This window comes from Pseudomonas sp. LAIL14HWK12:I7, from assembly GCF_000483465.1.
Lineage (GTDB): Bacteria > Pseudomonadota > Gammaproteobacteria > Pseudomonadales > Pseudomonadaceae > Aquipseudomonas > Aquipseudomonas kermanshahensis.
Map to the genome: position 1 here is coordinate 378,439 of NZ_KI519605.1, position 112,068 is coordinate 490,506.

General features: G+C 63.4%; 106 protein-coding genes, 2 tRNA genes and 1 riboswitch (2 of these 109 cut by a window edge). Of the genes, 73 read left to right on the top strand and 35 right to left on the bottom strand.

All coding sequences use genetic code 11. The features are described 5' to 3' along the window. From bamA to ispD, 15 genes are all read left to right on the top strand, one after another. Positions 1–438, top strand: the end of a protein-coding gene (gene bamA / locus D886_RS0121120) for an outer membrane protein assembly factor BamA (protein ID WP_027595799.1). Its footprint begins 1,926 nt before the window's first position; 438 of the gene's 2,364 nt are visible here — the last part of the coding sequence; the start codon falls outside the window, past its left edge; its stop codon occupies positions 436–438. 44 nt (positions 439–482) lie between these two features. Then, positions 483–986, top strand: a complete 504-nt coding sequence (locus tag D886_RS0121125; protein WP_027595800.1) for an OmpH family outer membrane protein — start codon at positions 483–485, stop codon at positions 984–986. Between the two features lies 1 nt (position 987). Beyond that, positions 988–2,043 (top strand): UDP-3-O-(3-hydroxymyristoyl)glucosamine N-acyltransferase, encoded by a 1,056-nt coding sequence (lpxD, locus tag D886_RS0121130; protein ID WP_027595801.1) that lies wholly within the window; start codon positions 988–990, stop codon positions 2,041–2,043. Between the two features lie 113 nt (positions 2,044–2,156). Beyond that, a complete protein-coding gene (gene fabZ / locus D886_RS0121135; RefSeq protein WP_003252314.1) occupies positions 2,157–2,597 on the top strand; it encodes a 3-hydroxyacyl-ACP dehydratase FabZ in 441 nt (146 codons plus the stop codon). Continuing rightward, positions 2,594–3,370: an acyl-ACP--UDP-N-acetylglucosamine O-acyltransferase gene (lpxA, locus tag D886_RS0121140; protein WP_027595802.1), complete on the top strand. Its 777-nt coding sequence runs from the start codon at positions 2,594–2,596 to the stop codon at positions 3,368–3,370. Before fabZ ends, lpxA begins: the two co-directional genes overlap by 4 nt. Before the next feature lies 1 nt (position 3,371). Further along, the gene (lpxB, locus tag D886_RS0121145; protein ID WP_027595803.1) at positions 3,372–4,499 is read left to right on the top strand and encodes a lipid-A-disaccharide synthase; all 1,128 of its coding nucleotides are present in this window, start codon (positions 3,372–3,374) and stop codon (positions 4,497–4,499) included. A gap of 1 nt (position 4,500) precedes the next feature. Next, on the top strand, positions 4,501–5,124 hold the full coding sequence (gene rnhB / locus D886_RS0121150) for a ribonuclease HII (RefSeq protein WP_027595804.1): 624 nt from the start codon (positions 4,501–4,503) through the stop codon (positions 5,122–5,124). A gap of 168 nt (positions 5,125–5,292) precedes the next feature. Continuing rightward, positions 5,293–8,817, top strand: coding sequence for a DNA polymerase III subunit alpha (dnaE, locus tag D886_RS0121155; protein WP_027595805.1), 3,525 nt, complete (start codon positions 5,293–5,295; stop codon positions 8,815–8,817). A 105-nt stretch (positions 8,818–8,922) separates the two neighbouring features. After that, positions 8,923–9,870, top strand: a complete 948-nt coding sequence (locus tag D886_RS0121160; protein ID WP_027595806.1) for an acetyl-CoA carboxylase carboxyltransferase subunit alpha — start codon at positions 8,923–8,925, stop codon at positions 9,868–9,870. Positions 9,871–10,007: 137 nt separating this feature from the next. Continuing rightward, complete coding sequence (tilS, locus tag D886_RS0121165; RefSeq protein WP_027595807.1) at positions 10,008–11,291, top strand: tRNA lysidine(34) synthetase TilS; 1,284 nt, start codon at positions 10,008–10,010, stop codon at positions 11,289–11,291. 268 nt (positions 11,292–11,559) lie between these two features. After that, complete coding sequence (locus D886_RS0121170; RefSeq protein ID WP_027595808.1) at positions 11,560–13,188, top strand: CTP synthase; 1,629 nt, start codon at positions 11,560–11,562, stop codon at positions 13,186–13,188. A gap of 3 nt (positions 13,189–13,191) precedes the next feature. Then, entirely contained in the window at positions 13,192–14,037 is an 846-nt protein-coding gene (kdsA, locus tag D886_RS0121175) for a 3-deoxy-8-phosphooctulonate synthase (RefSeq protein WP_027595809.1), read from the top strand. Between the two features lie 154 nt (positions 14,038–14,191). Further along, entirely contained in the window at positions 14,192–15,481 is a 1,290-nt protein-coding gene (eno, locus tag D886_RS0121180) for a phosphopyruvate hydratase (RefSeq protein ID WP_027595810.1), read from the top strand. A gap of 169 nt (positions 15,482–15,650) precedes the next feature. After that, on the top strand, positions 15,651–15,932 hold the full coding sequence (ftsB, locus tag D886_RS0121185; RefSeq protein WP_004375443.1) for a cell division protein FtsB: 282 nt from the start codon (positions 15,651–15,653) through the stop codon (positions 15,930–15,932). After that, positions 15,929–16,636 (top strand): 2-C-methyl-D-erythritol 4-phosphate cytidylyltransferase, encoded by a 708-nt coding sequence (ispD, locus tag D886_RS0121190; protein WP_027595811.1) that lies wholly within the window; start codon positions 15,929–15,931, stop codon positions 16,634–16,636. The genes ftsB and ispD overlap by 4 nt, the downstream gene beginning before the upstream one ends. 116 nt (positions 16,637–16,752) lie before the next feature. Here ispD and D886_RS0121195 read toward each other — a convergent pair whose 3' ends face one another. Continuing rightward, complete coding sequence (locus D886_RS0121195) at positions 16,753–17,649, bottom strand: LysR substrate-binding domain-containing protein (protein WP_027595812.1); 897 nt, start codon at positions 17,647–17,649, stop codon at positions 16,753–16,755. A gap of 107 nt (positions 17,650–17,756) precedes the next feature. Between D886_RS0121195 and D886_RS0121200 the strand changes: the two genes are divergently transcribed. The 8 genes from D886_RS0121200 to rpoS all read left to right on the top strand — a co-directional run bounded on the left by D886_RS0121200 (position 17,757) and on the right by rpoS (position 24,897). Further along, positions 17,757–18,869 carry an S-(hydroxymethyl)glutathione dehydrogenase/class III alcohol dehydrogenase gene (locus tag D886_RS0121200; RefSeq protein WP_027595813.1) on the top strand — a complete coding sequence of 371 codons (1,113 nt, stop codon included), beginning with the start codon at positions 17,757–17,759 and terminating at the stop codon, positions 18,867–18,869. 8 nt (positions 18,870–18,877) lie between these two features. Beyond that, positions 18,878–19,732, top strand: a complete 855-nt coding sequence (gene fghA, locus D886_RS0121205; RefSeq protein ID WP_027595814.1) for an S-formylglutathione hydrolase — start codon at positions 18,878–18,880, stop codon at positions 19,730–19,732. Between the two features lie 65 nt (positions 19,733–19,797). Beyond that, a complete protein-coding gene (ispF, locus tag D886_RS0121210; protein WP_027595815.1) occupies positions 19,798–20,271 on the top strand; it encodes a 2-C-methyl-D-erythritol 2,4-cyclodiphosphate synthase in 474 nt (157 codons plus the stop codon). Then, on the top strand, positions 20,268–21,326 hold the full coding sequence (gene truD, locus D886_RS0121215) for a tRNA pseudouridine(13) synthase TruD (protein WP_027595816.1): 1,059 nt from the start codon (positions 20,268–20,270) through the stop codon (positions 21,324–21,326). The genes ispF and truD overlap by 4 nt, the downstream gene beginning before the upstream one ends. Next, positions 21,314–22,063 (top strand): 5'/3'-nucleotidase SurE, encoded by a 750-nt coding sequence (gene surE / locus D886_RS0121220; RefSeq protein ID WP_027595817.1) that lies wholly within the window; start codon positions 21,314–21,316, stop codon positions 22,061–22,063. The genes truD and surE overlap by 13 nt, the downstream gene beginning before the upstream one ends. 35 nt (positions 22,064–22,098) lie before the next feature. Further along, positions 22,099–22,737: a protein-L-isoaspartate(D-aspartate) O-methyltransferase gene (locus D886_RS0121225; RefSeq protein ID WP_172960402.1), complete on the top strand. Its 639-nt coding sequence runs from the start codon at positions 22,099–22,101 to the stop codon at positions 22,735–22,737. A 186-nt stretch (positions 22,738–22,923) separates the two neighbouring features. Further along, positions 22,924–23,781 (top strand): peptidoglycan DD-metalloendopeptidase family protein, encoded by an 858-nt coding sequence (locus D886_RS0121230; RefSeq protein ID WP_027595819.1) that lies wholly within the window; start codon positions 22,924–22,926, stop codon positions 23,779–23,781. Between the two features lie 108 nt (positions 23,782–23,889). Continuing rightward, entirely contained in the window at positions 23,890–24,897 is a 1,008-nt protein-coding gene (rpoS, locus tag D886_RS0121235) for an RNA polymerase sigma factor RpoS (RefSeq protein WP_027595820.1), read from the top strand. 550 nt (positions 24,898–25,447) lie between these two features. On the opposite strand, the gene fdxA is transcribed toward rpoS, so the two are convergent. Together fdxA and mutS are read right to left on the bottom strand one after the other, a co-directional pair. Then, positions 25,448–25,771, bottom strand: coding sequence for a ferredoxin FdxA (fdxA, locus tag D886_RS0121240; protein WP_027595821.1), 324 nt, complete (start codon positions 25,769–25,771; stop codon positions 25,448–25,450). 140 nt (positions 25,772–25,911) lie between these two features. After that, positions 25,912–28,485, bottom strand: coding sequence for a DNA mismatch repair protein MutS (gene mutS / locus D886_RS0121245; protein WP_027595822.1), 2,574 nt, complete (start codon positions 28,483–28,485; stop codon positions 25,912–25,914). A 132-nt stretch (positions 28,486–28,617) separates the two neighbouring features. Between mutS and D886_RS0121250 the strand changes: the two genes are divergently transcribed. The 4 genes from D886_RS0121250 to recX all read left to right on the top strand — a co-directional run bounded on the left by D886_RS0121250 (position 28,618) and on the right by recX (position 31,939). Then, the gene (locus tag D886_RS0121250) at positions 28,618–29,739 is read left to right on the top strand and encodes a hypothetical protein (RefSeq protein ID WP_256215248.1); all 1,122 of its coding nucleotides are present in this window, start codon (positions 28,618–28,620) and stop codon (positions 29,737–29,739) included. A 54-nt stretch (positions 29,740–29,793) separates the two neighbouring features. Next, on the top strand, positions 29,794–30,276 hold the full coding sequence (locus D886_RS0121255; RefSeq protein ID WP_027595824.1) for a CinA family protein: 483 nt from the start codon (positions 29,794–29,796) through the stop codon (positions 30,274–30,276). A 103-nt stretch (positions 30,277–30,379) separates the two neighbouring features. Then, positions 30,380–31,447: a recombinase RecA gene (gene recA, locus D886_RS0121260; RefSeq protein ID WP_027595825.1), complete on the top strand. Its 1,068-nt coding sequence runs from the start codon at positions 30,380–30,382 to the stop codon at positions 31,445–31,447. 21 nt (positions 31,448–31,468) lie between these two features. Beyond that, on the top strand, positions 31,469–31,939 hold the full coding sequence (recX, locus tag D886_RS0121265) for a recombination regulator RecX (RefSeq protein ID WP_027595826.1): 471 nt from the start codon (positions 31,469–31,471) through the stop codon (positions 31,937–31,939). A gap of 230 nt (positions 31,940–32,169) precedes the next feature. On the opposite strand, the gene D886_RS0121270 is transcribed toward recX, so the two are convergent. Next, on the bottom strand, positions 32,170–33,288 hold the full coding sequence (locus tag D886_RS0121270) for an LOG family protein (RefSeq protein WP_027595827.1): 1,119 nt from the start codon (positions 33,286–33,288) through the stop codon (positions 32,170–32,172). Positions 33,289–33,592: 304 nt separating this feature from the next. Here D886_RS0121270 and D886_RS0121275 point away from each other — a divergent pair, with 304 nt between their 5' ends. Continuing rightward, positions 33,593–33,805 carry a hypothetical protein gene (locus D886_RS0121275; RefSeq protein ID WP_027595828.1) on the top strand — a complete coding sequence of 71 codons (213 nt, stop codon included), beginning with the start codon at positions 33,593–33,595 and terminating at the stop codon, positions 33,803–33,805. 2 nt (positions 33,806–33,807) lie between these two features. On the opposite strand, the gene D886_RS0121280 is transcribed toward D886_RS0121275, so the two are convergent. Continuing rightward, positions 33,808–34,227, bottom strand: coding sequence for a quorum-sensing-regulated virulence factor family protein (locus tag D886_RS0121280; protein WP_027595829.1), 420 nt, complete (start codon positions 34,225–34,227; stop codon positions 33,808–33,810). A gap of 217 nt (positions 34,228–34,444) precedes the next feature. On the opposite strand from D886_RS0121280, the gene D886_RS0121285 reads away from it, so the two are divergent. The 3 genes from D886_RS0121285 to D886_RS0121295 all read left to right on the top strand — a co-directional run bounded on the left by D886_RS0121285 (position 34,445) and on the right by D886_RS0121295 (position 36,464). Next, positions 34,445–35,155: a tRNA-uridine aminocarboxypropyltransferase gene (locus D886_RS0121285; RefSeq protein ID WP_027595830.1), complete on the top strand. Its 711-nt coding sequence runs from the start codon at positions 34,445–34,447 to the stop codon at positions 35,153–35,155. A 222-nt stretch (positions 35,156–35,377) separates the two neighbouring features. Next, positions 35,378–36,028: a response regulator transcription factor ErdR gene (gene erdR / locus D886_RS0121290; RefSeq protein WP_027595831.1), complete on the top strand. Its 651-nt coding sequence runs from the start codon at positions 35,378–35,380 to the stop codon at positions 36,026–36,028. 73 nt (positions 36,029–36,101) lie between these two features. Next, positions 36,102–36,464 carry a diacylglycerol kinase gene (locus D886_RS0121295; protein WP_027595832.1) on the top strand — a complete coding sequence of 121 codons (363 nt, stop codon included), beginning with the start codon at positions 36,102–36,104 and terminating at the stop codon, positions 36,462–36,464. On the opposite strand, the gene finR is transcribed toward D886_RS0121295, so the two are convergent. Continuing rightward, positions 36,461–37,387 (bottom strand): LysR family transcriptional regulator FinR, encoded by a 927-nt coding sequence (gene finR, locus D886_RS0121300; RefSeq protein ID WP_027595833.1) that lies wholly within the window; start codon positions 37,385–37,387, stop codon positions 36,461–36,463. The genes D886_RS0121295 and finR overlap by 4 nt on opposite strands. A 120-nt stretch (positions 37,388–37,507) precedes the next feature. Here finR and fpr point away from each other — a divergent pair, with 120 nt between their 5' ends. Next, positions 37,508–38,287, top strand: coding sequence for a ferredoxin-NADP reductase (gene fpr / locus D886_RS0121305; protein WP_016501130.1), 780 nt, complete (start codon positions 37,508–37,510; stop codon positions 38,285–38,287). 169 nt (positions 38,288–38,456) lie between these two features. Here the strand turns inward: fpr and D886_RS0121310 are convergent, their stop codons facing one another. Both D886_RS0121310 and D886_RS0121315 read right to left on the bottom strand, forming a co-directional pair. After that, complete coding sequence (locus D886_RS0121310) at positions 38,457–38,951, bottom strand: SprT family zinc-dependent metalloprotease (protein WP_027595834.1); 495 nt, start codon at positions 38,949–38,951, stop codon at positions 38,457–38,459. Between the two features lie 139 nt (positions 38,952–39,090). Then, a complete protein-coding gene (locus D886_RS0121315; protein WP_027595835.1) occupies positions 39,091–39,690 on the bottom strand; it encodes a Yip1 family protein in 600 nt (199 codons plus the stop codon). A gap of 262 nt (positions 39,691–39,952) precedes the next feature. Between D886_RS0121315 and ttcA the strand changes: the two genes are divergently transcribed. Both ttcA and D886_RS0121325 read left to right on the top strand, forming a co-directional pair. Continuing rightward, the gene (ttcA, locus tag D886_RS0121320; protein ID WP_027595836.1) at positions 39,953–40,777 is read left to right on the top strand and encodes a tRNA 2-thiocytidine(32) synthetase TtcA; all 825 of its coding nucleotides are present in this window, start codon (positions 39,953–39,955) and stop codon (positions 40,775–40,777) included. A 4-nt stretch (positions 40,778–40,781) separates the two neighbouring features. Beyond that, on the top strand, positions 40,782–41,453 hold the full coding sequence (locus D886_RS0121325) for a DNA-3-methyladenine glycosylase I (RefSeq protein ID WP_027595837.1): 672 nt from the start codon (positions 40,782–40,784) through the stop codon (positions 41,451–41,453). A gap of 131 nt (positions 41,454–41,584) precedes the next feature. On the opposite strand, the gene D886_RS0121330 is transcribed toward D886_RS0121325, so the two are convergent. From D886_RS0121330 to arsC, 3 genes are read right to left on the bottom strand one after another with little or no spacing between them, the layout of a single operon-like run. Next, positions 41,585–41,998 carry a DUF2069 domain-containing protein gene (locus D886_RS0121330; protein ID WP_027595838.1) on the bottom strand — a complete coding sequence of 138 codons (414 nt, stop codon included), beginning with the start codon at positions 41,996–41,998 and terminating at the stop codon, positions 41,585–41,587. Next, a complete protein-coding gene (wrbA, locus tag D886_RS0121335; protein ID WP_027595839.1) occupies positions 41,991–42,596 on the bottom strand; it encodes an NAD(P)H:quinone oxidoreductase in 606 nt (201 codons plus the stop codon). Before wrbA ends, D886_RS0121330 begins: the two co-directional genes overlap by 8 nt. Beyond that, positions 42,593–42,946 carry an arsenate reductase (glutaredoxin) gene (gene arsC, locus D886_RS0121340; protein WP_027595840.1) on the bottom strand — a complete coding sequence of 118 codons (354 nt, stop codon included), beginning with the start codon at positions 42,944–42,946 and terminating at the stop codon, positions 42,593–42,595. Before arsC ends, wrbA begins: the two co-directional genes overlap by 4 nt. Before the next feature lie 85 nt (positions 42,947–43,031). Here arsC and D886_RS0121345 point away from each other — a divergent pair, with 85 nt between their 5' ends. Continuing rightward, positions 43,032–43,496 (top strand): TlpA disulfide reductase family protein, encoded by a 465-nt coding sequence (locus tag D886_RS0121345; protein WP_027595841.1) that lies wholly within the window; start codon positions 43,032–43,034, stop codon positions 43,494–43,496. A 135-nt stretch (positions 43,497–43,631) separates the two neighbouring features. Here D886_RS0121345 and D886_RS0121350 read toward each other — a convergent pair whose 3' ends face one another. The 4 genes from D886_RS0121350 to D886_RS0121365 all read right to left on the bottom strand — a co-directional run bounded on the left by D886_RS0121350 (position 43,632) and on the right by D886_RS0121365 (position 48,443). Next, positions 43,632–44,036, bottom strand: coding sequence for an META domain-containing protein (locus D886_RS0121350; protein ID WP_027595842.1), 405 nt, complete (start codon positions 44,034–44,036; stop codon positions 43,632–43,634). Beyond that, complete coding sequence (locus D886_RS0121355; RefSeq protein ID WP_027595843.1) at positions 44,033–44,470, bottom strand: hypothetical protein; 438 nt, start codon at positions 44,468–44,470, stop codon at positions 44,033–44,035. Before D886_RS0121355 ends, D886_RS0121350 begins: the two co-directional genes overlap by 4 nt. A gap of 31 nt (positions 44,471–44,501) precedes the next feature. Next, complete coding sequence (locus tag D886_RS0121360) at positions 44,502–45,491, bottom strand: 2-hydroxyacid dehydrogenase (protein ID WP_027595844.1); 990 nt, start codon at positions 45,489–45,491, stop codon at positions 44,502–44,504. 195 nt (positions 45,492–45,686) lie between these two features. Then, positions 45,687–48,443, bottom strand: coding sequence for a response regulator (locus D886_RS0121365; RefSeq protein WP_027595845.1), 2,757 nt, complete (start codon positions 48,441–48,443; stop codon positions 45,687–45,689). 195 nt (positions 48,444–48,638) lie between these two features. Between D886_RS0121365 and D886_RS0121370 the strand changes: the two genes are divergently transcribed. The 7 genes from D886_RS0121370 to D886_RS0121400 all read left to right on the top strand — a co-directional run bounded on the left by D886_RS0121370 (position 48,639) and on the right by D886_RS0121400 (position 56,977). Then, entirely contained in the window at positions 48,639–49,355 is a 717-nt protein-coding gene (locus D886_RS0121370; protein WP_027595846.1) for a response regulator transcription factor, read from the top strand. Between the two features lie 3 nt (positions 49,356–49,358). Then, positions 49,359–50,747, top strand: coding sequence for a sensor histidine kinase (locus D886_RS0121375; RefSeq protein WP_027595847.1), 1,389 nt, complete (start codon positions 49,359–49,361; stop codon positions 50,745–50,747). 94 nt (positions 50,748–50,841) lie between these two features. Further along, positions 50,842–51,741 carry a cysteine synthase CysM gene (cysM, locus tag D886_RS0121380; RefSeq protein WP_027595848.1) on the top strand — a complete coding sequence of 300 codons (900 nt, stop codon included), beginning with the start codon at positions 50,842–50,844 and terminating at the stop codon, positions 51,739–51,741. Then, a complete protein-coding gene (gene rlmD, locus D886_RS0121385; protein ID WP_027595849.1) occupies positions 51,742–53,100 on the top strand; it encodes a 23S rRNA (uracil(1939)-C(5))-methyltransferase RlmD in 1,359 nt (452 codons plus the stop codon). Between the two features lie 96 nt (positions 53,101–53,196). Then, on the top strand, positions 53,197–55,437 hold the full coding sequence (gene relA, locus D886_RS0121390; protein ID WP_027595850.1) for a GTP diphosphokinase: 2,241 nt from the start codon (positions 53,197–53,199) through the stop codon (positions 55,435–55,437). Positions 55,438–55,581: 144 nt separating this feature from the next. Then, complete coding sequence (gene mazG, locus D886_RS0121395) at positions 55,582–56,415, top strand: nucleoside triphosphate pyrophosphohydrolase (protein ID WP_027595851.1); 834 nt, start codon at positions 55,582–55,584, stop codon at positions 56,413–56,415. 22 nt (positions 56,416–56,437) lie between these two features. Continuing rightward, complete coding sequence (locus tag D886_RS0121400; protein ID WP_027595852.1) at positions 56,438–56,977, top strand: DUF2058 domain-containing protein; 540 nt, start codon at positions 56,438–56,440, stop codon at positions 56,975–56,977. Between the two features lie 57 nt (positions 56,978–57,034). On the opposite strand, the gene D886_RS0121405 is transcribed toward D886_RS0121400, so the two are convergent. The 4 genes from D886_RS0121405 to purM all read right to left on the bottom strand — a co-directional run bounded on the left by D886_RS0121405 (position 57,035) and on the right by purM (position 60,089). Beyond that, the gene (locus D886_RS0121405) at positions 57,035–57,217 is read right to left on the bottom strand and encodes a hypothetical protein (protein ID WP_027595853.1); all 183 of its coding nucleotides are present in this window, start codon (positions 57,215–57,217) and stop codon (positions 57,035–57,037) included. A 441-nt stretch (positions 57,218–57,658) separates the two neighbouring features. Beyond that, complete coding sequence (locus D886_RS0121410; RefSeq protein WP_027595854.1) at positions 57,659–58,369, bottom strand: DUF3108 domain-containing protein; 711 nt, start codon at positions 58,367–58,369, stop codon at positions 57,659–57,661. 8 nt (positions 58,370–58,377) lie between these two features. Beyond that, positions 58,378–59,031 (bottom strand): phosphoribosylglycinamide formyltransferase, encoded by a 654-nt coding sequence (gene purN, locus D886_RS0121415; protein ID WP_027595855.1) that lies wholly within the window; start codon positions 59,029–59,031, stop codon positions 58,378–58,380. Beyond that, on the bottom strand, positions 59,031–60,089 hold the full coding sequence (gene purM / locus D886_RS0121420) for a phosphoribosylformylglycinamidine cyclo-ligase (RefSeq protein ID WP_027595856.1): 1,059 nt from the start codon (positions 60,087–60,089) through the stop codon (positions 59,031–59,033). The genes purN and purM overlap by 1 nt, the downstream gene beginning before the upstream one ends. 515 nt (positions 60,090–60,604) lie before the next feature. Between purM and D886_RS0121425 the strand changes: the two genes are divergently transcribed. The 5 genes from D886_RS0121425 (at position 60,605) to D886_RS0121445 (ending at position 65,047) form a co-directional block, all read left to right on the top strand. Then, positions 60,605–61,660, top strand: a complete 1,056-nt coding sequence (locus tag D886_RS0121425) for a DUF2066 domain-containing protein (RefSeq protein ID WP_027595857.1) — start codon at positions 60,605–60,607, stop codon at positions 61,658–61,660. Between the two features lie 12 nt (positions 61,661–61,672). Next, positions 61,673–62,746 (top strand): AI-2E family transporter, encoded by a 1,074-nt coding sequence (locus D886_RS0121430; RefSeq protein ID WP_027595858.1) that lies wholly within the window; start codon positions 61,673–61,675, stop codon positions 62,744–62,746. 150 nt (positions 62,747–62,896) lie between these two features. Continuing rightward, a complete protein-coding gene (gene hda / locus D886_RS0121435) occupies positions 62,897–63,604 on the top strand; it encodes a DnaA regulatory inactivator Hda (protein WP_027595859.1) in 708 nt (235 codons plus the stop codon). A gap of 127 nt (positions 63,605–63,731) precedes the next feature. After that, a complete protein-coding gene (locus tag D886_RS0121440; protein ID WP_027595860.1) occupies positions 63,732–64,373 on the top strand; it encodes a C40 family peptidase in 642 nt (213 codons plus the stop codon). Between the two features lie 140 nt (positions 64,374–64,513). Next, positions 64,514–65,047 (top strand): C40 family peptidase, encoded by a 534-nt coding sequence (locus D886_RS0121445; RefSeq protein WP_027595861.1) that lies wholly within the window; start codon positions 64,514–64,516, stop codon positions 65,045–65,047. Between the two features lie 124 nt (positions 65,048–65,171). On the opposite strand, the gene D886_RS0121450 is transcribed toward D886_RS0121445, so the two are convergent. After that, positions 65,172–66,488, bottom strand: a complete 1,317-nt coding sequence (locus D886_RS0121450; protein ID WP_027595862.1) for a sorbosone dehydrogenase family protein — start codon at positions 66,486–66,488, stop codon at positions 65,172–65,174. A 145-nt stretch (positions 66,489–66,633) separates the two neighbouring features. On the opposite strand from D886_RS0121450, the gene D886_RS0121455 reads away from it, so the two are divergent. Beyond that, positions 66,634–69,180 carry a dermonecrotic toxin domain-containing protein gene (locus D886_RS0121455; RefSeq protein ID WP_027595863.1) on the top strand — a complete coding sequence of 849 codons (2,547 nt, stop codon included), beginning with the start codon at positions 66,634–66,636 and terminating at the stop codon, positions 69,178–69,180. A 72-nt stretch (positions 69,181–69,252) separates the two neighbouring features. After that, positions 69,253–69,475: riboswitch (cobalamin riboswitch) on the top strand. On the opposite strand, the gene D886_RS28925 is transcribed toward D886_RS0121455, so the two are convergent. Further along, positions 69,462–69,608 (bottom strand): hypothetical protein, encoded by a 147-nt coding sequence (locus D886_RS28925; RefSeq protein WP_371098401.1) that lies wholly within the window; start codon positions 69,606–69,608, stop codon positions 69,462–69,464. It overlaps the preceding riboswitch by 14 nt. Between D886_RS28925 and cobO the strand changes: the two genes are divergently transcribed. The 14 genes from cobO to D886_RS0121525 all read left to right on the top strand — a co-directional run bounded on the left by cobO (position 69,595) and on the right by D886_RS0121525 (position 80,833). Continuing rightward, positions 69,595–70,206: a cob(I)yrinic acid a,c-diamide adenosyltransferase gene (gene cobO / locus D886_RS0121460; RefSeq protein ID WP_027595864.1), complete on the top strand. Its 612-nt coding sequence runs from the start codon at positions 69,595–69,597 to the stop codon at positions 70,204–70,206. The two genes, D886_RS28925 and cobO, sit on opposite strands and share 14 nt — an antisense overlap. Beyond that, positions 70,203–71,498, top strand: coding sequence for a cobyrinate a,c-diamide synthase (locus D886_RS0121465; protein ID WP_027595865.1), 1,296 nt, complete (start codon positions 70,203–70,205; stop codon positions 71,496–71,498). Before cobO ends, D886_RS0121465 begins: the two co-directional genes overlap by 4 nt. Continuing rightward, positions 71,495–72,145, top strand: a complete 651-nt coding sequence (bluB, locus tag D886_RS0121470; protein WP_027595866.1) for a 5,6-dimethylbenzimidazole synthase — start codon at positions 71,495–71,497, stop codon at positions 72,143–72,145. Before D886_RS0121465 ends, bluB begins: the two co-directional genes overlap by 4 nt. Further along, positions 72,142–73,050 carry an adenosylcobinamide-phosphate synthase CbiB gene (cbiB, locus tag D886_RS0121475; protein WP_027595867.1) on the top strand — a complete coding sequence of 303 codons (909 nt, stop codon included), beginning with the start codon at positions 72,142–72,144 and terminating at the stop codon, positions 73,048–73,050. Before bluB ends, cbiB begins: the two co-directional genes overlap by 4 nt. After that, positions 73,043–74,035: a threonine-phosphate decarboxylase CobD gene (cobD, locus tag D886_RS0121480; RefSeq protein WP_027595868.1), complete on the top strand. Its 993-nt coding sequence runs from the start codon at positions 73,043–73,045 to the stop codon at positions 74,033–74,035. Before cbiB ends, cobD begins: the two co-directional genes overlap by 8 nt. After that, positions 74,032–75,486 (top strand): cobyric acid synthase, encoded by a 1,455-nt coding sequence (locus tag D886_RS0121485; RefSeq protein ID WP_027595869.1) that lies wholly within the window; start codon positions 74,032–74,034, stop codon positions 75,484–75,486. The genes cobD and D886_RS0121485 overlap by 4 nt, the downstream gene beginning before the upstream one ends. 1 nt (position 75,487) lies before the next feature. After that, the gene (cobU, locus tag D886_RS0121490; protein ID WP_027595870.1) at positions 75,488–76,009 is read left to right on the top strand and encodes a bifunctional adenosylcobinamide kinase/adenosylcobinamide-phosphate guanylyltransferase; all 522 of its coding nucleotides are present in this window, start codon (positions 75,488–75,490) and stop codon (positions 76,007–76,009) included. Then, the gene (cobT, locus tag D886_RS0121495; RefSeq protein ID WP_027595871.1) at positions 76,006–77,061 is read left to right on the top strand and encodes a nicotinate-nucleotide--dimethylbenzimidazole phosphoribosyltransferase; all 1,056 of its coding nucleotides are present in this window, start codon (positions 76,006–76,008) and stop codon (positions 77,059–77,061) included. The genes cobU and cobT overlap by 4 nt, the downstream gene beginning before the upstream one ends. Next, a complete protein-coding gene (gene cobC / locus D886_RS0121500) occupies positions 77,058–77,624 on the top strand; it encodes an alpha-ribazole phosphatase family protein (RefSeq protein WP_027595872.1) in 567 nt (188 codons plus the stop codon). Before cobT ends, cobC begins: the two co-directional genes overlap by 4 nt. Position 77,625: 1 nt before the next feature. Further along, positions 77,626–78,360 (top strand): adenosylcobinamide-GDP ribazoletransferase, encoded by a 735-nt coding sequence (locus tag D886_RS0121505; RefSeq protein ID WP_027595873.1) that lies wholly within the window; start codon positions 77,626–77,628, stop codon positions 78,358–78,360. A gap of 85 nt (positions 78,361–78,445) precedes the next feature. Then, entirely contained in the window at positions 78,446–78,850 is a 405-nt protein-coding gene (locus tag D886_RS0121510) for a MarR family winged helix-turn-helix transcriptional regulator (protein WP_027595874.1), read from the top strand. Positions 78,851–78,913: 63 nt separating this feature from the next. Beyond that, positions 78,914–80,116 carry an MFS transporter gene (locus D886_RS0121515; protein ID WP_027595875.1) on the top strand — a complete coding sequence of 401 codons (1,203 nt, stop codon included), beginning with the start codon at positions 78,914–78,916 and terminating at the stop codon, positions 80,114–80,116. Further along, positions 80,113–80,235 carry a hypothetical protein gene (locus tag D886_RS28625; protein ID WP_256215250.1) on the top strand — a complete coding sequence of 41 codons (123 nt, stop codon included), beginning with the start codon at positions 80,113–80,115 and terminating at the stop codon, positions 80,233–80,235. The genes D886_RS0121515 and D886_RS28625 overlap by 4 nt, the downstream gene beginning before the upstream one ends. A gap of 46 nt (positions 80,236–80,281) precedes the next feature. Next, positions 80,282–80,833, top strand: a complete 552-nt coding sequence (locus D886_RS0121525) for a glutathione peroxidase (RefSeq protein ID WP_027595876.1) — start codon at positions 80,282–80,284, stop codon at positions 80,831–80,833. Between the two features lie 136 nt (positions 80,834–80,969). On the opposite strand, the gene D886_RS0121530 is transcribed toward D886_RS0121525, so the two are convergent. After that, positions 80,970–81,230, bottom strand: coding sequence for a DUF2798 domain-containing protein (locus D886_RS0121530; RefSeq protein ID WP_027595877.1), 261 nt, complete (start codon positions 81,228–81,230; stop codon positions 80,970–80,972). 115 nt (positions 81,231–81,345) lie between these two features. Here D886_RS0121530 and D886_RS0121535 point away from each other — a divergent pair, with 115 nt between their 5' ends. Then, positions 81,346–82,275 (top strand): LysR family transcriptional regulator, encoded by a 930-nt coding sequence (locus tag D886_RS0121535; RefSeq protein ID WP_027595878.1) that lies wholly within the window; start codon positions 81,346–81,348, stop codon positions 82,273–82,275. Positions 82,276–82,317: 42 nt separating this feature from the next. On the opposite strand, the gene D886_RS0121540 is transcribed toward D886_RS0121535, so the two are convergent. The 3 genes from D886_RS0121540 to D886_RS0121550 form a co-directional block, all read right to left on the bottom strand. Then, positions 82,318–83,583, bottom strand: coding sequence for an OmpP1/FadL family transporter (locus D886_RS0121540; RefSeq protein WP_027595879.1), 1,266 nt, complete (start codon positions 83,581–83,583; stop codon positions 82,318–82,320). A gap of 146 nt (positions 83,584–83,729) precedes the next feature. Continuing rightward, complete coding sequence (locus D886_RS0121545) at positions 83,730–84,212, bottom strand: hypothetical protein (protein ID WP_027595880.1); 483 nt, start codon at positions 84,210–84,212, stop codon at positions 83,730–83,732. A gap of 249 nt (positions 84,213–84,461) precedes the next feature. After that, a complete protein-coding gene (locus tag D886_RS0121550) occupies positions 84,462–84,686 on the bottom strand; it encodes a hypothetical protein (protein ID WP_027595881.1) in 225 nt (74 codons plus the stop codon). A 955-nt stretch (positions 84,687–85,641) separates the two neighbouring features. Between D886_RS0121550 and D886_RS0121560 the strand changes: the two genes are divergently transcribed. Both D886_RS0121560 and rmuC read left to right on the top strand, forming a co-directional pair. Then, entirely contained in the window at positions 85,642–86,061 is a 420-nt protein-coding gene (locus D886_RS0121560) for a tetratricopeptide repeat protein (protein WP_027595883.1), read from the top strand. Between the two features lie 194 nt (positions 86,062–86,255). Further along, on the top strand, positions 86,256–87,629 hold the full coding sequence (gene rmuC / locus D886_RS0121565; protein ID WP_172960404.1) for a DNA recombination protein RmuC: 1,374 nt from the start codon (positions 86,256–86,258) through the stop codon (positions 87,627–87,629). On the opposite strand, the gene D886_RS0121570 is transcribed toward rmuC, so the two are convergent. Beyond that, the gene (locus tag D886_RS0121570) at positions 87,601–91,077 is read right to left on the bottom strand and encodes a hybrid sensor histidine kinase/response regulator (RefSeq protein ID WP_027595885.1); all 3,477 of its coding nucleotides are present in this window, start codon (positions 91,075–91,077) and stop codon (positions 87,601–87,603) included. The genes rmuC and D886_RS0121570 overlap by 29 nt on opposite strands. A 232-nt stretch (positions 91,078–91,309) precedes the next feature. Then, the gene (locus tag D886_RS0121575) at positions 91,310–92,488 is read right to left on the bottom strand and encodes an MFS transporter (RefSeq protein WP_027595886.1); all 1,179 of its coding nucleotides are present in this window, start codon (positions 92,486–92,488) and stop codon (positions 91,310–91,312) included. 144 nt (positions 92,489–92,632) lie between these two features. On the opposite strand from D886_RS0121575, the gene D886_RS0121580 reads away from it, so the two are divergent. Beyond that, the gene (locus D886_RS0121580; RefSeq protein WP_027595887.1) at positions 92,633–94,510 is read left to right on the top strand and encodes an MFS transporter; all 1,878 of its coding nucleotides are present in this window, start codon (positions 92,633–92,635) and stop codon (positions 94,508–94,510) included. Positions 94,511–94,520: 10 nt separating this feature from the next. Here the strand turns inward: D886_RS0121580 and sugE are convergent, their stop codons facing one another. From sugE to rdgC, 3 genes are all read right to left on the bottom strand, one after another. Beyond that, entirely contained in the window at positions 94,521–94,838 is a 318-nt protein-coding gene (gene sugE, locus D886_RS0121585; protein ID WP_019470182.1) for a quaternary ammonium compound efflux SMR transporter SugE, read from the bottom strand. Positions 94,839–95,057: 219 nt separating this feature from the next. Continuing rightward, the gene (locus D886_RS0121590) at positions 95,058–96,023 is read right to left on the bottom strand and encodes a bile acid:sodium symporter family protein (RefSeq protein WP_027595888.1); all 966 of its coding nucleotides are present in this window, start codon (positions 96,021–96,023) and stop codon (positions 95,058–95,060) included. A gap of 165 nt (positions 96,024–96,188) precedes the next feature. Then, a complete protein-coding gene (gene rdgC, locus D886_RS0121595; protein ID WP_027595889.1) occupies positions 96,189–97,109 on the bottom strand; it encodes a recombination-associated protein RdgC in 921 nt (306 codons plus the stop codon). A gap of 217 nt (positions 97,110–97,326) precedes the next feature. Here rdgC and D886_RS0121600 point away from each other — a divergent pair. Together D886_RS0121600 and D886_RS0121605 are read left to right on the top strand one after the other, a co-directional pair. Beyond that, positions 97,327–97,402: transfer RNA gene (locus tag D886_RS0121600), tRNA-Val, on the top strand. A gap of 13 nt (positions 97,403–97,415) precedes the next feature. Next, positions 97,416–97,492 (top strand) — tRNA-Asp (locus D886_RS0121605). 229 nt (positions 97,493–97,721) lie between these two features. On the opposite strand, the gene map is transcribed toward D886_RS0121605, so the two are convergent. Then, positions 97,722–98,498, bottom strand: a complete 777-nt coding sequence (gene map / locus D886_RS0121610) for a type I methionyl aminopeptidase (protein ID WP_155951454.1) — start codon at positions 98,496–98,498, stop codon at positions 97,722–97,724. Between the two features lie 290 nt (positions 98,499–98,788). Between map and D886_RS0121615 the strand changes: the two genes are divergently transcribed. From D886_RS0121615 to nirD, 3 genes are all read left to right on the top strand, one after another. After that, positions 98,789–102,820, top strand: coding sequence for a bifunctional nitrate reductase/sulfite reductase flavoprotein subunit alpha (locus tag D886_RS0121615; RefSeq protein WP_027595891.1), 4,032 nt, complete (start codon positions 98,789–98,791; stop codon positions 102,818–102,820). Positions 102,821–103,107: 287 nt separating this feature from the next. Then, a complete protein-coding gene (nirB, locus tag D886_RS0121620; protein WP_027595892.1) occupies positions 103,108–105,660 on the top strand; it encodes a nitrite reductase large subunit NirB in 2,553 nt (850 codons plus the stop codon). Next, entirely contained in the window at positions 105,660–106,022 is a 363-nt protein-coding gene (nirD, locus tag D886_RS0121625) for a nitrite reductase small subunit NirD (protein ID WP_027595893.1), read from the top strand. The genes nirB and nirD overlap by 1 nt, the downstream gene beginning before the upstream one ends. A 69-nt stretch (positions 106,023–106,091) precedes the next feature. Here the strand turns inward: nirD and D886_RS0121630 are convergent, their stop codons facing one another. The 4 genes from D886_RS0121630 to D886_RS0121645 all read right to left on the bottom strand — a co-directional run bounded on the left by D886_RS0121630 (position 106,092) and on the right by D886_RS0121645 (position 110,032). Further along, positions 106,092–107,042, bottom strand: a complete 951-nt coding sequence (locus tag D886_RS0121630; protein ID WP_027595894.1) for a 2-hydroxyacid dehydrogenase — start codon at positions 107,040–107,042, stop codon at positions 106,092–106,094. 25 nt (positions 107,043–107,067) lie between these two features. Further along, on the bottom strand, positions 107,068–107,832 hold the full coding sequence (locus D886_RS0121635; RefSeq protein WP_027595895.1) for an SDR family oxidoreductase: 765 nt from the start codon (positions 107,830–107,832) through the stop codon (positions 107,068–107,070). Positions 107,833–107,849: 17 nt separating this feature from the next. Further along, on the bottom strand, positions 107,850–108,560 hold the full coding sequence (locus D886_RS0121640; RefSeq protein WP_027595896.1) for a fumarylacetoacetate hydrolase family protein: 711 nt from the start codon (positions 108,558–108,560) through the stop codon (positions 107,850–107,852). 128 nt (positions 108,561–108,688) lie between these two features. After that, a complete protein-coding gene (locus tag D886_RS0121645) occupies positions 108,689–110,032 on the bottom strand; it encodes an MFS transporter (RefSeq protein WP_027595897.1) in 1,344 nt (447 codons plus the stop codon). A 349-nt stretch (positions 110,033–110,381) separates the two neighbouring features. Here D886_RS0121645 and D886_RS0121650 point away from each other — a divergent pair, with 349 nt between their 5' ends. Both D886_RS0121650 and pcaQ read left to right on the top strand, forming a co-directional pair. Continuing rightward, entirely contained in the window at positions 110,382–111,311 is a 930-nt protein-coding gene (locus D886_RS0121650; protein WP_027595898.1) for an AraC family transcriptional regulator, read from the top strand. 10 nt (positions 111,312–111,321) lie between these two features. Continuing rightward, positions 111,322–112,068 carry the 5' portion of a pca operon transcription factor PcaQ gene (gene pcaQ / locus D886_RS0121655; RefSeq protein WP_027595899.1) on the top strand. Its footprint extends 186 nt past the window's final position, so only the first 747 of its 933 coding nucleotides appear in the window; it begins with the start codon at positions 111,322–111,324; the stop codon falls past the right edge of the window.

Below are 112,068 nucleotides of genomic sequence, written 5' to 3' on the forward strand. Positions count from 1 at the left end.
TACGCGGGCGGCTTCAACTCTGTCCGTGGCTTCAAGGACAGCAGCCTGGGCCCACGCAGTACGCCTAGCCGTGGTGAAGGCAACCCGGGTGGCAAACCGGGTACCATCGCCGACCCGGATCAGGATCCGCTGCCGTTCGGTGGCAACGTGTTGGTCCAGGGTGGTGTCGAACTGCTGTTCCCACTGCCGTTCGTCAAGGACCAGCGTTCGCTGCGCACGTCGGTATTCTGGGACGTGGGTAACGTGTTCGATACCAACTGCGGCAGCAAGCCAGATTGCGAGAAGGTCGGTTTCTCGGGTATGGCCAGTTCGGTGGGTCTGGGTGTGACCTGGATCACTGCACTGGGCCCGTTGAGCTTCAGCCTGGCGATGCCGGTCAAGAAGCCGGACGATGCCGATACCCAGGTGTTCCAATTCTCTCTGGGCCAGACCTTCTAAGGTCGGCCCTTGCATAACGACAACGGTTTATCCAGGAGTGCATCGTGCGTAAGTTGACTCAACTGGCCATTTTGGCCGCGGCGCTGGTCGCCACCCCGGCTTTCGCCGAAATGAAGGTTGCCGTCCTGAACTATCAGATGGCCCTGCTGGAATCGGATGCCGCCAAGAAGTATGCGGTTGATGCAGAGAAAAAATTCGGCCCGCAACTGACCAAGCTGAAGAGCCTGGAAAGCAGCGCCAAGGGCATCCAGGACCGCCTGATCAAAGGTGGCGACAAGATGCAGCAGCAGGAGCGTGAGCGCCTGGAGCTCGAGTTCAAGCAAAAGGCCCGTGACTTCCAGTTCCAGTCCAAGGAACTGAACGAGGCCAAGGCCGTTGCTGACCGTGACATGCTCAAGCAACTCAAGCCGAAGCTGGACGGTGCTGTCGAGGAAGTGATCAAGAAGGGTGGTTTCGACCTGGTTCTCGAGCGTGGCGCGGTCATCGATGTCAAACCTCAGTACGACATCACCCGCCAAGTCATCGAGCGCATGAACCAAGCCCGTTGATATGACCTTGAACATGACGCTTGGCCAGTTGGCCGAAGCCCTCGGCGCCACCCTCAAGGGGCCCGAGGCGCTGCAGATTACCGGGCTGGCCACCTTGCAGGAGGCCGGCCCCGGTCAATTGAGCTTCCTCGCCAACCCGCAGTACCGCAAATTCCTGGATAACAGCCAGGCGGCAGCGGTGCTGCTCAAGGCTGCGGATGCTGAAGGCTTTGCTGGCAATGCACTGATCGTCGCTGATCCGTACTTGGCCTATGCGCGCATTTCCCACCTGTTCGATCCCAAGCCCAAGGCTGTGGCGGGAATTCATCCCAGCGCCGTAGTGGCTGAAGATGCCCAGGTGGATGCCAGTGCGAGCATCGGCCCGTTCGTCGTCATCGAAAGTGGTGCGCAGGTTGCTGCCAATGTCAGCATCGGTGCCCACTGCGTGGTCGGTGCCCGTTGCGTTATCGGTGAGGGCGGCTGGCTGGCGCCACGGGTCACCCTGTACCATGACGTGACCATCGGCAAGCGTGTGGTGATCCAGTCTGGCGCAGTGATCGGTGGCGAGGGCTTCGGCTTCGCCAACGAGAAGGGCGTATGGCGCAAGATTGCCCAGATCGGCGGCGTGACCATCGGCGATGATGTAGAAATCGGCGTCAACACGGCAATCGACCGTGGTGCGCTGTCGGACACGCGCATTGCCGACGGGGTCAAGCTCGACAACCAGATCCAGATCGCCCATAACGTTCAGATCGGTGAGCACACGGCCATGGCCGCTTGTGTCGGGATTTCCGGCAGCACGCGCATTGGCAAGCATTGCACCATTGCTGGCGGTGTCGGCATGGTGGGTCATATTGATGTCTGTGATAACGTTTTCGTGTCCGGGATGACCATGGTGACCCGATCGATCACCGAACCGGGTGCCTATTCTTCCGGCACAGCCATGCAGCCATTGGCTGACTGGCGCAAGAGCGCCGCGCGTATCCGCCACCTGGACGACATGGCCAAGCGTCTCCAGCAGGTGGAAAAGCGCATCGATACCGTGACCTCAGGTGGCCAGCCGGCATCAGAAGGCTGATACCATTCCCTGAGCAAGAGTGAACAGACGCTAGCTGGCTCCTCTTTGGACTGCAAAAGGAGCGCGTGGTCAGCACCTGCGCTCCCTATTCTTATTACAGGCTTCCCCCCGAAATGATGGACATCAACGAGATTCGCGAATACCTGCCTCACCGTTACCCGTTCCTGCTGGTGGACCGCGTGACGGATCTGGACTTCGAGGCCCAGAGCATTCGTGCCTACAAGAATGTCAGCATCAACGAGCCGTTCTTCAATGGCCACTTCCCGGCCCACCCGATCATGCCGGGCGTTCTGATCATCGAGGCCATGGCCCAGGCGGCCGGCATCCTCGGTTTCAAGATGCTCGATGCCAAGCCGGCAGATGGCACCCTGTACTACTTTGTCGGGTCCGACAAATTGCGTTTCCGTCAGCCGGTATTGCCGGGTGACCAGCTTGTGCTGGAAGCCAAGTTCCTCAGCCGCAAGAGCATGATCTGGAAATTCGAGTGCCGCGCCCTGGTCGACGGCAAGCCTGTCTGCTCGGCAGAAATCACCTGCGCGGAACGCTCCCTATGAATTTGATTGATCCTCGGGCCATCATCGACCCGTCGGCCAAGCTGGCCGACGGTGTCGAGGTGGGCCCCTGGTCGATCGTTGGCCCTGGTGTCGAAATCGGGGAGGGCACCGTCATTGGCCCGCATGTGGTGCTCAAGGGGCCGACCCGTATCGGCAAGCACAACCGCATCTACCAGTTTTCCTCGATCGGCGAAGACACCCCTGACCTCAAGTACAAGGGTGAGCCGACGCGCCTGGTGATCGGTGATCACAATGTGTTCCGCGAAGGTGTGACGATTCACCGCGGTACCGTTCAGGACCGTGCAGAAACCACCGTCGGCGATCACAACCTGATCATGGCCTACGCCCACATCGGTCACGACAGTGTCATCGGCAATCATTGCATTCTGGTGAACAACACCGCGTTGGCGGGGCATGTTCATGTGGGTGACTGGGCAATTCTGTCCGGGTACACCCTGGTGCACCAGTACTGCCATATCGGTGCACATGCGTTTTCCGGCATGGGCACGGCGATCGGCAAAGACGTACCGGCTTTCGTCACGGTGTTCGGCAGCCCGGCCGAAGCACGCAGCATGAACTTCGAAGGCATGCGCCGTCGGGGTTTCAGCGACGAGGTCATTCATATCCTGCGTCGTTGCTACAAGATCGTCTACCGTCAGGGCCTGACCGTCGAAGATGCGATCAAGGCGCTGGACGAACTGGCAGCCCAGCACCCTGAGGTCGATCTGTTCCGTCAGTCGATCCTGAATTCTGCCCGCGGCATCACCCGCTGACATGGCCCAGCTTTGCGTAGCCCTGGTCGCGGGTGAGGCCAGCGGCGATATTCTCGGGTCTGGCTTGATGCGCGCCCTCAAGGCGCGCCATCCCGACGTCCGCTTTATCGGCGTTGGCGGCCCCTTGATGGAAGCCGAAGGCCTGCAATCCTACTTCCCCATGGAACGTCTGGCGGTCATGGGCCTGGTCGAGGTACTGGGACGGCTGCGTGAGCTGCTCAAGCGCCGCAAGTTGTTGATCCAAACCCTCATCGCCGAAAAGCCCGATGTGTTCATCGGCATCGACGCCCCGGATTTCACCCTCAACATCGAATTGAAACTGCGTCAGGCCGGTATCAAGACCGTGCACTACGTCAGCCCATCCGTATGGGCGTGGCGGCAGAAGCGCGTGCTGAAGATCCGCGAAGGCTGCGACCTGATGCTGACGCTGTTGCCGTTCGAAGCCCGGTTCTACGAAGAGCAGGGGGTGCCGGTGCGTTTCGTCGGCCACCCACTGGCCGATACCATTCCGCTCGAGGCCGACCGACTGGCAGCACGCACTGCGCTTGGCCTGGGCCCAGGCCCGGTGGTCGCGTTGATGCCTGGCAGCCGCGGCGGCGAAGTCGGGCGCCTGGGGGCGCTGTTCCTCGATGCCGCCGAGCGCTTGCGCGAACGAGTACCGGGTGTGCGCTTCGTGCTGCCCTGCGCCAACGCCGCACGGCGTGCCCAGGTCGAGCAGATGCTCGAAGGGCGCGCGCTGCCGCTGACCCTGCTCGACGGCCAGTCGCACCAGGCCCTGGCGGCCTGCGATGCGGTGCTTATCGCGTCGGGTACCGCCACCCTGGAGGCACTGCTGTACAAGCGGCCCATGGTGGTGGCTTATCGCCTGGCGCCGTTGACCTACTGGATTCTCAAGCGCCTGGTCAAAAGCCCATACGTGTCGTTGCCCAACCTGCTGGCCCAGCGCGAGCTGGTGCCTGAACTGCTGCAGGATGACGCCACCAGCGAAGCCCTGGCGCAAACCTTGGCCCCCTTGGTGGCCGATGGCAGCCAGCAGACCGAACGTTTCGACGAGATTCACCGCACCCTGCGCCGGGATGCTTCCAACCAGGCCGCCGAGGCGGTACTGGCCTTGCTCAAGGACCGCTGAGATGCAAATAGGACTGGATTTCAACCTGGTCGAAGACCTGGTCGCCGGGGTCGATGAAGTCGGCCGTGGCCCGTTGTGTGGCGCGGTGGTGACGGCTGCAGTGATCCTCGACCCGGCACGGCCGATCCTCGGCCTCAACGATTCGAAGAAGCTCACCGAAGCCAAGCGCGAGGCGTTGTTCGACGAAATCTGCGAGAAGGCGCTGAGCTTTTGCATTGCCCGCGCCGAGGTCGAAGAAATCGACCGCCTGAACATTCTTCAGGCCACCATGCTGGCCATGCAGCGTGCGGTCGAGGGGCTGCATGTCACGCCCAAGCTGGCACTGATCGACGGCAACCGCTGCCCCAAGCTGGCGGTACCTGCTGCGCCGGTCGTCAAAGGCGACAGCCAGGTACCGGCCATTGCGGCTGCGTCGATCCTGGCCAAGGTGACGCGTGATCGGGAGATGAGTGCGTTCGAGCTGATCTACCCAGGTTACGGCATCGGTGGGCACAAGGGTTATCCGACGCCGGTGCACCTTGAAGCCCTGGCCCGGCTTGGGCCTACGCCCATTCACCGACGCTCCTTTGCGCCGGTGCGGGCGGCCTGGGAGGCCCGTGAGGGCATTACCGATTCTTTGATCTAGTGCATGGGGCCGCTTTGCGGCCCTTTCGCGACGCAAGGCCGCTCCTACAGAAATCATGCGTTCCTCTGTAGGAGCGGCCTTGTGTCGCGACGGGCTGCGAAGCAGCCCCAAATCCTGCCCTCATTTACGCTACAATCCCGCCCTTGTCGTTCTGCTACAGGATCACCCATGTCGGTTCCCTTCGTTCACCTTCGCGTGCACTCCGAATTCTCGCTGGTCGACGGCCTGGTGCGGATCAAACCGCTGGCCAAGGCACTGGCGGGGATGAACATGCCGGCGGTGGCGATCACCGACCAGAGCAACATGTGCTCGCTGGTGAAGTTCTACAAGACCGCCATGGGCGCCGGGATCAAGCCGATCTGTGGTGCCGACCTGTGGCTGGCCGGGCCCGACCCGGAAGCCCCGTTGTCGCGTATCTGCTTCCTGGCGATGAACCCCCAGGGCTACCGCAACCTCACCGAGCTGATTTCGCGCGGTTGGGTCGAAGGCCAGCGCAATGGCCTGGTGATTTTGCAGCGCGAGTGGATCGCCCCCGCCAGCGAAGGCCTGATCGCTTTGTCCGCTGGCAAGGAAGGCGACATTGGCGCCGCGCTGCTCTCTGGTCGGGTTGAAGAGGCCGAAGCGCTGTTGCGCGACTGGCTGGGCATGTTCCCCGAGCGCTTCTACGTTGAAGTGCAGCGCACCAACCGTGCCCGCGACGAAGAATACGTACACGCTGCTGTGGCCCTGGCCGACAAGGTCGGCGCGCCGCTGGTGGCGACCAACGATGTGCGCTTCATCAAGCAGGCCGACTACGATGCCCACGAAACCCGTGTCTGCATCGGCGAGGGCTGGACCCTGGACGACCCGCGTCGCCCTCGCAACTACAGCGACCAGCAGTACCTCAAGAGCGCGGACGAAATGGCCGAGCTGTTCAGCGACTTGCCCGACGCCATCGCCAACACTGTCGAGATCGCCAAGCGCTGCAACATCCAGGTTCAATTGGGCAAGCACTTCCTGCCCGATTTCCCGACCCCCAATGGCATGGGCATCGACGATTACCTGCGCCATGTTTCCCATGAAGGCCTGGAGGAGCGCCTGGCGGTGCTCTGGCCCAAAGAGACCACGCCAAACTATGAGGAAAAGCGCCAGGTCTACCTGGATCGCCTGAAGTTCGAGCTGGATATCATCATCCAGATGGGCTTCCCCGGTTACTTCCTAATCGTTATGGACTTCATCAAGTGGGCCAAGAACAACGGCGTGCCGGTCGGCCCAGGCCGAGGCTCGGGTGCCGGTTCGCTGGTCGCCTACGTGTTGAAGATCACCGACCTCGACCCGCTGGCCTATGACCTGCTGTTCGAGCGCTTCCTCAACCCTGAACGGGTATCCATGCCCGACTTCGACGTCGACTTCTGCATGGATGGCCGTGACCGGGTCATCGAATACGTGGCCGATGCTTACGGGCGCAACGCGGTCAGCCAGATCATCACCTTCGGCACCATGGCCGCCAAGGCGGTGGTGCGCGACGTGGCGCGGGTGCAGGGCAAGTCCTACGGCCTGGCCGATCGCCTGTCGAAGATGATCCCCTTCGAAGTCGGCATGACCCTGGAAAAAGCCTATGAGCAGGAAGAGATCCTGCGCGACTTCCTCAAGGGCGACGAAGATGCCCGCGAGATCTGGGAGATGGCCCTCAAGCTCGAGGGTGTCACGCGGGGTACCGGCAAGCACGCCGGTGGTGTGGTCATCGCCCCGACCAAGCTCACCGACTTCTCGCCGATCGCCTGTGACGAAGAGGGCGGCGGCCTGGTAACCCAGTTCGACAAGGACGATGTCGAGGCCGCCGGGCTAGTCAAGTTCGACTTCCTTGGCCTGCGTACGCTTACCATCATCAAGTGGGCGATGGAGACGATCAACCGCGAGCAGGCCAAGCAGAACCTGCCGGACTTGAACATCGACTTCATTCCGCTGGATGACCGCAAGACCTACGAGTTGCTGCAAAAAGCCGAGACCACGGCGGTGTTCCAGCTCGAATCGCGCGGCATGAAGGAGCTGATCAAGAAGCTCAAGCCAGACTGCCTGGAAGACCTCATCGCATTGGTGGCGCTGTTCCGCCCAGGCCCGCTGCAGTCGGGCATGGTGGACGACTTCATCAACCGCAAGCACGGCCGCGCCGAGCTGGCCTACCCGCACCCGGACTACCAGTATGACGGCCTGCAGCCGGTATTGGCGCCGACCTACGGCATCATCCTGTACCAAGAGCAGGTGATGCAGATTGCCCAGGTCATGGCCGGCTATACCCTGGGCGGTGCCGACATGCTGCGGCGGGCCATGGGTAAGAAAAAGCCCGAAGAGATGGCCAAGCAGCGCGGCGGCTTCATCGAAGGTTGCGCGAACAACGGCATCGATGGCGATCTGGCAGGTAACATCTTTGACCTGGTAGAGAAATTCGCTGGTTACGGCTTCAACAAATCTCACTCTGCCGCCTATGGCCTGGTGTCCTACCAGACCGCCTGGCTGAAAACCCACTACCCGGCGCCGTTCATGGCCGCGGTACTCTCGGCGGACATGCACAACACCGACAAGGTGGTGGTGCTGATCGAGGAAGTGCGCAGCATGAAGCTGCGCCTCGATGCGCCCGATGTGAACACTTCCGATTTCAAATTCACCGTCAATGACGATGGCCGTATCGTCTATGGCCTGGGTGCGATCAAGGGCGTGGGCGAGGGGCCGGTGGAAGCCATCGTCGAAGTGCGTGCGCAGGGCGGCCCGTTCAAGGACCTGTTCGATTTCTGCGAGCGCGTCGACCTCAAGCGCGTCAACAAGCGCACCCTCGATGCGTTGATCCGCAGTGGTGCACTGGACCGTCTGGGCCCGTACTTCCATGACGAGATCAAGGCCTACCAGGCCAACATCGACCGTAACCGTGCAACCTTGCTGGCGGCGCTGGAAGAGGCGATCAAGTCGGCCGAGCAGACCGCGCGTACCGCCGACAGCGGCCACGTCGACCTGTTTGGCGGCTTGTTCGTCGCGGCAGACTCGGACGTCTATGCCAACCACCGCAAGGTCCGCGAGCTGACCCTTAAAGAGCGTCTCAAAGGCGAGAAGGACACGCTGGGCCTGTACCTGACCGGTCACCCGATCGACGAGTACGAAAGCGAGATTCGCCGTTTTGCCCGGCAGCGCATCATCGACCTCAAGCCGTCCCGTGAGTCCCAGACGATCGCCGGCATGATCATTGCGTTGCGGGTCATGAAGAACAAGAAGGGTGACAAGATGGGCTTCGTCACCCTCGATGACCGCTCGGGGCGCATCGAGGCGTCGCTGTTTGCCGACTCCTTCATGGCGGCCCAGTCATTGCTGCAGAACGACGCCATGGTCGTGGTCGAAGGGGAGGTCAGTAACGATGACTTCTCGGGCGGCCTGCGCCTGCGGGTGAAGCAGGTGATGACCATGGAAGACGCGCGCACGCGCCTGGCCGAAAGCCTGCGCCTGAAAGTCGCCCATGACGCGCTCAAGGGCGACCGCCTGAACTGGCTGGGTGAGTTGATCACCCGTCACCGCGGCGGCTGCCCGATTACCCTGGAATACACCGGCAGTGACGCCAAGGCCATGCTGCAGTTTGCCGATGAGTGGTCAATCGACCCGGCTGACGGCCTGATTCAGGCACTGCGTGACCAGTTCGGACGTGAGAACGTCTTCCTGCAATATCGTTGAATCGACGAATTTTAATCTCGACCTGAATGCGCCCGATCCCTTAAGGTAGGGCGCCAAACGGATCAACCGGCCGGCCGCCTGGCCGTAGACCCAAGACGGATGCCTATGAACCCGAATTTCCTCGATTTCGAACAGCCGATTGCCGACCTGCAAGCCAAGATCGAAGGCCTGCGCCTGGTGGGTAACGACAACTCGCTGAACATCAGCGATGAAATTGCCCGTCTGCAAGACAAGAGCAATACCCTGACCGAAAGCATCTTCGGCAACCTGACCAGCTGGCAGATCGCCCGCCTGGCGCGTCATCCGCGTCGTCCTTACACCTTGGACTACCTGCAGCACATCTTCACTGAATTCGAAGAGCTGCACGGTGACCGCCATTTCTCCGATGATGCCGCAATCGTGGGCGGTACCGCCCGCCTGGATGGCAAGGCAGTGATGGTCATCGGCCACCAGAAGGGCCGCGAAGTACGTGAGAAGGTGCGCCGCAACTTCGGCATGCCGCGCCCTGAGGGCTACCGTAAGGCGTGCCGCCTGATGGAAATGGCCGAGCGCTTCAAGATGCCGATCCTGACGTTCATCGACACCCCAGGTGCCTACCCAGGTATCGACGCCGAAGAGCGCAACCAGAGCGAGGCGATTGCCTGGAACCTGCGCGTCATGGCGCGCCTGAAGACGCCAATCATCGCCACCGTGATCGGTGAGGGTGGTTCTGGCGGTGCACTGGCCATTGGTGTGTGCGACCAGCTGAACATGCTGCAGTACTCGACCTACTCGGTGATTTCGCCGGAAGGCTGCGCCTCGATCCTGTGGAAGACCGCCGACAAGGCTGCCGATGCCGCCGAGGCCATGGGTATCACGGCCGAACGCCTGAAGAGCCTGAACATCGTCGACAAGGTCATCTCGGAGCCGCTGGGCGGCGCCCACCGTGACCCGGCTGCCATGTCTGAAAGCATCCGTGCCGACCTGGTGCAGCAGCTGGACATGCTGGGCAAGCTCGACAATGACGCGCTGCTGGCACGCCGTTACGAGCGCCTGATGAGCTACGGCCTCTGATACACCCCGGGGCCGCTCTGCGGCCCATTCGCGGGCAAGCCCGCTCCTACAGATTGCCCGGTCCCCTGTAGGAGCGACCTTGCGTCGCGAAAGGGGTGCAAAGCGCCCCCGGCGATTCCGAACCGAGTGAGGCTTCGATGATCAACCTCACCCCCTGGCTCCAAGCCCCCGCCTGGCACATCGCCTTCTCTGGCGGCCTGGACTCCACCGTCCTGCTGCACCTGCTGGCCGATTACGCCCGCACCCACCCCGCGCCCCCGTTGCGCGCCATCCATATCCATCACGGCCTGCAGCCCGCCGCTGACGCGTGGCCAGCCCACTGCAAGCACGTCTGCGCCAACCTCGGCGTCGAACTTCGTGTGATCCACGTCCAGGTCGCCCCCGGCGCCAGTCTCGAACAGGCGGCCCGCGATGCCCGTTATGCGGCATTCACGAAGGTAGTCGGCCCCGGTGAGGTGCTGTTCACCGGCCAGCACCGCGATGACCAAGCAGAAACCCTGCTATTTCGTTTGCTGCGCGGTGCCGGGCTACGTGGCCTGACCGCGATGCCGGCGCAGCGTCCGCTGGGGCAGGGCAGCCTGGCCAGGCCGTTGCTGGCGATTGCCCGCCAGCAGCTGCACGCGTATGCCCAGGCCCAAGGCCTGACCTGGATCGAAGACCCCTCGAACAGCGACACCGCCTTTGCCCGCAACTATTTGCGCGGCGAAGTGTTCCCGGTGTTGCAGCAGCGTTGGCCGCAAGCCAGTCAGAGCCTTGCCCGTTGCGCAGAGCACCTGGGCGAAGCGCAGGGTTTGCTGGACGAGGTGGCTCAGGCGGATCTGGCCAAGGCCGAGGAGGGGGCTGCCGCTGCATGGGTGGGGCTGGATTCCCTGGCGCTTGCGGTGCTCGCGGCGTTGTCACCCGCTCGTCAGCGCAATGCCCTGCAATACTGGCTCAGCCATCGCACCCGGCTGCCGGATGCGCGCCACTGGGCGGGCTGGGCCGACCTGCGCGATGCCGCAGCCGACGCCCAGCCGACCTGGCGCTTGGCCGACGGCCGGTTGCTGCGCAGCAACGGCCGCATCTGGTGGCTGAGCGGTGACTGGCTGCAGGCGCCGCAAGGCGAATTCGCCTGGGCAGACTCGGCTTGCGAGCTGGCCTTGCCGGGCAACGGCAGCGTTCGGCTGGCTGCGCCCAAGCCCCTGGCGGGCCTGACTGTCCGCTATCGCCAGGGCGGTGAAGTGCTTGAGCTTGCCGGGCGCGGTCGACGCGACCTCAAGCGCCTGCTCAACGAGCTGCAGGTGCCGCCTTTCGTGCGTTCGCGCCTGCCATTGCTGTATCAGGGCGAGCGCTTGCTGGCCGTGGCCAACCTGCCGGCGCTGGGGCAGGCAGATTGCCAACTGCACTGGCAGTTACCGACGAACGCGCAAGGTTTGAGCTGAAGGGTACATTCCGGTAGACTACCCTCCCTTCTTGATACAACTTCTGTGGGTTCCTCGAAAACACAGCAGTTGCCGATTACCACGCAGTTTTTTGCTGGGCTGATTCTGGAAATGACGAGCGAGCTCCATGCCGGGGATACCCTGGTTTGTACAGACGCGGCAGTTTTTCGAGATGCACTGTGATTGACGCAGGTGATCGGGGGCTTCGGCCTTCCTTCGCTTTCTCCGGCGGCGCTGGCCGCCTTAACGCAGACTTCTAGGGTTTTTCATGACGCGCTACATATTCGTCACGGGCGGTGTTGTTTCTTCATTGGGGAAAGGCATTGCCTCGGCTTCCCTGGCGGCCATCCTGGAAGCGCGGGGACTCAAGGTCACCATGCTCAAGCTGGATCCGTACATCAACGTCGATCCTGGCACCATGAGTCCGTTCCAGCACGGTGAAGTCTTCGTCACCCAGGACGGCGCCGAGACTGACCTTGACCTGGGCCACTACGAGCGGTTCATCCGCACGACCATGACCCAGAACAACAACTTCACCACCGGCCGTATCTACGAGCACGTGCTGCGCAAGGAGCGCCGTGGTGACTACCTGGGCGCGACCATCCAGGTCATCCCGCACATAACCGACGAAATCAAACGTCGCATCATCAAGGGCGCCGGCGATGCCGACGTGGCCCTGGTTGAAATCGGCGGTACGGTCGGCGACATCGAGTCGCAGCCGTTCCTCGAGGCCATCCGCCAGCTGCGCGTCGAAGTGGGCTCCAAGCGCGCCATGCTGATGCACCTGACCCTGGTCCCGTACATCGCTACCGCAGGCGAAACCAAGACCAAGCCGACCCAGCACTCGGTCAAGGAGCTGCGCTCCATCGGCCTGCAGCCTGACGTGCTGATCTGCCGCTCCGACCACCCGGTCGATGCCTCGTCGCGCCGCAAGATCGCCCTGTTCACCAACGTTGAAGAGCGTGCGGTCATTTCGCTCGAAGACGTCGACACCATCTACAAGATCCCGGGCGTGTTGCATGCCCAGGGCCTGGATGACTTCGTCACCGAGCGCTTCGGCCTGCAGTGCGACAGCGCCGACCTGTCCGAGTGGGACAAGGTCGTCGATGCCAAGCTCAACCCAGAGCACGAAGTGACCATCGCCATGGTCGGCAAGTACATGGAGCTGCTGGATGCGTACAAGTCGCTGATCGAAGCGATGAGCCACGCCGGCATCACCAACCGTACCAAGGTCAACCTGCGCTACATCGATTCTGAAGACATCGAGAACCAAGGCACCAGCCTGCTCGAAGGCGCCGACGCCATTCTGGTACCGGGCGGTTTCGGCCTGCGCGGTGTCGAAGGCAAGATCACTGCGGTGCAATACGCCCGTGAGAACAAAGTGCCTTACCTGGGTATCTGCCTGGGCATGCAAGTTGCCGTGATCGAGTTCGCCCGTAACGTGATGGGCTGGAAAGACGCCAACTCCACCGAGTTCGACCGCAACAGCGGCCACCCGGTTGTCGGCCTGATCACCGAGTGGGCCGATTCTACCGGCGCCGTCGAGACCCGTACCGAAGCTTCCGACCTGGGCGGCACCATGCGCCTGGGCGCGCAGGACTGCCAGATCGTCTCGGGCTCCAAGGTTCACGATTGCTACGGCAAGGACGTGATCACCGAGCGTCACCGTCACCGCTACGAAGTGAACAACAACCTGCTGCCACAACTGGTCGATGCTGGCCTGGTGGTTTCCGGTCGTTCCGAAGACGGCGCGCTGGTTGAGGTGGTCGAGTCCAAGGACCACCCATGGTTCGTCGCTTGCCAGTTCCACCCAGAGTTCACCTCGACCCCGCGTGACGGCCACCCGCTGTTCAGTGGTTTCGTCAAGGCAGCCCTGGCTCAGAAGAACAAGGCCTGATCAATGACCCAGAAGATCATTCGCGTCGGTAACATCGAGATCGCCAACGACAAGCCGTTCGTCCTGTTCGGCGGCATGAACGTCCTGGAATCCCGTGACCTGGCAATGAAGGTCTGCGAAGAGTACGTGCGGGTCACCGAGAAGCTCGGTATCCCGTATGTGTTCAAGGCCAGCTTCGACAAGGCTAACCGTTCGTCGGTGACGTCCTACCGTGGCCCAGGCATGGAAGAGGGGCTGAAGATCTTCGAGGAGATCAAGCGCACCTTCAACGTGCCGGTGATCACCGACGTGCACGAGCCTTACCAGGCCGAGCCGGTGGCCAAGGTCTGCGACATTATCCAGTTGCCGGCCTTCCTGTCGCGCCAGACTGACCTGGTGGTGGCCATGGCCAAGACCGGCGTGGTGATCAACATCAAGAAGGCCCAGTTCCTCGCGCCCCAGGAGATGCAACACATCCTGGCCAAGTGCGAAGAGGCGGGTAACGACCAGTTGATCCTCTGCGAGCGTGGTTCGAGCTTCGGCTACAACAACCTGGTGGTGGACATGCTCGGCTTCGGCATCATGAAGCAGTTCGAGTACCCGGTCTTCTTCGACGTGACCCATGCCCTGCAGATGCCGGGCGGTCGCTCGGACTCTGCCGGTGGCCGTCGTGCCCAGGTCACCGACCTGGCCAAGGCTGGCATGAGCCAAGGCCTGGCCGGCCTGTTCCTCGAGGCTCACCCTGATCCGGACAATGCCAAGTGCGATGGCCCTTGCGCCTTGCGCCTGGACAAGCTGGAGCCGTTCCTGACCCAGCTCAAGCAACTGGACGAGCTGGTGAAAAGTTTTCCGACGGTAGAAACCGCGTAAAGCTCATTTCTCGGGTAAAGTACCGCCCGTTCTCTCCCTGACCAAACGGTCAGGGAGCGCTTTCATCAGGCCTGCCTGCTGCATACCCCGCCTGATGAAGTGCAAGGATTTCCTAAGCTGCGTTGTTTTCGTCAATTCTGGAGTGCTTACAACAATGGCAAAAATCGTCGACATCAAAGGTCGTGAAGTTCTCGATTCGCGTGGCAACCCCACCGTGGAAGCCGATGTACTGCTCGACAACGGCATCATCGGCAGTGCTTGCGCGCCGTCCGGTGCTTCCACCGGCTCGCGCGAAGCGCTGGAGCTGCGTGATGGCGACAAGAGCCGTTACCTGGGCAAGGGCGTGCTGAAAGCCGTCGCCAACATCAACGGCCCGATTCGCGACCTGCTGCTGGGCAAGGACCCTTCCGACCAGAAGGCTCTGGACCGCGCCATGATCGACCTGGACGGTACCGAGAACAAAGCCAAGCTGGGCGCCAACGCCATCCTGGCTGTTTCCCTGGCTGCCGCCAAGGCCGCTGCCCAGGACCAGGACCTGCCGCTGTACGCGCACATCGCCAACCTGAACGGCACCCCGGGCCAGTACTCGATGCCGGTTCCGATGATGAACATCATCAACGGTGGCGAGCACGCCGACAATAACGTCGACATCCAAGAGTTCATGGTGCAGCCGGTTGGCGCCAAGACCTTCTCCGATGGCCTGCGCATGGGCACCGAAATCTTCCATCACCTGAAGGCTGTACTGAAGGCTCGCGGCCTGAACACTGCCGTCGGTGACGAAGGTGGCTTTGCGCCGAACCTGGCGTCTAACGAAGACGCGCTGGCCGCCATCGCCGAAGCCGTTGAAAAGGCCGGCTACAAGCTGGGCACCGACGTGACACTGGCCCTGGACTGCGCAGCGTCCGAGTTCTATGAAGACGGCAAGTACAACCTGTCTGGCGAAGGCAAGTCGTTCGACGCCGAAGGCTTTGCCGAGTACCTGAAAGGCCTGACCGAGCGCTTCCCGATCATCTCGATCGAAGACGGCTTGGACGAGTCCGACTGGGCTGGCTGGAAGATCCTCACCGACAAGATCGGCGAGAAGGTGCAACTGGTCGGTGACGACCTGTTCGTGACCAACACCAAGATCCTCAAGGAAGGCATCGAGAAGGGCATCGGTAACTCGATCCTGATCAAGTTCAACCAGATCGGCTCGCTGACCGAGACCCTGGAAGCCATCCAGATGGCCAAGGCTGCAGGCTACACCGCGGTGATTTCGCACCGTTCCGGTGAAACCGAAGACTCGACCATTGCCGACCTGGCTGTAGGCACCGCTGCTGGCCAGATCAAGACCGGCTCGCTGTGCCGTTCCGACCGCGTCTCCAAGTACAACCAACTGCTGCGCATCGAAGAGCAACTGGGTGCCAAGGCGGTTTACCGTGGTCGTGCCGAGTTTCGCGGTTAAGCAAGAGATGGTAAAAAGACAGCAGCCGTAGCTGTAGGAGCTTTCGTACTGAATTTTCCTACACTTGCAAAGGGTTTCTGTCGACGAAGCCTGGCCTCGGCCAGGCTTCGTGCTATTCGAGGCCCCGAAGTGAACAGTAAGCGGCGGTCTTTTTAACCTGGATACCTTGATGCGCAGTCCCTATTGGTTGTTCCTCGTTCTGCTTCTGCTGTTGGGTGGCCTGCAGTACCGCCTGTGGGTGGGCAATGGCAGCCTGGCGCAAGTGACCGAGCTCAAGCAGCAGATCGCCGAGCAGCACGCCGAAAACGAGCGTCTGCTTGAGCGTAACCGCGTGCTTGATGCAGAAGTCCTGGAGTTGAAGAAAGGTATGGAGACCGTGGAAGAACGGGCTCGTCATGAATTGGGGATGGTCAAAGAGGGTGAAACCCTCTTCCAGTTGCCGCAAAAATGACTGACACATTACCGGCCTTCTGGGCCGTGATTCCTGCTGCGGGCGTGGGTGCCCGCATGGCTGCCGACCGCCCCAAGCAGTACTTGCAACTGGGTGGGCAGACCCTTCTCGAGCATAGCCTCGACTGTTTTCTTGGCCATCCAACGCTCAAGGGCGTGGTGGTCAGCATTACCGCAGACGACCCTTACTGGCCCGGCCTGCGCTGTGCCAGCGACCCGCGCATCCAGCGCGCGGCGGGCGGTCGCGAGCGTGCCGACTCGGTACTCAATGCGTTGCTGTTGCTGCATGCCCAAGGGGCTTCGGACAGCGACTGGGTGCTGGTGCACGATGCCGCGCGGCCGAACCTGGCGCGCAGTGACCTGGACAAGCTGCTGTCGGAGCTGGCAGATGACCCGGTGGGTGGCCTGTTGGCGGTACCGGCGCGCGATACGTTGAAGCGTGCCGACAGCCATGGCCGGGTGAGCGCTACCGTAGACCGCAGCACCATCTGGCAGGCGTATACGCCGCAGATGTTCCGCCTGGGGGCCTTGCACCGCGCGTTGGCCGAGTGCCTGGTGTCGGATGTGGTGGTCACCGACGAGGCTTCGGCCATCGAGTGGTCCGGCCAGGCGCCGCGGCTGATCGAAGGGCGCAGCGATAACATCAAGGTGACCCGGCCGGAAGACCTTGAGTGGTTGCGCCAGCGCTGGGCGGGGCGCCGCTGACACTGTAATCCTGTGCTGGCCCTTTCGCGGGCAAGCCCGCTCCTACAGGGAATTGCGATCTCTTGTAGGAGCGGCCTTGTGCCGCGAAAGGGCCGCAAAGCGGCCCCAGTGCACTATCAAGCCACACGATACTCCGGCAACCCCGCCAACCCTTCCTTCAGATAATCCACCAGTCGCCTTACCTTCGGCGAAAGATGCCGCTGCTGCGGGTACAACGCCCACACCGCCGTATTCGGCGGCTGATGCCCCTCCAGCAGCGATACCAGTGCCCCCGTGTTCAGGTGCTCCAGCACGTAATAGTCCGGCAACTGGCACAAGCCCATCCCCAGCAACGCGGCGTCGAGCACGGCCTGCCCGCTGTTGCAGCGCCAGTTTCCCTGCACCCGCTGGCTGATCTCGCGGCCATCCTGCTGCAGTGCCCACAAGTCCGAACTGCCAATCAGGCAGTTGTGCCGCGCCAGTTCCGACAGGCTGTGCGGCCGGCCGTAACGCTCCAGATACGCCGGTGAGGCGCACAGGTACATGCGCCGCGGTGCTAGGCGGGCGGCAACCAGCCTGGAGTCGGCAAGCCGGCCGAGGCGAATGGCCAGGTCCATGCCTTCATGCAGCAGGTCCAGCGTGCGGTTGCTCAGTTCCACTTCCACCCTCAACTGCGGGTACAGCGCCATGAAGCGCGTCACCAGCGGCACGATGAAACGCTCGCCATAGGCCACCGCACAGGTCATGCGCAGCAGCCCCTTGGGCTCGCTGGCCAGGTCGCCCATCGCCCGCAGGGCTTCTTCACGGCCATCTTGCAGGCGTTGGCAATGCTGCAGGAAGGTCTGCCCGGCCTCACTCAGGGTGACGCGCCGGGTGCTGCGGTACAGCAGCCGCGTCTGCAGGCGTTCTTCCAGGCGGGCGATCTGCCGGCTGATGTGCGAAGACGATACGCCCAGGCGCTCCGCCGCCGCGGTGAACTGGCCAGACTCGGCCACCGCCACGAATTCGTCGATGCCTTCCCAGCGGCTACTCATTGATTGTCCCTGTGCAGCAATAATGTTTTGTCTTTGCCTGGATTATTCATCAAAACACCCTGAATTACACTGCAAGACTGAATTGACCCCTTGTCTGGAGAACGTTGATGATCAAGTCCCGTGCTGCCGTAGCCTTCGAAGCCAAGAAACCCCTGGAAATCGTCGAAGTGGACGTGGCCATGCCCAAGGCCGGCGAAGTGCTGCTGCGCGTGGTTGCCAGCGGTGTCTGCCATACCGACGCCTACACCCTGTCCGGCGCCGACCCGGAGGGTATCTTCCCGTCGATCCTTGGCCACGAAGGCGGCGCGATCGTCGAGGCAGTGGGCGAGGGCGTGACCTCGGTGGCCGTGGGTGACCATGTGATCCCGCTGTACACCCCTGAGTGCGGCCAGTGCAAATTCTGCCGTTCGGGCAAGACCAACCTGTGCCAGGCCATCCGTGCGACCCAGGGCAAGGGCCTGATGCCAGACGGCACCACGCGCTTCTCTTATAAAGGCCAGCAGCTGTTCCACTACATGGGCACCTCGACCTTCTCCGAGTACACCGTGCTGCCAGAAATCTCCGTGGCCAAGATCCAAAAGGAAGCCCCGCTGGAGAAGGTCTGCCTGCTCGGCTGTGGCGTCACCACCGGTATCGGTGCGGTCATCAACACCGCCAAGGTCCAGCCGGGTGACACCGTGGCCATCTTCGGCCTCGGCGGCATCGGCCTGTCGGCGATCATTGGCGCCGTCAAGGCCAAGGCCTCGCGCATCATCGCCATCGACATCAACCCAGCCAAGTTCGAGATCGCTCGTCAGCTGGGTGCCACCGATTGCATCAACCCGAAAGAATACGACCGCCCGATCCAGGAAGTGATCGTCGACCTCACCGACGGCGGCGTGGACTTCTCCTTCGAGTGCATCGGCAACGTCCAGCTGATGCGTGCGGCCCTAGAATGCTGCCACAAAGGGTGGGGCGAGTCGGTCATCATCGGCGTTGCCGGTGCTGGCCAGGAAATCGCCACCCGTCCGTTCCAGCTGGTCACCGGTCGCGTCTGGCGCGGCTCGGCGTTCGGTGGCGTACGCGGCCGCAGCGAGCTGCCAAGCTATGTCGAAATGGCCGAGAAGGGCGAGATCCCGCTGGACACCTTCATCACCCACACCATGGGCCTGGAAGACATCAACAAGGCCTTCGACCTGATGCATGAAGGCAAGAGCATCCGCAGCGTGATCCACTTCTGAGGTCTGCCATGAGCCTGGACAACATTTCTTGCCAGAAAAGCTTCGGCGGCTGGCACAAGCGGTACCGGCACCCGTCCAAGGTGCTCGGCTGCGACATGGTGTTCGCGGTGTATCTGCCTCCTCAGGCCGAACAGGGGGCCAAGCTGCCGGTGCTGTACTGGCTGAGCGGCCTGACCTGCACCGACGAGAACTTCATGCAGAAGGCCGGCGCCCAGCGCCTGGCCGCCGAGCTTGGGTTGATCATCGTTGCGCCCGACACCAGCCCGCGTGGCGAGCAGGTGCCGGGCGACCCGGATGGCGCCTGGGACTTTGGCCTGGGGGCCGGCTTCTACCTCAATGCCACCCAGCAACCGTGGGCGCAGCACTACCGCATGCATGACTACGTGGTAGAGGAGTTGCCCGCGCTGATCGAGGCGCACTTCCCGGCCTCGGACCAGCGCAGCATCAGTGGCCACTCGATGGGCGGGCATGGCGCATTGGTGTGCGCCTTGCGTAACCCGGGGCGCTACCGTTCGATCTCGGCGTTCTCGCCGATCAGCAACCCGATGGACTGCCCGTGGGGTGAAAAGGCCTTCAGCCGCTACCTGGGCGAGGACCGTGCGCGTTGGCGCGAGTGGGATGCCAGCGTGCTGCTGGCCGAGACACCCGCGGGCAGCTGCCCGCCGTTGCTGGTGGACCAGGGCGACCGTGATGACTTCCTCGAGAAGCAGCTCAAGCCTGAGGCACTGGAGCAGGCCGCGCGCAAAGGGGGGCATGCACTGACCCTGCGCCTGCAGCCTGGCTATGACCATAGCTACTACTTCATCGCCAGCTTCATCGAAGACCACGTGCGCCATCATGCGAAGGCGCTGGGCCGGGTGTAAGGCGCAGCCCCAATACCGCACAAAGCAGGTAGAATCACGCCCTGACTCAATCAGGGCGTTTTTCTATGCGTATTGGCCACGGCTACGATGTGCACCGTTTCTGCGACGGTGATTTCATTACCCTGGGCGGGGTCCGTATCCCCCACAAACACGGCCTCCTGGCCCACTCCGACGGTGACGTGCTGCTGCACGCCCTGAGCGATGCCTTGCTGGGCGCTGCGGCGCTGGGTGATATCGGCAAGCACTTCCCCGACACCGACCCGCAGTTCAAGGGTGCCGATAGCCGTGCCTTGCTGCGTCATGTGGTCGCTATCGTCCAGGCCAAGGGCTGGAAGGTGGGCAATGTCGACGCCACCATCGTTGCCCAGGCGCCGAAGATGGCGCCGCACATCGAGACCATGCGCCAACTGATCGCCGAAGACCTGCAAGCTGAGCTCGACCAGGTCAACGTCAAAGCGACCACCACTGAAAAGCTGGGCTTCACCGGCCGTGAGGAGGGGATTGCCGTGCATGCGGTCGCCCTGTTGCTGCCAGCATGACCGAACTGGAACTGCTGGGCCCGCGTGCATCGGGTGAAGCGCTGGGCACTGCGGTGCTCAAGGCCGTGGCTGAAGACTTCCAGGTCGACGAGGTGCTGGATATCCCGCTGTCGGGCCAGGGTGAGCACCTATGGCTGTGGGTCGAAAAACGTGACCTCAACACTGAAGAAGCGGCCCGCCGACTGGCCCGCGCCGCAGGCGTCCCGGCCCGTTCGATCAGCTATGCCGGCCTCAAGGACCGCCAGGCCCTGACCCGTCAGTGGTTCAGCCTGCACCTGCCCGGCAAGGCCGACCCGGACCTGTCGCGTGCCGAGGATGCCAGCCTGCGCGTGCTCAAGCAGGTGCGTCACCAGCGCAAGCTGCAGCGTGGCGCGCATTCGGCCAACGGCTTCACCCTGCGCCTGACGGCCCTGGCGGCTGATCACGCTGCACTGGACGCGCGCCTGGAGGCGCTCAAGCAGCACGGCGTGCCGAACTACTTCGGCAGCCAGCGGTTTGGCCATGGCGGCGGTAATGTCCATGACGCGCTCGACTGGGCGGCCCGGAAGGCACTGCCAGAGCAACGCAATGTGCGTTCGCGTTTGCTTTCCGCAGGGCGCAGCTACCTGTTCAACCAGATTCTCGCCGCCCGTGTTGCCGACGGCAGTTGGGCCCGTGCGCAAGTCGGGGACCTGCTGGCCTTCACCGATAGCCGTAGTTTCTTTCCGGCGACCGAGCAGGAATGTTCCGATCCGCGCTTGGCGATTCTCGACCTGCATCCCACCGGTGCGCTGTGGGGCGAGGGCGAAACCCCCGCCGCAGGCGTCACTGCCGCGTTGGAAAGCGCAGTTGCCGCGCGGCAGCCGGCACTGTGCCATTGGCTGGCCCAGGCGGGCATGGATCACGAACGGCGCATTCTGCGGCTCCCTATTGGCGGCCTGACGTGGCATTATCCCGAGCCTGATATCCTGCAACTGGAATTCGTCCTTCCGGCCGGATGCTTCGCCACCGTGGTGGTGCGCGAAGTCGTGGATCTGGTGTCGGCAGGGCAGACGGACAGCCCATGCGTATTCTGATTTCGAACGACGACGGTGTTACCGCACCTGGCCTCGCCGCGCTGCACGCTGCGCTGGTGGATTATGCCGAGTGCGTGGTAATCGCCCCGGAGCAAGACAAGAGCGGCGCCAGCAGTTCGCTGACGCTGGACCGGCCGCTGCATCCGCAGACCCTGGCCAACGGTTTCATCAGCCTCAATGGCACGCCCACCGATTGCGTGCACCTGGGGCTCAATGGCCTGTTGCCGCAGACCCCAGACATGGTGGTGTCGGGGATCAACCTGGGCGCGAACCTGGGCGACGACGTGCTGTATTCGGGCACCGTCGCCGCTGCGTTGGAAGGCCGCTTTTTGGGCAACACGTCGCTGGCGTTTTCGTTGCTCTCGCGCCAGCCGGACAACCTGCCCACGGCGGCCTACATCGCCCGCCGGCTGGTGGAGGCGCAGTCGCGTCTCACACTGCCGCCGCGCACCGTGCTCAACGTCAATATCCCCAACCTGCCGTTGGAGCACATCCGCGGCATCCAGCTCACCCGTCTCGGTCACCGGGCGCGGGCGGCGGCGCCGACCAAGGTGGTCAACCCGCGCGGCAAGGAGGGGTACTGGATCGCCGTGGCCGGCGATGCCGAAGACGGTGGCCCGGGCACGGACTTCCACGCGGTGATGCAAGGCTATGTATCGATCACACCGCTGCAGCTTGACCGCACCTTCAACGATGCTTTCGAACAGCTCGACGGTTGGCTGGAGGGCCTGCTCTGATGCGTGAGGACGATATGTTGCGCCGGGGTATCGGCATGACCTCCCAACGGACCCGGGAGCGGCTGATCCAGCGCCTGTGCGAAGAAGGCGTGGCGAACCCCAAGGTGCTCGACGCGATCCGCCGCACCCCGCGCCACCTGTTCGTCGACGAGGCCCTGGCGCATCGCGCCTATGAAGACACGGCGCTGCCGATCGGCCACAACCAGACCATCTCGCAGCCGTTCATGGTTGCGCACATGAGCGAGCTGCTGCTTGAGGCCGGGCCGCTCGACAAGGTGCTGGAGATCGGCACGGGCTCCGGCTACCAGACGGCGATACTTGCCCAGCTGGTGGAGCGGGTGTTCTCGGTGGAGCGCATCAAGGTGCTGCAGGATCGCGCCAAGGAGCGCCTGGTAGAGCTGAACCTGCGTAACGTGGTGTTTCGCTGGGGCGATGGTTGCGAGGGCTGGCAGGCGCTGGCGCCCTACAACGGCATCATCGTCACCGCGGTGGCGCCCGAGGTGCCACAGGCACTGCTTGATCAACTGGCGCCGGGCGGGCGTATGGTGATTCCGGTGGGCCCGGCAGGCGAGACACAGCAGTTGATGCTGATCGTGCGAGAGGAGCATGGGTTCTCCCGGCGTGTGCTAGGCGCTGTGCGCTTCGTGCCATTGCTCAATGGCCCGCTGGCCTGATCCACGGAATATTTACGCCAGCGACGAATTCTTGCGCCATTGCCCTGTCTATCTGGCGGGGTGATCTGCTATAGCACGAGTGGCCTTTGCAGCCGTCCACCCAATACAGGTGGGCTCGGTTATAATTGCAACAATATTGCATTTCTTATCGTTATTTCGGTATTCGGCACCATGAGGGGAGCGCGGGTGGGTCACACAGTCATTCGGCAGCGCAAGGATTGGGCGGGTTTCAAGCTTCTGGTGATTGCACTGGCCATGGGCACCTTGCTGGCGGGTTGTTCCAGCACCAGCTCGACAAGCGCGCGGGTGGTCGACCGTAACAATGCAGCGCCCAAGCGGCCGACGGTGACTTCCGGTCAGTACATCGTCAAGCCGGGCGATACGTTGTTCTCCATCGCCTTCCGTTACGGCTGGGACTACAAGGAGCTGGCCGCCCGCAACGGCATCCCGGCGCCTTACACCATTCGCCCTGGCCAGCCGATTCGCTTCAGCAGCGGCGCCACGGGTAGCACCACGGTGGTGTCCAACCCTTCGTCCTCGAGCAAAACCACGGTCATTCGTCGCCCCGTTGGTAGCACCAGCACCGCCCCCAGCGGTAGCACCAAGCCGGCTACAACGGCCCCGACAACCAGTGCGCCGGTGGTCGCCACCGTGCCGGCCGCAGAGCGCGCGGTAGGCGGTTGGACCTGGCCGGCCAATGGCGTGCTAATTGGAAAATTTGCTTCAAACGGTAGTTTGAATAAAGGCATTGATATCGCCGGTGATTTGGGACAGCCTGTTTTTGCTGCGTCTGATGGTGCAGTGGTCTACGCCGGGAGTGGCTTGCGGGGCTACGGCGAGCTGATCATCATCAAGCACAGCGATACCTACGTCAGTGCCTACGGTCACAACCGCAGGCTGTTGGTTCGGGAGGGGCAGCAGGTCAAGGCTGGGCAGTCGATTGCTGAAATGGGGTCCACGGGCACTGATCGGGTGAAGCTGCATTTCGAGATTCGCCGCCAGGGCAAACCCGTCGATCCGCTCCAGTTCCTGCCACGTCGTTGATTGTTGTACCTGGCCTGTTCCTCTGATGTAGAGGGGACAGGCTCCAGCGCTGCCAGGGATACAGGTGCCGCTCGAGTCTGAGTTCGAACTCAGCAAAGGACTATAACAATGGCTCTCAATAAAGAAGCGCCGGAGTTTGACATCGACGATGACGTCCTCCTGATGGAGACGGGCATCGTTTTGGAAACGGATGTGGTGTCAGACGAACCTGCTGTATCTTCGGTTCGGACAAGGGCCAAGACCGGCTCTTCGCTCAAGCAGCACAAGTACATCGATTACACTCGGGCACTTGATGCTACTCAGTTGTACCTCAATGAGATTGGATTCTCGCCTCTGCTGTCGCCAGAAGAGGAAGTGCATTTTGCGCGCCTGTCGCAAAAAGGCGACCCCGCCGGCCGCAAGCGCATGATCGAAAGCAACCTGCGCCTGGTTGTGAAAATTGCCCGACGTTATGTAAACCGTGGCCTGTCGTTGCTCGACCTGATCGAGGAGGGCAACCTGGGGTTGATTCGTGCGGTCGAGAAATTCGACCCGGAACGTGGTTTCCGTTTCTCGACCTATGCGACCTGGTGGATTCGCCAGACCATCGAAAGGGCGATCATGAACCAGACCCGTACCATTCGCCTGCCGATCCATGTGGTCAAGGAGCTCAACGTCTACCTGCGCGCTGCGCGGGAGCTGACCCAGAAGCTCGATCACGAGCCCTCGCCAGAAGAAATCGCCACCCTGCTTGAGAAGCCTGTCGCTGAGGTCAAGCGGATGCTGGGGCTGAACGAGCGGGTGTCTTCGGTGGATGTTTCGCTCGGGCCGGACTCGGACAAGACCCTGCTCGATACCCTTACCGATGACCGCCCGACCGACCCGTGTGAGCTGCTGCAGGACGACGACCTTTCGCAGAGCATCGATCAGTGGCTGGGTGAGCTGACCGACAAGCAGCGTGAGGTGGTGGTGCGCCGCTTTGGCCTGCGCGGGCATGAGAGCAGCACCCTGGAAGATGTTGGCCTGGAGATCGGCCTGACGCGTGAGCGTGTACGGCAGATCCAGGTAGAGGGGCTCAAGCGCTTGCGCGAGATCCTCGAGAAGAATGGCCTGTCTAGCGAGTCGTTGTTCCAGTAACAAGCTGTTCGCCAGCATAAGACGCCCCGATAGCCTCGGGGCGTTTTTGTGTGCGCGGTGCAGCCAGAATAACGCGCCTCCCTGTAAACGCGCCCCCCTGGGGTGATGCACGGGTCAGAAACGCAGATTCGCCATCCAGCATTTGTGTACCGCGCCACCCCAGTAACATCGCGTGTAAGAGATCGCTTACTTGTTTTGTAAGCTATCTATGCAACCAACAGTAAATCATTGTCGTTTTCAGCTCCGCCGTAATCCTAACTCACTGAAAATCATGGATTATTTGGATGTGAGGAAAAGTGTCCGCGGTAATATCTTGAGAGGTGCCTCGGTTGTCTCGCCCGCTGAAGTCGCTAGTATTCGAACTGTGCACACGGACATGCACAGGCTTTCAGGGAGAAGGCCAAGGACATCGCAAGAAGCGATTTCATCAGGATGATGTTTGGGACAATCAGGGACTACGGAAAAAATGTGGGCGGGTCATACCGCCCCTTTTTTTGCCTGCTGAAAATGAAAAAAGGCCCGAATGGGCCTTTTTCGTATCCGCGCGCTATCAGCGCTCCAGATCTGCAATCTTGCCAGTCTTGCCATCCCACTCTTCAGCGTCCGGCAGGGCGTCCTTACGCTCGGTGATGTTTGGCCAGATTTCCGCCAGTTCGGCGTTCAGCTCGATGAAGTTTTCCATGCCCGATGGCACTTCGTCTTCCGAGAAGATGGCTTGCGCTGGGCATTCCGGCTCGCATAGTGCGCAGTCGATGCACTCGTCCGGGTGGATGACCAGGAAGTTCGGGCCTTCGTAGAAGCAGTCCACCGGACAGACTTCCACGCAGTCGGTGTATTTGCATTTGATGCAGTTGTCGGTGACGACGAAGGTCATTTCTAGTTCTCTCCTCAGGCGACGGCGGCGGCCCTTCCTCTCGGGGCCGCGCGGTTTACGGGTATGTGGCTGCAGGCCAGGCTAATAACCTGCAGCACCAGCAAACCGCGGCGGATTCTACCAGCTTGTAGTGGGCGCCGTTATAACAGGTTCTTTAGTTGATATAGCATTTCGATAGCTTGGCGCGGGGTCATGTCGTCCAGGTCCAGCTTGCCCAGCTTCTCGATGGCCGGGTGTGGCAGGCTGGCGAACAGATCGCTCTGGTGCGGGACGTGTGGCTCATCCTTGGCCTGCTTGCCCAACGGCTGCTCGTGCGGCAGGCTCGCGGTTTCCAGGCGGCCCAGGTGCTCGCGGGCGCGCTGAATGACCGGTGTGGGCACGCCGGCCAGTTGGGCCACGGCCAGGCCGTAGCTTTGGCTGGCAGGGCCTGGCAGCACATGGTGCAGGAAGACGATGCGCTCGTTGTGCTCGGTGGCGTTCAGGTGCACGTTGGCCACCAACGGCTCGTTTTCCGGCAGTACAGTGAGCTCGAAGTAGTGCGTGGCGAACAGCGTGTAAGCACGCAACTGGGCCAGGCGCTCGGCGGCGGCCCAGGCCAGCGACAGGCCATCGAAGGTGCTGGTGCCGCGGCCGACTTCGTCCATCAGCACCAGGCTGCGGTCGGTGGCGTTGTGCAGAATGTTGGCGGTTTCACTCATCTCGACCATGAAGGTCGAGCGCCCGCCGGCCAGGTCGTCACTGGAGCCGATGCGGGTGAAGATGCGGTCGACCAGCGACAGCTCGCACTGGGCTGCCGGCACGAAACTGCCGATGTGCGCCATCAGCACGATCAAGGCGGTCTGGCGCATGTAGGTAGATTTACCGCCCATGTTCGGGCCGGTAATGATCAGCATGCGGGTGCTGTTGTCCAGGTTCAGGTCGTTGGCCACGAACGGCGTGGTCAGCACCTGCTCGACCACCGGGTGACGGCCCTGGTCGATGCGCAAGCACGGCTCGTCGACGAAGCGAGGGCAGTTCAGGTCGAGGTTCAGGGCACGCTCGGCGAGGTTGCTCAGCACGTCCAGTTCGGCCAGGGCGGCGGCGCTGTCTTGCAGCGGTGCCAGGTGGCTGATCAGGGTTTCGAGCAGGGCATCGTAAAGCATCTTCTCGCGGGCCAGGGCGCGGCTCTTGGCCGACAGTGCCTTGTCCTCGAACGCCTTGAGCTCTGGGGTGATGAAGCGCTCCGCACCCTTGAGGGTCTGGCGGCGAATGTAGTCGCCCGGGGCTTGTTCGGCCTGCTTGGTCGGCAGCTCGATGAAGTAGCCATGCACGCGGTTGTAGCCGACCTTGAGATTGGCCAGGCCGGTACGGGCTTTTTCACGGGCTTCCAGGTCGATCAGGAACTGGCCAGCGTTCTCGCTGATCGCCAGCAACTCGTCCAGCTCATTGTCGTAGCCGGCCTTGAGCACGCCGCCATCACGGATTACCGCGGGCGGGTTGTCGATGATCGCCCGCTCCAGCAGGCTGGCCAGCTCTGGGTAGGTGCCGGTAATGGCGGCCAGGCGCGCCAGGTGCGGGGCTTCCAGCTCGGCCATGGCGTTTTGCAGCTCGGGCAGGGCGCCGAGGGCATCACGCAGGCGTGCGAGGTCGCGTGGGCGGGCATTGCGCAGGCCGATACGGGCGAGGATCCGCTCGATATCGCCAATTTCCTTGAGCTGCGGCTGCAGTTTTTCGAAACGGTAGCCGTCGAGCAGGCAACGGATCGAATCCTGGCGCGCCTGCAGGACTTTGAGGTCACGCAGTGGGCGGTTCAGCCAGCGGGTCAGCAAGCGGCTGGCCATGGCGGTCTGGCAGCGGTCGATCACCGACTGCAGGGTATTGTCGCGCCCGCCCGCCAGGTTGACGTCCAGCTCCAGGTTGCGGCGGCTGGCGCCATCCAGGATGACCGTGTCGTCCAGGCGCTCGTGGCGCAGGCTGCGCAGGTGCGGCAGGGCGGTGCGCTGGGTTTCCTTGGCGTAGGTCAGCAGGCATCCGGCGGCGCCGATGGCCAGGGTCAGCTTGTCGCAGCCAAAGCCTTTGAGGTCCTTGGTCGCGAATTGCTGGCACAGGGCCTTGCGCGCCGAGTCGCGGTCGAAGTCCCACGGGGCGCGGCGGCGCGCGCCAGGGCGTTTTTCGGCCGGCAGGTCGCGTGGCCAGTCGTCGGGGATCAACAGTTCGACCGGGTTGAGGCGGTCGAGCTCGGCCAGCAGGTTTTCCCAGCCTTTGATCTCTTGCACGCCGAAGTTGCCACTGGTGATGTCCAGTACCGCCAGGCCAAACAGGCGCTCATCGCCCAGCAGCGCGGCAATCAGGTTGTCGCGGCGCTCGTCGAGCAGTGCTTCGTCGCTGACCGTGCCGGGGGTGATGATGCGCACCACCTGGCGCTCCACCGGGCCCTTGCTGGTTGCCGGGTCGCCAATCTGTTCGCAGATCACCACCGATTCGCCGAGCTTGACCAGTTTGGCCAGGTAGCCTTCCAGCGAATGGAACGGAATGCCGCACATGGGGATGGACTGGCCGGCCGACTGGCCGCGCGCGGTCAGGGTGATATCCAGCAGTTTTGCGGCTTTCTTCGCATCTTCGTAGAAGATCTCGTAGAAATCGCCCATGCGGTAGAACATCAGCTGGTCCGGGTGCTGGTTTTTCAGCTTCCAGTACTGCTGCATCATCGGGGTGTGTGCGGAGAGATCTGACATTCAGGGCCTTACAGCGGGTGATCTGGTTGGCGATGGTAAAACCGGCAATGGTACAGGCTTTTTCATCCAGATGCAGGCGGCCGCAATGGGGCATGTGCGCGCAGTTCGGCGGGCCATCATGGAGCTTCGTCCTTGACTGCACTAGAATGCGCGGCCTTTTTGAATGCCCCTAGCCGTGACGTAGTGATGAACCTGTCCAGCCGTATCCCTTATGTAAAGCAGCAATTGATCTACCTCCTGTACGGTGATCGGCGGATTTACCAGCTGGAAGCCAAGCTCAGCATCCTCACCGCCCTGGCGCGCTGCAAGCCGGCGGAGCTGCCGGTGATTCGTGTGTTGACCGACCAGCCGCAGGCGTTCGCCGGTTGGCCGGTTGAGGTGATCGCGCTGGATGACGCGACCCTGCAGGCCTGGACCGGGGAGGGCGGCTACACCCATCGGCGCAAGGCCTGCGCCATTGCGCAAGCTGGGCAGTGGGCGGACAAGACAGTGTTCATCGACACCGACACGGTGTTCCTGCAGTCACCGCTGAAGCTGTTTGGCCAGGTGGATGCCGGGCAGTACCTGGTAGACGAGGTCGAGATGCGCTGGGCCGAGGCGTCGCACCGTGAGGACTACCTCGGCTTCAGCGCAGGGCTTGCGCGTGCGGGCGCAGTGCCGAGCGACGACCTGCGGCTGTGCAACAGCGGTGTCCTGGGCTTCACCCGTGAGAATGCCGGCATTGCCGAACGTGCCATCCAGCGCATCGATGCGTGGACGCCTTACGCCCGTGAATTGCACACCATCGAGCAGATCGCCTTTTCGTTCGAGTTGCAGGGCGCGCAGATCAACCAGGCGCGTGGCGTGATCAGCCACTACTTTGCGATGAAGCAGTACATCCACGCCATTCTGGAAATTTTCTTCGCCCGCCACGGCGAGCGCTTTACGGCGAAGATGCCTGGCCTGGCCTTGAAGGTGCCTGCGCATCGCCCGGTGCCATCCTGGCTCAACCGCCTTTCGGTCAAGTGGAGCCTTACGCGCGTGCCCCCAGAGCTCCGGGGTGTCGGCCGCAAGCTTTTATATGGCAGTGTCATCGGCAGCGACGATTACCAGCGCGCCTGCAAGGTGGTCTGGTGGCGTTCGGCGATTGAGGACATGCGCCATTTGCGTGGCCTGGACTGGACCCAGGGCTGGCCAGCCGGCCTACCGCGTCTTGGGCGGCGCGACGAGCGTGCGTTCAGCGCCATTGCCCGCGATAGCCTGAAGGTTTCCTGAAGCCGCGCCGCGCATGGGGTGGTAGGGTAGTGCGCAGTCTTCAAGGAGCCTGACATGGACCCGATCACCGCACTTTCCGCCCGCCTGGGCGAGCACCTGCGCCGCTTCAATGCCCAGGTGACCACCGCCGAATCCTGCACGGGCGGTGGCATCGCCGAGGCCATTACCCGCATCCCCGGCAGTTCGGCCTGGTTCGAGGCCGGGTACGTGACCTACTCCAATGCCCAGAAGACCCGCCAGCTGGGGGTGCCCGCGGTACTGTTCGGCCAGGTGGGTGCGGTCAGCCAGGAGGTGGTCGAAGCCATGGCCCGGGGGGCGCAGGCGGCCAGCGGCGCGCGCTTTGCGGTGGCGGTGAGCGGTGTGGCCGGGCCGGACGGTGGCTCGCCGGCAAAACCGGTGGGTACCGTGTGGCTGGCCTGGGCCGATGGCAGCCGTGTCTTCAGCGAGCGCCGCCAGTTCGACGGCGACCGTGATGCGGTGCGCCGACAAACGGTGATCGCCGCGTTAGACGGCTTGTTACAGCTTGGTGCCGAGTAAATCGACGACAGGGGTTTGCGCGCGCGCTTCGCTGTGGAATAATACTGGCTACTTATACAGGTATTCCGGCCATCAGGGCCAAGTCGAACACGTGAGGGTTTCAATGGACGACAACAAGAAACGCGCCTTGGCTGCGGCCCTGGGTCAGATCGAACGCCAATTCGGCAAAGGCGCAGTCATGCGCATGGGCGACCACGAGCGCACCGGCATTCCGGCTATCTCCACCGGTTCCCTGGGCCTGGACATCGCCCTCGGCATTGGCGGCCTGCCAAAAGGCCGTATCGTCGAAATCTACGGCCCGGAGTCCTCGGGTAAAACCACGCTGACCCTGTCGGTCATCGCTGAAGCGCAGAAGAACGGCGCCACCTGCGCCTTCGTCGACGCCGAGCACGCCCTCGACCCGGAATACGCCGGCAAGCTGGGCGTCAATGTCGACGACCTGCTGGTGTCGCAGCCAGACACCGGTGAGCAGGCGCTGGAAATTACCGACATGCTGGTGCGCTCCAACGCGGTCGACGTGATCATCGTCGACTCCGTGGCAGCCTTGGTGCCCAAGGCCGAGATCGAAGGCGAGATGGGTGACATGCACGTGGGCCTGCAGGCTCGTCTGATGTCCCAAGCGCTGCGCAAGATCACCGGTAACATCAAGAACGCCAACTGCCTGGTCATCTTCATCAACCAGATCCGTATGAAGATCGGTGTGATGTTCGGCAGCCCGGAAACCACCACCGGCGGTAACGCCCTGAAGTTCTACGCCTCTGTGCGCCTGGACATCCGCCGTACCGGCGCGGTCAAGGAAGGCGACGAAGTGGTCGGCAGCGAAACCCGCGTCAAGATCGTCAAGAACAAGGTCTCGCCGCCGTTCCGTCAGGCCGAGTTCCAGATCCTCTACGGCAAGGGCATCTACCGCAACGGCGAAATCATCGACCTGGGTGTTTCTCAGGGTCTGGTGGAGAAATCCGGTGCCTGGTACGCCTACCAGGGCAACAAGATCGGCCAAGGCAAAGCCAACGCCGCCAAATACCTGGCTGAGAACCCGGCCATTGGTGCCGAGATCGAGAAGCAGATCCGCGAGAAGCTGCTCAAGGCCGGTGCTGCCGCCGAAGCGGGCAAGGCTGCCGCTGCTGAAGCCAGTGCCGACGACGTGGCTGATGCCGACGCCGGTTATTGATCACTGTTGTAGATAGCGACTATGTCCGCCGTACTCGACACCCCCGTCGCCATTCGGCGGACAGCCATGGACCTGCTCGCGCGACGTGAGCATGGTCGCGTCGAGCTGACGCGCAAACTGCGTCAGCGAGGCGCTCTGGATGAGATGATCGAGCCTGAGCTCGATCGGCTCGCCGAAGAAGGGCTGCTCAGCGAAGCCCGCTACCTTGAAAGCTTCATCAGGTACCGCTCCAATTCCGGCTATGGCCCTGCGCGTATACGCGAAGAACTGGGCCAGCGTGGCCTGGACCGTGGCGATATCGATCAGGCGTTACGGGAAAGCGGTGTGGATTGGGCACAGCGTTTGATGGATGTCTGGCAACGCAAGTTTGCCGGGCAACGCCCGCATGACCCCCGCAGCCGTGCCCAGCAAACCCGATTCCTTGCCTACCGTGGGTTCTCCCTGGAAATGATCGGCCGCCTGCTCAGTGGTCGGGATCTCGACGACTACTAAAACGGTGTGAGAGCCGGCTTCGCCGGTGAACGAGGGCACGCCAGTCCCCACAGGTGCGCCGCTAGACTTGGAGGTTACACAGTTCGGGTGGGAGCAACTGTCTTGCGCATTTTCTAAAAATTGACGCACGTGGGAGCGGGCTTGCCCCGCGAACACCGGCGAAGCCGGTGCCATGCACCGCGTAGCCCCATTCGCGGGACAAGCCCGCTCCCACAAGGTAGCTGTAAGCCTCAACTAACCTTCAACGCCTCCCTGGCCCGCTGAGTCGTGTGCATAGGCTGAGGCTTGGCCCAGTTTTCCGGCAGGTTGATAAAGTCCACCAGTTCGCGCAGGCGGCCCTGGTCGCGGCCGTTGAAGGCGAACGACAATCGGGTCAGATGGCTGAAATTACCCACCTCGTGTTCCGCGCCGCTGTCGGCGTGCTGGTGGTATTTGCCGCTCAGGCGCAAATCGGCGAAGCCCTCCTGGATGTCGTACAGCGCCGCCTCGCTGAGCGGGTGATGCATGCGGATCACGAACTGGTTTTTCAGCCAGCGGCTGGAGTGGTAGTTGCTGTAGAACTGGTTGATTTCCTCCACCGCCTCATCGGCGCTGTGCACCAGGCGCACCAGCTTGAGGTCGCTGGGCAGGATGTAGCGGTTTTCTTCGAGCTGACGGCTGATGAAGTCGAGGCAGTCGCGCCAGAAGGTGCCCCCGGGTGAGTCAAGCAACACCACCGGCACCAGCGGGCTCTTGCCGGTCTGTATCAGCGTGAGCACTTCGAGTGCTTCATCCAGCGTGCCGAAGCCGCCAGGGCAGAGCACCAGCCCATCAGCCTCCTTGACGAAGAACAGCTTGCGAATGAAGAAGAAGTGGAACGGCAGCAGTTTGTCGGTGCCGTCCACCGTGGGGTTGGCATGCTGTTCAAACGGCAGGGTGATGTTGAAGCCCAGGCTGTGATCGCTGCCGGCCCCTTCATGCGCTGCCGCCATGATGCCGCCGCCAGCGCCGGTGATGACCATCAGGTCGGAGCGTGCCAGGGTGGCGCCCAGTTCACGGGCCAAGGCGTACATCGGGTGTTCCAGCGGGGTTCGGGCCGAGCCGAACACCGTGACCTTGCGACGGCCCTTGTAGCGCTCAAGGGCGCGGAATGAATGATCAAGCTCGCGCAGCGCCTGCAGGGTGATCTTGGCGCTCCAGCGATCCGTGTCGTCGTGGGCCATGCGCAGGATGGTCAGCATCATGTCCCGGTACAGCGGCAAGTTGGGGCTGTTTAGTGCAACCAGTTGCAGCTGTTCGTCAATCTTGCTCAGGTCGATGTTGTTGTCCCTGAAGTGATTGAACAACAGCTCGTTGGGTTGGTAAGGCATTCAACGTCTCCTTCTGCAGCAAAACCTCTGACCGGGTCGATGGTGTGTCCCGGCCGCGACACTGCGTGCGTCGCTGGCTGCTCAGGCTCGAGTGTGTACCCCGAGCGTTGCAGTAGGCCTTCAAGGCCATGGTGCAGTGGCAAAAATCCATCTGGGCGTTTTTTGGCGCTCTCGCTATCAATCTAGACCGTTGCGCCTGATCGTGCCGAAGTGATGGCGAACGCCGCTCGTCGGCGCGCAGCCTATGGGGGTGAGGGTTTGATTAACTGGGAAAGCGAATCGTATCGATGCAGGAGGTGGCGGTATGCATCGCTTGACCATCGAAGTGGACCGGCAGCTGTATCAGCAGCTGGAACATGCAGCTCAGGTGCATCACCTGAGCCTTGAGGCAGAGTGCCGTCGCAGGCTTTCGGGGCTGGAGTGCCAGTCACGCTACCTGCAAGCGCTTCTGGCAGAGTTGCGCGCCGATGCCGAGGAGGAGCAGTGGCGCGCCCCTGATGACCACTCCGTGGTCTAGGTTTACTTCTTCTTGCTGCCAGCAACGCAGCTGGCGGCGTCAAATGCCTGGTCCATGACTGGCTGGTTGGTCTTGTAGACCGTGAAGCGATAGACCATGACGGCGCCCTTGGACATCAAATTGCGGAAGCCGCTGTTACGGCAGACGCTGTCGCCCAACTGGCTGCGCACTTGCTCGGGGTTGGCCTGCATGCGCTCGGCGTGGCTCTGGCGCACGCTCAGGTGGTTGACCAGCGCCTTGCCTTCGACGGTATAACCTTGGTCGAGGATGTCTTCGTTGATGGCGCGCGGCGTGCCGACGCTGCTTTCCGTAGCGACCTTCTGCAGCATCTTGTTCAGGTCGTAGTCCTGTTTGGACGCCGCCTGGGCCGCCAGGGGCAGGGTGAGCAAAAGGCTCAGGGTCGGGACGATAAGACGCAGCATGTATCTCTCCTGGTTCAATGACTGGCGGTTTGACATGCGCCGGCAGGTGGCGTTCCCTGATGCGCGCTTTTGCGCGTGTCAGGCTCGCCAAAGTGTCGATTATAAGGGGCCAGCCCGTCCCGCTGCACGGCAAATGACGCCTGCTCTGGTAGACTTGCGTTTTGTGTATCCGAGCCGTCGCAGTGTGCATTTTCAACCTGTTCAAAGGCCTGCCAGCATGAGCCACGCGGTAGCGCGCTTGCGCGCCGAACGCCTGGCCCGCAGCAACAAGCCGTTCATTGCCCGTGGTTCACGGGCCGTCCGTTGCCCGCATTGCCGGGTCATTGCCAGCCATTGCCTGTGCGCCTGGAAGCCCCGGGTGCCGGCAGAGTCGGGCGTGTGCCTGCTGATGCACGACACCGAGCCACTGAAGCCGACCAACACCGGCTGGCTGATCGCCGACCTGGTCGAGGACACCTCGGCCTTCGGCTGGCAGCGTACTGCAGTGGACGACAACCTGCTGGCGCTGCTCGAACAGCCCCAGTGGCAGCCCTATATCGTCTTCCCTGGCGAGTTCGTTGCCCAGGAGCGGGTGGTCAACGAGGTGGTGCGCGAACCCGGCAAGCGGCCGTTGTTCATCCTGCTCGACGCCACCTGGACCGAGGCGCGCAAGATGTTCCGCAAGAGCCCCTACCTGGACCGCTTCCCGGTGTTGAGCCTGGAGGCCGAGCAGATGTCGCGCTATCGCCTGCGTCGTTCCAAACGTGACGATCACTTCTGCACGGCGGAAGTGGCGGCCATGTGCCTGGAACTGGCCGGCGACCAGCGCGCCTCCCAGGCCCTGGACGCTTACCTGGACGTGTTCAGCCTGCACTACCTGAGCGCCAAGCGGCATTTGCCGCTGGATGAACAGGACGACGCGCATCAGCGTTTGCATACCTTCCTATAGTCCAAGGGGCAGTCGGGCCGGTTTGGTTCATAATGTCGGGGCTGGCAGCCAGGGTGGGCGAGTGCGGCAGGGCAATTGGCTTGACCACCCCGACCGTGCTCGGCATCCTTGGCGCCGATTCGGGCACGCCGAAGGTGCCGTTACCCCGGACTTCGCCGTGCCTTTCCGCCAAGCGCCCTTACTACCCCGCAGCGCCTGGCACAGAACAGGATCCTTAGATCGATGGCCACTTACGAAATCCTGATTGCCGATGACCACCCACTGTTTCGTGGCGCCCTGCGCCAGGCTGTTACCCTCGGCCTTGGCGCCGATGTACGCCTGGTTGAAGTGGCGAGCATTGCCGAACTGGAAACCCGACTGAGCGAAAAAGCCGACTGGGATCTGGTCCTGCTGGACCTGAACATGCCGGGCGCCTACGGGTTCTCCGGGCTGGTCCTGCTGCGTGGGCAATACCCGCAGATCCCCGTGGTCATGGTGTCGGCGCAGGAAGAGGCAGCCGTCGTGGTGAAGTCCCGCGAGTTTGGTGCCAGTGGTTTCATTCCCAAATCCAGCCCGCTGGAAGTGATTCAGGACGCCGTGCGCAAGGTGTTGGACGGTGAGGTCTGGTGGCCGCCGCAAGCCTTCGAGAAAGTTGACGTTTCGGCTGAAGCCAAAGCGGCCAGCGAAGGCCTGGCCAGCCTCACGCCGCAGCAGTTCCGCGTGCTGACCATGGTCTGCGAAGGCTTGCTGAACAAGCAGATCGCCTATGAGCTGAGTGTCTCGGAGGCCACTATCAAGGCCCACGTGACGGCGATCTTCCGCAAGCTGGGCGTGCGCACGCGCACCCAGGCGGCCTTGCTGCTGCAACAACTTGAATCGGTTGCCAGCCACTAACTGGCTGCTTCTTCACGCTTTTTTGACCCCAGCTGGACTAGTCTGCCGGCCTTTCATCGGTGAAGTGACGCACATGTCGCCATTCAAAGGCCAGACCGGCCTCAAACGTATCTTCAACGCCGCCGGCTACTCGCTGGATGGTTTGCGCGCCGCCTTCAAGGGCGAGGCCGCGTTCCGTCAACTGGTACTGCTCAATGTGCTGCTGATCCCGACCGCCTTCTGGCTGCCGGTCAGCCGCGCCGAGCGGGCGATCATGATCGCGGTGTGCCTGCTGGGCTTGATCGTCGAGCTGTTCAACTCGGCGGTAGAGGCTGCCATCGACCGCATTTCGCTTGAGCGTCACCCCTTGTCGAAAAACGCCAAGGACATGGGCAGTGCCGCGCAGTTGGTGGCGCTCACCATGGTTGCGCTGGTCTGGGGCGTGATTCTGCTCTAGGCAATAGGCGGCAAGACGATCTCATCACTGCGGGTGAAGCCCGCGGTGAAGTTGCGGCATAGCTCCAGAAACTCGCGCATGGCCGAGGTCTGGTACTTCTGCTTGTGCCAAATGAAATAGAACTGACGCATCAGGTCCAGCTCCGGGGTTTCGACCGGTACCAGGCTGCCGCGGCGGAAGGCATCGCGCAGGGCTAGGCGCGAAATGCAGCCGATGCCCAGGCCAGATTCCACTGCACGCTTGATGGCCTCGGTGTGTTCGAGCTCCAGGCGAATGTTGAGGTTGGCGCGGTGGTGGCGCATGGCTTGGTCAAAGGTCAGGCGCGTGCCGGAGCCTTGCTCGCGAAGGATCCAGGCCTCCTGCGACAACGTCTGAATGTTCGCGCTGCCCAGCGTTGCCAGTGGGTGCTGGGGCGCGCAGAACACGACCAGCTCGTCTTCGACCCAAGGCTGAACCTCCAGGTCCGGGTGGTTGCAATCACCTTCGATCAGACCCAGATCAATTTCGTAATGGGCGACCTGTTGCACAATATGCGCAGTGTTCTGCACATGCAGCTTGACCTGGCTTTCCGGGTGCACCTGCATGAAGCTGCCGATCAGCAGGGTCGCCAGGTAGTTGCCGATGGTCAGCGTGGCGCCCACCGCCAACGAGCCGAAGGCGGACTTGCCGTTGAGCAGGTCTTCGATTTCCTTGGCCTGGTCGAGCAGGGCGACAGCCTGTGGCAGCAGCTGATGGCCCAGGGCGTTGAGGCTCAGGCGTTTACCGGCGCGGTCGAACAGCTGGCAGCTGGATTGGCGCTCGAGTTCGGTGATGGACGTGCTGGCGGCCGACTGCGAGAGCGCAAGCAGGCCAGCGGCCCGAGAGACACTTTGATGCTGGGCTACGGCGACGAACACCTGAAGCTGACGGAGAGTGAATCGCATATCTATATAACCGATAACACATATCTTGATAATTCAGTTAACAGATATTGTCGCTGCCCCTAAACTATCGCGCAACTGCGCGTCTTGCGCGCGCTGCGTCTTTCTTCAGGAGCCCCATCGATGAGCAACATGAACCACGAACGTGTCCTCAGTGTGCACCACTGGAACGACACCCTGTTCAGCTTCAAGTGCACCCGTGATCCGGGCCTGCGCTTCGAGAACGGTCAGTTCGTGATGATCGGCCTGCAGCAGGAAAGCGGCCGCCCGCTCATGCGCGCCTATTCCATCGCCTCGCCGAACTGGGAAGAGCACCTGGAATTCTTCAGCATCAAGGTGCCGGACGGCCCGCTGACTTCCCAGTTGCAGCACCTGAAGGAAGGCGACGAGATCATCATCAGCAAGAAGCCTACCGGCACCCTGGTCCTCGACGACCTGAACCCGGGCAAGCACCTATACCTGCTGAGCACCGGCACTGGCCTGGCGCCGTTCATGAGCGTCATCCAGGACCCGGAAACCTACGAGCGCTTCGAAAAAGTGATCCTGGTTCACGGCGTGCGTTACGTGAACGAAGTGGCCTATCGCGAGTTCATCACCGAGCACCTGCCGCAGAACGAGTTCTTCGGTGAGTCGGTGCGTGACAAGCTGATCTACTACCCGACCGTGACCCGCGAGCCGTTCGAGAACCAGGGCCGCCTGACCGACCTGATGCGCAGCGGCAAGCTGTTCAGCGACATCGGCCTGCCGCCGATCAACCCGCAGGACGACCGTGCGATGATCTGCGGTAGCCCAAGCATGCTGGACGAAACCAGCGAAGTGCTCGACAGCTTCGGCCTGAAAGTCTCTGCCCGCATGCGCGAGCCGGGTGACTACCTGATCGAGCGCGCCTTCGTCGAGAAGTAACCCGCAGACGGGTACGAAAAGGCGACCCTCGGGTCGCCTTTCTTATGCCTGGGATCACTGCATTGTCTGTACTGGCCTATTCGCGGGTAAACCCGCTCCCACAGGTGGTGCGTAGGCCTCAGGCAATGCATGGCCCTGTGGGAGCGGGTTTACCCGCGAATAGGCCCGGTCATTCGACACGCGTCTCGCCGCTGTACTCCAATATCGCCCGACACCGCCTGCACAGGTAGCGCCGCCCCTGGCGCACCAGCTTGTGCCGCTGCGCAGTAAACGGAAAGTCGCTCTGCGGGCAGGGGCAGCGGTAGATGTAGCGCGTGACCACCCGGCGTTGCACTGCGTAGTTATGGCAGCGGTTGGGCGGCAATTCATATACCCCGCGCATGATCAATTGCCATTCCTCGCCATGGGCCTGGATGCGCTCGCCAAACAGCTGGTGAGCCACCAGGTGCGCCACCTCGTGGGCCACGGTCTGGCGCAGGAAGTCCTCCTGGTTTTCGCGGTACAACTGCAGGTTGAAGCGCAGCAGGTTCTCGTGCAGGTGAGCGACGCCGGCCTTCTGGCCGCGCAGCTTGAAGCTGATTTCCGGGCGCGGGAAGGGGCGTTTGAAGAAGGTTTCGGCTTGCTGGTAACAGGTTTCGACGCGTTGTTTGAGCAGCTCGGGCATGGCGGGGTAATTCTCCTGACCAGGCATTATGCCGCAAGCCCTGGCGGCTTGCCGAGCCACCGGTCAGCACACAGCCAGAAGCCGCCTTGCGGCGGCCTCTGACTTGATGCCCCAGTGTTGGTTCTGTGTAGTTATCGCGCTAGTTGGTATAGACGGGCCCCACGCCCAGTCCCCAGATGATCACGGTAGCGGCCATGATCGCTACCAGCACCACAAGGCCCACCGCCAGCACCGAGCTGGAAAACAGGAAGCCTTCATCGGACGGAATGTTCATGAACGTCGGCAAGCCGACATACAGCAGGTACACGGTATAACAAATGGCCGCAGTGCCGATCAGCATGCCCAGCCACAGGTGCGGGTAAAGGGCTGCCAGGCCGCCCAGGAACAACGGGGTGGCGGTGTAGGTGGCAAAGGCAATGCACTGCGCCATGGAGGGGTTGGCATCGTAGGTGCGGGCCATCCAGTGGATGAACGCGCCCATTACCGCCACCCCGGCGAGCATCGCCAGGTAGGACATGATGCTCATCCAGATTGCGCTTTCCATGGTCAGCATCACTGCCGGCCGGTCGCCAATCACCCAGCCCACCTGGGTAGTACCGATAAATGCGGAAACGGCAGGGATCGCCGCCAGGATCAAGGTGTGCGTCAGGTACATGTGGCTGATGGTTTCTTCTTCGCCACGAATCTCCCGCCACTCCTGATCGGGATGGGTAAACAGCCCCACAACGTGATGAATCATGCCGATCACTCCTCTCAATGTTGCCAAACGCCCCCCAGATGGAGCGCAAGCGGCCCGAGGCCCGAACACCGATGCAAGCGGTAATGTGGCCTTATGTCGCAGTATAGGAAGCGGTTACCGGCACAAACCGTGCTTTTTAGAGCAAATTGCGCTGTCAGGCGTGCTGTTGATTACAACGAAGTCTTTATCGGAATGCCTACAGCGCCGCGTAGTTTGTGCGTAAAATAGCCGGCTTTTGTCACACCTCGCGGATCCAAGCGCTATGGGCACCCTCTCGGTCAACCAGAACAAACTGCAAAAACGCCTGCGTCGTCTCGCCGGCGAAGCCATCACCGACTTCAACATGATCGAGGATGGCGACAAGGTCATGGTCTGCCTGTCCGGCGGCAAGGACAGCTACACCATGCTCGACGTTCTGTTGCACCTGCAGAAGGTGGCACCGATCAAGTTCGAGATCGTGGCGGTGAACATGGACCAGAAGCAGCCGGGTTTCCCCGAGCACGTGCTGCCGGCCTACCTCAAAGAGTTGGGCGTCGAGTACCACATCGTCGAGAAAGACACCTACTCGGTGGTCAAGGAACTGGTGCCCGAGGGCAAGACCACCTGCTCGCTGTGCTCGCGCCTGCGCCGTGGCACCCTGTACACCTTCGCCGACGAAATCGGCGCGACCAAGATGGCCCTGGGGCACCACCGCGACGACATCGTCGAGACGTTCTTCCTCAACATGTTCTTCAACGGCTCGCTCAAGGGCATGCCGCCCAAGCTGCGTGCCGACGATGGCCGTAACGTGGTGATTCGCCCGTTGGCCTACTGCAGCGAGAAGGACATCCAGGCTTACTCGGACATGCGTGAATTCCCGATCATCCCGTGCAACCTGTGCGGCTCGCAAGAGAACCTGCAGCGCCAGGTGGTCAAGGACATGCTGGTGGAGTGGGAGCGCAAGCACCCGGGCCGCACCGAAAGCATCTTCCGCGCGCTGCAGAACGTCGCGCCGTCGCAGTTGGCAGACCGCAACCTGTTCGACTTCACCAGCCTGAAGATCGACGAAAACGCCACGCCGCGTTTCCTCGATGTGCTGAACATCTGACCCTATGCGCGATTATCAGTGGCTGCATGAGTACTGCCTGAACCGCTTCGGCTCGGCCCAGGCCCTCGAGGCTTTTCTGCCGCAGCCACGCACGCCTGCGCAACTGCGCAACATCAGCAACGACCGCTACCTGTCGACCCTGGCACTGCGCGTGTTCCGCGCCGGGCTCAAGCACAGCCTGGTGGATGCCAAATGGCCGGCGTTCGAGCAGGTGTTCTTCGGTTTCGACCCGGAGAAGGTGGTGCTGATGAGCGCCGAGCACTTGGAGCGGTTGATGCAGGACGAGCGCATCATCCGCCACTTGGGCAAGCTCAAGAGTGTGCCGCGCAATGCGCAGATGGTGCTGGATGTGGCGAAGGAGAAGGGCAGTTTCGGTGCGTTCATCGCCGACTGGCCGGTGACCGATATCGTCGGCCTTTGGAAGTACCTGGCCAAGCATGGCAACCAGCTGGGTGGCCTATCGGCGCCGCGGTTCTTGCGCATGGTCGGCAAGGACACGTTTATCCCGACGGAGGATATGGCGGCAGCGTTGATTGCGCAAAAAGTGATCGACAAACAGCCGACCAGCCAGCGTGACCTGGCGTTGGTGCAGCAGGCGTTCAACCAGTGGCATGCCGAGAGTGGGCGACCCCTGTGCCAGCTGTCGGTGATGCTGGCGCATACCGTCAACCATTGAGGTTGCCGCGGCCGCGTTGCGGCCAAATCGCCGGCAAGCCGGCTCCCACAGGTATTGTGCAGGCTTCAAGAACTGCGCGCATCCAGTGGGAGCTGGCTTGCCAGCGATTGGGCTGCAAAGCAGCCCCTGAATCAACTCCCTTCGCCCGCCATGCGCCGCTCATGCTGGAACTTCCAGCGCACAAACAGCAGCCCGCTGACGAACAAGCCCAGGCTTACCATCACCTCGACCCAGCCAAACAGCGCCCGTGCCGGGTCGAACGCCGCCAACACGCCCTTGATGAAATAGATATTCACCACAAAGCAGGTCCAGGCATGCGCCCGGGCGCTGCCCTTCAGCATGCCCGGCAGCAGCAACAGCAGCGGCACCAGTTCGATCGCCAGAATCACTTCGACGCGCGCCCCGTGCAGGTTGGCGAACCACAGGTTGTTCACCACCAGCAACGCGATCAGGCCAAAGAAAAACGCCAGGCTCAGTGCCCGCGTCAGGCGCAGGCGCGGTGCCAGCCATTGCAGCGGCGGCAACACCTTGGGCTTTTTAGCCACGCGCGGCCTCCAGGGCCTTGGCGGTGCTCGCCAGGCGTTGGCCGAGGGCACGGCACAGGGTGATTTCGTGGGGGTCGAGCTCGCGCTTGCCATCGGCGCCGGCGTGGTGGCTGGCGCCATACGGTGTGCCGCCGCCGCGGGTTTCGAGCAAGGCCGATTCGCTGTAGGGCAGGCCCATCACCAGCATGCCGTGGTGCATCAGCGGCAGCATCATCGACAGCAGGGTGGTTTCCTGGCCGCCATGCAGGCTGGCGGTGGAGGTGAACACCCCGGCGGGCTTGCCCACCAGTTCGCCACCCAGCCACAGGCTGCTGGTGCCGTCGAGGAAGTACTTAAGCGGCGCCGCCATGTTGCCGAAGCGGGTCGGGCTGCCCAGCACCAGGCCGGCGCAATGGCGCAGGTCGTCGAGGGTGGCGTACAGCGCGCCGCTGGCCGGGATGTCCGGGGCCACAGCTTCGCACTCAGTGGAAATCGCCGGCACGGTGCGCAGGCGCGCCTCCATACCGGCCATCTCGACACCGCGGGCAATGTGCCGGGCCATTTCGCTGGTGGCGCCATGGCGGCTGTAATACAAAACCAGGATGAAGGGCTGGCTCACGGCAGGATCTCCAGCACCTTCTCGGGTGGGCGGCCAATCACGGCTTTATCGCCGGCCACCAGAATCGGCCGCTCGATCAGCTTGGGGTGTTGGGCCATGGCGTCGATCAATTGCGCGTCGGTCAGGGCCGGGTTGGCCAGGTTCAGGTCTTTGTATTCGTCTTCGCCGGTGCGCAGCAGCTGGCGCGGGGCGATGCCCAGCTTGCCGAGCAGGGCCGTCAGGGTGGCGGTGTCTGGCGGGGTTTCGAGGTAGCGCACGATGGTCGGCGCCAGGCCGCGTGCTTCGAGCAGTTCCAGCGCGCCGCGGGATTTCGAGCAGCGCGGGTTATGATAGAGCGTCAGGTCAGTCATGTCGGGTCGCATCCAGCTGGGTGTGGCGGCTATTCTAACCGCAGCGACTGAACCATTTGCTTGAAACTTCGAGAAGGATTGACCCATGGCAAGGCGTTTGGCAGCAGTACTGGCCATCACCGCGGGCCTGTTGCTCGGTGGTTGCGGTGCCGACTACGGCGTGGACCAACACGGCAATACGGTAAAGGCCGAGCAGATCGAGGGGCACTGGGTAGTGCTCAACTATTGGGCCGAATGGTGCGGACCGTGCCGTACCGAAATCCCTGAGTTGAATGCGGCGGCCAAGCAATGGGCGGCCGAGGGGATCAAGGTGGTCGGGGTGAACTTCGACGGCTTGCAGGGCCAGGACCTGAAGCAGGCGGCGGACACCTTGGGCATCGGCTTTACCGTGCTGGCGCAGGACCCGGCCGAGCGTTACGAGCTGCCCCGCAGCGAGGCGCTGCCGGTGACCTACATCATCGATGACAAGGGTAAGGTGCGTGAGCAACTGATGGGTGAGCAGACCCTGGAAGGGCTGCAGGCCAAGATCAAGGCCCTGAAGGGCGCATGATGCCTGTTGGGGCTGCTTTGCGGCCCTTCGCGGCACAAGGCCGCTCCCACAGGTGACCGCGTCATCCCAGCGTACGCGGTTATCTGTAGGAGCGGCCTTGTGCCGCGAAGGGCCGCAGAGCGGCCCCGGCAGTCCTCAACCTTCTTCAGGCCAGAACCGCAGCGGCTTGCCCTCGGCCGGCCAGAAGCGCATCTGCTCCACAGGCGAGACATCCCAGCGTTGTACCGTCTCCAGCGCCTGCAGGAAGCGTTTTTCCTGTTCCATCAATGCCGGCGCGCACAGCTTGCGGGTCTTGCCGACCTTGCCGAAGCTCAGGTGCTTGCCTTCCAGCGTATACGGGGCAAACCAATGGTTGCAGCCGCCATTACCGTAGGCGCGGCCATCGCTGGCCAAGGTCAGGGTAAGGTGGCTGTAATCGATCAGCGGGCGTTCGCCAATCCACTCCAGTACATAGCTGCGCTCCTGCTGCAGCTTCGACGGTTGCGCGGCGCAGCCGAGCAGGCCGGTGGCAATCAGCACGCCGGTCAGCAGCTTTTTCACTCAGCGCTCTCCTGGCAACGCGGGCACAGGTGCTTCTCGCCACGGCTGGCCCAGCCCAGCTCCGCGATACGGGCGCTGGCCGCCGGCTGGCGGGCTTTCTTGCCCAGCTTGGCATCGACTGCGAACTCGAAGTCCAGCACGGCGTCGCACTGGTCGCACTCGACCTGCCAAGTGAGGATTTCCAGTTCGCTGAACACCGGGCCGCTGGCCACGGCAACCCACTGGCCGCGCGGGTTGATCAGGTGACGCACGCTTTCCACGGTCAGTCGCATGGACAAGTCCTTGCTGCCCTTGAGGGTCACCAACAGCGTGTCGCCCTTGTGCATCGAACCGCCGTTGCCGGTCACCTGATAGCGGCCGGGTACCAGGGCGCGGCACTCGATCAGGGTGTGTTGCGGGTTGAAAAGGGTGTAGCGGAAATCGTGCTCGACCATGGGTCCTCCAGAAATGCCGCGTATCCTAGCATTAACCCGATACCAGATTCTGGGGTTTGCCTGCCATCCAGCGGTTGATGTTGTCCAGCGTGGTGGCGGCGATGGCGTCCAGCGCCTCGCGGGTGAGGAAGGCCTGGTGGGCGGTGATGATCACGTTAGGGAAGGTCAGCAGCCGGGCCAGCACATCGTCTTGCAAAGGCTGGTCGGAGCGGTCCTCGAAAAACAGTTGGGCCTCTTCTTCGTAGACGTCCAGGCCCAGGTAGCCCAGCTGGCCGCACTTGAGTGCGTCGATCAATGCCGGGGTGTCGACCAGGGCGCCGCGGCCGGTGTTGATCAGCATGGCGCCAGGTTGCAGTTGAGCCAGGCTTTGCGCATTGATCAGGTGGCGGGTGTGTTCGGTCAGCGGGCAATGCAGGCTGATGATGCGCGCCTCGCGCAGCAACTCGGGCAGGGGCAGGTAGCGGGCGCCAAGGGCCAGCAGGTCCGGGTTGGGGTAGGGGTCGTAGGCCAGCAAGTGGCAGCCGAAGCCGGCCATGATGCGGGCGAACGCAGCGCCGATCTGGCCGGTGCCGATCACACCGACGGTCTTGCCGTGCAGGTCGAAGCCGGTCAGGCCATGCAGGGTGAAATCACCTTCGCGGGTGCGGTTGTAAGCCCGGTGCAGGCGCCGGTTGAGGGCGAGGATCAGCGCCACGGCGTGCTCGGCCACCGCGTGTGGCGAATAGGCCGGCACCCGCACCACGGCCAGGCCCAAGCGCTGGGCGGCCGCCAGGTCGACGTGGTTATAGCCCGCCGAACGCAGGGCAATCAGACGCGTGCCGCCAGCGGCCAGGCGCGCCAGCACTTGGGTGTCCAGCTCATCGTTGATGAAAGCGCAGACGACTTCGTAACCGCTGGCGAGGGGCGCGGTGTCCAAGGTCAGGCGGGCGGGCTGGAAGTGCAGCTCCAGGGCAGTGCCGGCGGCGGCGTGGGTGAAGCTTTCCTGGTCGTAGTGCTGGCTGCTGAACAACAGGGCGCGCATGGTCGGGCTTCCTTTGCGAATGTCTGGGGATTGTAGCTGGCCGTCCTGTGTGGCCGTTGTAGGAGCAGCCTTGTGCTGCGAAGAGGCCGGTGACAGCACAGTAAATCTTCGCTGCTGTCACGGGCCTCTTCGCAGCACAAGGCTGCTCCTACAGCGGCGCAAGGCTGCTTCTACAGCTGGGGCAAGGCAGCGCTGTCAGGCATTGATGTGTGCCTGTGTCGCCAGCCGGCTGATCGCGCTGTCGAGTTCATCCAATGCCTGCTGCGCGTGGGGGTGCTCCTGTTTGAGCAAGGTCTCGCTGCGCTGGCATGCCGCCCGCAGTTGCGGCACACCGCAATAGCGCGAGGCTCCGTTGAGGCGGTGCACCTGCTCGATCAAGGTGGTGTGATCCTGCGCTTCGCGGGCGGCGCGTATTGCCTGGCGGTCGGACTCCAGTGACGCCAGCAGCATGGCCAGCATGTCGGCCGCCAAGTCGGATTTGCCGGCGGCCAGGCGCAAACCTTCGTCGGGGTCGAGCACCTTCAGTTCGTCGCTGTTGAGCCGCTGTTCGGCCAAGCGCTCTTGCTGCGGCACGCCCAGGCTCAGGCCGGTCCACTTCATCACCACCTGGGCCAACTGCCGCTCACTGATCGGTTTGGTCAGGTAGTCGTCCATGCCGGCATGCAGCAGCGCGCGTTTCTCGTTGGCCATGGCATGCGCGGTGAGGGCGACAATCGGCAGCGGGCTGCCGCTTTGGGCGTTTTCCCAGAGGCGGATCTGCTCGGTGCAGGCGCGGCCATCCATGCCGGGCATTTGCACGTCCATCAGCACCAGGTCGAAGGGTTCATCCTGCACCGCTTGCACCGCCGCATAGCCGTTGTCGACGGCCAGCACCTGGGCACCCAGGTCTTCGAGCAGGGTCTGTACCAGCAGCAGGTTGGCCGGGTTGTCGTCGACGCACAAAATCTTCGGCTGGCGCTGGCCGCTGAGGATGTTCGGCTCGCCCAGCGGGCGACGCGGTTGGATCAGCTCCAGCAGCAGCCGACGCAACTTGCGCGTGCACGTCGGCTTGGACAGGAGTTGGCCATGGCCATTGGGCAGGTAGGGGTGGTACAGCGCCTGTTCGGTGGTCGGGCACAGCACCACGCACTGGCACTGGTAGCGGTCCAGTTGCAGGTGGTACTCACCGAGCTGCTCGGGCGTCAGGTTGCCCAGGTTGGCGCCGAGCACTGCGAAGTCGAACGGGTGGCCCGCCTGGCTTGCGGCCTGTACCGCATGCAGAAGCTGGTCGTACGAGGCAAACAGGCTGACGCTCAGGCCGCAGTCTTCGAGCTGGTGCTCCAGCGCCTGGCGCGCCAGCTCATGGCTGTCGACGATGGCGGCGCGGCGGCCCAGCAGGGGCTGCAGCGGCAGCTCTTCGGCATCGTCGTGAGCCTTGGGCAGGTTGAGGCTGATCCAGAACTGCGAGCCTTCGCCCGGCGTGCTGTCGACGCCGATCTCGCCGCCCATCTGCTCGATCAGGCGCTTGGAAATCACCAGGCCCAGGCCGGTACCCCCAGGCTGGCGCGCCAGTGAGTTATCGGCCTGGCTGAAGGCCTGGAACAGCGTGCGCACATCCTGCGGCGACAGGCCGATGCCGGTGTCTTGCACGCTGATGCGAAGCTGCGCGCTGTCTTCGTGTTCGTCTTCAAGCATGGCGCGCACGACGATGGTGCCTTCGCGGGTGAACTTGATCGCGTTGCTCACCAGGTTGGTGAGGATCTGCTTGAGCCGCAGCGGGTCGCCGATCAGCGATGATGGGGTGTCGCGGTAGATCAGGCTGAGCAGTTCAAGCTGTTTGGCGTGCGCGGCCGGGGCGAGGATGGTCAGGGTGTCCTGGACCAGGTCGCGCAGGTTGAACGGAATGCTGTCGAGCACCAGCTTGCCGGCCTCGATCTTGGAGAAGTCGAGGATCTCGTTGATGATCCCCAGCAGGTTGTCGGCGGACTTCTCGATGGTGCTCAGGTAATCCAGCTGGCGCGGCGTCAGCTCACTTTTCTGCAGCAAATGGGTGAAGCCGAGGATGCCGTTGAGCGGGGTGCGGATCTCGTGGCTCATGTTGGCCAGGAACTCCGACTTGATGCGGCTGGCCTCCAGGGCTTCCTTGCGGGCCATGTCCAGCTCGATGTTCTGGATCTCGATTGTCTCCAGGTTCTGGCGCACGTCTTCGGTGGCCTGGTCGATGCTGTGCTGCAGCTCTTCGTGGGCGCTGTGCAGGGTTTCGGCCATGCGGTTGATGCCGCGGCCCAGCTCGTCCAACTCGTGGCTGCCCATGGCCGGCAGGCGCTCGTCCAGGTGGCCGTCCTTGAGCTGATTGACCGCATGCTTGATGCGTTTTATCGGGTCGTTGATGGTGCGGCTCATGCGCAGTGCCAGCAGGCCACTGAGGGCCAGGCAGGCGAGGATCAGCAACAGGCTGGTGAACAGGTTGCGGTAGCCACGCAGCAAGGTGCCGTCGTGCGACAGTTCGATTTCGACCCAACCCAGCAGGCGCTCGGCTTCGGCCGGCACGGCATCGGTGGCCAGGTCGCGGTGGTGGCCGAAGACCGGCATCAGGTAGCGGGTGGCGTCATTGCCGGTGCGTTGCAACAGTTGCGTGCCGGTACCGCCCGTGGGCGGCTGGTTGAGCATGCTCGGGCCTGCATGCGCCAGGCGCGTGCGGTCTGGGGCAAGAAAGGCGACCGCGCGCACGTCGGTTTGCTCCAGGGTCTGCGCGGCAATCCGTTCCAGCTGCCCGGGGGCCCGCTTGGCCATGGCAGGTGCAGCCAGCGGCGCCAGTTGCTCGGCGATCATCTTGCCGCGTTGCAGCAGCTGGGTGCGCAAATCGCTTTGCTGCAGCCAGGTGAAATAACTGCCCAATACCAGCGCCATCAAGCCGGCAGGCAGCAGGGCCAACAGCAGGACCCGGCTTCTGATTCCCAAACGATCGAGCACACTTGCCTCCTGTCATGTGCCTGGACGCCGTCAACTGCGTGACGGACCAAGCCGGGAAGTTACTCCGCCTGCTCGGCTAATGCACCCATTTGTCTGTCTTTTCGTGGCCATGTCGAGGCATTGGTCGCAGGGCGGTTGCCTAGAGCAGAGCGGATGCTCAATAATCGCGCAATTGAGAATGCATGGCAGTTGCCAATGAATCCCGTAGCTATTCATACCTCCACTATCCTCGCCATCGAGGACGACCCGGTGCTGGGTGCCTACCTGCACGAGGAGCTGCAGCGTGGCGGCTTCCAGGTGACCTGGTGCCGTAATGGGCTCGAAGGCCTTGAAACCGCAGGCCGGCAGGCATTCGACGTGGTGTTGATGGACATCCTGCTGCCAGGGCTCAACGGCCTGGATGCACTGGCTCAATTGCGCACGCGCAGCACCACGCCGGTGATCCTGATGTCTGCGCTGGGCGCAGAAGCCGACCGTATCAGTGGTTTTCAGCGCGGCGCCGACGACTACCTGCCCAAGCCCTTCAGCATGGCCGAGTTGCAGGTACGCATCGAGGCGATCCTGCGGCGCGTGGCTCTGGAGCGGCGCCATCAGCCGCAGCAAGAGGCCGCCGGAGGTGGGTTGCAGTTCGACGAGGGGCTCAGCGACGTCAGGCTCGAAGGGCGCCTGGCAGGCTTGACCCCCAGCGAATACCGCCTGCTCGAGATCCTCAACCGCAACCTGGACGAGGTGCTGAGCAAACCCTTCCTTTATCAGCAGGTCTTGCAGCGCGGTTACTCGCGGCATGATCGCAGCCTGGACATGCATGTCAGCCAGATCCGCCGCAAGCTCAAGGGCATCGGCTACCACGAACGGCAGATCCGCACGGTCTGGGGCAAAGGTTACGTGCTTAGCGCCAGCGAGATGGAGTGAGCCATGCTCGACCGCCATTCGCTGTTCTGGAAGCTGGCCATCCTGCTGGTGGGCTTCTGCCTGCTGATGATCGGCCTGAGCTACACCTGGGGCCGGCACATGGAAACCCAGAACGCCTTCCTGTCCGAACCGGCCCGCCAACTGCTGCGCGGTTATGCGGCTGAGGCCGAGCAGGCCTGGCGCAGCGATGGGCGCGCGGGGCTGGACCGTTGGGTGCAGGCCATGCACCAGCGCGAGCGTGGCTGGGTCGGCGTGCTCGACATCAGCCTGCGGCCGCTCGACAGCGCCACCCTGAACCCCCAGATCATGCAACGGCTAACGCGCCTGCGCGGCGTCGATTGGCCGATGAGCCTGCGCAGTGTCGACCAGCCGTGGTTGCGCATTCCGTTCCCGGGGGCGCCGGAGCAGGGCATGCTGGTGATCGAACTGCCAGAGCGCCTCAACCCCGGCCAGTACCGCATGCTGTGGCGGGTGCTGACCAACGGCATTATTCCCGCTCTGTTCACCTTGCTGCTGTGCGTTGGGCTGTACCGCATGCTGATCGTGCCGCTCAACCAACTGCGTGAGCAGGCCAATGCCTGGCGCGCCGACCAGCTGTCGGCCCGCCTCGATTCGCGCACCATCGCCCGGCATGACGAACTCGGCGAGCTGGCCCGCGCGTTCGACCAGATGGCCGAACGGCTGCAGGGTACGGTGGCCATGCAGCAACAGATGCTGCGCGACCTGTCTCATGAAATGCGCACGCCGCTCAGCCGGCTACGCGTGGCCTGCGATGGCGAAACCGACCTGCTGCGCCTGCGCGAACGCCTGGCGCGTGAAGTGGACTGCATGCAGCAGTTGGTCGAGGGCACCCTGCAATTGGCCTGGCAGGATGCCGAGCGTGCGCCGATGAACCTTGAGCCCATCCAGGTTCAGGCGTTGTGGGACCTGCTCGCCGAGGATGCCAGCTACGAAAGCGGCTGGTCGCCCGAACGCCTGCGCTGCGAACTGCCCGCCAGTTGCTGGGTGCAGGGCAACCTCAACCACCTGGCCCAGGCGCTGGAGAACATGCTGCGCAATGCCATCCGCCACTCGCCGACTAACGGCGTGGTGCGCTTGGGTGGGCAGCGCGACGGCAACCACTGGCGGCTGTGGCTGGAAGACGAGGGCGGTGGGGTTGCAGAAGAGGACCTGGAACGGATCTTCGCGCCGTTCTCGCGGCTGGACGGTTCGCGGCCTGGGGACGGCGGTTTCGGGCTGGGTTTGAGCATTGCGCGCAGTGCCATCCAGCGCCAGGGCGGGACCTTGTGGGCAGAAAATAGCAAGCGCGGGCTGCGTCTGTGCATGCGCTTGCCGCTCCATGTGCCAGCCCCCGCCAAGGACAACCCACGGCCGCAGGTTGCCGCGTTATAGCTTGTAGCTATATGCATCACAGATTGCGTGATATGGCGCGCAAAGGATTGCCGGTATGATAGGCGCCCCTGCCGTCCGGATTGTGAAATACGCCATGACCTTGCAGTACCCAACCATCGCCGATTGCGTCGGCAATACGCCCCTGGTTCGCCTGCAGCGCATTGCCGGAGAGACCAGCAACACGCTCCTGCTCAAGCTCGAAGGTAACAATCCCGCCGGTTCGGTCAAGGACCGCCCGGCGCTGTCGATGATCGCCCGCGCCGAACTGCGCGGCCAGATCAAACCGGGTGACACGCTGATCGAGGCGACCTCGGGCAACACTGGCATCGCCCTGGCGATGGCGGCAGCGATCAAGGGTTACAAGATGATCCTGATCATGCCAGACAACTCCACCGCCGAGCGCAAGGCCGCCATGACGGCCTATGGTGCCGAGCTGATTCTGGTGACCAAGGAAGAGGGCATGGAAGGTGCCCGCGACCTCGCCGAGAAGCTGCAGGCCGAGGGCCGCGGCCTGGTGCTCGACCAGTTCGCCAATGGCGACAACCCGATCGCCCATTACAACAGCACCGGCCCGGAAATCTGGCAGCAGACCCAGGGCACTATCACCCATTTCGTCAGCTCGATGGGCACCACCGGCACCATCATGGGCTGCTCTCAGTACCTCAAGGAGCAGAACCCAGCCGTGCAGATCATCGGCCTGCAGCCGATGGAAGGCTCTGCCATTCCGGGCATCCGTCGCTGGCCTGAGGAATACCTGCCGAAGATCTTCGACGCCACCCGCGTCGATCGCGTGGTCGACATGTCCCAGCAGGAAGCCGAAGACACCACCCGCCGCCTTGCCCGTGAAGAGGGCATTTTCTGCGGCGTGTCTTCCGGTGGTGCGGTCGCGGCGATGCTGCGCCTGTCCCGCGAGGTGGAAAACGCGGTAATGGTCGCAATCATCTGCGACCGTGGTGACCGATACCTGTCCACTGGCCTGTTTGATCCGAGCTAAATGTCCAAGAAGAAAAGCAACAGCGGCCTGCGCTTCCAGCCAGCCGGTGGCAACCGTAGCCCCCAGGTTCCCGTGGGCAAGAAACAGCGCCTGGATATCGAGCGCCTGGCCGGTGACGGCCGTGGCATCGCCTTCCATGAAGGGCGTACCTGGTTTGTCAGTGGCGCGTTGGCCGGTGAAGCCGTCGAGGCCCGTGTACTCAATGCCCGCGGCAAAGTCGTGGAGGCGCGCCTGGAGCGCGTGCTGCAGGCCAGCCCCGAGCGGCGCGAAGCACCTTGCCGGCACTATGCCCGCTGTGGCGGCTGCAACCTGCAGCATCTGCCCCATGAAGCGCAGCTGGCGCTCAAGCAACGCACCCTGGCCGACCAGCTGCAGCGGGTTGCCGGCGTGCAACCCGAGGCCTGGGCCGCCCCCCTGAGCGGGCCGGAATTCGGCTACCGGCGCCGGGCGCGGGTGGCTGTGCGCTGGGACATCAAGGCGCGTCAGCTGGAGGTCGGGTTCCGTGCCGAAGCCAGCCAGGACATCATTTCAATCGACGACTGTGCAGTGCTGGTACAGCCCTTGCAGTCGATTCTGCGCCACTTGCCGACGGTGCTGCGTTCGCTGAGCAAACCGCAGGTCATCGGCCATGTGGAACTGTTCAGCGGCACCGCTGAGGCGCTGCTGGTGCGCCATGTCGCGCCGCTGCCGGGGGATGACCTGGCCCGCCTGCAGGCATTTTGCGACGAGGCCAAGGCACAGCTCTGGCTGCAGGGCGAGGGTGAACCGGCGCCGGTAGACGCGGCCACGACCCTGGGCTTTACCCTCGAACCCTGGCAGCTGGAATTGGCCTGGCGCCCCGGTGATTTCGTGCAGGTTAACGCCCAGGTCAATACGGCGATGATCGAGCAGGCGTTAGCCTGGCTCGCACCGCAAGCCGACGAACGTGTGCTTGACCTGTTCTGCGGCCTGGGTAATTTTGCCCTGCCGTTGGCGCGGCAGGCGCGTGAAGTGGTGGCGGTGGAAGGTGTACAGGCCATGGTCGATCGGGCCGCGGCCAATGCCCGAAACAACAATGTGCATAACGCACGGTTTTTTCAGGCCGATTTATCGCAGCCTTTGGCAGGTGCCGAGTGGGCCGCCGAAGGCTTTTCTGCGGTACTCTTGGACCCACCGCGCGACGGTGCTTTCGAGGTGGTGCAAGACATCGCACGCCTCAAGGCCAAGCGGCTGGTCTACGTATCGTGCAACCCGGCCACGCTGGCGCGAGACGCCCAGGTGCTGGTCGGACAGGGGTACCGGTTAAAAAGGGCCGGGATTCTCGACATGTTTCCTCAGACGGCGCATGTCGAGGCCATGGCGTTATTCGAAGCGGGCTAGCAGACTGGCCCGTTGGTGCGGTTGCCAGGGAATGGCGGCCACACGGTGGAAGCCTGCGCACCCGCGTGGTGCGCTGTATGGAAAGGTAAAACAAAGATGGTACAGGTGAGAGTGCACCAGCCGGTCAACACTGACGGCAGTATCAATCTCGAAGCATGGCTGGATCATGTGGTAAGCGTCGATTCAGCCCTGGATCGCGCAGCGCTGAAAGAGGCCTGCGAATTCGCTCACGAAGTCGAGAAGAAGGGTAACCCTGCCAAGCATTCCTGGGCCGACGGTACGTCCAGCTTCCAAGCGGGCCTGGAGATCGCCGAGATTCTCGCCGACCTCAAGCTCGACCAGGATTCGCTGGTAGCCGCCGTCATTTACCGTTCGGTGCGTGAAGGCAAGGTGACCCTGGCTGAAGTCAGCCAGCGTTTTGGCCCGGTGGTGTCCAAGCTGATCGACGGCGTGCTGCGCATGGCGGCCATCAGTGCCAGCCTCAGCCCGCGCCAGTCGCTGGTGCTGGGCTCCCAGGCGCAGGTCGAGAACCTGCGCAAGATGCTCGTGGCCATGGTCGACGACGTGCGCGTTGCACTGATCAAGCTGGCCGAGCGCACCTGCGCGATCCGTGCGGTCAAGGCCGCCGACGACGAAAAACGCCTGCGCGTCGCGCGCGAGGTGTTCGACATCTATGCCCCCCTGGCGCATCGCCTGGGCATCGGTCACATCAAGTGGGAGCTGGAAGACCTGTCCTTCCGCTACCTTGAACCCGACCAGTACAAACAGATCGCCAAGCTCCTGCACGAGCGCCGGCTGGACCGCGAGCGCTTCATCAGCGACGTGATGAACCAGCTGCAGAACGAGCTGCTGGCCACCGGCGTGAACGCCGACATCAGTGGCCGGGCGAAACACATCTATTCGATCTGGCGCAAGATGCAGCGCAAAGGCCTGGAATTCAGCCAGATCTACGATGTGCGTGCGGTGCGTGTGCTGGTCCCGGAGATCCGCGATTGCTACACCGCGCTGGGTATCGTGCATACCCTGTGGCGGCACATCCCCAAGGAATTCGACGACTACATCGCCAACCCGAAGGAAAACGGCTACCGCTCGCTGCACACGGCGGTGATCGGCCCCGAGGGCAAGGTGCTGGAGGTGCAGATCCGCACCCACGGCATGCACGAGGAAGCGGAGCTGGGGGTTTGCGCCCACTGGCGCTACAAGGGCACCGACGTCAAGCCGAGCTCCAATCACTACGAAGAGAAGATTTCCTGGCTGCGCCAGGTGCTCGAGTGGCATGAAGAGCTGGGTGACATCGGCGGCCTGGCCGAGCAGCTTCGCGTCGACATTGAGCCGGACCGGGTCTACGTGTTCACCCCGGACGGCCATGCCATCGACCTGCCCAAGGGCGCTACGCCGCTGGACTTCGCCTACCGCGTGCACACCGAAATCGGCCACAACTGCCGCGGCGCCAAGATCAACGGGCGTATCGTGCCGCTGAACTACAGCCTGCAGACCGGCGAGCAGGTCGAGATCATCACCAGCAAACACGGCAACCCCAGCCGTGACTGGTTGAACTCCAACCTGGGTTACGTCACCACCTCGCGGGCACGGGCCAAGATCGTTCACTGGTTCAAGCTGCAGGCACGCGACCAGAACGTCGCCGCCGGCAAGACCTTGCTCGAGCGCGAACTCAGCCGCCTGGGCCTGCCGCAGGTGGACTTCGAGCGCCTGGCCGAGAAGACCAACGTCAAGACCGCCGAAGACATGTTCGCCTCGCTCGGCGCGGGTGATCTACGCCTGGCTCACCTGGTCAACGCTGCCCAGCAGTTGCTGGAGCCTGAGCGTATCGAGCAGATCGAGCTGGTGCAGCGCAAGCCCACGGGCCCGCGTACCGGCAAGCGCGGCGATATCCAGATCCAGGGTGTCGGCAACCTGCTGACGCAGATGGCCGGTTGCTGCCAGCCGCTGCCGGGCGATGCCATCGTCGGCTACATCACCCAGGGCCGCGGCGTGAGCATCCACCGTCAGGACTGTGCCTCGGTGCTGCAACTGGCAGGCAAGGAGCCAGAGCGGATGATCCAGGTGAGTTGGGGGCCGATCCCGGTGCAGACCTACCCGGTCGACATCGTCATCCGTGCCTACGACCGCCCAGGCTTGTTGCGTGACGTGTCGCAGGTGCTGCTCAACGAGAAGATCAACGTGCTGGCGGTCAACACCCGCTCGAACAAGGAAGACAACACGGCGTTGATGTCGCTGACCATCGAGATTCCGGGCCTGGATGCGCTCGGGCGCTTGCTGGGGCGGATCTCGCAGTTGCCGAACATCATCGAGACGCGGCGTAACCGTACCCCTTGAACCCTGTGAGTTGGGGCCTCTTTGCGGCCCATCGCTGGCAAGCCAGCTCCCACAGCTATCCCACTGGCTTCAAGGCCTGTGCAGTACCTGTGGGAGCCGGCTTGCCGGCGATCGGGGGCAAAGCCCCCGCCAAGGAATAGCCCTATGACCTACACCCTCGAAGACCTGCTGCACCTCATGGCCCGCCTGCGCGACCCGCAATATGGCTGCCCGTGGGACTTGAAGCAGGACTACGCCAGCATCGTCCCGCACACTATCGAAGAAGCCTACGAGGTTGCCGACACCATCGAGCGCGGCGATTTCGAGCACTTGCAGGGTGAGCTGGGCGATCTGTTGTTCCAGGTGGTCTATTACAGCCAGCTGGCCCGGGAAGAGGGGCGTTTCGAGTTTGACGGGGTGGTCGACAGCATCACCCGCAAGCTGATCCGCCGCCACCCGCACGTATTCCCGACCGGCGAGCTGTATGCACCGGTAGACACGCCCAGCTTGAGCGAGACCCAGGTCAAGTCGCGCTGGGAAGAGATCAAAGCCGAGGAGCGCGCCGAAAAAAGCGAACCCGAACAGCTGTCGCTGCTCGATGACGTGCCAACGGCATTGCCTGCATTGTCGCGGGCAGCCAAACTGCAAAAGCGTGCGGCCACGGTCGGTTTCGACTGGCCTGACGCATTGCCGGTGCTGGACAAGGTCCGCGAGGAGCTGGACGAAGTCCTGCAGGCCATGGCCGACGGTGATGCCGATGCGCTGGAAGATGAGGTCGGCGACCTGTTGTTCGCCACCGTCAACCTGGCCCGCCACCTCAAGCAAGACCCGGAACATGCCCTGCGCCGTGCCAATCGCAAGTTCGAGCGACGTTTCCGTTTTATCGAACAGGCATTGCGCGACAGCGGTCGGCCCATCGAAGACTGTAACCTTGACGAGCTGGATGCCCTTTGGGGTGAAGCCAAACGTCAGGAAAAGAACCTGCCCAGCTGCGGCTGAGCTGTTAAGTGAGTGAACATTCATGAGCCTTTCCCTTCGCGACCAATTGCTCAAAGCCGGTCTGGTCAACCAGAAACAGGTCTCGCAGACCAACAAAGCCCAGAAGAAACAAAAGCGCCTGGAGCACAAGGGCCAGGTCGAGGTGGACGACACCCAGCAGCGCTTGGCCAAGGAAGCCATGGCCGAAAAGGCCAAGCGTGACCAGGAGTTGAACCGCCAGCAGCAGGAAAAGGCCGAGCAAAAGGCCCGCGCCGCGCAGATCAAGCAATTGATCGAAGCGACCCGCCTGCCCAAGCTCAACAGTGAGGACTACTACAACTTCGTCGACGACAAGAAGGTCAAGCGCATTGCCGTCAATGCCCTGATGCGCAGCAAGCTGAGCAATGGCTCGCTGGCGGTCGTGTCGTTTGCCGGCGGCTACGAAGTGATTCCGCGTGAGGCGGCGGTGAAGATTCAGGAGCGCGACCCGCATCGCGTACTGCTGCTCAACACCCATGTCGAGGAAGCCGACGACGATGACCCGTACGCGGCTTACAAGATCCCTGACGATTTGATGTGGTAAGCATGAAAAACCCCGCCTAGGCGGGGTTTTTTGTTCAAAGACTGTGGCATTGCAGGGTCATTGTGTAGTGCGCTGACTTTCCAGGTCCTCAAGCTCTACACGGTACTGATGGGCTTCATGCTCATTGTGGAACATCCCGACCAATTGGCCTTGCTGGTGCACATCCCAGATCCGCACGCCAGCGGCCAGGCCTTCGTGGGACATTTTCGATTCGTCGCGTTCGGTTACTTGGACTGTCATCGGTAAACTCCACTGCTAGGTTGGTTGCGACACTGTGTCGCACACCTCCTTTATAGGGTTTGTTAGCAGGCTAAGTAAATAAAACAGGGATGAAACAAGTTTCATGAAGCTCAGGGGCTGCGATTTGCTTGGCTTGGGGTTTGAGTGGGAGCGCAAATCGAGCGCCGCCGCGCGGCGCTTCGCAGCACAAGGCTGCTCCTACATTTGTTTCGGGCCAATGAATCCTGAGACACAGGCGCGCGCCCCTCATGCAGAACAAACAAGGCGGTCGCGCGCGTTGGTATAGGCGTGACTGGCCCGAAACAGATGTAGGAGCAGCCTTGTGCTGCGAAGCGCCGCGCGGGCGGCGCTCGATCTCATAGGCGCTGAAGATGCTGTGGCGAGCACCTCAAAAAACGAAGCCCCGCACAAGGCGGGGCTCCGGGTGCTTCAGGCTGCGGATCAGTTACCCTTCACCGGCTTGCCATCGACCGTGCCATCCTGCAGCACGATCACGTACTCCTTGCCATCGGTTTCGACCTGGCGCAGTTGTACCAGCAGGTAGTCCCAGCTCTTGGCGAACCACAGCTCGGTGATGCGCTTGCTCTGGCTAGGGTCGCGCACGCGCTCGACCTTGACCGCATCGACCTGGCCGGTCTTGGTGGTCACCTTCTCGGTGCCCAGGACGCGGAAGTCGTAGGTGTCGATCTCGTCACCGTCGACCACCTGGTAGGTCATGCTCTTCTTGCCGGCCGCCACATCATGCTGCAGCGCCAGTTGGTAGGACGACTTGTCCAGCACGCCGCGGTTGAGCGGCAGGTTGATCGCATCGCCACGGTCGCTGCCGGTGACTTTCTTGCTGGTCCAGTCGAAGTTCAGGTCGACCTTCTTCGCCTTGCCCAGGCCGCCACGCTCGAAGTGGTACTTCTGCGGCAGCAGGGTGTCGTTTTCCAAGCGCAGGGTGCTTTGCTCGGTCAGGCTGGCGATCATCATGGAAGCCTTGAAATTAAGGTCCCAGGTACCGTTGGCATTCTTCACCAGGCTGCGCTCGGCGGTGCCGCTCATGGGCAGCTGCTTCCAGTCGGCGGTGTAGCTGGCCGAAAAAGGCTTCAGATCAGCTGCCTGGAGGGGCAGGGCGAGCACGGCGAGAGCCAAGAGCAGGGCACGACGCATAAAGTCTCCTAGGATCGAATCAAATGACCGCTGGCCGCCAGGGGCTGGCCATCCAGTAAGGCACCGTGCTCGTCCAGACGCAAGCGCCCCTCGGCGAACCAGTGCACGGCCAACGGGTAGATCAGGTGTTCCTGGTGGTGAACCCGCTGGGCCAGGCTTTCAGCGGTGTCGTCCGACGTCACCGGTACCACAGCCTGTACGACCAGTGGGCCGCCATCGAGTTCCTCGGTGACGAAGTGTACGCTGCAGCCATGCTCGGCGTCGCCTGCCTCCAGGGCCCGTCGGTGGGTGTGCAGGCCCTTGTACTTGGGCAGCAGCGACGGGTGGATATTGAGCAGGCGGCCCTGATAGTGGCGGACGAAGCCGCCACTGAGGATACGCATGAAGCCGGCCAGCACCACCAGGTCTGGCGCAAAGCCGTCGATGCGCGCCATCAGCGCGGCATCGAAAGCTTCACGACCGTCAAAGGCGGTGTGGTCCAGTACGGCGGTGTCGATGCCAGCGGCTGCGGCGCGTTGCAGGCCGTAGGCATCGGCGCGGTTGGACACCACCGCACGGATGCGCACCGGGCTGTCTTCACCGCGGCAGCTGTCGATCAGGGCTTGCAGGTTGCTGCCGGAACCCGACAGCAATACCACTACATTGCAGGTCTTGCTCGGCATCAGTGTGCCTTGAGGTTCTGCAGCTCGACCTGGGCGGCGCCTTCGGCGGCCTCTTCGATGCGGCCGATGACCCAAGGCTGCTCGCCTTCAGCGCGCAGAACGTTCAGGGCGTTTTCGACCTGGTCCTGAGCTACGCAGATGACCATGCCGACGCCGCAGTTCAGCACGCGGTGCATTTCATGCTCGTCAACGTTGCCTTGCGCCTGCAGGAAGTCGAATACCGCTGGACGCTGCCAGCTGGCCACGTCGACCACGGCCTGGGCGTTTTTCGGCAGTACGCGCGGGATGTTGTCCAGCAGGCCGCCACCGGTGATGTGGGCCATGGCCTTGACTGCGCCCGTCTGCTTGATCAGTTGCAGCAGCGGCTTGACGTAGATGCGGGTCGGCGCCATCAGCAGGTCGGTCAGTGGCTTGCCGTCGAGCTGGGTGTTCTCGATGTCGGTGCCGGACACTTCGAGGATCTTGCGGATCAGCGAGTAGCCGTTGGAGTGCGGGCCGGAAGACGGCAGGGCGATCAGCGCGTCGCCGGTGGCAACCTTGGAGCCGTCGATGATCTCGGCTTTTTCTACCACGCCGACGCAGAAGCCGGCCAGGTCGTAGTCTTCGCCTTCGTACATGCCAGGCATTTCGGCGGTTTCACCACCGACCAGCGAGCAGCCCGCCAGTTCGCAGCCTGCACCGATACCGGTGACCACGGTGGCGGCGACGTCGACGTTCAGTTTGCCGGTGGCGTAGTAGTCGAGGAAGAACAGCGGCTCGGCGCCGCACACCACCAGGTCGTTGACGCACATGGCGACCAGGTCCTGGCCGATGCTGTCGTGCTTGTTCAGGTTCAGGGCCAGGCGCAGCTTGGTGCCGACGCCATCGGTGCCGGAGACCAGAACCGGCTGCTTGTAGCCGGCCGGGATCTCGCAGAGGGCGCCGAAGCCACCCAGGCCACCCATGACTTCAGGGCGTGCGGTGCGTTTTGCCACGCCCTTGATGCGTTCGACCAGTGCTTCGCCGGCGTCGATGTCTACACCGGCGTCCTTGTAGCTCAGGGAGGGTTGCTTGCTCATTGATCCAGGCCTTTAGGAGGGAGGGATTCTAAAAAAACGACCGTGACGGCCAAGGCCGGCTTTACTGCGGCGGCTGCCTGAAACGTCAGAGGTCTGTGAAGGCGCGCGATTTTATCAGGGTTGCCGTGCAGCGGCCATCCTCAGGCCGACGGGCAGGGCTTGAAAGCGTTAAAAAGGTGAGTGGGGAGGGTGTGGGGTGAGGGTTGTGTCGCCTGGGAGATCGAGCGCCGCCCGTGCGGCGCTTCGCAGCACAAGGCTGCTCCTACAGTTATTAGGGCCAATTACTCCTGCAAACGTCACTGGCCCGAAGCAAATTGTAGGAGCAGCCTTGTGCTGCGAAGCGCCGCGCGGGCGGCGCTCGATCGTGAAAACACCCTAAATCCCGAGGCCTGCGCCTGGCAGTCATGCGCGCCCCTGTATAAGGTGTAAGCCATATAGGAGCATTTTTCGTTCCACCGCGGTCACAGCCTGCATGACAACGGCCGTTCCACCTTGTTTCTGGACAGGAATCCTCCATGCGTCTTTTCAACACTCTGGCAGCAGGTTGTCTTGCCCTGATCTCGCTAGCCGCGCAAGCCGAGACCGTCTCCGGGCTTTATCAGGTGCGCGAGCCGCTTCAGGGGCAGGGCGCTGAAGCCCGTACCCAGGCCACCGGCAAGGCCCTCGAGACCTTGGTCCTGCGCCTGACCGGTGACCCGAAGGCGGCGCAAAGCCCGGCATTGGCCGAGCTGCGCAAAGACCCGCAGCAAATCATCAACCAGGTCGGTACCGAAGCCGGCCCGCCCGAGTCCGTGCTGGTCGAGTTCGACCCAGGCAGCACCGAACGAGCCTTGCGCAAGGCCGGCCTGGCCCTGTGGGGCAGCAACCGGCCATCGATCCTCGGCTGGTGGCTCAACGAAAACGCCGAGGGCAGCAACCTGGTGGGTGACGGCCAATCCGCCGCCCAGCCCTTGCGCCGTGCAGCCCAGCACCGGGGCCTGCCATTGCGGCTGCCGCTGGCTGACCTGCAAGAGCAGTTGGTGGCCAATGCCAAGCAGGTCGAAGGCAATGACCCAAAACCGCTGCGCGAAGCTTCCGAGCGTTACGCGGCCGATGCCCTGCTGGCGGTACACGCCCAAGAGGCGGATGGCAAATGGCAAGGCAAATGGCAGCTGTGGGTAGGCGACCAGCACGAGCAGGGCAGTGCCGAGGGCGCCGACCAGGCGGCGTTGGCCGACGCGGTGATGCTGGCGGTTAGCAGCCGCCTGGCGCCGCGCTATGTGACCCGCCCAGGCGCCAGCAGCCAGCAGCAGGTTCAGGTGCAGGGGATGAACCTGCAGCGCTACGCCGAACTGAGCCGCGTGCTCGAACCCTATGGCCCGCGGCTTAAAATGGTCGAAGGCAGCACGCTGACTTACGGTGTCACGGCCAACCGCGACCAATTACGTGCCCAACTCGGCCTGGCCAAGTTGCAGGAGGTACCAGCTGAACAGGCGCCCGTTGCCCCCGCCGTGCCTGCCCCTTCAACGGGCGTGAGCCCCGAGCAACCTGATGTACCCAAGCCGTTCGACGGCCTGCGTTTTCGCTGGTAAGGAGTACCCATAGTGACCGATATGCGCCGCTGGATCTGGCTGGGCGCAGCACTGCTGATCGCCGTGCTGTTATATAGCCTGCACAACATCCTTACTCCCTTTCTGATCGGCATCCTGCTGGCGTACCTGGCAGACCCGCTGGTAGACCGCCTGGAGCGCCTGGGGCTGTCCCGCACGTGGGGCGTGGTGGTGGTGTTCGGCCTCTTCACCCTGATACTCATGGCCTTGCTGCTGGTGCTGGTGCCAATGTTGGCCAAACAGCTGGTGCGTTTGTACGAACTGGCGCCACAGATGCTCGACTGGCTGCAGCACGTGGCGCTGCCCTGGGTGCAACACCGCCTTGGCCTGGCCGACGGCTTCTGGAAGTTCGACAAGATCAAGGCTGCCATTGGCGAGCACATGGGCCAGACCACCGACATCGTCGGTATTGTGCTGTCGCAGGCCACGGCATCAAGCCTGGCCTTGATCGCCTGGCTGGCCAACCTGGTGTTGATCCCGGTGGTGGGCTTCTACCTGCTGCGTGACTGGGACCTGATGATGGCCAAGCTGCGCAGCCTGCTGCCGCGCCACCGCGAACCGCAAATCGTGGAATTGGCGGGGGAGTGCCATGAGGTACTGGGCGCGTTCGTTCGCGGCCAGCTGATGGTCATGCTCGCACTGGGCGTCATCTACTCGGCTGGGCTGATGCTGGTGGGGCTCGAGCTCGGCTTGCTGATCGGCATGCTGGCGGGGTTGGCAGCGATCGTGCCGTACATGGGCTTTATCATTGGTATCGGCGCGGCGCTGGTGGCCGGCTTGTTCCAGTTTGGCGGCGACTTGTATCCGATGCTGGGCATCGTTGCGGTGTTCATGGTCGGCCAGGCGCTTGAAGGCATGGTGCTGACGCCCTTGCTGGTGGGTGACCGCATCGGCCTGCACCCGGTGGCGGTGATCTTCGCCATTCTCGCCGGTGGCGAGCTGTTCGGTTTCACCGGGGTGCTGCTGGCGCTGCCGGTGGCGGCGGTGATCATGGTGCTGCTGCGGCATGCGCACGATTTGTACAAAGAGTCGGACATGTATGGCGCAGATGTCGATCCAGAATTGTGAGGTGGGGCCGAAAGGCCCCCATAAAGAGCCGCAACTTGTTGATTTTGTTTGCGCTCTTCTGCTCACTGATTGTGCCGCCCGCGCTCCGGGTATAGACTTTGCACACTGTTCACCAAAGGCCCCCCGTGGTCCTAGCGACCGCCCGCGAGCATGAAACCACCGATCCAGTTGCCCCTGGGTGTGCGCCTGCGCGATGACGCCACCTTCATCAACTACTATCCGGGCGCCAATGCTGCGGCATTGGGCTACGTCGAGCGCCTATGCGAAGCTGACGCCGGCTGGACCGAGAGCCTCATCTACCTGTGGGGCAAGCAGGGTGTCGGCCGCACTCACCTGTTGCAGGCCGCAACCCACCGTTTCCAGCAATTGGGCGAGCCCGCCGTCTACCTGCCGTTGGCGCAATTGCTCGAGCGCGGTGTCGAACTGCTCGACCACCTCGAGCAATACGAGCTGGTGTGCATCGATGACCTGCATGTAATTGCCGGCAAGGCCGATTGGGAAGAGGCCATGTTCCACCTCTTCAACCGCCTGCGCGACAGTGGCCGCCGCTTGCTGCTGGCGGCCTCCAGCTCGCCGCGTGAACTGCCCATCAAACTGGCCGACCTCAAGTCGCGGCTGACCCTGGCGCTGATCTTCCAGATGCGCGGCATGTCTGATGAAGACAAGCTGCGTGCCCTGCAGTTGCGCGCGTCGCGCCGTGGCCTGCACCTCACCGATGAGGTTGGCCATTTCATCCTCACCCGCGGTACCCGCAGCATGAGCGCGTTGTTCGACCTGCTTGAGCGCCTCGATCAGGCATCGCTGCAAGCGCAACGCAAGCTGACCATCCCTTTCCTGAAGGAAACCCTGGGATGGTAAGCCCCTGAAATCCTTGGGCCAGAGCGGAAAAACGAAAAAGTCACATCTTTTTCGATAAAATTTGCAAATGGCCATGATAGAGGGCATAGTTTCCCCCTTCTAAAGGATTACTGACACGGTCGTGCCCATGCTAAAGCGCTTCGCACCCCTCGTGCCCCTCGCACTCGTGACCCTGCTTTTTGGCTGCGCGGCACAAGCCCCGGTATCTCAGCCCCAGGATCACACCCCGATCGCCGCACAGTCGGCGTTCAAGGCCAAAGCCTCGCCTTCGTCGGTATTCGGCGAACCGGAAGAGCTGGCCACTGAAGATGACCTGGAGGCCTTCTCCAGCAGCAGCAAGCCTTACCAGCTGCCCGTTCTGGCTGACAGCATTCTCGAGCGCGGCATGTCGTTGATCGGCACCCGCTACCGCTTCGGCGGTACCTCGGAGAAGTCCGGCTTCGACTGCAGCGGCTTCATCGGTTACTTGTTCCGCGAAGAAGCCGGCATGACCTTGCCGCGTTCGACGCGTGAAATGATCAACGTCGATGCCCCGAAAGTGGCGCGCAACAAGCTCAAGCCAGGCGATCTGCTGTTCTTCAGCACCAATGGTCGTGGCCGTGTGAGCCATGCGGGCATCTACCTGGGTGACAACCAGTTCATCCACTCCAGCAGCCGCCGCAGCGGCGGTGTGCGCATCGACAGCCTCGGTGATCGCTACTGGAGCAAGACCTTCATCGAAGCCAAGCGTGCCTTGGCGATGGCGCCGACCAACATCGCGCGCAACTGATAGCAAAATGATTTACCCTGCCACGGCGGCGATGCTTTGAAAAAAAGCTCGCCGCCGTGCGCATTTACAGAAAGCGTCTAATCTAAATTCTCAACACTTTTCGGCTGCGGTCCAGCGGTCTCAGACAGGATGTTCTGGCCATGGTAATGATGGCGCGCTTCGCATTCCTTTCCCTGGTGGCATTGCTTGCTGCCTGCTCCAGCCGCGCGCCTGCGCCGGCCCCTGTGGTTCAGCCGCAGGTTACCTACAGCCAGCCAGAGGGTTCGCCGATTGCCGACGACGTGTTGATCCGTGCGATCGGGCTGGTGGGCACGCCTTATCGCTGGGGCGGCAATACGCCCGATTCCGGCTTCGATTGCAGCGGCCTGATCAAGTATGTCTACCGCGATGCCGCCGGCATCAGCTTGCCGCGTTCGACGCGGGAGATGATCGTCATGCGCGCGCCTACCGTGGATGCCAAGGCACTGCAGTCGGGTGACCTGGTGTTCTTTGCCACCAGTGGTGGCTCGCAAGTCAGCCATGCCGGTATCTACGTCGGGGAAGGGCGCTTTGTGCATGCGCCGTCCACCGGCGGTACGGTGCGCCTGGACTACCTGTCGAACAGCTACTGGGCCAAGGCTTACCTACAGGCCAAGCGCGTGATTCCGCAGGGGCACCTGGCGCAGAATCCCTGAGGCACTGTGCAGTCAGCAGTTGATCGCTGACTGTGTAGGAGCAGCCTTGCGCTGCGAAGAGGCCGGTGCACAAGTCTTAGTGGTAAGGGGCCTTCACCGGCCTCTTCGCAGCACAAGGCTGCTCCTACAAGGCCTTGCTCACCCGCCAGATCACGTTCCCCACGTCATCCGCCACCAGCACACCGCCGCGCTTATCATTGATCACCCCCACCGGTCGCCCCATGGCCTTGCCTTCGTCATTCAGAAACCCCGTCAGCAGGTCGACCGGCTTGCCGGCAGGTTTGCCTGTTGCATCGAACGGCACGAAGATCACCTTGTAGCCACTGTGCGGCTTGCGGTTCCACGAGCCGTGCTGGCCCACGAATGCCCCCTGCCCGAACGGCGGCGGCAACACGCCAGGCTCGGCGAACGTCAGCCCCAGCGATGCCGTGTGCGGGCCCACCGCGTAGTCCGGCATCAGTGCCTGGGCAACCTTCTGCGGGGCCTGGGGCTCGACACGCTGGTCGACGTGTTGCCCGTAATAGCTGTAGGGCCAACCATAGAAGCCGCCATCCTTGACTGACGTGATGTAGTCCGGCACCAGGTCGCTACCGATCTCGTCACGTTCGTTGACCGCCGTCCACAGTGCGCCGCTGTGGGGCTCCCAGGCCAGGCCGTTGGGGTTGCGCAGGCCGCTGGCAAACACGCGCTGCTGGCCGCTGGCAGGGTCCACTTCCCAGATCGCCGCACGGCCCTGTTCCTTGTCCAGGCCGTTTTCCCCTACGTTGCTGTTGGAGCCCACCGTCACGTAGAGCTTCTTGCCGTCAGGGCTGGCGATCACGTTCTTGGTCCAATGATGGTTAAGCGGCCCGCCAGGCAGTTCGACCACCTGCTGGCCCTCGCCGCGAATGTGCATGGCCCCGGGCTCGTAGTGAAAGCGCAGCAGTTTGTCGGTGTCGGCCACGTAAAAGTCCTTGCCCACCAGCGCCATGCCGAAGGGCGAATTGAGCCCTTCGATGAAGGTGGTGCGCACTTCCGCAACCCCATCGTGGTCGGCATCGCGCAGCAGAGTGATGCGGTTGGCGCTGGGTACGCCGGCGCCGGCGCGCTGCATTGCCTTGCCCATCACCCAGCCACGCAGGCCTTTGCCATCTTCAGGCTTGGGCGGGGCGTTGGTTTCGGCCACCAGCACATCGCCGTTGGGCAACACATAGAGCCAGCGCGGGTGGTCGAGCTTGTCGGCGAAGGCCGTTACCTGCGTGCCGGCTGCAGCTTGGGGCTTGGCGCCCTGGGGCCAGCCAATGGCCGGCGCGATGTTCACCGTGGGGACCAGCGACTGGCTGGGCGCGGGCAGTTGCGGCGAAGGGCCGCTGCCGTCCATCACGTCCAGGTGGGCTGTGTCGCTGCATCCTGCCAGGCCGGCAGCCAACACCCAGGGTAAGACAATGCCGATGCGCTTCATGGTCGCTGCTCTCCGAAAAGGAACACTCAATATTCAGAGCAGGGTTGTGCGCACGGGGTTCAGCGGCGGGAGGCATACATCTACCACACGGCAATGATGCAGGCCGCCAGGATGAACGCCCGATTTCTAGTGCCTGGAGTGGGCCATGACGGATATAAAAGCAAGGGTGATTCGCAGCCTCGAGGCATTCGATGCTGCGCGGCCGCTGGTCCGGCTGGTGGATGACGTGGTACGGGATTACCCCGACCCTTACGCGCTGGCGAGCCAGCAGGCTGCGCGCATTCTGCAAAAACACACGGGCAGGCGAATTGACCCTCGCTTCGTCTGGTGGCACCAGTTCAATAACGAGAACTCCAGCAGCCTCAGTAAAACCGGTTGGCAACACAGCCATCCGCCGCAGAAGTCGATGTTGATGCACGAACTGGTAATCGACCGCTTCGACCTGTACTTCCAAGATGCCAGTGACGAGCTCGACATGCGTGGCGGGTTTTACCGGCAGGGGCCCCATGCGCCGTTTTACGACGAGCGCAACGAAGTGCCGATGCTGGGCAGTGACGTGCAAAAAGACCTGTGGGCGCTGGACTTCGCGGTTTCCTATGGTGCGCAAGTCCAGCGCTTCTGGTCCCATTATGGCGATCATTTCCGGGTGCTGGCCAAAACCAATGTGTTAGGGCAGGGTGCAGTGGCATTGGCGGATGGCGCAATCTCGCATGCAGATTGGCTGCGCTTGCGGGGGATGGTGACTGACGCCTTGCCTAATGGTGAATTGCCGACCCTGGAGGTTCTCGAACAGGACGCCACGCGCAGCGAGATAACGGTCCACCGCTATGTGTTCGGTGAAACGGATCGCTGGTGTTTGTTCAGCCTGAGTGCGCCCGATGGGCGCGTCATGGCCTATATGCCGTGGGCAGAAAGGAGCCTCAAGGGCTTTGACTCCGAATTCGCGATGGTGAGTTGGATACGCACGCAGTTGCAGTCGAAGGACACCCTCGATGCCTTCGTGGCGGGTGCTCATAGCAATCCGCGTGATACCACCGCCAGGCGGTTGATCAAGGTGCACCTGCAAGGTATTGCCGACAGCCGTTCGAACGAAGCCGCATTGATCGCTCTGACGCTGTTCAAGCGGCCGCTTGGCACGACCCTGTTTGCTTACCTGGCCGAGCAGGCCAGGCTCGAAATGCAGGGTAATGCGCAACTGATGCAAACCAATGCCGGGCTGCGCAAGGCCATGTGTAGCGGCTACCTGGCGGCGTTCCTGGGGGTGTTTGGTGGTTTTGCGCCGTTGGGCTGGCCGGTCACGCTGATGCTGCTGGGGGCCAGTGTGGGCAAGGTGGCGCTGGATGTGGACGCTGCTTTGCACGCGGGTGATGAACAGAGCCGCAAGGATGCCCTGCGCTCGGCCATGCTCGAAAGCGTATTCGCCAGCATGAACCTGGTCGATATCAGCTTCCAGGCGAGCTTCGCCTCGCTGGCGTATCAAGCACCGCCCCATGAAACGAACCTTTCATTGGGGCGCTGGCAACCGACGACTGCTTTGGCCTTGCCGGAGGAGTTGCAGGGCGCCAATACCGTGCTGAGAGGGGAGCCGGGCGAGGAGGGCCGCTTGCGCGGCATTCACGTCAATGACGACGGCAGTTGCTGGATCAATGTGCAAGGTTTGCCCTATCGCGTGCGTTACAGCCATGAGCTGGCCGTGTGGCTGGTGGTTTCGGCAGATAACCCGTTTGCATTCAGCCCGCTGCACCCGGTGCGTCTGAACCAGGCCGGGGAGTGGGAAGTGCTGGCGCCGCCCCGATTGCTCGGGGGGACACCCTTGGCCGTTGAAGGGATGCCGAGCACAAATTCACCGTTCTGGGATACCTATACGTTGGCGAACGGCCCGCAGAGCAAGAAGCTGGGTGAATTCGCGCTTGAGCGGCAGAAGGCGTTATTGGCGTCCTGGCCGGTCGTCGAACTGCCCCGCGGGCGCGCCCCCGACCTCGATGAGCGCAACCTGGACTGCGTGAAAATCGCGGGCCGCACGCACTACTCGTATCACTACGGCCCGGAGTACTTCAATGCACTGGTCGACTACTACACCAGCGATGAGTCGAAAGTGAACGATGTGTTCCGTTCGGGAAGCTACCGGTATGGCGATGAGGATGACTATATTGCCGACCTTGCCGATAGCCTCGAACAGTTGCCCAAAAACAACCAGGTGAGGTTGTACCGAGGGGGGCATCGCTCGCGGCGTACCGGTGGTGAGCGTTACCGCAGCGGTGAGCTGCGGGTTGGCGATGTGCTGGTCAATACCGACTTCACCTCGTTCACCGAAAACCCCTACATGGCCGCAGAGTTTGCCTGCTTGCGTTACCCGAACGTGCCGGGCGGCGTGCCAGGCTTGTTCGATGACAGTTCGGTGGTGTTCGAGCTGCCTGCCGGGGACTACCACAGCGCAACGCCGATCAGCGCCTTTTCGTCTTACCCCGAAGAGGCCGAAACGCTGTTCCAGCCTGGCAACTACTTCCGCATCGATGCCTTGCAGCAGGTCTATGGCGAATACTATCGCTTCATCAAGGTCACCCTGAAGCAGACCATCAAACCTGCACTGGGGCCGGTTTACGACCTGCGCACAGGGCTTGCCTTCGACCTGGCGGCCTACACGGCGAACATCAGGACGCCGGCGCTGGTGACGCGGTTCTTTCCTGAATAATGTCGCAAATTGAGCCCCACCGCTGCGCCAAAGGCGGGCGCGTTCGATTGACGCTCCCGCCCCAACCCTCTAACCTTCGCGCGTGTTTCAGGTGCCCTGCCAGCCCCGTCTGGGCAGGGTGAAACTGGGAAGCCGGTGGGCGCCAGCAAAGGCGCGAGCCCGGCGCTGCCCCCGCAACGGTAAGTGAGTCAAATGTCGCGCACAGCCACTGGATGCCAGCATCCGGGAAGGCGCGCAGGCGTGGGCCAAGGCCCGCTCATAAGCCCGGAGACCGGCCTGATTCAGCCAACGGCATCACGGAGGGTGATGCGCGGTGCACCGTGGCGTCCAGCCACGGCTCCTGCGCGTTCTCCGTCTGCCTGCCTATCGACCTGTCGCCGCTTCTCGCGTGGCGTCAGCCTGCGGAGAACCCTGATGAGCGAACCCACCGAACGCGACGAACGTCACCTGGCGCGCATGCAGCGCAAAAAGGCGGTCATCGACGAGCGCATCGCCAATTCCCCTAATGAATGCGGCCTGTTGCTGGTGCTGACCGGCAACGGCAAGGGCAAGAGCAGCTCGGCCTTCGGCATGCTCGCCCGCGCCCTGGGCCACGGCATGCAGTGCGGCGTGGTGCAGTTCATCAAAGGCCGCAACAGCACCGGCGAAGAGCTGTTCTTCCGGCGCTTCCCGGAGCAGGTGCGCTACCACGTGATGGGCGAGGGGTTCACCTGGGAGACCCAGGACCGCCAGCGCGACATCGCCGCCGCCGAAGCCGCCTGGGCCGTGTCGCGCCAGCTGCTGCAAGACCCGACCGTACAGTTCGTGGTACTCGATGAACTGAACATCGCGCTCAAGCATGGCTACCTCGACCTCGATCAGGTGCTGTCCGACATCCAGGCTCGCCCGCCGATGCAGCACGTGATCGTTACCGGCCGCGCGGCCAAGCCTGAAATGATCGAACTGGCCGATACCGTCACCGAGATGGGCATGCTCAAGCACGCCTTCCAGGCGGGTATCCGTGCGCAGAAGGGCGTTGAACTGTGAGTGAACTGCGACATTGCCCGGCCGTGTTGATCGCGGCGCCGGCTTCCGGCCAGGGCAAGACCACTGTGACCGCAGCCTTGGCCCGGCTGCACCGTAACCTCGGGCGTAAGGTCCGGGTGTTCAAGTGTGGGCCTGATTTTCTCGACCCGATGATCCTGGAGCGTGCCAGCGGCGCACCGGTCTACCAGCTCGACCTGTGGATGATCGGCGCGCAGGAAAGCCGTCGCCTGCTATGGGAAGCAGCCGCTGAGGCTGACCTGATCTTGATCGAAGGGGTCATGGGCCTGTTCGACGGCACCCCGTCGAGCGCCGACCTGGCGCGTCATTTCGGCGTGCCGGTGCTGGCGGTGATCGACGGCACGGCCATGGCCCAGACCTTTGGCGCCCTGGCCCTGGGGCTGGCGCGTTACCAGGCCGACCTGCCATTCGCCGGCGTGCTGGCCAACCGGGTCGGCAGCTTGCGCCATGCGCAGCTGCTAGAAGGCAGCCTGACCGAAGGGCTGCGCTGGTACGGCGGCCTGTCGCGTGAGCGCGGTATCGAACTGCCCAGCCGCCACCTGGGCTTGGTCCAGGCCAGCGAGCTGAACGACCTGGATGCCCGCCTGGATGCTGCGGCCGAAGCGCTGGGCGCCAGTTGCGATGCCGCTTTACCACCGCCCGTGGCGTTTGCCGAGCCGGAACCGCAGCCGGCCGCCGCTTCATTGGCCGGTGTGCGCATTGGCGTCGCGCGGGACGAGGCGTTCGCCTTCCTTTATGGTGCCAATATCGACCTGCTGCGCAACCTCGGCGCGCAGTTGGTGTTCTTCTCGCCGCTGCACGACTGCGAACTGCCCGCTGTGGACAGCCTGTACTTGCCGGGCGGCTACCCGGAACTGCACCACCACGCACTGGCGGCCAACACGCCGATGTGCGCGGCGATCCGTGACCATCATGCCCAGGGCAAGCCGTTGCTGGCCGAGTGTGGCGGCATGCTTTACCTGCTCGACGCACTGACCGACGTAGCGGGTGAGCGTGCCGAACTGCTCGGCTTGCTGACGGGCGAGGCGACCATGCAGAAGCGCCTGGCCGCATTGGCCTTGCAGGCAGTGGAACTGCCCGAAGGCACCCTGCGTGGCCACACCTACCATCACTCGCTCACCAGCACCGAGCTGGCGCCGATCGCCCGGGGGCTGAGCCCTAATGGCGGGCGTGGCAACGAGGCGGTGTATCGCCTGGGCCGCCTGACGGCTTCCTACGTGCACTTCTACTTCCCCTCCAACCCGAACGCGGCGGCGGCGCTGTTGCGACCATGAGCGAACACGCTTTCAGCGACGCCGAACGCGCCGCGCTGTACCGGGCCATCGGCGAACGCCGCGACATGCGCCATTTTGCCGGTGGCGAGGTGGCCCCGGCGTTGCTCGCCCGCCTGTTGGCTGCGGCGCATCAGGCACCGAGCGTCGGGCTGATGCAGCCCTGGCGGTTCATCCGCATCACCCAGCGCGACCTGCGCACGCGCATCCAGGCGTTGGTCGAAGAAGAGCGGCTGCGCACGGCCGATGCACTGGGCGAACGTGCCGATGCGTTCATGACGCTCAAGGTCGAAGGCATCAACGATTGCGCCGAACTGCTGGTGGCCGCGTTGATGGACCAGCGCGAGCCGCACATCTTTGGCCGCCGTACCTTGCCGGAAATGGACCTCGCCTCGCTGGCCTGCGCTATCCAGAACCTGTGGCTGGCGGCGCGTGCCGAGGGCCTGGGGATGGGCTGGGTATCGCTGTTTGACCCCGTGGCATTGGCCGAACTGCTGGGCATGCCGGCGGGGGCCAAGCCGGTGGCGGTGCTGTGCCTGGGGCCTGTGACCGAATTTTACCCGGCACCGATGCTGGTGCTGGAAAACTGGGCAGAAGAACGCCCCTTGAGTGACCTGCTGTATCACAACCAATGGGGAGAGCAGCCATGAGCGTTGCCTTGCTGACCGTGGCCGGGGTGGCCCTGGATGCCTTGCTGGGCGAGCCACAGCGGCGTCATCCACTGGTGGCGTTCGGCAACATGGCCGCCAACCTGGAGCGTCGCCTGAATGCCGGAGGGCGCGGTTGGCGCAGCCATGGCGTGAGCGCCTGGTTCCTCGCGGTGGTGCCGCTGACCCTGGTTGCACTGATCCTGTCCTGGCTGCCGTACATCGGCTGGCTGGTCGACGTGCTGGCGCTGTACTGCGCGTTGGGCCTGCGTAGCCTCGGCGAGCACGTGCTGCCGGTGGCGAACGCATTGCGCCAGGGTGACCTGGAAGAGGCGCGGCGACGCGTCGGCTACTTGGTCAGCCGCGAAACCCGCGAGCTGGACGAGCCCGCCGTGGCCAGGGCAGCCACCGAGTCGGTGCTGGAAAACGGCAGCGATGCGGTGTTCGCCGCACTGTTCTGGTTCGTGGTGGCGGGCGCGCCTGGCGTGGTGTTGTACCGCTTGAGCAATACCCTGGATGCCATGTGGGGCTATCGCAACGAACGCTTCGAGCGGTTTGGCTGGTGCGCGGCACGCATCGACGATGTGCTCAACTATATTCCCGCAAGGCTGGTGGCGCTGACCTACGCGCTGCTCGGCAAAACCCGCCTGGCCCTGGCCTGCTGGCGCAACCAGGGGCCCCTGTGGGACAGCCCCAACGCCGGCCCCGTGATGGCGGCAGGTGCCGGCGCGCTGGGGGTCGAGCTGGGCGGCCCGGCGGTGTATCACGGTGAGCTGCACGAGCGGCCGCGCCTGGGCGAAGGGCCCATGGCCGATGCCGATGCTATCGAGCGTGGCTGGAGCCTGGTGCAGCGGGGCGTGTGGCTGTGGGTACTGCTGATTTGCCTGGGAGCTTACTGGAATGCTTGAACACGGTGGTCGTCTGCTGCGTGCGGTGCGTCACTACGGGATCGCGCGCGAACATTGGCTCGACCTGTCCAGCGGCATTGCCCCTTGGCCTTACCCGATCCCGCCGATTCCACTCGACGCCTGGGCGCGTCTGCCAGAGACCGAAGACGGCCTGGAAGAAGCCGCTCGGCAGTACTACGGCACCCGCCAGCTGTTGGCGGTGGCCGGCTCGCAGGCCGCGATCCAGGCCTTGCCATTGCTGCGCCCGGCGGGCCGGGTCGGTGTGTTGACCCCGTGCTATGCCGAGCACCCGTATGCCTGGCAGCGGGCAGGGCACACATTGCTCGAACTGGATGAAGCCCAGGTGGAAGGCGCGCTCGACAGCCTCGATGTGCTGGTGCTGGTCAACCCCAACAACCCGACCGGCCGTCAGGTCAGCCGGGAGCGCCTGCTCGACTGGCATGGGCGACTGGCGGCGCGTGGGGGCTGGCTGGTGGTCGACGAGGCGTTCATGGACAACACCCCCGCCCACAGCGTGGTCGACTGCGCCGAACGGCCTGGCCTGATCGTGCTGCGCTCGTTCGGCAAGTTCTTTGGCCTGGCCGGTGTGCGTTTGGGGGTTGTTGCGGCGCAGCCCAGCGTGCTGCAGCGGCTGGCTGAGTTGCTCGGCCCTTGGACTGTCAGCGGCCCAACGCGGGTGCTGGCACAAGCCTGCTTTGCCGACCACATTGCCCACCGGGTGCAGATCGAGCGCTGCGCCGCCAGCAGCCAGCGCCTCGCTGCGTTGTTGCACAGCACCGGGCTGGCGCCGAGCGGCGGCTGCGACCTGTTCCAGTACGTGCGCAGCGAGCGTGCCGCGCACCTGCATGACTTTCTTGCCCGGCGCGGCATTCTGGTGCGCCTGTTCGAGCAGCCCGCCGCCGTGCGCCTGGGCTTGCCTGCCAGTGCGGCGGACGAGCAGCGCCTGGCCCAGGCCCTGACCGACTATCAAAAGGAAACGGCATGACCACGCTCATGGTGCAAGGCACCACCTCCGATGCCGGCAAAAGCACGCTGGTGACCGCGCTGTGCCGGTGGCTGTTGCGCCAGGGTGTCGGCGTGGTGCCGTTCAAGCCGCAGAACATGGCGCTGAACAGCGCAGTGACCGCCGACGGTGGCGAAATCGGCCGGGCCCAGGCTGTGCAGGCCCAGGCTTGCCGGCTGGCGCCGCACACCGACATGAACCCGGTGCTGCTCAAGCCCAACAGCGACACTGGCGCCCAGGTGATCATCCACGGTCGCGCGGTCACCAGCATGAATGCAGTGGCTTATCACGACTACAAGGCCATCGCCATGCAAGCGGTGCTGGTGTCGCACCAGCGCCTGAGCGCCGCGTACCCGGTGGTGATGGTCGAAGGTGCGGGCTCGCCGGCAGAGATCAACCTGCGTGCCGGCGACATCGCCAACATGGGCTTTGCCGAAGCGGTCGACTGCCCGGTGATCCTAGTGGCCGACATCAACCGCGGTGGGGTATTCGCTCACCTGGTGGGCACGCTGGAGCTGCTGTCGCCGAGTGAACAGGCGCGGGTCAAAGGCTTCGTCATCAACCGCTTCCGCGGTGACATCGCCTTGCTGCAGCCTGGGCTGGACTGGCTCGAAGCGCGTACCGGCAAGCCGGTGCTGGGCGTGTTGCCGTATGTCACCGACCTGCACCTGGAGGCCGAGGACGGCATCGACGTGCGCCAGGTGGCCAAGGGGGAGCGCGTACTGAAGGTGATCGTGCCGGTGCTGCCGCGCATCAGCAACCACACCGACTTCGACCCGCTGCGCCTGCACCCGCAAGTGGATTTGCAGTTCATCGGGCCCGGCCAGCCGATACCGCCTGCCGACCTGATCATCCTGCCCGGTTCCAAGAGCGTGCGTGGCGACCTGGCGCAACTGCGCGAGCGGGGTTGGGATACCGCCATTGCCCGCCACTTGCGCTATGGCGGCAAGCTCATCGGCATCTGCGGCGGCCTGCAGATGCTCGGGGCTAAGGTGCACGACCCGCTGGGCCTGGAAGGGCCGGCGGGCTCCAGCCCTGGGCTGGGCCTGCTGGACTACGCCACGGTACTGGAGGCCGACAAGCAACTGCGCAACGTTGCCGGTACCGTGACCCTGGAAAACGCGCCGGTTTCTGGCTACGAGATCCATGCCGGCGTCACCCAGGGCCCGGCCCTGGAACGCCCCGCCGTGCAGCTGGACGATGGCCGCTGTGACGGCGCCATCAGCGCCGATGGGCAGATCCTCGCCACCTACCTGCATGGCCTGTTCGAAGGCAGCCAGTCGTGCGCCGCGTTGCTGCGCTGGGCGGGGCTGGCCGATGCAGAGACTATCGACTACCAGGCCCTGCGCGAGCGTGATATCGAACGCCTGGCGGACCTGGTGGAAAAACACTTGGACACCGCGCACCTGCGCACGCTGTGTGGAGTCGCCTGAAATGCTCAACCTGATCCTCGGCGGCGCCCGCTCTGGCAAGAGCCGCCTGGCCGAACAGCTGGCCAGCGACAGCGGCCTGCCGGTCACCTACATCGCCACCAGCGAGCCGCTGGACGGCGAAATGAACGAACGCGTGCGCTTGCATCGCCAACGCCGGCCCGCTGACTGGGGGTTGATCGAAGAACCCCTGGCACTGGCGGCGGTGCTGCGCCGCGAAGCGGCCGAAGGGCGCTGCCTGTTAGTGGATTGCCTGACCCTGTGGCTGACCAACCTGCTGATGCTCGACAACGACCAGCGCCTGGCCGAGGAGCGCGATGCGCTGCTCGACTGCCTGGCGCAGTTGCCTGGCACGGTTATCTTGGTCAGCAACGAAACCGGCCTGGGCGTGGTGCCCATGGGTGAACTGACCCGGCGTTATGTCGACCAGGCCGGCTGGCTACACCAGGCCGTTGCTGAACGCTGTCAGCGCGTGGTGCTGACCGTGGCTGGCCTGCCCCTTATGATCAAAGGACCTGCACTATGACTCAAGCCTGGTGGCGTGATGCCTGCCAACCCCTCGACAACGCCGCCATGGACCAGGCCCGCGCCCGTCAGCAACAGCTGACCAAACCTGCCGGTTCGCTCGGCCAGCTGGAGGGCCTGGCCGTGCACCTGGCGGGCCTGCAAGGCCGTGAGCGGCCAGCGGTGGACCAGCTGGCAATCACGATCTTCGCCGGTGACCACGGTGTGGTAGAGGAGGGCATTTCGGCCTACCCGCAGGCCGTGACCGGGCAAATGCTGCGCAACTTCGTTGGCGGCGGCGCGGCGATCAGCGTGTTGGCGCGCCAGCTGCAGGCCAGCCTGGAAGTGGTCGACCTCGGCACCATCGACCCCAGCCTGGCGCTGCCCGGTGTGCGGCATCTGCACCTGGGCGCCGGCACCGCCAACTTCGCCCGCCAGCCGGCGATGACCGAGGCCCAGTTACAGTCCGCCTTGCAGGCCGGCCGAGACAGCGCGTTGCGGGCCGTCGAACAGGGCGCGCAGTTGTTCATCGGTGGCGAAATGGGCATCGGCAACACGACCGCTGCTGCCGCCCTGGCCAGTAACTTGCTGGGCTGCCCAGCGCGAGAGTTGAGCGGCCCAGGCACTGGCCTGGACAACGCCGGTGTGCGGCACAAGGCCGAAGTCATCGAGCGTGCGCTGATCCTGCATGGCCTGCGTGCTGACGACCCGCTGCAGGCGCTGGCCTGTGTCGGCGGTTTCGAGATCGCCGCCTTGGCGGGCGCTTACATCGCCTGCGCGCAAGAGGGCGTCGCGGTGCTGGTGGACGGTTTTATCTGCAGCGTTGCTGCGCTGGTGGCGGTACGCCTCAACCCGCAATGCCGGGCATGGCTGCTGTTTGCCCACCAGGGCGCGGAGCCAGGGCACAAGGCCTTGCTCGAAGCGTTGCAGGCCGAGCCGTTGCTGGCGCTGGGCCTGCGCCTGGGCGAGGGCAGCGGTGCCGCCCTGGCGGTCCCGTTGTTGCGCCTGGCCTGCGCGCTGCACGGGCAGATGGCGACGTTTGCCGAAGCGGCCGTGGCGGACCGCCCGGCATGATCCTCGACCTGTTGCGCCACGGCGAAACGGAGCAGGGCGGCCTGCGTGGCAGCCTTGATGATGCCCTGACTGAAAAAGGCTGGGCGCAGATGCGCAGCGCGGTCGCCGAAGCGGGCCCTTGGCAGGTGCTGGTCAGCTCGCCGCTGCAGCGCTGTGCGCGTTTTGCCGATGAGCTGGGTGCACGCCTGCACCTGCCGGTACAGCGTGAGGCCGCTTTGCAGGAGCTGCATTTCGGTGACTGGGAAGGCCGCAGCGCGGCGCAGATCATGGAAGACCAGGCCGATGCGCTGGGGCGCTTCTGGGCCGACCCTTATGGCTATACCCCGCCCAATGGCGAACCGGTCAGTGCGTTTGCCGAACGTGTACTGGCGGGCGTCGAGCGCTTGAGCCAGCAGCATGCCGGCAAGCGCGTGCTGCTGGTCACCCACGGCGGGGTGATGCGCCTGTTGCTGGCCCGTGCACGTGGCCTGCCAAGGGAGCAGTTGCTGCAGGTGGAAGTTGCCCACGGCGCATTGGTGCGCCTGGTGCTGCGCGACGACGGTCAATTGGGCGAGGCGCACTGACATGCTGCCGTTCTGGATTGCCCTGCAGTTTCTCAGCAGCTTGCCGGTGAGCTTGCCGGGCATGCCGGCGCCGCAGCAAGTAGGCCGCTCGCTGTTGTGCTACCCACTGGTCGGGCTGCTGTTCGGCCTGCTGTTGTGGCTGGCCAATCACCTGCTGCACGGCACGCCCGCGCCTTTGCACGCGGCGTTGCTGCTGGCGCTGTGGGTGTTACTCAGCGGCGCCCTGCACCTGGATGGGTTGGCCGACAGCGCCGATGCCTGGCTGGGTGGCTTCGGCGACCGAGAGCGCACGCTGCGGATCATGAAAGATCCGCGCAGCGGGCCGATCGCTGTTGTGACCTTGGTGCTGGTGCTGTTGCTGAAGTGCTGTGCGTTGTGGGTACTTGTCGAGCGTGGGGCAGGGTTTGAGCTGCTGCTGGCACCGGTGGTGGGGCGTGCGGCGATGCTGGGCCTGTTCCTCTGTACACCTTACGTACGCCCCGGTGGCCTGGGGCAGGCGCTGTCCGAACATCTGCCGCGCGCTGCTGCTGGGTGGGTATTGCTCGCCAGTGCAGCCCTGTGCCTTGCAGTGGGCGGTTGGGGCGCGATCTGGGTGCTGGTTGCAGCCGTGGCTGTGTTCGCCTGGTTGCGGCGCCTCATGTGTCGGCGCCTGGGCGGCACGACCGGGGACACCGCCGGGGCGATGCTCGAGTTGCTGGAGCTGACCGTGGTGCTGGGGTTGGCGCTGGGCCTCTGAATCACCTGCAAGCGATCTCGCACGCCGCTGTCCGTCATGATGAAACTTCTTGCAACACCCCTGACGCGGGTATATACACGTATCCATGCTGACCAGTGAATGCATCTGTACCCATCTGCGTCGTGCCGCCCGTGGGGTGAGCCGGCATTATGACGAGGCCCTTGCCGGCTTCGGCATCAATGTCGCCCAGTTTTCCCTGTTGCGGCACTTGCAGCGGCTCGACCGCCCGAGCATCACCACCTTGGCCGAGGCCATGGGCCTCGAACGCAGCACCTTGGGGCGCAACCTGCGGGTGCTCGAAGCCGATGGCCTGGTGGCCTTGGCTGACGGCGACGACCAACGCAACCGCGTGGTGCTGCTGACCGAAGCCGGTAAGGCGCTGCTGCAAGCAGCTTACCCGGCCTGGGAGCAGGCCCAAGGGTTGCTGGTCGAGCGCTTGGGCGTAGGGCAGCGTGACGAGTTGGTGCGCTTGCTGGAACAACTGGCTTGAGCTGATGCGACTATAAGCGGGTATATACCCGCAAAACCTTGCGATGTGCTGGAGATAACGACAATGACTTCGGTGTGGCGAACCAGCGGGTGGGTGCTTGTGGGGGCAGCGTTGATACTGGCGCTGTCCTTGGGTGTGCGACACGGTTTTGGCCTGTTCCTGGCGCCGATGAGCGCCGACTTTGGCTGGGGGCGTGGTGTGTTTGCCTTCGCCATCGCTTTGCAGAACCTCATCTGGGGGCTGGCACAACCGTTCGCCGGCGCCTTGGCTGACCGCGTGGGCGCGGCGCGCGTGGTGATCATCGGTGGCATTCTCTACGCCGCCGGGTTGATGTTCATGGGGATGGCCGACTCTGCCTGGTCGCTGTCGTTGAGCGCTGGCCTGCTGATTGGCATTGGCCTTTCCGGTACCTCGTTCTCGGTCATCCTGGGTGTGGTTGGGCGTGCCGTGCCGGCCGACAAACGCAGCATGGCGATGGGTATTGCGAGTGCGGCCGGTTCATTCGGCCAGTTCGCCATGCTGCCCGGCACCCTTGGCTTGATCGAGTGGCTGGGCTGGTCCGCGGCGTTGCTGGTCCTGGGCCTGATGGTGGCACTCATCGTACCCCTCGTCGGCCTGTTGCGTGACCGCCCGCTGCCCAGCCATGGCGCCGAACAGACCTTGGGCCAGGCCCTGCGTGAAGCCTGCTCGCATACCGGGTTCTGGCTGCTGGCGCTGGGCTTTTTCGTCTGCGGGTTCCAGGTGGTGTTCATCGGCGTGCACCTGCCGGCCTACCTGGTCGACCAGCACCTGGCTGCGACCACGGGCACCACGGTGTTGGCACTGGTGGGCCTGTTCAACATCGTCGGCACCTTCACCGCCGGCTGGCTGGGCGGGCGCATGTCCAAGCCGCGCCTGCTCACAGGGCTTTATCTGCTTCGCGCAGTCGTGATCGTGTTGTTCCTCTGGGCGCCTGTGACCCAATTCAGCGCCTACCTGTTCGGCATCGCCATGGGCCTGCTGTGGCTCTCTACCGTCCCGTTGACCAACGGCACAGTGGCGACACTGTTTGGTGTGCGCAACCTGTCGATGCTGGGCGGCATCGTGTTCCTCTTCCACCAGCTGGGCGCCTTCCTGGGCGGCTGGTTGGGCGGGGTGGTCTACGACCGCACGGGCAACTACGACCTGGTCTGGCAGATTTCGATCCTGCTCAGCCTGCTGGCCGCCGCCCTCAACTGGCCGGTACGTGAACGCCCGGTCGCCCGCCTGCAGGCCCAGGCCGCATGAAGCGCTACCTGGCCCAAGGCTTGCTCGCCGCTGCCGCGATCGTGCTGCTGGCGCTGGTGTGGTGGGGGTGGCACCAGGGTGGGTTGGCGTTGATGCAACTGGGCATGGGGGTTTGTTAAGCGCTACCCTGCAAGTTCAAGGATTGTCTTGCGGGAGAAACGAACGATGCGTGCACATTGGTTGACGGTGCCTGTGCTGGCCCTGCTTGCCGCCACGTCGAGCTGGGCTGCGGATTGCCCGGCCGTGTTGCAGGGCAGCCTGCCCGAACTGCGTGGCAAAGGGCAGGTTGATCTGTGCCAGCGCTTTGCCGGCAAGCCGCTGGTGGTGGTCAACACGGCCAGCTATTGCGGGTTTGCGCCGCAGTTCGAGGGGCTTGAGGCGACGTACAAGGAGTACCACGAGCAGGGCTTGGAGATGCTCGGTGTGCCTTCTAATGACTTCAAGCAGGAAGATGCCGACAGCGAGAAGATTGCCAAGGTCTGCTACGCCAATTACGGGGTGACCTTCACCATGACCAAGGCCCAGCCGGTGCGTGGCAAGGATGCGATCCCGCTGTTCAGCGAGCTGGCGAGCCAGAGCAATGCGCCGAAGTGGAATTTCTACAAATACGTAGTGGATCGCAAGGGCAAGGTGATTGGCAGCTTCTCTAGCCTGACCAAGCCGGACGACCCGGCCTTCAGGGCAGCGATCGAGAAGGCCATCGCATCGCAGCCATAGTGCCGCTTTTTTTGTAGGAGCAGCCTTGTGCTGCGAAGAGGCCGGTGCAGGTATCTGCTATGTCTGTTGCCTGTGCCGGCCTCTTCGCAGCACAAGGCTGCTCCTACAAAGGGTGTGGTGATCAATGAGGGGGGCGTTAATGGGGGTGAACGGTAATCGCCACCAGCCGTAGCACCACCGGCCTGACCATCAGCACGCAGAGGAACGCCACCGGCATGGCCAGTTGGTAGGCCTTCAATACGTTGCTCAGATACTGCGGGTTCACCCCGGCGTTGGCCGCAGTGATCACGAAGCACATCAATAACGCCATGATCGACGACATGTAGAAGGCGAACACGTACGGTGTGGCACTGGGGCGCAGTTTGCGCCGGCTGCGCGTAGGGGACAGGTTGCTCATGCGAACTCCAGAAAGATGAGTGGAGGCGCAGGTTAGCAATCGTCGGTGGCAGGGCTGTAGACCATCGTCATTGAGTTCTTTATAAAGAGATTCTTACGAATCCCAAGGGCTCGACATGGACTTGCTCAATGCCATCCGCAGCTTCATCAAGGTGGTAGAGGCCGGCAGCATCGCTGCCGGGGCGCGCAGCCTGGGGCTCAGCCCGGCGGCGGTGAGCCAGAACCTCGCACGCCTCGAAGCGCATCTGCAGGTGCGCTTGCTCACCCGCACCACGCGCAGCATGGCTTTGACCCCCGCCGGCACGCTCTACTACGAGCGGGTCAGGCAGGTGGACCGAGACCTTGCCCAGGCCGAACTGGCCGTCACAACCCCCGACAGCGAGCCCCAAGGCCGCCTATGCATTGCCTCGACCTCGGCCTTCGGTCGCCATGTGCTGGCGCCCTTGATCCCGGCATTCAGTGCCCGTTATCCCCAGCTTTCGATAGAGTTGGTAACGACTGATCGACGGGTCAACCATGCACGCGAGGACGTCGATGTCAGCCTGCGCATCGCCCCGCAGCTGGAGGACCACCTGCTGGCGAGGCACATTGCCCGTTTTCCGTTCATCTGCTGCGCCTCTCCCGGTTACCTGGCAAGCGCCGGCGTGCCTGCCACGCCCGAGGCGTTGCGCGAGCACCGCTGCCTGGTGTTCCGCTACCCGGTCGACGGCCGCTTCCTGCGGTGGGGCTTCATGCGCGACGGGCTGCGTTTTGAAGCGGATTTCGGCACTGTGCTGATCAGTGACGATATCGACGCCCTGACGCAGATGGCCCTGCACGATGGCGGCATCACGCGTCTGGCTGAGTTCATCGTGCGGCCTTACCTGGCGTCCGGCGCGCTGGTGCCTGTGTTCGAATACAGCGACAACGGCCAGGCCTATGCCCAGACCGAGCCGATGGATATCTACCTGTGCCTGGCCGATCGTTTTGCCATGACCGCGAAGGTGCGCGCATTCATGGACTACCTGCATGAATGCCTGGGTGACAGCTGGAAGATCCAGGCATGAAAAAACCGCCACGAGGGCGGTTTTCCATACTGCGGGTGCGACTCAGAAGCGGTAGGTGAGGGATGCACCGACGCCGTGAGCGCTGTTTTCGTACTTGGCCTGGTAGCTGCCTTTGGTCGCGCTGACCTGGTTGACCTTGGTGTCCTCTTCCCACAGGTAGGAATACGCCACGTCGATGGTCATGTCTTCGCTTGGGCTCCAACCGGCACCCAGGCTGAACACCTTGCGATCGCCAGTCGGGATGCGCGGTGAACGGTCGTGGTTGTTGGTTGGCGACTGGTCGACGGTGAAGCCGGTACGCAGTACCCACTCCTTGTTGACCTTGTACGACGCGCCAATGGCGTGTGCCCAGGTGTCGTGCCAGTTCTGCTCTTCGGTGATGGTCTGGAACGCCGAACCTGCCAGCGGTGCCGGCACATCGTTCTGCACGGTGATGTCTTCCAGGCGGCTCCAACGGGTCCAGGTGCTGCCTGCGTACAGGGTCCACTGGTCGTCGAGTTCGTGGGTGACCGAAAGATCGACAGACTCAGGCGTCTTGATCTTCAGGGTGGCATCGAACTTGTTGCCGTTGAACGGACCGATCAGCGGGGTGCTGACGCGGGTCTTGCCTTCGAGCTTGTAGTCGACCATCGAGTGGTAGGTCAGGCCGACGCGGGTGCTGTCGGTGGCCTGGACCAGGATACCGATGTTGTAGCCCACGGCGGTGTCATCGCCCTTGATCTTCACTTCGCCGTCGTTGCGGCCAGGGCTGAACGGGTTGATCAGGCTCGAGCCCAGTTCACCCTTGATGCGGTTGATGGTTGGACCGAAACCGATCGAAACCTTGTCGTTGAAGGCGTAGCTGACGGTTGGCTGGAAGGTCACCACCTCGACGTGGCTCTTTTTGCCCCAGTAGCGAGCAGCATCGTCGCTGCCGTAGTCGGTCACCAGGCCGAAGGGCACGTAGACGCCGAAACCGACGCTCCAGTGATCATCGATCGGCTTGACGTAGTAGCCCATGGGTACGCCAACGACAGGCACCATGTCACCATCGGTTTCCCCCCCGAGGTTGCTGCCACGGCCCGAGATATCGGACTTGGCGATGACGGCGGCGCCGCCCACGGTGATCTGTTCGCGCTTGAGGCGGGACATGCCGGCTGGGTTGCCAAACACGGTGCTGGCATCTTCGGCAGAAGAAGAACGTCCCGCGAAACCTGTCCCCATGCTGCTGATGCTCTGTTCGTTCAGGGCAAAGCCGCTGGCGAGCAGTTGGCTGGAAGCAAGCGCAACGGCTACACCGAGGGAGGTTTTGAGCATTACTTTTTTCATTATTAGAAACTCCTTGGGATCTCCGGGGCGAAAAGCTACCAACAAATTGCCCGCCGCGCTATAGCCTCAATCACAGGAGATAGAGCGGTTTTGTAGGACAATCCGACCAAAATTCCATTTTTTCCGGTAAAGCTGTAGGGCGTTTCTTAAGATGCCTGAGGCAATCTCTGATCTATGCAGGTATGCCAGGCGTGGGTGAAGTCGCGCAGGCGACCCTGAGGGTGGAAAACCTGGCGCCAGATGCGTGCCAGGCCCAGCAAGTCGTCAGCGGCAGGCAGGGGCGTGGCTTGCGCCTCGACCAACATCCAGGCGATGGCGGTGGAATAGCGAAGGTTTACCGTGAGTTCCAGGTGGGGGCCGCCAAGAAAGGCGTGTTGGCTGGCCAGGCCGCGGACCAGGCTGGCGAGGTCAGGGTCGCGGGCGAGATACTCGTCCCAGAGCGCCTGGTGACGGGTTTCGCCGATGCGGTAGAGGCCATGGCCACGCCGGTCGTGCAAGGCTGAGCCGAGGGCCGACTGGCTGGCGGCGATGCCCAGTAGCAATGCTTCAGCGCTAGGGCAGTGTCGGTCCAGGTAGACCAGGGTGGGTCGGATCACATACAGACACAATTCATTCGCCGCGATACCCATGATGCCCTCGAGCAAGTAAGGGCCGGACGGGCGCTGGAGCTTGGCAGCTGGTGAATGATCAGGCCCGCCGGAAGCGGTTAGCACCGCTCGAGTTGAAGTGTAGTGTGATAATCGTGGTGTAAAGAGCTGTTTTTAAATCGATTGCTGCCTGACGTTCGAGGCTATATGCCATGGGGCAATTACGCCAAGAACGATCAGGCAGGCTACCTGGGCAATGATTCAGCGCCTGAATGCCGCCGTATTCGCCGCTCACGCGGTGAGCGACTGACGGGTCCGGGCGATCACTGCCTGCAGGGGTTCCTTGCGGCTGTACTGTTCAGGGTACAGGCGTTCGGTGTGGCAGGCGACGCCGTGTTCGTCCACCAGGGTAAAGCTGAAGCTGCCCTTGCGAGGGGCAACGATAAGGCACTTCAACGGCGAGAAGGCCTGGGAAAGGGTGCCAATGGCAGCCTGAATGTGTGGATGAGTTTGCATATTATTGGAGGTTCCTGCTTTAAACACGGAGGGTATGATCCATGCATGATAGAAACGTTCCAGTGACGCCTTTATTAAGGGACGAAACGAACCTGACTGGAACAAAGCAGCCAGAGAGAGCGCAATCAAATGTGGGCGCTTGGGCTGACTGGTAGGTACTTAAGAGGGCAGGCAGCACGCCGGGGCCAAGGTTCTAGGCCGTCGGGGTGGAATCCTGATCAATCTGCAAGGTGATTCGTGCTTGGGCAGCGTTTGGCTGGCGAGGGAATCATCGAGTGTGGCCGGTCCTGGTTTCAGCAATGCCTGCTTTTGGGAGAGCAGCGTTGCAAGGACGCTTCTGGCCAGAATTGACTTTCAGCTTGGTACTAACGAGGCGCACCTTACCGCAGATAAAGTGCTTTGGCAAGTGTTTGTGCACCTGCCCAGGCTAGCCGAGCAGTATGGCGCTTCTTTCGCGGGCTGGGAAGGGGGGCAAAGGGCTGTCATTACCGAGGATGTGCTGTTTTTGTGCACCCAAATGAAGGCGTGAGGGGCAGTTGTTCACATTTGGCGCGCACGCTGTAACACACCCGCAACAGCCCTCTACAGCGTCGCCAATGCCTTGACTGGTGAGTTAAGTCAATGAAAAAAAACACTAATTTTAGCTGGTGAAAAAATCGTCAGTTTGACTGGAGGCCCCATTTCACGGGGGTTTAAGGGCCACCGAAGGGGGTTGTCCACCGAGTTATCCACAGGAACTGTGGATTGTCCCAAGCGCTTGCTCTAGGACGGGTGTGCCAGCAACCCAAGGAACTGTCGGACAATCTTCGGGCGCCGCTAGACCGGTTGGTCATCCACTCGAAAACGTCAAGAAAAGATCATCGAAATTTTTTTTCAATCCTCCAGAAATCGACAGGCCATGCCAGGAAAAATGGAGTAGAGTGGCGCGCCTTTCGAGTCACCTTGCCTGTTGCTCATGAAGTTTCGCGGTAAACACCTCGCCAACCCTGCTGACGCCTCCTCAGTGCCTCCACCCAAACGCTTCTCCCTGAAAGTGGCCCTGTGGTTGCTCGACAGCCCGCGCCTGGGTGACAAGCCTCAGGTCAAGCACTTGGCAGGCCGCTTGCTGAAACAGCCAGCGCGCCAGGGCGTGGTGGTGGCCCAGAGCCGGCTGGGGCAGATGCTGTGCCGTGATTGCGGCAATGCCCGCGACCGGCGTATCGGCCACGCGCTGCTGCGCCAGGCTGCCCGCGCCGGTGATCGCCGCGCACAGCTGGAATATGCCCGGTTGTGCCAGGCCAACGAGCCGGACCAAGCCCGCTACTGGCTGGAGCTGGCCGCTGCGCAGGGCTCGCAGGAAGCGCGGCGGCTGCTGGGGCAGTGGTTTTCCGGTTGATGGTGACGCGTGAAAAGGCGCAAGGCCAGTTCCCAGGCTGATAAGCTGCGCAGCATTCATCATGTTCGATCGGGGTAACCATGACAGTGGATCTGGCCAGCATTTTGCTGGGCTTGGTGGTAGGTGCGTTGCCCTGCCTGGTGTGGGTCATGCAGGTGCAGCGTCGCCAGGGCGCCCGACAGGGTGAACAGGCCCTGCTCGAAGAGCGCCTCAACGCTGCCCAGTTGTCCCTGGCCGGGTTGCAGGCGCAACTGGACGCCAGCCGCGACGAAGTCAGCGACCTCAGCGAAGCCAACACCGTCAAGCAAGCCCAGCTGGCAGCCCAGGGCCGTGAGCTGGAGTTGCTGCAGATCGACCGCGACAATGCCCGCGATGCCGCCCACGCCTGGAGCCTCGAACGCGCCAACCGTGAAGCCGAGTTGCGCCGTCTGGAAGCCCAAGGCGCACGCCTGGAGGCGGAGCTGCGCGAGCAGCAGGAAAACCACCAACAACGCCTGGAAGACCTGCAAGAGGCCCGCGACACCCTGCGCGCCCAGTTCTCCGACCTGGCCACGAAAATCTTCGACGAGCGCGAGCAACGCTTTGCCCAGACCAGCCAGCAGCACCTGGGCCAACTGCTCGACCCGCTCAAGGACCGCATCCAGGCCTTTGAGAAGCGCGTCGAGGAAAGTTACCAGCAGGAGTCACGCGAGCGTTTCTCCCTGGGCAAGGAACTGGAGCGCTTGCAGCAGCTCAACCAGCGCCTGTCCGACGAAGCTACCAACCTCACCCAGGCCCTCAAGGGCCAGAAAACCCAAGGCAACTGGGGCGAGATGATCCTGGAGCGGGTACTGGAGCACGCGGGCCTGGAGAAGGGCCGCGAATACCAGACCCAGGTCAGCCTGAAGAGCGCCGATGGCGAGCGTTTCCAGCCCGATGTACTGATCATGTTGCCCGGCGACAAGCAGGTCGTGGTCGACGCCAAGGTCAGCCTCACGGCTTACCAGCAGTTTGTTGGCAGCAATGACGAGGCCGCGCTCAAGCAGCATGTGCAGTCGTTGCGCAGCCACGTCAAAGGCCTGTCAAGCAAGGACTACAACCGCCTCGAAGGCCTGCACAGCCTGGATTTCGTCCTGCTTTTCGTGCCCATCGAGGCCGCTTTTTCGGCGGCCCTGCAGGCCGAGCCCAACCTGTTCCAGGAAGCCTTCGACCGGCACATCGTGATTGTCAGCCCGACCACGCTGCTGGCCACACTGAGGGTGATCGACAGCTTGTGGAAGCAGGAACGCCAAGGCCAGAACGCCCGCGAGATCGCCGAGCGCGCCGGCTGGCTGTATGACAAGTTCGTGCTGTTCATCCAAGACCTGGACGAGCTAGGCAACCGCTTGCAGCAGGTGGACAAGGCCTACGCCGCGGCGCGCAACAAACTGTGCGAAGGGCGTGGCAACCTGGTCAGCCGCAGTGAGCAGCTCAAGCTCTTGGGTGCCCGTGCCAGCAAGAGCCTGCCGGCAGACTTGCTGGAGCGGGCGCTGTCCGATGAAGCCCTGCCGGACGAAGCGGTTACTGAACCAGGCTCAGATGCCGATTGAGCAGGGCGCGCAAAGCTGCTGGCTTGACCGGCTTGGCCAGGTAGTCCAGGCCTGAGGCATGCACCAGGGCGATGGTCTCTTTGCTGCCGTCGGCGCTGATCACCACCCCAGGCACCGGCTCGCCCAGCCGGGCGCGTAGCCAGCCCATCAGCTCGGTGCCGGTTTCGCCGTCGTCCAGGTGGTAGTCCACCAGCGCCAAGTGTGGGCGCATACCGTTGGCCAGCAAGGCCTCGCATTCGGCGCGGTTGCGGGCGGTCCAGACCTGGCAGCCCCAACGGCTGAGCAGGCTGTTCATGCCAATCAGGATGCTGTCTTCATTGTCGATGCACAGCACCTGCAGCCCGGCCAGCGGTTGGCCCGTCTGCTCCGCCGGCGCGCTGGGCGCGGGCGCCGCCTGGCGGGCGATCGGGACGCTGACGCGGAACACCGTGCCTTTGCCGGGCCATGAGCGCACTTCCAGGCTATGGCCCAGTACCCGGCACAGGCCGTCGGCGATGGCCAGGCCCAGGCCCAGGCCTTTTTCGGCACGGGTCTGGTGGCTGTCCAGGCGTTTGAACTCCTGGAAAATCTCTTGCAGCTTGTTGTCGGCGATCCCCGGGCCGCGGTCCCACACTTCCAGCCACAGGCGTTCGCCCTGGCGGCGGGCACCCAGCAGAATCGGGCTTTTGCCATAGCGCAGGGCGTTGGTCAGGAAGTTCTGCAGCACGCGGCGCAGCAACTTCATGTCGCTGTCGACCCGCAGGCGGCTGCCGCGCAGGCGGAACTCCAGCCCTTTCTCGGCGGCCAGTACCTTGAACTCGGCGCCCAGGGTGTCGAACAGCTCGTTGAGGGCGAACGGCTTGGCGTCCGGGGTGATCTTGTTGTTCTCCAGGCGCGAGATGTCCAGCAGGTCGCTGATCAGCTCTTCGGCCGAGCGCAGCGAGCTGTCCATGTGCTGCACCAGTTGCTGGGCCTCCTCGTTCATGCCCTCGGCCTGTTGCGACAGGGCGGCGGAGAACAGCCGCGCGGCGTTCAGCGGTTGCATCAGGTCGTGGCTGACCGCGGCCAGGAAGCGGGTCTTGGACTTGCTCACCGCCTCGGCCTGGCTCTTGGCTTCGGACAATGCCTGGTTGAGCTGCGACAGCTCATGGGTACGCTCCGCCACCCGCTGCTCCAGGCTCTCGTTAGCATCGCGCAGCGCCTGTTCGGCTTCGCGGAACGGGGTGATGTCGGTGAAGCTCATGACGAAGCCGCCACCGGGCATTGGGTTGCCGATCAGCTCGATGACCCGGCCGTTGGGGAACAGCCGCTCGGAGGAATGCGCGCGGCCTTGGCGCATCCAGTGCAGGCGCCGCGCCACGTGAACCTGCGCCTCGCCCGGGCCGCACAGGCCGCGCTCGGCGTTGTAGCGGATGATGTCGGCAATCGGCCGGCCGACGCTGATCAGCCCGTCGGGGTAGTTGAACAGCTCCAGGTAGCGGCGGTTCCAGGCCACCAGGTGCAGGTTCTGGTCGACCACGCTGATGCCCTGGTTGATGTTCTCGATAGCCCCTTGCAGCAGCGCACGGTTGAACTGCAGCACTTCGCTGGCTTCGTCGGCGATGCGCACCACGTCTTCAAGCTGCATGTCGCGGCCTTCGATGGCGGCCTTGACCACGGCTCGGGTCGACGACGTGCCGAGCACCCCGGCGAGCAAGCGTTCTGTGTGCTCGATCCAGTCACCGTCGGCGTTCTGGTTGGGGTTGAAGCCTTTGCCCTGCCGGTAGGCGAAGCGGATGAAGCTCTGCCGCGCACGTTCTTCGCCGACGAAGCGCGAGGCCAGTGTCAGCAGGTCATCGATCTGCACCGCCAGCAGCGGTTTGCTGCTAGGGCGGGCGCTGGTCTGCTGGCCGATGAAGCGGCCAGCCTGCCAGTGCTCTGACACCCGCGTGCGCGACAGCACCGACACCCAGGCAAACAAGGTGAAGTTACCCGCCAGCGACAGCACCACGCCTTGGGTCAATGGGCTGATTGGCAGGTTCAGCGGGTTGCCATGCAGCCACGCCAGGCCCGGGAACAGCTCGAGCGACCAACCCACGCTATGGGCGGCAATCGGCAGCACCAGGGTGTAGAACCACAGGAAGATGCCGGCGGCGAGGCCGGCGAACACGCCGCGCCGGTTGGCTTGCTTCCAGTACAGCGCGCCGAGCATGGCCGGCGTGAGCTGGGTCACGGCGGCGAAGGCGATCTGGCCGATGGTCGCCAGGCTCGCGGTCGAACCGAGCAGGCGATAGCTGACATAGGCCAGCAGCAGGATCACCACGATGGTCACCCGGCGTACCGAGAGCATCCAGTGGCGGAACGCTTCGAACGGGCGCTCGGCATTGTTGCGGCGCAGCAGCCAGGGCAGCAGCATGTCGTTGGAGACCATGGTCGACAGCGCCACGGCTTCGACGATGACCATGCCAGTGGCCGCCGAGGCGCCACCGATGAAGGCCAGCAGGGCCAGGCTCGGGTGGGCCTCGGCCAGGGGCAGGCTGATGACGAACGAGTCGGACATCACCGTGCCCGGCAGCAGCATCTGCCCGGCCAGGGCGATTGGCACCACGAACAGCGCAGCCAGCACCAGGTACATCGGGAACACCCAGCGGGCCAGGCGCATGTCCTGCGGTTCGATGTTCTCCACCACGGTGACATGGAACTGCCGTGGCAGGCAGATGATCGCCATCATGGCCACCGCGGTTTGCACCACCATCGACGGCCAGTTGATGGTCTCCTGCCAGTAGCTTTCCAGCTGGATCGACTGGCGCGCCTGGCTGAACAGGTCGTCAAAGCCGTCGTACAGGTTGAACACCACGAAGATGCCCACGGCCAGGAACGCCAACAGCTTGATCAACGACTCGAAGGCAATCGCCAGGACCATGCCGCGGTGGTGCTCGGTCACGTCCAGGCTGCGCGTGCCGAAGACGATGGCGAACAGTGCCAGCACCAGCGATACCACCAGCGCGGTGTCCTGCACGCGGGTGCCGGTGGCGTCGGCGTTGGCGCCGATCAGCAGGTTGACGCCGAGCACGATGCCTTTGAGCTGCAAGGCGATGTAGGGCAGCACGCCGACCAGGCAGATCAGCGCCACTACCACGGCCAGGGTCTGCGATTTGCCGTAGCGCGCGGCGATGAAGTCGGCGATCGAGGTGATGTTCTGCTGCTTGCTGATCAGCACCATCTTCTGCAGCACCCAAGGTGCGAAAATCAGCAGCAGTACCGGGCCCAGGTAAATCGGTAGGAACGCCCAGAGCTGTTCGGCAGCCTGGCCGACGGCACCGAAGAAGGTCCAGCTGGTGCAGTACACGGCCAGCGACAGGCTGTACACCCAGGCACGCAGCTTCGGCGGCAACGGTGTGCTGCGTCGGTCGCCGTAAAAGGCGATGGCGAACATGATGGCCATATAGGCCAGGGCGACCACGGCGATCAGCCCACTGGACAACGACATGAAAACTCCGGAGCAAAAAAGGTAACGCGGTCCCGATCAATCAGTCTGGCACGCAGGCGCAGGTTCGTCAGCGCCGACGATGGTCGCAGTGGCGAGTCGTCGCAGGGATCGGCCTACACCTGTACTGGCCTCTTCGCGGGTAAACCCGCTCCCACAGGAACACCACCGGCTTGAGCGCTGCGCAGTACCTGTGGGAGCGGGTTTACCCGCGAAGAGGCCGGTACAGACAACATCAATACCTGCGGGTACCCCGCCAGTAAAACACCCCCGCCAGTATCACCGACAACACCAGCAGGTAGAAGATTACCCCCGGCCACCAGTGCCCGAGGGCAAACCCGACCATCACCGGCCCCAGCGCCGCGCCCAGGTTGGACAGGTTCTGTGCGCCGTAATACACCCCGCGCAGGTGCTCTGGGGCGATCAGGTCGATGAACATGTACTCGGCGGGTATCACGATGATTTCTCCCAGGGTGAACACCAGCATCGCCAGGCACCACATCGGCACCGTGCTTGCCCATGAAAACCCCAGCAGCCCGGCGATGAACAGGCCCATCCCGGCCAGCAGCCAAGGCATCAGGCGCTGGCGACTGATACGCCGGCCGATCAGGTATTGCAGGGCAATCACCGTGATCGCGTTGGTGGTCACCAGGTAGCCGACCAGGCGCGCCGCCTCGGCCGGGCTGGTGGTCACTATCAGGTACTGCGACAGGTAGGCCCCGAACTGGCCGAACACCACGGCGCTGAGCACACCGCCCAAGGTGAAGTACACCAGCCGCCGGTCACGGGCCAGGCCTAGCGCTACTTGCGCGAAAGTGGCCCCCGGTTGCGCCAGGGCCGCGGCCTGTAGGCCACGGTCGCCCAGGCGCTGATAGGTCAGGCCCGTTCCCAGGCCGATCAACGCCGACGCTATGAAGGGCAGGTGGTCGTCCAGCTCCAACATGGCCACCCCCAGCAACGGGCCGGCGGCGTAGCCGACGTTTCTCAAGGTGTAGTTGATGGCGAACACCTCGGCGCGTTCAACCACCGGCAACAGCGCGCAAAAGCCGGCTTTGGCGGCAATGTCGACCACGGCCAGGGCCAGGTTGATCAGTACCAGGCACAGGAAGAACAGCGCAGCCGAGGGGCTGGCCATGGCGCCGACGAACGCCAGGGCAAACACCAGGGTGCTGACGACCACCAGCGTGTGAGTGCGTACGGTGTCCACCAGGTGGCCGCCGTACAAGCTCAGCAGCGAGGCGATGATCAGCGCGCCGCCAATCAACAGGCCGATCTGGCTCACCGGCAGCTGGAAGTTGTTTGCCAGGTATACCACCAGAAAGGGCAGGGTAAGGGCGCGGGCCAGGGTCAGGGTAAAGGTGGTAGCCAGCAGCAGGCGTACGGCCGCTGGGTAGCGCTTGAGGGCGGCGATCATTGCCACTTCCTTGTCGTTGGGGGTTGCCGGGTATCAGCATAAGTCCGCAGAGGGCTTGTCAGCAGTAAGCTTTACCCTGCAGATTTGTGGCTTTTCGCGCCCTGCGCGCCTCCAACGCTAAAAGCCCCTCAGGGAACAAGGACGATGAGTCACACCTCGCAATTCACCTTGCTCGGCAAGCGGCGCTTCCTGCCGTTCTTCATCACCCAGTCGCTGGGTGCGTTCAACGACAACCTGTTCAAGCAATCGCTGATCCTGGCGATCCTGTTCAAGCTCAGCCTGGGGGACGGTGACCGTTCGATCTGGGTCAACCTCTGCGCGTTACTGTTCATCCTGCCGTTCTTCCTGTTTTCGGCGCTGGGCGGGCAGTTTGGCGAGAAGTTCGCCAAGGATGCGCTGATCCGTGCGATCAAGCTGGCCGAGATCGGCATCATGGCCATCGGCGCCTTGGGCTTTATCACCAATCACCTTGCGTTGATGCTGGTGGCGTTGTTCGGCATGGGTACCCATTCGGCGCTGTTCGGGCCGGTGAAGTATTCGATCCTGCCCCAAGCCCTGCGTGAAGAAGAGCTGGTGGGCGGTAACGGGCTGGTCGAAATGGGCACCTTTTTGGCGATCCTCGCCGGCACCATCGGCGCCGGGGTGATGATGTCGTCGGCCAGCTATGCCACGGTGGTGGCCGGGGGCGTGGTGGGCACTGCGGTGCTGGGCTATTTGGCCAGCCGCTGGATCCCGCGCGCCGCCGCGGTGTCGCCGCAGATGCGCCTGGACTGGAACATCTTCAAGCAGTCCTGGGCGATCCTGCGCATGGGCCTGGGGCAGACGCCTGCGGTGTCGCGCTCGATCGTGGGCAACTCGTGGTTCTGGTTCGTCGGCGCCATCTACCTGACCCAGATCCCGGCGTACGCCAAGGACTGGCTGCATGGCGACGGCACTGTAGTGACCCTGGTGCTGACCCTGTTCTCGGTGGGCATCGCCCTCGGCTCGCTGCTGTGCGAGCGGCTTAGCGGGCGCAAGGTGGAAATCGGCCTGGTGCCGTTCGGCTCGTTCGGCCTGACCCTGTTCGGCCTGCTCTGGTGGTGGCATTCCGGCGATGTGCCGGCGGCGGCGCTGCCGCACGACTGGCTGGCGCTGCTGGGCATGAGCCAGGCCTGGTGGATCCTGGTGTCGATTGTCGGGCTCGGGGTGTTCGGCGGCTTTTATATCGTGCCGCTGTATGCCTTGATCCAGGCGCGCACGGCCGAAGATCAGCGGGCCCGGGTGATCGCCGCCAACAACATCCTCAATGCGTTGTTCATGGTGGTTTCGGCAATCCTCACCATCGTCCTGCTGGGGTTGGCCGAACTGACCATCCCGCAGTTGTTCCTGGTGGTGTCGTTGCTCAACATCGCGGTCAACGCCTACATCTTCAGGATCGTGCCCGAGTTCACCATGCGCTTCCTGATCTGGCTGCTCAGCCACTCGATGTACCGCGTGGAGCACCGCGACCTGGAGCGCATCCCGGATGAAGGGGCGGCGCTGCTGGTGTGCAATCACGTTTCGTTCGTTGACGCGCTGCTGCTCGGCGGTGCGATTCGCCGGCCGATCCGCTTTGTCATGTACTACAAGATCTACAACCTGCCGGTGCTCAACTTCGTGTTCCGCACCGCAGGTGCCATCCCGATTGCCGGGCGCGGTGAGGACGAGGCCATTTACGAGCGTGCCTTCGCGCGTATCGCCGAGTACCTGGCGGCGGGTGAGTTGGTGTGTATCTTCCCGGAGGGTAAGTTGACCGGTGATGGCGAGATCGATGTGTTCAAAGGCGGGGTCAACCGCATTCTCAGCGAAACCCCGGTGCCGGTGATTCCCTTGGCGTTGCAGGGGCTGTGGGGCAGTTTCTTCAGCCGAGACCCGGGCAAGGGGTTTTTCAAGCGCTTGTGGTCGCGGGTGACCATCGTGGCTGGCACCGCCATCCCGGTGGAGGCGGCGCAGCCGGATGCGTTGCGTGAGCAGGTCAGCCGCTTGCGCGGCGACCTGCGTTAGCGCGCGGGGGTCAGCTGGCGCTGACTTTCAGGCCGATCAGGCCACAGACGATCAGCGCCACACTGACCAGCCGCACCAAGGCCATGGATTCGCCAAACAGGATGATCCCGGCGATGACCGTGCCCACAGCGCCGACGCCCGTCCAGATGGCATAGGCGGTGCCCAGCGGCAGCTCCTTCATGGCCAGGCCCAGCAGGCCGAGACTGATGACCATGGCGCCGACGGTGAGTACGGTGGGGATTGGCTTGCTGAAACCGTCGGTGTATTTCAGGCCGACGGCCCAGCCGACCTCGAACAGGCCGGCGAAGAAAAGAATGATCCAGGACATGCTGTGTCTCCATCGTTGTAAAGGATGGGGCCGTCCCCGGAATGGTCACGCGGTGCGTCGTGAGGTCGTCCTCACAGTGGGCACTAGGGTGCACATTTTCTGAATACTGGGCAAGCCTGTGCCGGCCTCTTCAGGTCCCACAAGTACTCCACAGCTCTCAGGGAATGTGGGGTACCTGTGGGAGCGGGCTTGCCCGCGAAGAGGCCAGGCCAGGCAGCATCAATCCCTGGCTGGCTCGCCATTCTCAACGGCTGACGAAGGCGCTTCCAGGCGCCGGAACCAGGTCGACAGCAACGCCCCGGAAATATTGTGCCAAACGCTGAACAACGCACTCGGCACCGCGGCCAATGGCGAGAAGTGTGCCGCCGCCAGTGCCGCCCCCAGCCCGGAGTTCTGCATGCCCACCTCCAGCGCCAGCGACTTGCGTTGGGCCAGCGGCAACTTGCACAGCTTGCCGGTGAGGTACCCCAGCAAATAGCCAAAGCTGTTGTGCAGCATCACCACCGCCATGATCAGCAGCCCCGACTCGGCGATCTTCGCCTGGCTGGCCGCCACCACCGCGCAGACGATCATGACGATGCTCACCACCGACACCAGCGGCAACACCTGCACGGCGGCCTGCACCCGAGCGCCCAGCAGGCGCTGGGCCAGCACGCCGAGTACGATCGGCAGCATGACCAGCTGCAGGATCGACCAGAACATGTCCATGAACGAGACCGGCAGCCAGGCCGAGGCCAGGAACCAGATCAGCGCTGGGGTCAGCAGCGGGGCGAGCAAGGTGGTGACCGCAGCGATCGCCACCGCCAGCGCCAGGTCGCCCTTGGACAGCCAGACCATCACGTTCGAGGCGGTGCCGCTTGGGCAGCAGCCGACCAGAATCACCCCGACGGCGATCTCGGCGGGCAAGTGGAACAGCTGGCAGAGCAGCCAGGCCATACCCGGCATGATCACGAAATGCGCCACCACCCCCAGCATCACGCGCCAGGGTTGGCGGGCGAGGGCAGCGAAGTCGTCGAGCTTGAGGGTCAGGCCCATGCCGAACATCACCAGCCCCAGCAGCGGCACAATGGCCACTTTCAAGGCGATGAACCACTGCGGTTGCAGGAAGGCCAGCACGGCGAACACCAACACCCAGAGGGCGAAGGTATTGCCGACGAAGCGGCTGAGGGCGGCGAGGGCGCGCATGGGAAAGTCCTTGTACTTATATATAGAGGTGAGTTTCCGGGGCCCTTTCGCGGGCAAGCCCGCTGCCACTGGGTGAGCAAGCACCTGTGGCAGCGGGCTTGCCCGCGAAAGGGCCGGTACTGGTCAACGATTAACGATCAGGCCAGCACCGGCAAAGCATGAAGGTTAGACCCCTTGCGGAATCTCCTCCCCACCCAAGGCCTCGAACAGCACCGGGAGGAATTCGGTAAAGGTCATCATCATCAGCAGGAAGCTGGCATCGAACTGCTGCTGGGCCTCATCACCGCCATCCTGTTCGGCCTGCTCTTGCAGCAGCTCCTCGAACTTCAGGCGCTTGATGACCATCTTGTCGTCGAGCACGAACGACAGTTTGTCCTGCCAGGCCAGGGCCAGCTGGGTGACCACCTTGCCGGTGCTCAGGTGCAGCTGGATTTCTTCGCTGGTCAGGTCCTGGCGCTTGCAGCGCACGATGCCACCGTCTTCGGCGGTGTCGCGCAGCTCGCACTCGTCCAGTACATAGAAGCCTTCGGCCGCTTGCTGCGACTTGACCCAGTCGGTCATGGTGGCCGCTGGCGCGATCTTCACGGTAGCGGGGCGTACCGGCAGCGAGCCCATCACTTCACGCAGGGTCGACAGCAGGCCTTCGGCACGCTTGGCGCTGGCCGAGTTGACCAGGATCACGCCCAGGCGCGGAGCGATGGCGGCGAAGATCATCGAGCGACGAATGAAGGCGCGCGGCAGGAAGGCCTGGATGATCTCGTCCTTGATCTGGTCGCGTTCCTTTTTATAGACCTTGCGCATCTGCTCGGTCTCGATCTCTTCGACCTTCTCCTTGACGGCGTCATTCACCACGCTGCTTGGGAGGATACGTTCTTCCTTGCGCGCGGCGATCAGCAGGAATTCGCCGCTGACGTGCACCAGGGGAGCGTCTTCGCCCTTGCCGAATGGCGCGACGAAGCCATAGGTGGTCAGCTCCTGGCTGGCGCAGGGACGGGCCGGCTTGCTGGCCAGGGCGGTTTCCAGTGCTTCGGCTTCGAATGGAACATCCTGGGTCAGGCGGTAGGTCAGCAGGTTCTTGAACCACATGAGGGGCAATCTCTCCTTAATGCATAAGGCGGGCATTATTCTCCGAGCGGTGGTTCCCGTCCAACCCTGTCAGAGGGCCAGCACCCTTCTATAAAGGAAGAAAAGCCCAGCGTTGCTAGGTCTTTGAAAGGCTTCGAAAAAATTTTTAAAAAAGTCGAAAAAAGTGCTTGCCAGGGTGGGGGCTCATCCGTAGAATGCGCGCCACACCGAGACGAAAGGGTGATTAGCTCAGCCGGGAGAGCATCTGCCTTACAAGCAGAGGGTCGGCGGTTCGATCCCGTCATCACCCACCACTCGATGTATAGCGCAGCGGTAGTTCAGTCGGTTAGAATACCGGCCTGTCACGCCGGGGGTCGCGGGTTCGAGTCCCGTCCGCTGCGCCATATTCAACTTCCAGGGCCCACTGAACACCCGGAAGTTACAGAAAAAGCGACCTTAGGGTCGCTTTTTTTGTTTGTGCAGAATTTTGCTGCGCCAAGCCTATCGTATTCAGTCAGCCGGGGCCTGTGGGAGCGGGTTTACCCGCGAAGAAGGCGACGCGGTGTATGGCACCGGCTTCGCCGGTGTTCGCGGGTGAACCCGCTCCCACAGGGTCTGTGCCGCGCTGCGGTATCAACGCTTGCGTTCTTCCTCCCGCAACGTCAGCACCTCAACCCCCGCCTCCGTCACCGCCACCGTATGTTCCCACTGCGCAGAAAGCGTATGGTCGCGGGTGATCACCGTCCACCCGTCCTTCAACGTCCGTGTCCCACGCCCGCCCTGGTTGATCATCGGCTCGATGGTAAACACCATGCCAGGCTTGAGCGCCATGCCCATGCCGCGCTGCCCGTAATGCAGCACCTCCGGCTTTTCATGCATCTGCTGGCCAATGCCATGGCCACAATATTCGCGCACCACGCTGTAGCCCGCTGCTTCGGCATGGGCCTGGATAGCATGGCCAATGTCACCCAGCGTCGCCCCCGGGCGCACTTGCTCGATGCCTTTCCATAGCGCGTCATAGGTGGTGTCGACCAACCGCCGGGCCTCATCGCTGATCACGCCAAGGCAATACATCTTCGACGAATCGGCGATATAGCCGCCTTGTTCGAGGGTGATGTCGACATTGATGATCGACCCTTCCTTCAGCACTTCATCAGCTTTCGGCATGCCGTGGCAGACCACATGGTCCACTGACGTATTGAGCGCGTAGGGGAACCCATACTGGCCCTTGCTCGCCGGGCGTGCCTTCAGGCTGTCGACGATGAACGCCTCGGCAAGGTCGTTGATCTGCATCGTGGTTACGCCAGGGCGTATGAAACGGTCGAGCTCTGCAAATACCTGGGCCAGTAGCTGGCCGGCGTTGCGCATCACGTCGAGTTGGGCGGGGGTTTTGAGGATCACCTGGGACATGGGGGAAGGGCAGTAACTCTGGCTGAAATGTGCCCCAGCATAGCGCTGCCAGCCTGCGAGATGCCACCGCATGGTGCGCCAAACCTTCCCTGATAGCGCAGGCCCTGTAGGAGCGGGCTTGCCCGCGATGAGCCCAGTAGAGCTGGCCCGGTAATTGCTGGCTTGCCTCTACCCAGGGCAATCAATGCCGATTGCCCGCACATTTTCACGACAAAGGCGCCGTGTTGCCCCGCTTGCCATGCAAGCCGGGGCAGCCGGCGCCTTTTGTGTTTTTACCAGGAGACCGGCCCATGAGCAGCAGCGAAGTACGCAGTGTCTGCCCGTATTGCGGCGTCGGCTGCGGCATTGTCATGAGCGTGGCCGATGGCAAAGTCAGCAAGATCAGCGGCGACAAGCAGCACCCCAGCAATTTTGGCCGCCTGTGCACCAAGGGCCTGACCGCGCACGTACCGCTGAGCGCGGCCGGGCGCATGGAAGACGCCTACCTGCGCCAGCAGCGCAGCCAGCAACCGGCGCGCACAGGCCTGGACCAGGCCATCGCCCAGGCCGCCGAGCGCCTGCGCGGCATTATCGACCAGCACGGCCCCGATGCTGTGGCCTTGTATGTGTCGGGGCAGATGTCGCTAGAGGCGCAGTACCTGGCCAACAAACTGGCCAAGGGTTTTATCCGCACCCGCCATATCGAGTCCAATTCACGGCTGTGCATGGCCAGCGCTGGCAGCGGCTACAAGCTGTCATTGGGCGCCGATGGCCCGCCCGGCAGCTACCAGGACTTCGAGCACGCGGAGGTGTTTCTGGTGATCGGCGCCAACATGGCCGACTGTCACCCGATCCTGTTCCTGCGCCTGCTCGACCGGCTGAAAGCCGGCGCCAGGCTGATCGTCGTCGACCCCCGGCGCACGGCCACCGCAGACAAGGCCGACCTGTTCTTGCAGGTACGCCCGGGCACCGACATGGCCCTGCTCAATGGCTTGCTGCACCTGCTGCACCAGAACGGCCACACAAACGCTGACTTCATCGCCCGTCACACCGAGGGATGGGAAGACCTGCCTGCATTCCTGGAGGACTACAGCCCCGCCCGCGTTGCCGCCATCACCGGCCTGAGCGAAGCCGACATCCGCACCGCCGCCGAATGGCTCGGCGGTGCCAAGGACTGGATGAGCTGCTGGACCATGGGCCTTAACCAGAGCATCCATGGCACCTGGCACAGCAACGCGATCTGCAACCTGCACCTGGCCACCGGCGCCATTTGCCGCCCTGGCAGCGGGCCGTTCTCCCTCACCGGGCAACCGAATGCCATGGGCGGCCGCGAGATGGGCTACATGGGGCCGGGCCTGCCGGGGCAGCGATCGGCGTTGGTGGCGGCCGACCGCGCCTTTGTCGAAAACCAGTGGCAGCTGGCCCCAGGCAGCCTGCGCAGCGAAGGCGGCGAGGGCACCGTGGCGCTGTTCGAGCAGATGAAGCGCGGCGAGGTAAAGGCGTGCTGGATCATTTGCAGCAACCCGGTGGCCAGCGTCGCCAACCGCCAGCAAGTGATCGACGGCCTGCGCCAGGCTGAACTGGTGATCACCCAGGATGCGTTTCTCGACACCGAGACCAACCGCTACGCCGACATCCTGTTGCCGGCCGCGCTGTGGGCCGAAGGCGAGGGCGTGATGATCAACAGTGAACGCAACCTGACCTTGATGCCCCGCGCCGTGGCACCCCCAGGCCAAAGCCTGCCGGACTGGCAGATCATCGCCCGCATCGCCTGCGCCATGGGCTATGCCGAAGCCTTCGACTACCCCGATGCCGAAGCGGTGTACGAAGAAATTCGCCGTTTCCACAACCCGGCAACCGGCTACGACCTGCGCGGTATCGGCTACACCGACCTGCGCGCGCAGCCGCGCCAGTGGCCCTGCGCGCCAGGCCATGAGGCCCCGCGCAGCCCGCAGCGTTACCAGAACGACGGCAGCAGCCAGCCGCTGTTGCTCGACGCCCAGGGCAAGCGCCCGGCGCTGGCGTTTCCGACGGCCAGTGGCAAAGCGCGCTTCTTCGCCCGCCCTTGGCTGCCTGCGCCCGAGCTGCCTGACGCGGACTACCCAATGGTGCTCAACACCGGCCGCGTGCAGCACCAATGGCACACCTTGACCAAAACCGGCAAGGTGCCTGCGCTGAACAAACTCGAGCCCGGCCCCTTTGTCGAGCTGCACCCTGACGATGCCACGCGCCTGGGTATTCGCGACAAGGACCAGGTGGCCATCCGCTCGCGGCGGGGGCAGGCGCTGTTGCCGGCACGGGTCAGTGATCGGGTCATGCCGGGCAACTGTTTCGCCCCCTTCCACTGGAACGATGTGATGGGCGAGCAGCTGGCGATCAATGCCGTGACCTGCGATGCCGTCGACCCGCTGTCGCTGCAGCCGGCCTTCAAACACTGCGCCGTGGCCCTGCAGCGGGTTGCCGGCGAACGTATCGACGCCGTTGACCTGAGCGCCGCCACTGCCATCCCGGAGCCTGCCCGCATGCCGACCGCCACCCTGTCCCGTCTGCTTGGCCTGGACACCCTGCCAGCCCCGGTGCTGGCCGAGGAGGAGCGTCATTACTTGCACGGCTTTTTGCTCGGCCTGGACCAGGCCCGCGCTGAAGGTGTGCCCAGCCTGCCGACCAGTGCGCCGCTGGCCGCAAGCCGGCGGCTGTTCGTCGATGGGCTATTGGCGGGGTTGTTCGCCCAGCCTTCGATACTGCCCAGCTCGGCGCTTGCGGCGCCCCAGCATCGGGTGCTGTGGGCCTCGCAAACCGGTAACGGTGAGGCACTGGCCGAACGCTGTGCCGAACGCCTGCGTGGCGCCGGCCTCGCGGTGCAGCTCAGTTGCATGGCAGCGGTCAGCCCGCAGCAGTTGCACGGCGCGGCCAGTGTCGTACTGATCGCCAGTACGTTTGGCGATGGCGATGCGCCCGACACTGCGACGGCATTCTGGCAAGCCCTGCAAAGCGAGGAGGGCGCACATTGTGCCGACGTGCCTTACGCCGTGTTGGCCTTGGGTGACTCCAGTTACGACCAGTTTTGCGGGTTTGGCCGCAAGCTCGATCAGCGCCTGGCGGAGCTGGGCGGGCGGCGGTTGTTGCCACGGGTGGACTGCGAGCCGGACTTCGATGAGGCATTCGCCACCTGGCTCGACGCCTTGTCATCACAGTTGGGCAGCGCCGCCGCGCCCCAGGCAAGCAGCGCACCCGCGCTCGTGGAGGCCTACAGCAAGCAGCAACCCTGGTCGGCCACCTTGTTGGAAAACCGCGTGCTCAACGCCCCAGGTGCCAGCAAGGAGACGCGCCAACTGGTGTTCGACCTGTCGGGCAGCACGTTTACCTACCAGCCGGGCGATGCCTTGGGCGTATGGCCGCGCAATTGCCCGGCGTTGGTCGAGGAGTTGCTGGCACTGATGCGCCTTGATGGCCAGGCCCTGGTTGAGGTCAAAGGCCAGCCTGCGCTGCCGTTGGCCGTTGCCATGCAAGCCCACCTGGAAATCGCCAAGGTCACCCCTGCGCAGTTGCAGGTGTTCAGCCAGACGGCGGCGGACCTGCGCCGGCTGCTTCAGCCTGAGCACAAGGCAGAGCTGCAGAGCTGGTTGTGGGGGCGACAGTTGGCGGACGTACTGCGCGAGTTCCCGCAAGACCTGCCATTGGCCACCTGGCTTGACCTGCTCAAGCCGTTGCAGCCGCGCTTGTACTCGATCAGTTCCAGCCCGTTGGCGCACCCCGGCCAAGTTCACCTGACGGTCTCGACGGTGCGTTACGGGCAGCGCAAAGGGGCCTGCTCGACCTTTCTGGCCGACCGTGCGCAAGGCATCAAGGTGGCGATCTTCCCGCAGGCATCGAAGCATTTTCGCCTGCCTGAGGACGACAATGTGCCGGTGATCATGGTCGGCCCAGGCACGGGTATCGCGCCGTTTCGGGCGTTTCTGGAAGAACGCGAAGCGCGTGGGGCCAGTGGGCAGAACTGGCTGTTTTTCGGTGAGCAGTCTGCGGCCAGTGACTTCTATTACCAGGCGCAGTTGCAAGCTTGGCAGGCGACCGGCCATGTGCGCCTGGATACCGCTTTCTCGCGCGACCAGCCCGAGAAAATCTATGTGCAGCAGCGCATGCACGAGCAGGGCGCTGACCTCTGGCGGTGGCTGGAGGCGGGCGCGTTCTTCTATGTGTGCGGCGATGCCCAGCGCATGGCCAAGGATGTGGACAGCGCCTTGCGCGCGATCGTCGCGGAGCATGGCGGTATGAGCGAGGCTGCGGCGGATGCGTATGTAGAGGCATTGAGCAAGGCCAAGCGCTATCGGCGCGATGTGTATTGAGTGCACCGGGATGGGGAGGGGTGCACCTTGGCTGTGCGGTTTGGGGTGCCTGTACCGGCCTTTTCGCAGCACAAGGCTGCTCCTACCGGTTCTGCACACTCCCTGTAGGAGCAGCCTTGTGCTGCGAAGAGGCCCAAAAGGCAGTATTTGGCACACTCCCTGCTTTACCAGCTTCACAACACGCCCCACTGATCAACGGCGATCAACCAGGGGCACACCCTGATGAGTACAGGCAAAGGCGCCTGGAGCTTCGGCTCCAGGCGTTTTTTTTTGATCGAGGATCGGCTATGAAGGCAACAGCGAACGGCGGACAACGCGAGAAACTGGTCATTGTCGGCAACGGCATGGTCGGCCACCACTGCGTCGAGCAACTGATCGAGCGGGGCGCCTTGGAGCGGTTCGAGGTGCGGGTGTTCGGCGAAGAACGCCAACGTGCCTACGACCGTGTGCACCTGTCCGAGTACTTCGGCGGCAGCTGTGCCGAAACCCTGGCCCTGTGCGAGCAAGGCTTCTATACCCGCCAAGGCGTGCACCTGCACTTGGGCGAGCCTGTGCTGGAGATCGACCGCGCGCGCTGCGAAGTGGTCACCGCCGAAGGCCGCTATGGCTACGACCAGTTGATCCTGGCCACCGGCTCATACCCCTTCGTACCCCCGATCGAAGGCTCCAGCGGCAATGCCCGCCTGGTCTACCGTACCCTCGACGACCTCGACGCCATCCGCGCCGCCGCCCAGGGTGCCCGCCGAGGGGTGGTGGTCGGCGGGGGCTTGTTGGGCCTTGAAGCCGCCAATGCGCTGAAGTCGCTCGGCCTGGAAGCCCATGTGGTGGAGTTCGCCCCTCGGCTGATGCCGGTGCAGTTGGACGGCGAGGGCGGCGCGGCGCTCAAGGCGCAGATCGAGGCCTTGGGCGTGGGCGTGCACCTGTCCCGCGCCACCCAGTCGATCAGCGCCGGTGAGGCGTATCGCTACCGCATGAACTTCGATGGCGGCGAGCACCTGGAAACCGACCTGATCGTGTTCTCTGCCGGTATCCGCCCGCAGGATGCCCTGGGCCGCGCGTGCGGGCTGGAGATTGCCGCCCGTGGCGGGGTGGTGATCGACAATCACTGCCGCACCCATGACGCCCGCATCTTCGCCATCGGCGAGTGCGCTTCATGGAATGGCAGCGTGTTCGGCTTGGTCGCGCCGGGCTACAGCATGGCGCGCAACCTGGCGGCGCTGCTGGTGGGCGATGACGCGGTGCCGTTCACCGGCGCCGACATGTCGACCAAGCTCAAGCTGCTGGGCGTGGATGTCGGCTCGATCGGCGATGCCCATGGCGCTACGCCGGGCTCACGCAGCTACCGCTTCATCGACGAAGCCAATGCGGCCTATCGCCGGCTGGTGGTGGATGCCAGTGGCAAGCATGTGCTCGGCGCGGTGCTGGTCGGTGACAACAGCTACTACGACACTCTGCTGCAGTACGCGCAAAACGGCATCGCCCTGCCTGCCGACCCGGCCGCCCTGATTTTGCCGCAAACAGGCGGCGCGCCGGCCTTGGGCGCCGATGCGCTGCCCGACAGCGCGACCATCTGCTCGTGCCACAACGTCAGCAAGGGCGCAGTCTGCGCCGCTATCGACAGCGGCTGCAGCGACCTCGCTGCGGTCAAGGGCTGCACCAAAGCGGCCAGCGGTTGCGGCGGCTGCGCGGCCCTGCTCAAGCAGGTGTTCGAGCACGAACTGACCGCTCGCGGCGTGACCGTCGACAAAAGCCTGTGCGAACACTTTGCCTACACCCGTCAGGAGCTTTACGGGCTGGTGCGGGTTGGCGGCATCCGCACCTTCAATGACCTGCTCGCGCGCCATGGCAAAGGCCATGTCGGTTGCGATATCTGCAAGCCGGCGGTGGGCAATATCCTCGCCTCGTGCTGGAACCAGCCGATCATGGACCCGGCGCTGGTACCGCTGCAGGACACCAACGACACCTTCATGGCCAACATGCAGAAAAACGGTACCTACTCGGTGGTGCCGCGCATACCTGGGGGCGAAATCACCCCCGACAAGCTGATCGTGATCGGCCAAGTGGCAAAAAAGTACGACCTCTACACCAAGATCACCGGTGGCCAACGCATCGACCTGTTCGGCGCCCAGCTGCACGAGTTGCCGCTGATCTGGGGCGAGTTGATCGAAGCCGGTTTCGAGACGGGCCATGCCTACGGCAAGTCGACCCGCACGGTGAAGTCGTGCGTGGGCAGCACCTGGTGCCGTTACGGTGTGCAGGATAGCGTCGCCATGGCCCTGCGCCTGGAAGACCGCTACAAGGGCCTGCGCAGCCCGCACAAGCTCAAGTTTGCGGTGTCTGGCTGCACCCGCGAATGCGCCGAGGCGCAGAGCAAGGACATCGGCGTGATCGCCACCGACAAGGGCTGGAACCTGTACGTGTGCGGCAACGGCGGCATGCGCCCGCGCCACGCCGAGCTGTTTGCCACCGACCTGGACGACGAGACCCTGGTGCGCCTGATCGACCGTGTGCTGATGTTCTACATCCGCACTGCCGACAAACTGCAGCGCACCTCGGTCTGGCGCGAAAGCCTTGAGGGCGGGCTGGACTACCTCAAGCAGGTGATCCTCGACGACAGCCTGGGCCTGGCCGCCGAGCTTGAGGCGCAGATGCAGCATGTGGTCGACCACTATGAATGCGAATGGGCCAATGCCCTCAACGACCCGGAGAAGCTCAAGCGCTTCCGCACCTTCGTCAACGACCACCGCGCCGACCCGGACGTGCACTTCGTCCGCGAACGCGATCAGCGCCGCCCAGCGGCACCGCTGCACCTGATCCCCACTGCCGAGGAGGCTGTCTGATGAACCTGACCAATACTGCTGTAGCCCACAAGACGAACTGGCAGACAGTCTGCCAAGCGCGCGACCTGGTAGCCGATTCCGGCGTGGTGGTGTGGCACGAGGGGGCCCAGGTGGCGCTGTTCTACTTGCCGGATCAGGAACAGCCACTGTATGCGCTGGACAACCGCGACCCGCGCTCGGGTGCCAACATCATTGGCCGCGGGTTGGTGGGTAGCTTGCAGGGTGAGTTGGTGGTGGCGGCGCCGCTGTACAAACAGCATTTCAGCCTGCACAGCGGGGAATGCCTGGAAGATGCCGGGCAGCGGCTGCGGGTGTGGCCGGTGCGGCTGAACGGGGAGGCTGTGGAAGTGGCGGTGGCCTGATCTGCATCGTGCAACTGTACCGGCCCTTTCGCGGGCAAGTCGGACCGCGAAGGGGCCGGTACAGGCCGCTTAGATAACCAACCCCTGTGGCGTACGCCCGGCAAACACATCCACCAGGCTTGCCACCACCATTTCGCCCATGCGCGTGCGGGTCTGCACGGTGGCGCTGGCTCGGTGCGGCTGCAGCACCACATCCTCGCGCTCGAACAACGCCTCGGGCACCCGAGGTTCATCGGCAAACACATCCAGCGCCGCCCCGGCGATCTCACCCGCTTCAAGTGCCGCGATCAACGCAGGCTCGTCCACCAACTTGCCACGGGCGATATTGATCAGGTAGCCGTCTGGGCCAAGCGCCTGCAGCACCTTGCGCCCCACCAACGCCTCGCCCTGGTCGGCGGCCGCCGCCAGAATCAGCGCATCGCTGTCTTTGGCCAATTGCTGCAAGTTCGACTCGAAGCCATAAGGCACGTCCTGTGGCTGCAGGTCGGTGTAGCGAATCGGGCAGCCAAACGCCGCCGCCCGCTGGGCCACCGCGCGGCCGACGCGGCCCATGCCGACGATACCCACACGCATGCCCGACACCTGCCGCGCCAACGGCAATGGCGCCAGCGGTGTGGCGCTGGTGGCCCAGTGGCCGGCGCGGACGAACCGGTCACCGCTGCACAGCCCTCGGCACACGCCAATCAGCAAGCCGATCGCGAGGTCGGCGACATCCTCGGTCAGCGCGCCGAGGGTTGCAGTCACCTGGATACCCCGATCACGCGCATAGGCCAGATCGATGGCATCGGTGCCGACGCCATTCACCGCGATCACTTCCAGCTTGGGCAGGCGCGCCATCAGCGCTTGGCTGATACCGGTATGGCCGCCGGTGACCACGGCGCGGATGCTGTTGCCATGCGCGCTGACATAGGCGTCCTTGTCGGCTTGCTCGTAGTACCGGTGCACGGTGAACAGCGCTTCCAGGCGCTCGCGGACTTCTGGGATGAGGATCGGGCTCAGTTGCAGGACTTCAGGTTTCATCGGTCACTCCTTAAAAGGCAAGGTGTCAGCCACGGCCGACGAAGGGCATGTTGCTGGCCATCACGGTCATGTTGAGCACGTTGGCGTCCAACGGCAGGGCGGCGATGTAGCGCACGGCATCCGCCACATGGCGCACGTCGAGCATAGGCTCGGCGGCAATCTCGCCATTGGCCTGGCGCACACCGCGGGTCATGCGTTCGGACAGTTCGGTCAGGGCGTTGCCGATGTCCACCTGGCTGCACACGATGTTGTAGGGGCGGCCGTCCAGGGCCAGGGCTTTGGTCAGGCCCAGCACCGCGTGCTTGCTGGCGGTGTAGGGCGCAGTGAAGGGGCGTGGGGTATGCGCCGAAATCGAACCGTTGTTGACGATTCGCCCGCCCTGCGGCTGCTGCCTGCGCATCAGGCCAAAGGCCGCACGGGCGCAGAGGAACACGCCGTCGACATTGGTGGCGATGACATTGCGCCAGTTCTCCAGCGGCAGTTCGTCGATGGGCACGGCAGGCGCATTGACCCCGGCATTATTGAAGATCAGGTCGAGGCGGCCATGCACCTCCTCGATGGTGGCGAACAGCTGGGCGACGCTCTGTTCATCGCGCACATCGGTGGGCACCGCGAGGGCCTCGCCACCGGCTGCACTGGCCTGTTCTGCCAACGCCTGCAAAGGTTCGGCACGCCGACCGGCGAGGACCAGGCTGAAGCCATCAGCCAGCAGCCCCAAGGCGACGGCGCGGCCAATGCCGCTGCCGGCACCGGTGACCAAGGCGATTTTCTTGTTGTGTGTTTGGCTCATCTGTTTGCTCCAGAAATTCAGGCGGCGTGGGCGGTGTGGCGTGCAGGACGAGGGCCAACGCGCAGTTGCAACTCGCCGATGCCGTCGATGCCGGCATGGATCACATCGCCAGGGTTGAGCGGGGCCACGCCAGGCGGGCTGCCGGTCATGATCAGGTCACCGGGGCGCAGCGGCAGTTGCCGGGACAGGCGGCTGATGACCTCGGCCAATGGCCAGGTCTGCTGGCTCAGCCGGGCGCGCTGGCGCTCCTCGCCGTTGACCTTCAGCCACAGCGCAGCGTCCAGTGGCCAGCCCAGTTCGCTGGCCGGCACCAGGGCAGTCATCGGGGCTGAGGCTTCGAATACCTTGGCGCCCTCCCAGGGCAGCCCTTCGCTTTTGGCCTGGCGCTGGCGATCGCGCAGGGTCAGGTCCAGGCCAGCGGCAAAGCCATAGACGTGCTCCAGAGCGTTTTCTGGGCTGATGTCGGCACCGCCTTTGCTGATCGCCACCACCCACTCGATTTCATGGCAAAACTCTTCGGTCTGCGGCGGGAAGGGCAGTTCGCCCTGTGCCTCGACCACGTTGCTGGCCGGCTTCATGAAAAAGACCGGCTCACGGGGCGCTGGGTCGGTGGCCTGCGGCCAGGGGTAGTTGCGGCCCAGGCAGAACACGCGGCCAACCGGGAAGCGCGCGTCGCTGCCTTGGATGGGCAGGCTGACGATGGCTGGCGGGTCGAACAGGTAAGTCATGGGTCAATCCTCTGTGCTGGAGTGGCCAGCCTAGCCAGCGGCTGGCGGGCAAAGTTGGACGATAAAAGGGACGGTTTGGATAAAAACGGGGGATCTGCGGTGGTGCTTCCGGCACTCACCGCGCCTGCTTATGCCGCGGTCTTGAGCTCGATCCGGTACAGCTTGCCGAGCAACAGCGAGTAGGACAGGGTGCCCATCAACGCCACCCCGCCGATAAACCAGAACGCCAAGGCGAAGGAGCCACTGGCCTGCACGATCGCGCCAATCACGATCGGGGTGACGATGCCGCCGATGTTCGCGGCCAGGCTGGTGACCCCGCCGGTCAGCCCGATCAGTTGCTTGGGTGCCACTTCCGAAACCGCTGCCCACGACGACGAGGCGATGCCCTGGGCAAAGAACGCCAGCGTCAGCACGGCGATACACAGCACGTTGGAGTCGGTGAAGTTGACCAGCACGATCGACATGCCCAGCATCGACCCGACCACCAGCGGCAGCTTGCGTGCAAAGGACAGCGAGTAGCCCCGGCGGATCAGCAGGTCGGAAACGATCCCCGCCAGCAAGATGCCGACCGTGGCGCCAATGAACGGCATCACCGCGAAGATGCCGACTTTGATCAGCGTCAGCTGGCGCTCTTCGATCAGGTAGGTGGGGAACCAGGTGAGGAAGAAGTACAGCGCTGAGGTGCTGGCGAACTTGCCCAGGCAGATGGCCCACACCTGGCGGTAGCGGAACAGTTCGGCGACCTGGCGCCAGTCGAAACGGGTGCGCTCCTGGCTGCTTCTGACCAGCCCGCCGCCGTCCTCGATGTAGGCCAGTTCTTCCTTGCTGACCTTCTTGCAGTTGAGCGGGTCGCGGTACAGGAACAACCACACCACGCCAAAGACGATACCAATCAGGCCGGTGCTGTAGAACACATGGCGCCAGTCATAGGTGGTCGCCAGCCACAGCAATGCCCCAGTGAACAAGGCTGTGCCCAGGTACTGGCCGCACACGTAGATGCTGCTGGCCATGCCCCGTTCGCGGGCAGGGAACCACACGGTGACAGCGCGGCTGTTGGCGGGGAAGGCCGGTGCCTCCATGGCACCCACGGCCAGGCGCAGGCCGAACAGCGAGGTGAAGCCGCTGGCCAGGCCCTGGGCGACAGTGACAGCCGACCAACTGATCAGCGAGACGCCGTAGGTCAGGCGCGAGCCGAAGCGGTCGGCAATGAAGCCGGCTGGCACCAACGCCAGGGCGTAGGTCCAGGCGAAAGCGGAGAAGATCAAGCCCATCTCGACTTTGTCCAGGCCCAGGTCCTTGGCCATGAAGGGCGCCGCGATGGAGATGTTGACCCGGTCGACGTAGTTGATGATGGTCGCCAGCAGCAGCAGCGAGAGCATGAACCAGCGACGGCGGGTGGGTAGGCGTTGCGATGCGACCGCGTCCACTGCGAACGCAGGCGCCGCAGTGCGGGAAGTAGGCGTGCTCGACATGAGTCGACCTCGTTTGTTGTTGTTGGTAGAGGTTGGGCTGCAGTCCCTTTTTTAAGGTGGTCGTACAACATCGGAAAATCAACGGCGGTTTTAGACCGTTTTTTTCACTTGGAACGGGGTAGGGCTGCGCTGTCCAAAAAACTCAGCGGGCGGGGTTTTGTCTGCTTTTTTTGCTTTGGATGGCGGTTTTAAAGGGCTGCGTCAATTTCTGCCGGATACGTTTTTTGCAGTGGGCTTCAAAATTATGAGTTTCGACGTCGTACAACTCATTGCCAGGCAAGCCGCTTGCCGTTCAGAATTCCCGCATGGCAGGCAACGTCAGCGCCAAGCCCCCAGAACGGAGACCCCCATGCCCCCCAAGCGCGAAGTCCCGACCTACGTCATGCAACAGCGCAGCGAGCTGATGGATTTCTACATCCGCGACCAGCGCGGCCGACCGGCCGAAACCGCGCCACACCGACACGAGTATTTTCAGATCCAGGTCAATTTCGGCGGCGATACGGTGCAGCACATCGGCAGCGTGCAGCGCCCGTTCAAACGCAACACCCTGGCCTTCATCCTGCCGCACCGGGTGCATGTCATCCCGCACCCGGACGACAGCGATTTCGTGGTCATCAACTTTTCCCAGACATTCCTGCTGCCGCACCTGCCTTGCGACCCCATGGACTTGGAAGAAGTGTCGATACTGCAGGCCCCTGAACTGTCACCGTTCCGCTTCCAGGAACACCTGGATTTCCACCTCGCCGAGGCCGATTTCAGCGAGGTGCGGCGTATTCTCGGGCAGATGCGTGAACTCGATGCCAACCGCCGCTTCGGCAGCCGTGAAATCCTCAAGGGCCTGTTGCTGCAACTGATCGGCCAGGTGTGCGGCTTGTACGCCGACCCCCTGCGCGAGCTGGCCGAGAGCAATGCCGCGCAACTCAGCCGGCGCGCCGCGTTGGGGCGCATGAGCGAGTACCTGCGCAGGCACATCGACGACCCCGACCTCAACCTGCAGAAGGTCGCCGCCGCCACGTACCTGTCGCCCACCTACCTGACCCATTGGCTGCGCAAGGAAATCGGCAAGACCTTCAGCGAATTGGTGCTGGAGCGGCGCATGCACGCCGCGCGCAATTACCTGCTTAACGGCAGCCGCCCGGTCGGTGAGGTGGCTCGGCTGTGCGGCTTTGCTGATGAAGCGTACTTTTCGCGGCGTTTTCGGCAGATCCATGGCTTGCCGCCGGGGCAGTTCCGCCGCCAGCAGCGCGACCCGGATACACCGCAGGTAGCCATGCGGTAAGCTTGAGGCCATGAACCTCGACACCCGCATCAAGTACCGCCACCTGCTGTGCTTCCTGGAGATTGCCCGGCAGGGCAGCCTGGCCAGGGCCGCAGACATCCTCGCCATCAGCCAGCCCGCGATTTCCAAGACGCTCAAGGAACTCGAAGCGCTGCTGGAAACACGCCTGTTCGAACGCAGCCGGCAGGGCGTCGAGCTGACCCCGGCCGGCACCCGCTTCATGCGGTATGCCGGGCCCAGCGTGCAGGCGCTGCGCGATGGCGTCAGCAGCCTGCGCGGCGAGGCGCGGGCACCGTCGCAGGTGCGCATTGGCGTGCTGTCCACGGTCGAGGGCTTGTTGATGCCCGAGGTGCTGTGCCGCCTGCATCAACGCCATGAGGCGTTGCTGATCAGCGTGGTGACCGGTGCCAGCGCGCAGTTGCTGGGCCAGCTACGCCTGGGTGAGCTGGAGCTGGTGGTGGGGCGCATGACCGACAGCCCCCAAATTCAGGGCCTGTCGTTCGAGCACCTGTACAGCGAATCGATGAGCCTGGTGGTGCGGCCGGGGCACCCGTTGCTAGCCAACACGCCTGTCGAGCGGTCACAGGTGGGGCGTTACCCCTTGGTGTTGCCGCCCCCTGGCACCACCATTCGCCAGCACGCCGATAGCCTGTTCGTCCAATGCGGTATCCAGATGCCCGCGCAACGCCTGGAAACCCTGTCGCTGGCCCTGAGCCGCCGCTACCTGCTGGGCAGTGATGCGGTGTGGGTGGCGCCA

What these genes read in the sequence shown, in the direction of transcription:
- D886_RS0121275 (WP_027595828.1), top strand. Translation starts at nt 33,593, where the DNA reads ATGCATCGCTTGACCATCGAAGTGGACCGGCAGCTGTATCAGCAGCTG.
- ispD (WP_027595811.1), top strand. Translation starts at nt 15,929, where the DNA reads ATGACTGACACATTACCGGCCTTCTGGGCCGTGATTCCTGCTGCGGGC.
- relA (WP_027595850.1), top strand. Translation starts at nt 53,197, where the DNA reads ATGGTACAGGTGAGAGTGCACCAGCCGGTCAACACTGACGGCAGTATC.
- recA (WP_027595825.1), top strand. Translation starts at nt 30,380, where the DNA reads ATGGACGACAACAAGAAACGCGCCTTGGCTGCGGCCCTGGGTCAGATC.
- D886_RS0121630 (WP_027595894.1), bottom strand. Translation starts at nt 107,042, where the DNA reads ATGAAACCTGAAGTCCTGCAACTGAGCCCGATCCTCATCCCAGAAGTC.
- D886_RS0121410 (WP_027595854.1), bottom strand. Translation starts at nt 58,369, where the DNA reads ATGCGTCGTGCCCTGCTCTTGGCTCTCGCCGTGCTCGCCCTGCCCCTC.
- cobU (WP_027595870.1), top strand. Translation starts at nt 75,488, where the DNA reads ATGCTCAACCTGATCCTCGGCGGCGCCCGCTCTGGCAAGAGCCGCCTG.
- D886_RS0121360 (WP_027595844.1), bottom strand. Translation starts at nt 45,491, where the DNA reads ATGCGCGCCCTGTTGTTCAGCAGCCAGCACTACGACCAGGAAAGCTTC.
- sugE (WP_019470182.1), bottom strand. Translation starts at nt 94,838, where the DNA reads ATGTCCTGGATCATTCTTTTCTTCGCCGGCCTGTTCGAGGTCGGCTGG.
- bluB (WP_027595866.1), top strand. Translation starts at nt 71,495, where the DNA reads ATGAGCGAACACGCTTTCAGCGACGCCGAACGCGCCGCGCTGTACCGG.
- dnaE (WP_027595805.1), top strand. Translation starts at nt 5,293, where the DNA reads ATGTCGGTTCCCTTCGTTCACCTTCGCGTGCACTCCGAATTCTCGCTG.
- D886_RS0121515 (WP_027595875.1), top strand. Translation starts at nt 78,914, where the DNA reads ATGACTTCGGTGTGGCGAACCAGCGGGTGGGTGCTTGTGGGGGCAGCG.
- erdR (WP_027595831.1), top strand. Translation starts at nt 35,378, where the DNA reads ATGGCCACTTACGAAATCCTGATTGCCGATGACCACCCACTGTTTCGT.
- D886_RS0121225 (WP_172960402.1), top strand. Translation starts at nt 22,099, where the DNA reads ATGACCTCCCAACGGACCCGGGAGCGGCTGATCCAGCGCCTGTGCGAA.
- D886_RS0121590 (WP_027595888.1), bottom strand. Translation starts at nt 96,023, where the DNA reads ATGCGCGCCCTCGCCGCCCTCAGCCGCTTCGTCGGCAATACCTTCGCC.
- D886_RS0121545 (WP_027595880.1), bottom strand. Translation starts at nt 84,212, where the DNA reads ATGGGTATCGCGGCGAATGAATTGTGTCTGTATGTGATCCGACCCACC.
- lpxA (WP_027595802.1), top strand. Translation starts at nt 2,594, where the DNA reads ATGAATTTGATTGATCCTCGGGCCATCATCGACCCGTCGGCCAAGCTG.
- D886_RS0121285 (WP_027595830.1), top strand. Translation starts at nt 34,445, where the DNA reads ATGAGCCACGCGGTAGCGCGCTTGCGCGCCGAACGCCTGGCCCGCAGC.
- fpr (WP_016501130.1), top strand. Translation starts at nt 37,508, where the DNA reads ATGAGCAACATGAACCACGAACGTGTCCTCAGTGTGCACCACTGGAAC.
- D886_RS0121450 (WP_027595862.1), bottom strand. Translation starts at nt 66,488, where the DNA reads ATGAAGCGCATCGGCATTGTCTTACCCTGGGTGTTGGCTGCCGGCCTG.
- ftsB (WP_004375443.1), top strand. Translation starts at nt 15,651, where the DNA reads ATGCGCAGTCCCTATTGGTTGTTCCTCGTTCTGCTTCTGCTGTTGGGT.
- ispF (WP_027595815.1), top strand. Translation starts at nt 19,798, where the DNA reads ATGCGTATTGGCCACGGCTACGATGTGCACCGTTTCTGCGACGGTGAT.
- hda (WP_027595859.1), top strand. Translation starts at nt 62,897, where the DNA reads ATGAAACCACCGATCCAGTTGCCCCTGGGTGTGCGCCTGCGCGATGAC.
- D886_RS0121345 (WP_027595841.1), top strand. Translation starts at nt 43,032, where the DNA reads ATGGCAAGGCGTTTGGCAGCAGTACTGGCCATCACCGCGGGCCTGTTG.
- recX (WP_027595826.1), top strand. Translation starts at nt 31,469, where the DNA reads ATGTCCGCCGTACTCGACACCCCCGTCGCCATTCGGCGGACAGCCATG.
- D886_RS0121400 (WP_027595852.1), top strand. Translation starts at nt 56,438, where the DNA reads ATGAGCCTTTCCCTTCGCGACCAATTGCTCAAAGCCGGTCTGGTCAAC.
- cobO (WP_027595864.1), top strand. Translation starts at nt 69,595, where the DNA reads ATGAGCGAACCCACCGAACGCGACGAACGTCACCTGGCGCGCATGCAG.
- D886_RS0121310 (WP_027595834.1), bottom strand. Translation starts at nt 38,951, where the DNA reads ATGCCCGAGCTGCTCAAACAACGCGTCGAAACCTGTTACCAGCAAGCC.
- rdgC (WP_027595889.1), bottom strand. Translation starts at nt 97,109, where the DNA reads ATGTGGTTCAAGAACCTGCTGACCTACCGCCTGACCCAGGATGTTCCA.
- D886_RS0121295 (WP_027595832.1), top strand. Translation starts at nt 36,102, where the DNA reads ATGTCGCCATTCAAAGGCCAGACCGGCCTCAAACGTATCTTCAACGCC.
- cobT (WP_027595871.1), top strand. Translation starts at nt 76,006, where the DNA reads ATGACTCAAGCCTGGTGGCGTGATGCCTGCCAACCCCTCGACAACGCC.
- D886_RS0121355 (WP_027595843.1), bottom strand. Translation starts at nt 44,470, where the DNA reads ATGGTCGAGCACGATTTCCGCTACACCCTTTTCAACCCGCAACACACC.
- mutS (WP_027595822.1), bottom strand. Translation starts at nt 28,485, where the DNA reads ATGTCAGATCTCTCCGCACACACCCCGATGATGCAGCAGTACTGGAAG.
- rnhB (WP_027595804.1), top strand. Translation starts at nt 4,501, where the DNA reads ATGCAAATAGGACTGGATTTCAACCTGGTCGAAGACCTGGTCGCCGGG.
- D886_RS0121195 (WP_027595812.1), bottom strand. Translation starts at nt 17,649, where the DNA reads ATGAGTAGCCGCTGGGAAGGCATCGACGAATTCGTGGCGGTGGCCGAG.
- cobD (WP_027595868.1), top strand. Translation starts at nt 73,043, where the DNA reads ATGCTTGAACACGGTGGTCGTCTGCTGCGTGCGGTGCGTCACTACGGG.
- fdxA (WP_027595821.1), bottom strand. Translation starts at nt 25,771, where the DNA reads ATGACCTTCGTCGTCACCGACAACTGCATCAAATGCAAATACACCGAC.
- D886_RS0121375 (WP_027595847.1), top strand. Translation starts at nt 49,359, where the DNA reads ATGCTCGACCGCCATTCGCTGTTCTGGAAGCTGGCCATCCTGCTGGTG.
- lpxD (WP_027595801.1), top strand. Translation starts at nt 988, where the DNA reads ATGACCTTGAACATGACGCTTGGCCAGTTGGCCGAAGCCCTCGGCGCC.
- mazG (WP_027595851.1), top strand. Translation starts at nt 55,582, where the DNA reads ATGACCTACACCCTCGAAGACCTGCTGCACCTCATGGCCCGCCTGCGC.
- surE (WP_027595817.1), top strand. Translation starts at nt 21,314, where the DNA reads ATGCGTATTCTGATTTCGAACGACGACGGTGTTACCGCACCTGGCCTC.
- D886_RS0121445 (WP_027595861.1), top strand. Translation starts at nt 64,514, where the DNA reads ATGGTAATGATGGCGCGCTTCGCATTCCTTTCCCTGGTGGCATTGCTT.
- D886_RS0121280 (WP_027595829.1), bottom strand. Translation starts at nt 34,227, where the DNA reads ATGCTGCGTCTTATCGTCCCGACCCTGAGCCTTTTGCTCACCCTGCCC.
- map (WP_155951454.1), bottom strand. Translation starts at nt 98,498, where the DNA reads ATGTCCCAGGTGATCCTCAAAACCCCCGCCCAACTCGACGTGATGCGC.
- D886_RS0121315 (WP_027595835.1), bottom strand. Translation starts at nt 39,690, where the DNA reads ATGATTCATCACGTTGTGGGGCTGTTTACCCATCCCGATCAGGAGTGG.
- D886_RS0121170 (WP_027595808.1), top strand. Translation starts at nt 11,560, where the DNA reads ATGACGCGCTACATATTCGTCACGGGCGGTGTTGTTTCTTCATTGGGG.
- rlmD (WP_027595849.1), top strand. Translation starts at nt 51,742, where the DNA reads ATGTCCAAGAAGAAAAGCAACAGCGGCCTGCGCTTCCAGCCAGCCGGT.
- D886_RS0121455 (WP_027595863.1), top strand. Translation starts at nt 66,634, where the DNA reads ATGACGGATATAAAAGCAAGGGTGATTCGCAGCCTCGAGGCATTCGAT.
- ttcA (WP_027595836.1), top strand. Translation starts at nt 39,953, where the DNA reads ATGGGCACCCTCTCGGTCAACCAGAACAAACTGCAAAAACGCCTGCGT.
- truD (WP_027595816.1), top strand. Translation starts at nt 20,268, where the DNA reads ATGACCGAACTGGAACTGCTGGGCCCGCGTGCATCGGGTGAAGCGCTG.
- tilS (WP_027595807.1), top strand. Translation starts at nt 10,008, where the DNA reads ATGATCAACCTCACCCCCTGGCTCCAAGCCCCCGCCTGGCACATCGCC.
- purM (WP_027595856.1), bottom strand. Translation starts at nt 60,089, where the DNA reads ATGAGCAAGCAACCCTCCCTGAGCTACAAGGACGCCGGTGTAGACATC.
- D886_RS0121200 (WP_027595813.1), top strand. Translation starts at nt 17,757, where the DNA reads ATGATCAAGTCCCGTGCTGCCGTAGCCTTCGAAGCCAAGAAACCCCTG.
- finR (WP_027595833.1), bottom strand. Translation starts at nt 37,387, where the DNA reads ATGCGATTCACTCTCCGTCAGCTTCAGGTGTTCGTCGCCGTAGCCCAG.
- D886_RS0121575 (WP_027595886.1), bottom strand. Translation starts at nt 92,488, where the DNA reads ATGATCGCCGCCCTCAAGCGCTACCCAGCGGCCGTACGCCTGCTGCTG.
- rpoS (WP_027595820.1), top strand. Translation starts at nt 23,890, where the DNA reads ATGGCTCTCAATAAAGAAGCGCCGGAGTTTGACATCGACGATGACGTC.
- D886_RS28625 (WP_256215250.1), top strand. Translation starts at nt 80,113, where the DNA reads ATGAAGCGCTACCTGGCCCAAGGCTTGCTCGCCGCTGCCGCGATCGTG.
- D886_RS0121640 (WP_027595896.1), bottom strand. Translation starts at nt 108,560, where the DNA reads ATGACTTACCTGTTCGACCCGCCAGCCATCGTCAGCCTGCCCATCCAA.
- D886_RS0121505 (WP_027595873.1), top strand. Translation starts at nt 77,626, where the DNA reads ATGCTGCCGTTCTGGATTGCCCTGCAGTTTCTCAGCAGCTTGCCGGTG.
- lpxB (WP_027595803.1), top strand. Translation starts at nt 3,372, where the DNA reads ATGGCCCAGCTTTGCGTAGCCCTGGTCGCGGGTGAGGCCAGCGGCGAT.
- arsC (WP_027595840.1), bottom strand. Translation starts at nt 42,946, where the DNA reads ATGACTGACCTGACGCTCTATCATAACCCGCGCTGCTCGAAATCCCGC.
- purN (WP_027595855.1), bottom strand. Translation starts at nt 59,031, where the DNA reads ATGCCGAGCAAGACCTGCAATGTAGTGGTATTGCTGTCGGGTTCCGGC.
- cbiB (WP_027595867.1), top strand. Translation starts at nt 72,142, where the DNA reads ATGAGCGTTGCCTTGCTGACCGTGGCCGGGGTGGCCCTGGATGCCTTG.
- D886_RS0121550 (WP_027595881.1), bottom strand. Translation starts at nt 84,686, where the DNA reads ATGCAAACTCATCCACACATTCAGGCTGCCATTGGCACCCTTTCCCAG.
- D886_RS0121405 (WP_027595853.1), bottom strand. Translation starts at nt 57,217, where the DNA reads ATGACAGTCCAAGTAACCGAACGCGACGAATCGAAAATGTCCCACGAA.
- D886_RS0121570 (WP_027595885.1), bottom strand. Translation starts at nt 91,077, where the DNA reads ATGTCGTTGTCCAGTGGGCTGATCGCCGTGGTCGCCCTGGCCTATATG.
- D886_RS0121615 (WP_027595891.1), top strand. Translation starts at nt 98,789, where the DNA reads ATGAGCAGCAGCGAAGTACGCAGTGTCTGCCCGTATTGCGGCGTCGGC.
- cobC (WP_027595872.1), top strand. Translation starts at nt 77,058, where the DNA reads ATGATCCTCGACCTGTTGCGCCACGGCGAAACGGAGCAGGGCGGCCTG.
- nirB (WP_027595892.1), top strand. Translation starts at nt 103,108, where the DNA reads ATGAAGGCAACAGCGAACGGCGGACAACGCGAGAAACTGGTCATTGTC.
- D886_RS0121525 (WP_027595876.1), top strand. Translation starts at nt 80,282, where the DNA reads ATGCGTGCACATTGGTTGACGGTGCCTGTGCTGGCCCTGCTTGCCGCC.
- D886_RS0121160 (WP_027595806.1), top strand. Translation starts at nt 8,923, where the DNA reads ATGAACCCGAATTTCCTCGATTTCGAACAGCCGATTGCCGACCTGCAA.
- D886_RS0121440 (WP_027595860.1), top strand. Translation starts at nt 63,732, where the DNA reads ATGCTAAAGCGCTTCGCACCCCTCGTGCCCCTCGCACTCGTGACCCTG.
- eno (WP_027595810.1), top strand. Translation starts at nt 14,192, where the DNA reads ATGGCAAAAATCGTCGACATCAAAGGTCGTGAAGTTCTCGATTCGCGT.
- D886_RS0121325 (WP_027595837.1), top strand. Translation starts at nt 40,782, where the DNA reads ATGCGCGATTATCAGTGGCTGCATGAGTACTGCCTGAACCGCTTCGGC.
- fabZ (WP_003252314.1), top strand. Translation starts at nt 2,157, where the DNA reads ATGATGGACATCAACGAGATTCGCGAATACCTGCCTCACCGTTACCCG.
- D886_RS0121255 (WP_027595824.1), top strand. Translation starts at nt 29,794, where the DNA reads ATGGACCCGATCACCGCACTTTCCGCCCGCCTGGGCGAGCACCTGCGC.
- D886_RS0121510 (WP_027595874.1), top strand. Translation starts at nt 78,446, where the DNA reads ATGCTGACCAGTGAATGCATCTGTACCCATCTGCGTCGTGCCGCCCGT.
- cysM (WP_027595848.1), top strand. Translation starts at nt 50,842, where the DNA reads ATGACCTTGCAGTACCCAACCATCGCCGATTGCGTCGGCAATACGCCC.
- D886_RS0121485 (WP_027595869.1), top strand. Translation starts at nt 74,032, where the DNA reads ATGACCACGCTCATGGTGCAAGGCACCACCTCCGATGCCGGCAAAAGC.
- D886_RS0121370 (WP_027595846.1), top strand. Translation starts at nt 48,639, where the DNA reads ATGAATCCCGTAGCTATTCATACCTCCACTATCCTCGCCATCGAGGAC.
- D886_RS0121540 (WP_027595879.1), bottom strand. Translation starts at nt 83,583, where the DNA reads ATGAAAAAAGTAATGCTCAAAACCTCCCTCGGTGTAGCCGTTGCGCTT.
- D886_RS0121530 (WP_027595877.1), bottom strand. Translation starts at nt 81,230, where the DNA reads ATGAGCAACCTGTCCCCTACGCGCAGCCGGCGCAAACTGCGCCCCAGT.
- D886_RS0121270 (WP_027595827.1), bottom strand. Translation starts at nt 33,288, where the DNA reads ATGCCTTACCAACCCAACGAGCTGTTGTTCAATCACTTCAGGGACAAC.
- D886_RS0121425 (WP_027595857.1), top strand. Translation starts at nt 60,605, where the DNA reads ATGCGTCTTTTCAACACTCTGGCAGCAGGTTGTCTTGCCCTGATCTCG.
- D886_RS0121650 (WP_027595898.1), top strand. Translation starts at nt 110,382, where the DNA reads ATGCCCCCCAAGCGCGAAGTCCCGACCTACGTCATGCAACAGCGCAGC.
- D886_RS0121535 (WP_027595878.1), top strand. Translation starts at nt 81,346, where the DNA reads ATGGACTTGCTCAATGCCATCCGCAGCTTCATCAAGGTGGTAGAGGCC.
- D886_RS0121635 (WP_027595895.1), bottom strand. Translation starts at nt 107,832, where the DNA reads ATGAGCCAAACACACAACAAGAAAATCGCCTTGGTCACCGGTGCCGGC.
- nirD (WP_027595893.1), top strand. Translation starts at nt 105,660, where the DNA reads ATGAACCTGACCAATACTGCTGTAGCCCACAAGACGAACTGGCAGACA.
- D886_RS0121560 (WP_027595883.1), top strand. Translation starts at nt 85,642, where the DNA reads ATGAAGTTTCGCGGTAAACACCTCGCCAACCCTGCTGACGCCTCCTCA.
- D886_RS0121580 (WP_027595887.1), top strand. Translation starts at nt 92,633, where the DNA reads ATGAGTCACACCTCGCAATTCACCTTGCTCGGCAAGCGGCGCTTCCTG.
- D886_RS0121645 (WP_027595897.1), bottom strand. Translation starts at nt 110,032, where the DNA reads ATGTCGAGCACGCCTACTTCCCGCACTGCGGCGCCTGCGTTCGCAGTG.
- fghA (WP_027595814.1), top strand. Translation starts at nt 18,878, where the DNA reads ATGAGCCTGGACAACATTTCTTGCCAGAAAAGCTTCGGCGGCTGGCAC.
- kdsA (WP_027595809.1), top strand. Translation starts at nt 13,192, where the DNA reads ATGACCCAGAAGATCATTCGCGTCGGTAACATCGAGATCGCCAACGAC.